General features: G+C 71.9%; 101 protein-coding genes, 1 tRNA gene and 1 pseudogene (2 of these 103 running past the window's edge). 46 read left to right on the plus strand and 57 right to left on the minus strand.

The features are described from left to right. A protein-coding gene (locus DFI_RS05370) for an SDR family oxidoreductase (RefSeq protein WP_027462423.1) crosses the window boundary here: on the plus strand, positions 1-766 show its 3' portion. The gene continues 83 nt to the left of window position 1, outside the view; only the last 766 of its 849 coding nucleotides appear in the window; its start codon lies off the left edge, out of view; the stop codon is at positions 764-766. An 81-nt stretch (positions 767-847) separates the two neighbouring features. Here DFI_RS05370 and cdd read toward each other — a convergent pair whose 3' ends face one another. Both cdd and DFI_RS05380 read right to left on the minus strand, forming a co-directional pair. Continuing rightward, positions 848-1,303, minus strand: coding sequence for a cytidine deaminase (gene cdd / locus DFI_RS05375; protein WP_027462424.1), 456 nt, complete (start codon positions 1,301-1,303; stop codon positions 848-850). Further along, positions 1,300-2,637 carry a hemolysin family protein gene (locus tag DFI_RS05380; RefSeq protein WP_022799708.1) on the minus strand — a complete coding sequence of 446 codons (1,338 nt, stop codon included), beginning with the start codon at positions 2,635-2,637 and terminating at the stop codon, positions 1,300-1,302. The genes cdd and DFI_RS05380 overlap by 4 nt, the downstream gene beginning before the upstream one ends. A gap of 335 nt (positions 2,638-2,972) precedes the next feature. On the opposite strand from DFI_RS05380, the gene DFI_RS05385 reads away from it, so the two are divergent. Continuing rightward, on the plus strand, positions 2,973-3,983 hold the full coding sequence (locus tag DFI_RS05385; RefSeq protein WP_027462425.1) for an MDR family oxidoreductase: 1,011 nt from the start codon (positions 2,973-2,975) through the stop codon (positions 3,981-3,983). Here the strand turns inward: DFI_RS05385 and DFI_RS05390 are convergent. From DFI_RS05390 to DFI_RS05405, 4 genes are all read right to left on the minus strand, one after another. After that, positions 3,980-4,684: an RluA family pseudouridine synthase gene (locus DFI_RS05390; RefSeq protein ID WP_081425800.1), complete on the minus strand. Its 705-nt coding sequence runs from the start codon at positions 4,682-4,684 to the stop codon at positions 3,980-3,982. The genes DFI_RS05385 and DFI_RS05390 overlap by 4 nt on opposite strands. 99 nt (positions 4,685-4,783) lie before the next feature. Continuing rightward, positions 4,784-5,851: a M48 family metallopeptidase gene (locus DFI_RS05395; protein WP_027462427.1), complete on the minus strand. Its 1,068-nt coding sequence runs from the start codon at positions 5,849-5,851 to the stop codon at positions 4,784-4,786. Next, positions 5,851-6,984: a YjgN family protein gene (locus tag DFI_RS05400; protein WP_244940325.1), complete on the minus strand. Its 1,134-nt coding sequence runs from the start codon at positions 6,982-6,984 to the stop codon at positions 5,851-5,853. Before DFI_RS05400 ends, DFI_RS05395 begins: the two co-directional genes overlap by 1 nt. Positions 6,985-7,161: 177 nt before the next feature. Continuing rightward, the gene (locus DFI_RS05405) at positions 7,162-7,434 is read right to left on the minus strand and encodes a cold-shock protein (RefSeq protein WP_022799703.1); all 273 of its coding nucleotides are present in this window, start codon (positions 7,432-7,434) and stop codon (positions 7,162-7,164) included. 190 nt (positions 7,435-7,624) lie between these two features. Between DFI_RS05405 and proB the strand changes: the two genes are divergently transcribed. The 3 genes from proB to DFI_RS05420 are packed head-to-tail and all read left to right on the plus strand — an operon-like array spanning position 7,625 to position 10,477. Beyond that, positions 7,625-8,716: a glutamate 5-kinase gene (gene proB, locus DFI_RS05410; RefSeq protein WP_022799702.1), complete on the plus strand. Its 1,092-nt coding sequence runs from the start codon at positions 7,625-7,627 to the stop codon at positions 8,714-8,716. Between the two features lie 46 nt (positions 8,717-8,762). Beyond that, a complete protein-coding gene (locus DFI_RS05415; protein ID WP_244940326.1) occupies positions 8,763-9,512 on the plus strand; it encodes a glucodextranase DOMON-like domain-containing protein in 750 nt (249 codons plus the stop codon). A gap of 59 nt (positions 9,513-9,571) precedes the next feature. Beyond that, on the plus strand, positions 9,572-10,477 hold the full coding sequence (locus DFI_RS05420; protein WP_244940327.1) for a DMT family transporter: 906 nt from the start codon (positions 9,572-9,574) through the stop codon (positions 10,475-10,477). A 4-nt stretch (positions 10,478-10,481) separates the two neighbouring features. Here DFI_RS05420 and DFI_RS05425 read toward each other — a convergent pair whose 3' ends face one another. Then, positions 10,482-11,435: a nucleoside hydrolase gene (locus DFI_RS05425; protein WP_027462431.1), complete on the minus strand. Its 954-nt coding sequence runs from the start codon at positions 11,433-11,435 to the stop codon at positions 10,482-10,484. A 98-nt stretch (positions 11,436-11,533) separates the two neighbouring features. Between DFI_RS05425 and DFI_RS05430 the strand changes: the two genes are divergently transcribed. After that, a complete protein-coding gene (locus DFI_RS05430; RefSeq protein WP_027462432.1) occupies positions 11,534-11,746 on the plus strand; it encodes a hypothetical protein in 213 nt (70 codons plus the stop codon). Positions 11,747-11,794: 48 nt separating this feature from the next. Here DFI_RS05430 and DFI_RS05435 read toward each other — a convergent pair whose 3' ends face one another. Then, the gene (locus DFI_RS05435; protein ID WP_027462433.1) at positions 11,795-13,447 is read right to left on the minus strand and encodes a GAF domain-containing sensor histidine kinase; all 1,653 of its coding nucleotides are present in this window, start codon (positions 13,445-13,447) and stop codon (positions 11,795-11,797) included. Between the two features lie 276 nt (positions 13,448-13,723). Continuing rightward, the gene (locus DFI_RS05440; protein ID WP_081425784.1) at positions 13,724-23,602 is read right to left on the minus strand and encodes a translocation/assembly module TamB domain-containing protein; all 9,879 of its coding nucleotides are present in this window, start codon (positions 23,600-23,602) and stop codon (positions 13,724-13,726) included. A 155-nt stretch (positions 23,603-23,757) separates the two neighbouring features. Between DFI_RS05440 and DFI_RS05445 the strand changes: the two genes are divergently transcribed. Next, the gene (locus tag DFI_RS05445) at positions 23,758-24,021 is read left to right on the plus strand and encodes an acylphosphatase (protein WP_027462435.1); all 264 of its coding nucleotides are present in this window, start codon (positions 23,758-23,760) and stop codon (positions 24,019-24,021) included. 15 nt (positions 24,022-24,036) lie between these two features. Here the strand turns inward: DFI_RS05445 and DFI_RS05450 are convergent, their stop codons facing one another. Continuing rightward, positions 24,037-25,482 (minus strand): ATP-binding cassette domain-containing protein, encoded by a 1,446-nt coding sequence (locus DFI_RS05450; protein WP_043777572.1) that lies wholly within the window; start codon positions 25,480-25,482, stop codon positions 24,037-24,039. Positions 25,483-25,549: 67 nt separating this feature from the next. Between DFI_RS05450 and DFI_RS05455 the strand changes: the two genes are divergently transcribed. Genes DFI_RS05455 through DFI_RS05465 form a run of 3 tightly spaced genes read left to right on the plus strand, consistent with a single transcriptional unit; the run spans position 25,550 to position 27,549 of the window. Continuing rightward, positions 25,550-26,104: a histidine phosphatase family protein gene (locus DFI_RS05455; RefSeq protein WP_027462437.1), complete on the plus strand. Its 555-nt coding sequence runs from the start codon at positions 25,550-25,552 to the stop codon at positions 26,102-26,104. 58 nt (positions 26,105-26,162) lie between these two features. Further along, entirely contained in the window at positions 26,163-27,098 is a 936-nt protein-coding gene (locus DFI_RS05460) for an SPFH domain-containing protein (protein WP_022799692.1), read from the plus strand. Positions 27,099-27,102: 4 nt separating this feature from the next. Further along, positions 27,103-27,549, plus strand: coding sequence for an NfeD family protein (locus DFI_RS05465; RefSeq protein WP_027462438.1), 447 nt, complete (start codon positions 27,103-27,105; stop codon positions 27,547-27,549). Positions 27,550-27,607: 58 nt separating this feature from the next. Here the strand turns inward: DFI_RS05465 and DFI_RS05470 are convergent, their stop codons facing one another. Beyond that, positions 27,608-28,225, minus strand: coding sequence for an antibiotic biosynthesis monooxygenase (locus DFI_RS05470; RefSeq protein ID WP_244940328.1), 618 nt, complete (start codon positions 28,223-28,225; stop codon positions 27,608-27,610). 73 nt (positions 28,226-28,298) lie between these two features. On the opposite strand from DFI_RS05470, the gene DFI_RS05475 reads away from it, so the two are divergent. Next, entirely contained in the window at positions 28,299-29,702 is a 1,404-nt protein-coding gene (locus tag DFI_RS05475) for a hypothetical protein (RefSeq protein WP_027462440.1), read from the plus strand. A gap of 70 nt (positions 29,703-29,772) precedes the next feature. Here DFI_RS05475 and rpsI read toward each other — a convergent pair whose 3' ends face one another. Continuing rightward, positions 29,773-30,174, minus strand: coding sequence for a 30S ribosomal protein S9 (rpsI, locus tag DFI_RS05480; RefSeq protein WP_022799688.1), 402 nt, complete (start codon positions 30,172-30,174; stop codon positions 29,773-29,775). Beyond that, the gene (rplM, locus tag DFI_RS05485; RefSeq protein WP_022799687.1) at positions 30,174-30,599 is read right to left on the minus strand and encodes a 50S ribosomal protein L13; all 426 of its coding nucleotides are present in this window, start codon (positions 30,597-30,599) and stop codon (positions 30,174-30,176) included. Before rplM ends, rpsI begins: the two co-directional genes overlap by 1 nt. Before the next feature lie 230 nt (positions 30,600-30,829). Here rplM and DFI_RS05490 point away from each other — a divergent pair, with 230 nt between their 5' ends. Further along, positions 30,830-31,468, plus strand: a complete 639-nt coding sequence (locus tag DFI_RS05490) for a GNAT family N-acetyltransferase (protein ID WP_043777577.1) — start codon at positions 30,830-30,832, stop codon at positions 31,466-31,468. Here DFI_RS05490 and DFI_RS05495 read toward each other — a convergent pair. Then, complete coding sequence (locus tag DFI_RS05495) at positions 31,431-32,165, minus strand: alpha/beta hydrolase family protein (RefSeq protein ID WP_244940329.1); 735 nt, start codon at positions 32,163-32,165, stop codon at positions 31,431-31,433. The two genes, DFI_RS05490 and DFI_RS05495, sit on opposite strands and share 38 nt — an antisense overlap. A 266-nt stretch (positions 32,166-32,431) precedes the next feature. Here DFI_RS05495 and metG point away from each other — a divergent pair, with 266 nt between their 5' ends. The 6 genes from metG (at position 32,432) to DFI_RS05525 (ending at position 40,578) form a co-directional block, all read left to right on the plus strand. After that, a complete protein-coding gene (gene metG, locus DFI_RS05500; RefSeq protein ID WP_027462441.1) occupies positions 32,432-34,432 on the plus strand; it encodes a methionine--tRNA ligase in 2,001 nt (666 codons plus the stop codon). Between the two features lie 118 nt (positions 34,433-34,550). Next, the gene (gene rapZ / locus DFI_RS05505) at positions 34,551-35,516 is read left to right on the plus strand and encodes an RNase adapter RapZ (RefSeq protein WP_081425785.1); all 966 of its coding nucleotides are present in this window, start codon (positions 34,551-34,553) and stop codon (positions 35,514-35,516) included. Positions 35,517-35,557: 41 nt separating this feature from the next. After that, positions 35,558-36,877 carry a gluconeogenesis factor YvcK family protein gene (locus DFI_RS05510; RefSeq protein WP_051307667.1) on the plus strand — a complete coding sequence of 440 codons (1,320 nt, stop codon included), beginning with the start codon at positions 35,558-35,560 and terminating at the stop codon, positions 36,875-36,877. Positions 36,878-36,980: 103 nt separating this feature from the next. Continuing rightward, positions 36,981-38,474 carry a DUF4129 domain-containing protein gene (locus DFI_RS05515; protein ID WP_027462443.1) on the plus strand — a complete coding sequence of 498 codons (1,494 nt, stop codon included), beginning with the start codon at positions 36,981-36,983 and terminating at the stop codon, positions 38,472-38,474. Continuing rightward, positions 38,471-39,457 (plus strand): AAA family ATPase, encoded by a 987-nt coding sequence (locus tag DFI_RS05520; RefSeq protein ID WP_027462444.1) that lies wholly within the window; start codon positions 38,471-38,473, stop codon positions 39,455-39,457. Before DFI_RS05515 ends, DFI_RS05520 begins: the two co-directional genes overlap by 4 nt. After that, complete coding sequence (locus DFI_RS05525) at positions 39,454-40,578, plus strand: DUF58 domain-containing protein (protein ID WP_027462445.1); 1,125 nt, start codon at positions 39,454-39,456, stop codon at positions 40,576-40,578. The genes DFI_RS05520 and DFI_RS05525 overlap by 4 nt, the downstream gene beginning before the upstream one ends. Positions 40,579-40,631: 53 nt before the next feature. On the opposite strand, the gene DFI_RS05530 is transcribed toward DFI_RS05525, so the two are convergent. After that, a complete protein-coding gene (locus DFI_RS05530) occupies positions 40,632-40,994 on the minus strand; it encodes an ArsC/Spx/MgsR family protein (RefSeq protein ID WP_174234911.1) in 363 nt (120 codons plus the stop codon). A 63-nt stretch (positions 40,995-41,057) separates the two neighbouring features. Here DFI_RS05530 and polA point away from each other — a divergent pair, with 63 nt between their 5' ends. Together polA and DFI_RS05540 are read left to right on the plus strand one after the other, a co-directional pair. Next, on the plus strand, positions 41,058-43,868 hold the full coding sequence (gene polA, locus DFI_RS05535; protein WP_043777579.1) for a DNA polymerase I: 2,811 nt from the start codon (positions 41,058-41,060) through the stop codon (positions 43,866-43,868). A gap of 13 nt (positions 43,869-43,881) precedes the next feature. Beyond that, positions 43,882-44,889 (plus strand): GGDEF domain-containing protein, encoded by a 1,008-nt coding sequence (locus DFI_RS05540; RefSeq protein ID WP_051307610.1) that lies wholly within the window; start codon positions 43,882-43,884, stop codon positions 44,887-44,889. Positions 44,890-44,901: 12 nt separating this feature from the next. Here DFI_RS05540 and hemG read toward each other — a convergent pair whose 3' ends face one another. The 6 genes from hemG to DFI_RS05570 all read right to left on the minus strand — a co-directional run bounded on the left by hemG (position 44,902) and on the right by DFI_RS05570 (position 49,868). Further along, positions 44,902-46,230 (minus strand): protoporphyrinogen oxidase, encoded by a 1,329-nt coding sequence (gene hemG, locus DFI_RS05545; protein WP_027462447.1) that lies wholly within the window; start codon positions 46,228-46,230, stop codon positions 44,902-44,904. A gap of 2 nt (positions 46,231-46,232) precedes the next feature. Beyond that, positions 46,233-47,198, minus strand: a complete 966-nt coding sequence (gene hemH, locus DFI_RS05550; RefSeq protein ID WP_027462448.1) for a ferrochelatase — start codon at positions 47,196-47,198, stop codon at positions 46,233-46,235. A 4-nt stretch (positions 47,199-47,202) separates the two neighbouring features. Beyond that, positions 47,203-48,291 (minus strand): uroporphyrinogen decarboxylase, encoded by a 1,089-nt coding sequence (gene hemE, locus DFI_RS05555; RefSeq protein WP_081425786.1) that lies wholly within the window; start codon positions 48,289-48,291, stop codon positions 47,203-47,205. 93 nt (positions 48,292-48,384) lie between these two features. Next, positions 48,385-48,852: a MaoC family dehydratase gene (locus DFI_RS05560; protein ID WP_162145409.1), complete on the minus strand. Its 468-nt coding sequence runs from the start codon at positions 48,850-48,852 to the stop codon at positions 48,385-48,387. 19 nt (positions 48,853-48,871) lie between these two features. Further along, positions 48,872-49,201, minus strand: coding sequence for a cyclic-di-AMP receptor (locus DFI_RS05565; RefSeq protein ID WP_022799671.1), 330 nt, complete (start codon positions 49,199-49,201; stop codon positions 48,872-48,874). 139 nt (positions 49,202-49,340) lie between these two features. Then, entirely contained in the window at positions 49,341-49,868 is a 528-nt protein-coding gene (locus DFI_RS05570; protein WP_022799670.1) for a transcription initiation factor IIE subunit alpha family protein, read from the minus strand. Between the two features lie 322 nt (positions 49,869-50,190). Between DFI_RS05570 and DFI_RS05575 the strand changes: the two genes are divergently transcribed. The 6 genes and pseudogenes from DFI_RS05575 (at position 50,191) to DFI_RS05600 (ending at position 55,837) form a co-directional block, all read left to right on the plus strand. Beyond that, positions 50,191-50,625: a hypothetical protein gene (locus DFI_RS05575; RefSeq protein WP_051307614.1), complete on the plus strand. Its 435-nt coding sequence runs from the start codon at positions 50,191-50,193 to the stop codon at positions 50,623-50,625. Beyond that, entirely contained in the window at positions 50,622-51,074 is a 453-nt protein-coding gene (locus DFI_RS05580; RefSeq protein WP_027462450.1) for a hypothetical protein, read from the plus strand. The genes DFI_RS05575 and DFI_RS05580 overlap by 4 nt, the downstream gene beginning before the upstream one ends. Positions 51,075-51,080: 6 nt before the next feature. Next, positions 51,081-51,272, plus strand: a pseudogene (locus DFI_RS05585) (helix-turn-helix transcriptional regulator); the annotation flags it as partial. Between the two features lie 334 nt (positions 51,273-51,606). Then, positions 51,607-52,356 carry an ABC transporter ATP-binding protein gene (locus DFI_RS05590; RefSeq protein ID WP_027462451.1) on the plus strand — a complete coding sequence of 250 codons (750 nt, stop codon included), beginning with the start codon at positions 51,607-51,609 and terminating at the stop codon, positions 52,354-52,356. A gap of 55 nt (positions 52,357-52,411) precedes the next feature. After that, on the plus strand, positions 52,412-53,644 hold the full coding sequence (locus tag DFI_RS05595) for an ABC transporter permease (protein ID WP_338030635.1): 1,233 nt from the start codon (positions 52,412-52,414) through the stop codon (positions 53,642-53,644). A gap of 123 nt (positions 53,645-53,767) precedes the next feature. Next, on the plus strand, positions 53,768-55,837 hold the full coding sequence (locus DFI_RS05600) for a molybdopterin oxidoreductase family protein (protein WP_043777581.1): 2,070 nt from the start codon (positions 53,768-53,770) through the stop codon (positions 55,835-55,837). Positions 55,838-55,861: 24 nt separating this feature from the next. Here the strand turns inward: DFI_RS05600 and DFI_RS05605 are convergent, their stop codons facing one another. From DFI_RS05605 to DFI_RS05615, 3 genes are all read right to left on the minus strand, one after another. Then, positions 55,862-56,638 (minus strand): segregation and condensation protein A, encoded by a 777-nt coding sequence (locus DFI_RS05605; RefSeq protein WP_051307616.1) that lies wholly within the window; start codon positions 56,636-56,638, stop codon positions 55,862-55,864. Next, entirely contained in the window at positions 56,635-57,633 is a 999-nt protein-coding gene (gene trpS / locus DFI_RS05610; protein WP_022799662.1) for a tryptophan--tRNA ligase, read from the minus strand. Before trpS ends, DFI_RS05605 begins: the two co-directional genes overlap by 4 nt. A 114-nt stretch (positions 57,634-57,747) precedes the next feature. Next, positions 57,748-59,661, minus strand: coding sequence for a peptidylprolyl isomerase (locus DFI_RS05615; protein ID WP_027462454.1), 1,914 nt, complete (start codon positions 59,659-59,661; stop codon positions 57,748-57,750). 73 nt (positions 59,662-59,734) lie between these two features. Between DFI_RS05615 and DFI_RS05620 the strand changes: the two genes are divergently transcribed. Both DFI_RS05620 and DFI_RS05625 read left to right on the plus strand, forming a co-directional pair. After that, positions 59,735-59,811: transfer RNA gene (locus DFI_RS05620), tRNA-Arg, on the plus strand. 210 nt (positions 59,812-60,021) lie between these two features. Further along, a complete protein-coding gene (locus DFI_RS05625; RefSeq protein WP_027462455.1) occupies positions 60,022-61,002 on the plus strand; it encodes an SIS domain-containing protein in 981 nt (326 codons plus the stop codon). Between the two features lie 58 nt (positions 61,003-61,060). Here DFI_RS05625 and recJ read toward each other — a convergent pair whose 3' ends face one another. The 3 genes from recJ to DFI_RS05640 all read right to left on the minus strand — a co-directional run bounded on the left by recJ (position 61,061) and on the right by DFI_RS05640 (position 64,841). Next, entirely contained in the window at positions 61,061-63,109 is a 2,049-nt protein-coding gene (gene recJ, locus DFI_RS05630) for a single-stranded-DNA-specific exonuclease RecJ (protein WP_081425803.1), read from the minus strand. A gap of 91 nt (positions 63,110-63,200) precedes the next feature. Beyond that, a complete protein-coding gene (locus DFI_RS05635; protein ID WP_229829533.1) occupies positions 63,201-63,560 on the minus strand; it encodes a hypothetical protein in 360 nt (119 codons plus the stop codon). Positions 63,561-63,677: 117 nt separating this feature from the next. Beyond that, positions 63,678-64,841, minus strand: a complete 1,164-nt coding sequence (locus DFI_RS05640) for an S-layer homology domain-containing protein (RefSeq protein WP_027462457.1) — start codon at positions 64,839-64,841, stop codon at positions 63,678-63,680. Positions 64,842-65,278: 437 nt separating this feature from the next. Here DFI_RS05640 and DFI_RS05645 point away from each other — a divergent pair, with 437 nt between their 5' ends. Further along, positions 65,279-66,076 (plus strand): enoyl-CoA hydratase/isomerase family protein, encoded by a 798-nt coding sequence (locus tag DFI_RS05645; RefSeq protein ID WP_027462458.1) that lies wholly within the window; start codon positions 65,279-65,281, stop codon positions 66,074-66,076. After that, entirely contained in the window at positions 66,069-67,250 is a 1,182-nt protein-coding gene (locus DFI_RS05650; protein WP_027462459.1) for a hypothetical protein, read from the plus strand. The genes DFI_RS05645 and DFI_RS05650 overlap by 8 nt, the downstream gene beginning before the upstream one ends. A gap of 57 nt (positions 67,251-67,307) precedes the next feature. Here the strand turns inward: DFI_RS05650 and DFI_RS05655 are convergent, their stop codons facing one another. Continuing rightward, positions 67,308-67,691 (minus strand): hypothetical protein, encoded by a 384-nt coding sequence (locus DFI_RS05655; RefSeq protein ID WP_022799653.1) that lies wholly within the window; start codon positions 67,689-67,691, stop codon positions 67,308-67,310. Positions 67,692-67,789: 98 nt separating this feature from the next. On the opposite strand from DFI_RS05655, the gene DFI_RS05660 reads away from it, so the two are divergent. Next, positions 67,790-68,260, plus strand: coding sequence for a transcription elongation factor GreA (locus DFI_RS05660; protein WP_022799652.1), 471 nt, complete (start codon positions 67,790-67,792; stop codon positions 68,258-68,260). A gap of 61 nt (positions 68,261-68,321) precedes the next feature. Here DFI_RS05660 and DFI_RS20125 read toward each other — a convergent pair whose 3' ends face one another. From DFI_RS20125 to DFI_RS05690, 7 genes are all read right to left on the minus strand, one after another. Continuing rightward, positions 68,322-68,498 carry a hypothetical protein gene (locus DFI_RS20125; RefSeq protein WP_022799651.1) on the minus strand — a complete coding sequence of 59 codons (177 nt, stop codon included), beginning with the start codon at positions 68,496-68,498 and terminating at the stop codon, positions 68,322-68,324. Then, positions 68,495-69,280 carry an inositol monophosphatase family protein gene (locus DFI_RS05665; protein WP_027462460.1) on the minus strand — a complete coding sequence of 262 codons (786 nt, stop codon included), beginning with the start codon at positions 69,278-69,280 and terminating at the stop codon, positions 68,495-68,497. Before DFI_RS05665 ends, DFI_RS20125 begins: the two co-directional genes overlap by 4 nt. 96 nt (positions 69,281-69,376) lie before the next feature. Further along, the gene (locus DFI_RS05670; protein WP_022799649.1) at positions 69,377-70,378 is read right to left on the minus strand and encodes an isocitrate/isopropylmalate dehydrogenase family protein; all 1,002 of its coding nucleotides are present in this window, start codon (positions 70,376-70,378) and stop codon (positions 69,377-69,379) included. 61 nt (positions 70,379-70,439) lie between these two features. Continuing rightward, positions 70,440-71,411, minus strand: a complete 972-nt coding sequence (locus DFI_RS05675) for an NAD(P)/FAD-dependent oxidoreductase (protein WP_244940330.1) — start codon at positions 71,409-71,411, stop codon at positions 70,440-70,442. Further along, positions 71,408-72,106: a tRNA (5-methylaminomethyl-2-thiouridine)(34)-methyltransferase MnmC2 gene (gene mnmC2, locus DFI_RS05680; protein WP_043777590.1), complete on the minus strand. Its 699-nt coding sequence runs from the start codon at positions 72,104-72,106 to the stop codon at positions 71,408-71,410. The genes DFI_RS05675 and mnmC2 overlap by 4 nt, the downstream gene beginning before the upstream one ends. 1 nt (position 72,107) lies before the next feature. After that, positions 72,108-74,843 carry an AAA family ATPase gene (locus DFI_RS05685; protein ID WP_027462463.1) on the minus strand — a complete coding sequence of 912 codons (2,736 nt, stop codon included), beginning with the start codon at positions 74,841-74,843 and terminating at the stop codon, positions 72,108-72,110. After that, positions 74,840-76,039, minus strand: coding sequence for a metallophosphoesterase family protein (locus DFI_RS05690; protein ID WP_027462464.1), 1,200 nt, complete (start codon positions 76,037-76,039; stop codon positions 74,840-74,842). The genes DFI_RS05685 and DFI_RS05690 overlap by 4 nt, the downstream gene beginning before the upstream one ends. A 303-nt stretch (positions 76,040-76,342) precedes the next feature. On the opposite strand from DFI_RS05690, the gene DFI_RS05695 reads away from it, so the two are divergent. Beyond that, on the plus strand, positions 76,343-76,525 hold the full coding sequence (locus DFI_RS05695) for a hypothetical protein (RefSeq protein WP_022799644.1): 183 nt from the start codon (positions 76,343-76,345) through the stop codon (positions 76,523-76,525). Positions 76,526-76,596: 71 nt separating this feature from the next. Further along, on the plus strand, positions 76,597-78,729 hold the full coding sequence (recD2, locus tag DFI_RS05700) for an SF1B family DNA helicase RecD2 (RefSeq protein ID WP_027462465.1): 2,133 nt from the start codon (positions 76,597-76,599) through the stop codon (positions 78,727-78,729). An 8-nt stretch (positions 78,730-78,737) separates the two neighbouring features. Here the strand turns inward: recD2 and DFI_RS05705 are convergent, their stop codons facing one another. Genes DFI_RS05705 through DFI_RS05730 form a run of 6 tightly spaced genes read right to left on the minus strand, consistent with a single transcriptional unit; the run spans position 78,738 to position 83,395 of the window. Then, positions 78,738-79,403: a hypothetical protein gene (locus DFI_RS05705; RefSeq protein ID WP_027462466.1), complete on the minus strand. Its 666-nt coding sequence runs from the start codon at positions 79,401-79,403 to the stop codon at positions 78,738-78,740. 5 nt (positions 79,404-79,408) lie between these two features. Continuing rightward, the gene (locus tag DFI_RS05710) at positions 79,409-79,819 is read right to left on the minus strand and encodes a YkvA family protein (protein WP_027462467.1); all 411 of its coding nucleotides are present in this window, start codon (positions 79,817-79,819) and stop codon (positions 79,409-79,411) included. A gap of 14 nt (positions 79,820-79,833) precedes the next feature. Continuing rightward, positions 79,834-80,829, minus strand: coding sequence for a CPBP family intramembrane glutamic endopeptidase (locus tag DFI_RS05715; RefSeq protein ID WP_027462468.1), 996 nt, complete (start codon positions 80,827-80,829; stop codon positions 79,834-79,836). Positions 80,830-80,858: 29 nt separating this feature from the next. Beyond that, complete coding sequence (locus DFI_RS05720; protein WP_027462469.1) at positions 80,859-81,893, minus strand: threonine aldolase family protein; 1,035 nt, start codon at positions 81,891-81,893, stop codon at positions 80,859-80,861. A gap of 9 nt (positions 81,894-81,902) precedes the next feature. Then, complete coding sequence (locus tag DFI_RS05725; RefSeq protein ID WP_244940331.1) at positions 81,903-82,754, minus strand: DUF1990 domain-containing protein; 852 nt, start codon at positions 82,752-82,754, stop codon at positions 81,903-81,905. Beyond that, on the minus strand, positions 82,751-83,395 hold the full coding sequence (locus DFI_RS05730) for a DUF1990 family protein (RefSeq protein ID WP_022802288.1): 645 nt from the start codon (positions 83,393-83,395) through the stop codon (positions 82,751-82,753). The genes DFI_RS05725 and DFI_RS05730 overlap by 4 nt, the downstream gene beginning before the upstream one ends. A 137-nt stretch (positions 83,396-83,532) precedes the next feature. On the opposite strand from DFI_RS05730, the gene DFI_RS05735 reads away from it, so the two are divergent. Beyond that, on the plus strand, positions 83,533-83,931 hold the full coding sequence (locus DFI_RS05735) for a DoxX family protein (RefSeq protein ID WP_027462470.1): 399 nt from the start codon (positions 83,533-83,535) through the stop codon (positions 83,929-83,931). A gap of 17 nt (positions 83,932-83,948) precedes the next feature. Here the strand turns inward: DFI_RS05735 and DFI_RS05740 are convergent, their stop codons facing one another. Further along, entirely contained in the window at positions 83,949-84,359 is a 411-nt protein-coding gene (locus DFI_RS05740) for a hypothetical protein (protein WP_155864514.1), read from the minus strand. After that, on the minus strand, positions 84,356-85,048 hold the full coding sequence (locus tag DFI_RS05745) for a histidine phosphatase family protein (protein WP_027462472.1): 693 nt from the start codon (positions 85,046-85,048) through the stop codon (positions 84,356-84,358). The genes DFI_RS05740 and DFI_RS05745 overlap by 4 nt, the downstream gene beginning before the upstream one ends. Before the next feature lie 20 nt (positions 85,049-85,068). On the opposite strand from DFI_RS05745, the gene DFI_RS05750 reads away from it, so the two are divergent. Then, complete coding sequence (locus DFI_RS05750) at positions 85,069-86,118, plus strand: hypothetical protein (protein ID WP_027462473.1); 1,050 nt, start codon at positions 85,069-85,071, stop codon at positions 86,116-86,118. A gap of 7 nt (positions 86,119-86,125) precedes the next feature. Here DFI_RS05750 and DFI_RS05755 read toward each other — a convergent pair whose 3' ends face one another. Then, positions 86,126-86,737 carry a DUF305 domain-containing protein gene (locus DFI_RS05755; RefSeq protein ID WP_027462474.1) on the minus strand — a complete coding sequence of 204 codons (612 nt, stop codon included), beginning with the start codon at positions 86,735-86,737 and terminating at the stop codon, positions 86,126-86,128. Further along, the gene (gene trhO / locus DFI_RS05760; protein WP_051307618.1) at positions 86,718-87,635 is read right to left on the minus strand and encodes an oxygen-dependent tRNA uridine(34) hydroxylase TrhO; all 918 of its coding nucleotides are present in this window, start codon (positions 87,633-87,635) and stop codon (positions 86,718-86,720) included. The genes DFI_RS05755 and trhO overlap by 20 nt, the downstream gene beginning before the upstream one ends. A gap of 92 nt (positions 87,636-87,727) precedes the next feature. Here trhO and DFI_RS05765 point away from each other — a divergent pair, with 92 nt between their 5' ends. The 4 genes from DFI_RS05765 to DFI_RS05780 all read left to right on the plus strand — a co-directional run bounded on the left by DFI_RS05765 (position 87,728) and on the right by DFI_RS05780 (position 91,306). Further along, complete coding sequence (locus DFI_RS05765) at positions 87,728-89,815, plus strand: ABC-F family ATP-binding cassette domain-containing protein (RefSeq protein ID WP_027462476.1); 2,088 nt, start codon at positions 87,728-87,730, stop codon at positions 89,813-89,815. Positions 89,816-89,966: 151 nt separating this feature from the next. Then, entirely contained in the window at positions 89,967-90,416 is a 450-nt protein-coding gene (locus tag DFI_RS05770; RefSeq protein WP_022802281.1) for a hypothetical protein, read from the plus strand. A gap of 102 nt (positions 90,417-90,518) precedes the next feature. Continuing rightward, positions 90,519-90,986, plus strand: a complete 468-nt coding sequence (locus DFI_RS05775) for a (4Fe-4S)-binding protein (protein WP_051307620.1) — start codon at positions 90,519-90,521, stop codon at positions 90,984-90,986. Between the two features lie 17 nt (positions 90,987-91,003). After that, positions 91,004-91,306, plus strand: a complete 303-nt coding sequence (locus DFI_RS05780) for a GNAT family N-acetyltransferase (RefSeq protein ID WP_027462477.1) — start codon at positions 91,004-91,006, stop codon at positions 91,304-91,306. Between the two features lie 57 nt (positions 91,307-91,363). Here DFI_RS05780 and DFI_RS05785 read toward each other — a convergent pair whose 3' ends face one another. From DFI_RS05785 to treZ, 3 genes are all read right to left on the minus strand, one after another. Continuing rightward, positions 91,364-92,035: a Bax inhibitor-1/YccA family protein gene (locus DFI_RS05785; protein ID WP_027462478.1), complete on the minus strand. Its 672-nt coding sequence runs from the start codon at positions 92,033-92,035 to the stop codon at positions 91,364-91,366. Positions 92,036-92,103: 68 nt separating this feature from the next. After that, the gene (gene treY / locus DFI_RS05790) at positions 92,104-94,926 is read right to left on the minus strand and encodes a malto-oligosyltrehalose synthase (RefSeq protein ID WP_027462479.1); all 2,823 of its coding nucleotides are present in this window, start codon (positions 94,924-94,926) and stop codon (positions 92,104-92,106) included. After that, positions 94,923-96,725, minus strand: a complete 1,803-nt coding sequence (gene treZ / locus DFI_RS05795) for a malto-oligosyltrehalose trehalohydrolase (RefSeq protein ID WP_027462480.1) — start codon at positions 96,723-96,725, stop codon at positions 94,923-94,925. The genes treY and treZ overlap by 4 nt, the downstream gene beginning before the upstream one ends. Before the next feature lie 188 nt (positions 96,726-96,913). On the opposite strand from treZ, the gene DFI_RS05800 reads away from it, so the two are divergent. After that, positions 96,914-97,351, plus strand: coding sequence for a DUF6194 family protein (locus DFI_RS05800; RefSeq protein WP_027462481.1), 438 nt, complete (start codon positions 96,914-96,916; stop codon positions 97,349-97,351). Positions 97,352-97,379: 28 nt separating this feature from the next. On the opposite strand, the gene glgX is transcribed toward DFI_RS05800, so the two are convergent. Together glgX and DFI_RS05810 are read right to left on the minus strand one after the other, a co-directional pair. Continuing rightward, positions 97,380-99,530: a glycogen debranching protein GlgX gene (gene glgX / locus DFI_RS05805; RefSeq protein ID WP_043777597.1), complete on the minus strand. Its 2,151-nt coding sequence runs from the start codon at positions 99,528-99,530 to the stop codon at positions 97,380-97,382. A gap of 217 nt (positions 99,531-99,747) precedes the next feature. Further along, positions 99,748-100,512 (minus strand): hypothetical protein, encoded by a 765-nt coding sequence (locus DFI_RS05810; RefSeq protein ID WP_027462483.1) that lies wholly within the window; start codon positions 100,510-100,512, stop codon positions 99,748-99,750. A gap of 119 nt (positions 100,513-100,631) precedes the next feature. Here DFI_RS05810 and DFI_RS05815 point away from each other — a divergent pair, with 119 nt between their 5' ends. From DFI_RS05815 to tmk, 3 genes are read left to right on the plus strand one after another with little or no spacing between them, the layout of a single operon-like run. Further along, positions 100,632-101,027, plus strand: a complete 396-nt coding sequence (locus DFI_RS05815) for a VOC family protein (protein ID WP_027462484.1) — start codon at positions 100,632-100,634, stop codon at positions 101,025-101,027. A 54-nt stretch (positions 101,028-101,081) separates the two neighbouring features. Continuing rightward, positions 101,082-101,873, plus strand: coding sequence for a Nif3-like dinuclear metal center hexameric protein (locus DFI_RS05820; RefSeq protein ID WP_022802271.1), 792 nt, complete (start codon positions 101,082-101,084; stop codon positions 101,871-101,873). After that, positions 101,870-102,514 (plus strand): dTMP kinase, encoded by a 645-nt coding sequence (gene tmk, locus DFI_RS05825; protein ID WP_027462485.1) that lies wholly within the window; start codon positions 101,870-101,872, stop codon positions 102,512-102,514. The genes DFI_RS05820 and tmk overlap by 4 nt, the downstream gene beginning before the upstream one ends. 3 nt (positions 102,515-102,517) lie before the next feature. Here tmk and DFI_RS05830 read toward each other — a convergent pair whose 3' ends face one another. The 5 genes from DFI_RS05830 to gnd form a co-directional block, all read right to left on the minus strand. After that, positions 102,518-103,390 (minus strand): glutaminyl-peptide cyclotransferase, encoded by an 873-nt coding sequence (locus tag DFI_RS05830; protein WP_081425787.1) that lies wholly within the window; start codon positions 103,388-103,390, stop codon positions 102,518-102,520. A gap of 50 nt (positions 103,391-103,440) precedes the next feature. Further along, positions 103,441-104,562, minus strand: coding sequence for a tRNA epoxyqueuosine(34) reductase QueG (gene queG, locus DFI_RS05835; protein ID WP_027462487.1), 1,122 nt, complete (start codon positions 104,560-104,562; stop codon positions 103,441-103,443). 70 nt (positions 104,563-104,632) lie between these two features. After that, positions 104,633-105,574 carry a glucose-6-phosphate dehydrogenase assembly protein OpcA gene (locus DFI_RS05840; protein WP_022802267.1) on the minus strand — a complete coding sequence of 314 codons (942 nt, stop codon included), beginning with the start codon at positions 105,572-105,574 and terminating at the stop codon, positions 104,633-104,635. Positions 105,575-105,593: 19 nt separating this feature from the next. Beyond that, a complete protein-coding gene (gene zwf, locus DFI_RS05845) occupies positions 105,594-107,384 on the minus strand; it encodes a glucose-6-phosphate dehydrogenase (protein WP_027462488.1) in 1,791 nt (596 codons plus the stop codon). After that, positions 107,381-108,460, minus strand: a complete 1,080-nt coding sequence (gnd, locus tag DFI_RS05850) for a phosphogluconate dehydrogenase (NAD(+)-dependent, decarboxylating) (RefSeq protein WP_027462489.1) — start codon at positions 108,458-108,460, stop codon at positions 107,381-107,383. The genes zwf and gnd overlap by 4 nt, the downstream gene beginning before the upstream one ends. Before the next feature lie 127 nt (positions 108,461-108,587). Here gnd and mqnC point away from each other — a divergent pair, with 127 nt between their 5' ends. Further along, the gene (mqnC, locus tag DFI_RS05855; protein ID WP_027462490.1) at positions 108,588-109,763 is read left to right on the plus strand and encodes a cyclic dehypoxanthinyl futalosine synthase; all 1,176 of its coding nucleotides are present in this window, start codon (positions 108,588-108,590) and stop codon (positions 109,761-109,763) included. Positions 109,764-109,823: 60 nt separating this feature from the next. Here the strand turns inward: mqnC and DFI_RS05860 are convergent, their stop codons facing one another. Further along, positions 109,824-110,081 (minus strand): hypothetical protein, encoded by a 258-nt coding sequence (locus DFI_RS05860; RefSeq protein WP_027462491.1) that lies wholly within the window; start codon positions 110,079-110,081, stop codon positions 109,824-109,826. Positions 110,082-110,280: 199 nt separating this feature from the next. On the opposite strand from DFI_RS05860, the gene DFI_RS05865 reads away from it, so the two are divergent. Both DFI_RS05865 and DFI_RS05870 read left to right on the plus strand, forming a co-directional pair. Next, positions 110,281-110,979 (plus strand): c-type cytochrome, encoded by a 699-nt coding sequence (locus DFI_RS05865; RefSeq protein WP_051307624.1) that lies wholly within the window; start codon positions 110,281-110,283, stop codon positions 110,977-110,979. Beyond that, on the plus strand, positions 110,976-112,574 hold the full coding sequence (locus DFI_RS05870) for a flavin monoamine oxidase family protein (RefSeq protein WP_043777600.1): 1,599 nt from the start codon (positions 110,976-110,978) through the stop codon (positions 112,572-112,574). Before DFI_RS05865 ends, DFI_RS05870 begins: the two co-directional genes overlap by 4 nt. Before the next feature lie 66 nt (positions 112,575-112,640). On the opposite strand, the gene DFI_RS05875 is transcribed toward DFI_RS05870, so the two are convergent. Next, a protein-coding gene (locus DFI_RS05875) for a YcjF family protein (RefSeq protein ID WP_022802260.1) crosses the window boundary here: on the minus strand, positions 112,641-112,812 show its 3' end. 410 nt of this gene lie beyond the right edge of the window; 172 of the gene's 582 nt are visible here — the last part of the coding sequence; its start codon lies off the right edge, out of view — the gene reads right to left on this strand; the stop codon is at positions 112,641-112,643.

A 112,812-nucleotide genomic window follows, 5' to 3' on the forward strand; every position in this document is an offset into this window, starting at 1 on the left:
CCTCGTCGCCCTGGTGCGCGACCCCGCCAGGGCCGCCGACCTCGCGGCCCAGGGCGTCACCGTCCGGCAGGCCGACTACACCCAGCCCCACACCCTGGACGCTGCCCTGCAGGGCGTGGACCGGTTGCTGCTGATCTCCTCCAGCGACATGAACGGCCGCGTGGACCAGCACCGCAACGTCGTGGACGCCGCTGTGCGCGCCGGCGTGAAGCTGCTCGCCTACACCAGCCTCCTGCGCGCCGACACCTCCGGCCTGGGGCTCGCGCACGATCACCGCGCCACCGAGGCCCTGATCCGCGCCTCCGGCCTGCCCTTCGTCCTGCTGCGCAACAGCTGGTACCTGGAAAACTACAACCCCGCCCAGGCCGCCCAGCACGGCATGCTGGCCGGCGCCGCCGGCGAGGGCCGCGTCAGCGCTGCCAGCCGCGCCGACTACGCCGAGGCCGCCGCCGCGGTCCTGACCGAACCGGGCCACGAGAACGCCGTGTACGAACTCGGCGGCGACCACGCCTTCACCCTGAGCGACCTGGCCGCCGAGATCCAGGCGCAGACCGGCCGACCCGTCACGTACCAGAACATGACCCCGGACGCGTACGCCGACATGCTCCGCGGCGTGGGCCTGCCCGCCCCGGTGGCCGACATGCTCGCCGACTCCGACGCGCACCTCGCCCAGGGCGACCTGTACACCGAGTCCGGCGACCTGCGCCGCCTGATCGGCCGCCCCACCACCACGCTGAGCGAGGGTGTCCGCGCCGCCCTGAACTGAGGCGCGCCCGGACCCCCGGGCCCACTCAATGAATAGGGACCACCCGGCCGGGGTGGTCCTAACTCTTGGGGTCCGTCCGGGTTACTCGGTGCCGACGTCGTGCCCGTCGTCGCGGTGTTCCAGGCGGAAGCCGTGCGGCAGGAAGTCCCGCACGAGGCCGCTGACGACCTCGCCGTGCTGGTTCACGCACACCACGCGGGCGTCCGGCGCGAACTCGAACAGCACCTGCCGGCACGCGCCGCACGGGCTGGCGGGCGGGCTGGCCTCGGAGTACACGACGATGTCCGTGAAGTCGCGGGCACCGGCGGTCGCCATGGCCTGCACGGCGCTCTGTTCGGCGCAGCGGCCCAGGCCGTAACTGGCGTTTTCGACGTTCGCGCCGAAGTACACGCGGCCGTCCGGGGTGCGCAGTGCGGCGCCCACGCGGAACTTGCTGTACGGCGCGTACGCCTGCTTGAAGGCCGCCTGGGCCCCTTCGAGCAGCTGCGGGTCGGGCTGGAGGTTCAGGGCGTTGCCGGATTGCTGGGTGTGGGTCATACGGGTGCGGTTTCCTCAGGTTCGGAGAACAGGTCGGTGCGGGCGCGTTCCACGCGGACGCGGTTCACGCGGCGCTGGTCGGCGTCCTCGACGGTGAAGGCCCAGCCGTTGTGCACGAAGCTCTGCCCGGTTTCCGGGATGTCACCGAAGTGGGACGTGACGAACCCGGACAGGGTGTCGAATTCGCCCTCGCCGTCCTCGATGTTGCTGTGCAGGCGTTCCTCGACCTCGTGCACGGTGAGGCTGGCGTCCATGAGGTAGATGCCCTCGCCGAGCACCTCGATCATGGGGACTTCCTCCTCGTCGGTCTCGTCGTAGATCTCGCCGACGATCTCCTCCAGGGCGTCTTCCAGGGTCACGAGACCGCTGGTGCCGCCGAACTCGTCCACGACGATGCTCATGTGGCTTTTCTTCTCGCGCATCTTGGCGAGCAGGTCCTTGATCTTCATGCCTTCGGGCACGAAGAACACGGGGCGCATCACGTCGGCCAGGGTGGTGTGGTCCAGCTGGTCGAGGTGACTCAGGACGTCGCTGGTGTGCGCGATGCCCACGATGTTGTCCGCGCTGTCCTGAAAGACGGGCACGCGGGAGTAGCCGTGCTCGGCGTTCATCTCGATCAGGCGGCGCACCGGCGCGGCGCTGTCGGCGACGATCATGTCCACCCGGGGCGTCATCACCTCGCGCACGGTGGTGTCCGACAGGTCGAAGACGTTGTACACGAGTTCCTTCTCGTCGTCTTCCAGCACGCCTTCCTGGCTGGAGGCGCTGACGATCATGCGGATCTCCTCTTCGGAGTACGCGCTGTGGTGCCCGGCGACGCCCTTGAGCCCGAAGAGGCGCACCACACCGTTGCCCAGGGCGTTCAGGCCCACGATGGCCCAGCGGAACACCAGCGCGAAGATCCGCAGGGGCCGCGTGACCAGCAGCGAGACCTGCTCGGGGCGTTGCAGCGCCCAGCTTTTCGGCGCGAGTTCCCCGATCACGATGTGCAGAATGGTGCTGATCGCGAACGCCAGCCCGAAGCTGATCGCCTTGATGTTCGCCTCGGTCAGGTTGCGCCCTTCGAGCAGCGGGTGGATCAGGTGCTCGATGGCGGGCTCGGCGACGAAGCCGATCGCCAGGGACGCCATGGTGATCCCGAGCTGCGTGGCGGCGATGTACAGGTCGAGGTTGCGCAGGGCCCGCTGCGTCAGGCGGGCGGTGGTGTTGCCTTCATCGGCGAGCTGGTCGATGCGGGTGCGGCGCACGCTGACCAGCGCGAACTCGGCAGCGACGAAAAACCCGTTCATGACGACAAGAACGAACATGGCCAGCAGGCCCAGCAGATCATTCATGGATGTGGCGCGCTCCAATATTCGCGCCCCGGAGATCCGCACAGGCCATGCTGCCCACGCTCCCTGAACAGGTCAGGGAGGCGCGTCGGTCTCCGGAAAGTGGGGTGCCAGGCCGTAAAAAGGCCGCCGGTTGGCGGTCAGGGCCGGACGCGGTCAGTGAGCCAGAACTGGGAGGCTCCATAAACAGGTTCCAGTCTATCACGCCCACCTGAAGGGACCTTGACCGAATCCTTAAGGCCCGGGCGCACAGCGTTGGGCCGGCCTGAAGGCGGGCGCGGGGGGTAGGCTAACGCCAGCACACCAGCCCAAACCCGTTCCGCCCCAGGAGGCCCCGCATGACCCACGCCCTGCCCGAACACTACCGAGCCCTGCGCGTCGTGAAAGGCGACGACGGCCAGCCCCGCGCCGAACTCCAGACCCTGCCCAGCACGGACCTGCCCACCGGGGACGTGACCGTGCAGGTCACCCACTCCAGCCTGAACTACAAAGACGGCATGGCCGTCGCCGGCCGCCCCGGCATCCTAAAGCGCCACCCGATGACCCCCGGCATCGACCTGGCCGGCACGGTCCTGCACGACGAGACCGGGGAATTCACGGCGGGCGAGGGCGTGCTCATTACCGGCTGGGGCCTGGGCGAGCGGCACGACGGCGGGTACGCCACCCTGGCCCGCGTGCCCGCCGCCTGGCTCACCCGCCTGCCGCACGGCACCGACGCCCAGTGGGCCATGAGCGTCGGCACCGCCGGGTTCACCGCCATGCTCGCCGTGATGGCCCTGGAGGACCACGGCCTGAAACGCGGCGAGGAAGCCGAGGTGCTCGTGACCGGTGCGGCCGGCGGCGTGGGCAGCACCGCCGTCGCCCTGCTCGCCAAGGCCGGCTTCAACGTGACCGCCAGCACCGGCCGCCCCGACGAGGAACCCTACCTCAAGGCCCTCGGCGCCCGCACCGTGATCGGCCGGGAGGCCGTGTCGGGCCTGACCCGACCCCTGGAAAGCGAACGCTGGGACGGGGTGATCGACACCGTGGGCGGCGCCACCCTGGCAGGCGCGTACGCCGCCACCCGCACGCACGGCAGCCTCGCCGTGTGCGGCCTGGCCGCCAGCGCCAAACTGGACACGACCGTGTACCCCCTGATCCTGCGCGGCGTGAACCTGCTCGGCATCGACTCCGTGACCTGCCCGCCCAGCCGCCGTGAGGCCGCGTGGGGCCGCCTGGCCCGCGACCTGCCTGCCGCCGCCCTGACCGACGTGACCCGCGTGCGCGGCCTGAGCGAGCTGCCCGCCCTGGCGCAGGCCATCCTGGCCGGACAGGTGCGCGGCCGCACCGTCATCGACGTGAACGCCTAGAGCGGCAGCGCGTCCCAGTACGCCTGCATGTCCGGCGCCAGGGGCACCTCGGCCACCACCTGCGCCCCGTCCCACGGAAAGGCGATCCGCGCGGCGTGCAGCGCCTGCCGGGGCAGGCCCAGCCGCGCGGTGAGCTCCGGCGTCTGCCCGGTCTGCACGAACTCCAGGAAGGCGTCCGGGTCCGGGCCGTAGATCTTGTCCCCCACCATCGGCAGGCCCAGGTGCCGCAGGTGCGCGCGAATCTGGTGCAGCCGCCCCGTGCGCGGGTACGCCTCGATCAGCGCGTGCCCGGCCCGGCGGGCCACCACCCGGAAGTCCGTCACGGCCGGGCGGCCGTTCGGCACGACCGCCTGCCGGATCGCCACGCGGTTCGCGCCCCCCAGGCCCAGCTCGCCCAGCGGGGCGTCCAGCGTGCGCCGCTCCCAGTCCGGCGTGCCGCGCACCACCGCCAGATACGTCTTCCCGACCAGGTGCGTCTTGAACAGCGTGAAGAACCGGCGGGCGGCGTCCGTGTCGCGGGACAGCACGGCCGCGCCGCTCGTCTCCCGGTCCAGGCGGTGCGGGGGCGCCAGGTCCGGCTCGTCCCGCTCGGCCCGCATGAACGACACCACGTCCGGCAGCTCCACCCGGCCGCGCACCGGGTGCGCCAGCCAAAGCGCGGGCTTGTGCACCACCAGGAAATCCGGGTGTTCCAGCACCACGCGCGGCCGCTCCGTGCTCGGCAGGCGCGGCAGGGGCAGGGAAGGGGAGGCCTCGGCGCTCACCGGGGCAGAGTACCCCACGCCTCCGTCCTCCAGGCCTCAGGGGGCCGCGCCCTCCAGGGACCGCAGGAACCGCACGCGCTCGTCGGTGCCCGGGTGCGTGCGGATCAGGTCCAGCAGTGACGAGTCCTCCGCGCCGCCCTCCCGGGCGTGGTCCTCTTCCAGCCGCACCAGGATCGCGCGCAGGGGCTCGGTGGTGCCGTACGCCTCCATCAGGTACTGCCCGGCCACCCGGTCGGACTCCGCTTCCGCCTGCCGGGAGTACCCGCTCTGCAGCAGCGCCGCCGGCGCGGCCGCCGCGAACGTCCCCGCGCTGACCAGGTCGCCGGTCACCACGGTGGACAGCAGCGTGAGGCCCAGCGCCTGGTACACCCCGGCGAGCCCGTGCCGGTGCGTGACGTGCCCCGCCTCGTGCGCCAGCACGCCCAGCAGTTCCCGGTCGGACTTCGCCAGGGCCACCAGCTGGTCGGTCATCACGACCGTGCCGTTCGGGAGCGCGAAGGCGTTCGCGCCCACGTCCTCGCTGCCGCGCCGCAGCAGCAGCCGGTACCGGTACGGCCCGCCCGCCTGCCGCGCGATCCCCCCAAACGCCCGCTGCAGCTGCGCCTGACGCGCCGCCGGCAGCCGCGACGGCCACAGGTACTCCTGGGCCTCCAGCACCTTCATCGTCTCGGCGTCGAAGGTCGCCAGGACGTTTGGGGGCGTGACCCGCGCCGCCTGCCGGGCCGCGGCCGGCACGCCGTACACCAGCGTGCCCCACAGCGCCACCCCGGAGATCAGCAGGGCGCCCAGCGCGGTCGGCCAGCGGGATTCCAGGCCCCGCACCCGCCGCATGCCCCGGTTGCGGCCCGTCTGGGCCTCCCAGGCCGACAGGGCCGCGTCGTCCCTCGTCTCGAAGCGGCCCCCGCCGGGAAAGTTCACGCTGCGGCGCACCCCGGGAATGGCCGGGTCCACCCTCAGCTCCGCCGGCGCCCAGCGGTCCTCTCGGCCCAGCGAAGGCACCACCAGCACCGCCGCCTGCGCGCCCAGGTGCAGCGTGGCGGGGTGGTCGCGGCTGCTGCGGCCGTCGAAGTACACCCCGTGCAGTTCCGCCCCGGGACCCGTCATCAGAAGCCCACCTGGATGTCCAGCAGTTCGGTGGCGGCCTCACCCAGCGCGGACTCCTGCCCCGGGCCGGCCGACGCGAACTCGTCGAGGTTGGTGATGGTGCGCACCGTGATGCCCTCCGTGACGTACTTCGCGCGGCGCATCGCCGCCCACGGCGTCGCCAGCCCCAGCGTGAGCAGTTGCGCCAGGGTGTTCGTCACGCCGATCCACGCCAGCCGCCACGGGCTGAACGACGCCCGGAACCGCACCACACCGCCCAGCTCGGCGTTGTTCAGCACGTACTTCATGATCGCGCCGCGCACGTACTGCCAGGACGTCGCGCTCAGCAGCAGGAACAGCACGTACCCCAGGCCCAGCGCCACGATCAGCCCGGTGGAGAAGCCGTCCTCCTCGAAGGGGTTCGAGCCCGAGGTGAAGAACAGCGCCAGCAGCGGCACGCCGATCAGCAGCAGGCTCCCCACCCCGATGCCCACCGCCGTGATCCAGAACGTGAAAAACGGCGCGACGTCCCCGCGAAACGCCCCGCGCGCCTGCCCGTACGTCAGGTTCTGCACCTGGTACTTGCGCTGCTCGTGCCACGCCCACGGCAGCAGCAGCCCGATCACGCCGGCCGCGACGTTCGCCAGGCCATACGCGAAGTACGAGCCCTTCAGCGTGCCCAGAAAGTGGAAGTTCAGGCCGCGGTGCCAGGTGTTCACCGCCTGGAAACGCATGGACTGCCGCACCACCCACGGGTACAGCGCCGCGTACAGCAGCGCCAGAACGATGGAAATCCAGATCGTCCGCTCGGAGTTCGAGGACAGGGCGTACACCGCGAACAGGAAGCCCACCAGCAGGTACCCGCGCAGCAGCGCCAGCGGGTTGGCGCGGTACTCGAAATTCTGCCCGTCCACCCAGGTGTGCCCGTAGAAGTACTGCCGGGTCCGCACCCGCGCCCACGGCAGGTACACGCCCAGCGTCACGACCGTCAGGGCCACGTTCACGATCCAGATGCGGAAGTACTCGCCGGCCGTGCCGGTAAACGTCATGGGGTGTTCCGTCACCGCTGCGGGCGCCGTGGGAGCAGGCGGGGCCACGGCGTGACGGGACAGGACCGGGGCGCCGTGCGGCGCGGCAGGATCGGGCAGGGACATTGAGTGCATCCTAATGGAGCGTGCCCGCCCCCCGGGCCGCACCTGCCACGGGGTTCGCACCACAGGGCCCGCAACAGAGGAAGGGCAACCCGGACGGGCTGCCCTTCCATCGGAAATAGCGTGAATGAGAGACTCAGCGTTGACGGGTTGCGGCGCGGCGATCCACCCGGGGGTGGATTACCAGCGGCTGCCGCCGCGGTTGCCGCCCATGCCGCCCTGACCACCCACGGGGGCGGGCGCGGCGTTGGTCACAACCACGTTCTTGGCCTGGGGGCCCTTGTTGCCCTGGCCGGCCTCAACTTCGAATTCCACTTCGTCGCCCTCGTTCAGCTTGCGGAAGCCGCCGCTCTGGATGGCGCTGTAGTGAACGAACACGTCGGGGTTGCCGGGGTGCTCGATGAAGCCGTAGCCCTTCTCAACGTTGAACCACTTTACTCGACCTTGAGCCATAACTCTCCTTGCATCTCACGTCGCCCCGGCCAGGCCCCTACCCTCTGGGCCGGAACCATCAACTGGCCGGGACTTGAGACGCGGGCATTATCGCACGTTTGCCCGGACGCTGCCGCACATCTGAGCCGGCCTTGCCGCCTGTCTGGAAGCCCACGGCCGGCCCGCGCCGCACCCTGGCTAAGCTGGGGGCATGCGCGTGGTCCTGAAACTCGGCACCAGCGTCCTGACCGCCGGGACCGACCGCCTCCACCGCCCCCGGCTGGTGGACCTGATGCGCGGCCTCGCCGGGCTGCGCGCCGCCGGGCACCAGCCCGCCCTGGTCACCAGCGGCGCCGTGCTCGCCGGCTGGGAAGCGCTGAACTTCCCCCCCCGCGACCGCACCCTGGCCGAAAAACAGCTGCTGGCCGCCATCGGCCAGGGCCGCCTGATGCACACCTACGCCACCCTGGCCGACCTGTACGACCTGCAGGTTGCGCAGGTGCTGCTCACCGCCGACGACTTCCGCAACCGCACCCGTTACCTCAACGCCCGCACCACCCTGGAAAGCTGCCTGTCGCGCGGCGTGCTGCCGGTCATCAACGAGAACGACGCCGTCACCCTCGAACAGATCAAACTCGGCGACAACGACACCCTCTCCGCCTTCGTCGCGAACCTGCTCGAGGCCGACCTGCTGGTCATCCTGACCGACGCGCCCGGCCTGTACACCGCCGACCCCCGCACCCACCCCGACGCCACCCTGATTCCCGACGTGCCCCGCGTCACCCCGGACATCTGGGCGCTCGCGGGCGGCGCCGGCAGTCACCGCGGCACCGGCGGCATGCACACCAAGATCCAGGCGGCCGAGATCGCCACCCGCGCCGGCACGCCCGTCGTAATCGCCAGCGGCGACATCCCCGACATCCTGCCCCGCCTGGTCGCCGGCGAACGCCACGGCACCCGCTTTCACCCCGCCACCACCCGCCTGGAAGCCCGCAAACGCTGGATTCTGGCCGAGGTCGCCCCCGGCCGCCTGCACCTCGACGAGGGCGCGGCCCGCGCCATCCGCGAGCGCGGCAGCAGCCTGCTGCCCGCCGGCATCACCCGCGTGGACGGCGACTTCCAGCGCGGCCAGACCGTGCGCCTCACCGGCCCGGACGGCGCGGAACTGGCCCGCGGCCTCACCCGCTACGCCGCCGCGGACCTCACCCGCATCGCCGGGCGGCACTCCCGCGACATCGAGGCGCAACTCGGCTACACCTACGGCCCGGAAGCCGTGCACCGCGACGACCTGATCCGCCTGTAAGCCCGCGGCCGGAAGCGCCGGGCCCGGCAGTTCTATACTGCGCGGCGTGTTTCTGCCCGTGCTTGCCGCCGCCCTGATGACCTTCACCGACCCCAGCGGCGACGCCCGCGGCGACGGCGGGTACATCTACCCCCAGCGGCCCGCCGTGACCGAACGCATGCTCGACCTCGACACCTTCACCGCCGAACGCAGCGAGGACGGCATGACCTTCACCGTCACGCTCGGCCAGGCCGGCAACCCCTACGGCGCGCCCAGCGGGTACTCGGCCGGCGTGATCGACATCTTCGTGCGCGGTTCCGCCGGCGGGGAACGCCGCCTGGAAGGCACCGGCCTCACCGCCCGCAGCGGCGGCTGGCGGTACCACCTGCACGTCACCGGGTTCGGGAGCACCCTGCGCGCCGTGTACGGCAACAACCTTGCCGACGCCCGGCAACTCAGGGACCCCGTCCTGACCGTCAGCGGCCGCACCCTCACCATCCGCACTGCCGTGCCCGCCGGCACGTACGCCTACTGGGTCACCAGCAGCCTGTACTCGCCGCTCAGCCCGGACGGCGTGCTGCGCCCCACCACCACCCGCAGCCCCCTGACCCTGCAGGCCGCCCGCGAGAACGCCCCCAGCCCCGTGGACGTCCTCGCCGAGCCCGGCGACACCCTGGCCTTCACCGGCGGCACCCTCGCCTCAGTCGGACAGGCCCGAGACACGTACACGGGCGCCCTGGCCGGCCTGGGCTTCCTGGGTGTGGCCGCCACCATCGCGGGCGGCGTGTGGCGCCGCCGCCTCCAGCGCCATCTCTGACCACGGGCGCCCTGGGCAGGCCCGGGCGGCCCGGGGCCGGCATGCTCTAGCGTGACCCGGTGACCCTGCCCACCGCGACCTCCCACGCCGCGCGCCCCGCCGTGCCGGCCCCCCTGCTGATCCTGACCGCCGCCGTCCTGTGGGGCCTGCTGGGCATCCTGGGCAAGCAGGCCCAGGATGCCGGGGTGGGCGCCCTGGAAGTCGCGTTCTGGCGCGCCAGCCTGGGCGGGGCCCTCTTCGCCGCGCACGCCGCCGCCACCCGCAGCCCCCTGCCGCGCGGCCGGGACCTGGGCGTCACGGCCCTGTTCGGCATCCTGGGCGTGAGCGCTTTCTACGGCACGTACCAGCTGGCCGTGAAGGCCGGCGGGGCCAGCCTCGCGTCCGTGCTGCTGTACACCGCGCCGGCCTTCGTGGCCCTGCTCGGCTGGGCCTTCCTGCGTGAGCGGCTGGGCGGGCGCGACCTGCTGGCGGTGGCCGGCACGCTGGGCGGCATCGCCCTGATCAGCCTGGGCGGCGGCCAGGGCGTGACCGCCAGCGCCCCCGCCCTGGGGTTCGGGCTGGCGGCCGGGTTCACGTACAGCCTGTACTACCTGTACGGCAAGGCCTACTTCCACACGTACACGCCCGCCGCCCTGTACGCGGCCGCGCTGCCGGTCGGCGCGCTGGGCCTGCTGCCCCTGGTGAGCTTCGCCGCCAAGACCCCGGCCGCCTGGGGCAGCCTGCTGGCCATCGCGTTTCTCTCCACGTACCTCGCTTACCTGGCGTACAGCGCCGGCCTGAAACACCTGCCCGCCACCCGCGCCAGCGTGATCGCCAGCCTGGAACCGGTCGTCGCCGCCGGCCTGGCCGCGCTGCTGTTCCAGGAGCGCCTCGCGCCGCTGGCCCTGCTGGGCGCCGCGCTGGTCATCGCGGCCGCCCTGACCCTCAGCCTCGACAAGAAGGCCGAACACCCCCCCGTCGAGTAGGCCCTCAGGCGGGGTAGCTGCCCAGCAGGGCCGCCATCCGCCGGAAGAACTCCGCCTCGTCCACGTCCACGGCGACCTGGGCATTGCGGGGTTCCTCGGTGACGCCATGCACGTCGCAGGTCGTCCGGCCGAAGTTCACGCCCTCCTGCGTCTCCACATGCACGTGCATGGCCTTCCACCCGAACAGATCCGGCCACAGCACCGCGCCCACCGCCAGCGGGTCGTGCAGCGCGCCGCCCGCCAACCCGTAGCGCTGCCGGTACACCCCGGCGTAGAAGCCCAGCAGTTCCGCGCTCACGCTCCCCACGCGGCTGCCCAGCGCGCGCATCACGTCCAGGCGGTCCGGCGTGGCGAGGCATGTCATCGTGACGTTCAGGCCCACCATCCGCAGCGCCACGCCCGACTCGAACACCACCCGCGCCGCATGCGGGTCGGCCAGCGCATTGAACTCCGCGGCGGGCGTGCGGTTGCCCAGCCCCGTGCTGCCGCCCATCCACACCACCTCCCGCACCTGCGCCGCCCAGCCCGGGTTCAGCCGCAGCGCCAGCGCCAGGTTCGTGAGCGGCCCGGTGGCGACCACCGTGACCCCCGGCCGCGCGGCCGCCGTGTCCAGCAGGAAATCCACCGCGTGCCCGGCCTGCGGCGCGGCGGCCGGGTCCGGCAGGTCCTGCGCGGGCAGCCCGGACTCGCCGTGCACCGCCTCGGCATGCACCGCCCCCCGCACCAGCGGCCGGTCGGCGCCCACGAAGTACGGCACGGCCGCGCCGCGCGCCCCAGCCAGGGCCAGAATCACGCCCGTGTTCCGCACCGTGCGCTCCAGGCCCACGTTGCCGTGCACCGCCGTGACGCCCAGCACCCGCAGCGCCGGCGAGGCCAGGGACAGCCACCACGCGACAGCGTCGTCCAGGCCGGGGTCGCCGTCCAGAATCACAGGCAGGGGAGAGGCAGGGTCAGACATGCGCGGATTCTACTCAGGTGGGCGGCGGGGCGGCCGACCTGAACACCCCCTGAACGCCCGCACACGGCCCGGCCACCTTCACCCGGCACACTGCGGGCATGACCGGACACACGAGCGACGAGACGCTGGGCCAGCCGCAGGGCGAACGCAGCCGCGACAGCCAGACCATCATTCCCGAACGCGACACCGGCGTGGTGCAGGACAGCCCCGGCGCCCAGGGCACCGGCAACGCCAGCCAGGGCCGGCTGGACGAGCAGGGCAACTTCAAGAACACCGACGAGAGCCTGCTGGACGACGTGGACGAGGAGTAAGGAAGGGAATCAAGGCCGGGCTGGGTCTCCCGGCCCGGGTTTTTGCCTTCACGCGGTGGGCAGGTCCGCGAACACGGTCGTGCCCTGCCCCGGCATGGACTCCACCCGGTAATGCCCGCCCCGGGCCTCCACCCGCTCACGCATCTGCGTGAGACCCAGCCCGCCGGCCGTGCTCACCCGCCCGGACGCCTCGGCCGGGTTGAAGCCCCGCCCGTCGTCCCCCACCGTCAGGTACACCCGGTCCGCGCCGCGCAGCGACACCGCCACCTCGGACGCCTGGGCGTGCTTGGCAACGTTGTTCAGGCTCTCCTGCAGGATCCGGAACAGCACCGCCTCGTCACTCGGCAGCAGGCTCACGTCCCCGGTCACGTCCAGGGACGTGCGCACGCCGTTCTGCTCCCCGAAATCCGCCACGTAGCGCCGCATGGTCTCCAGCAGCCCGTAGCGTTCCAGGTCGATGGGCCGCAGCGCGAAGATGCTGCGCCGCACCTCGCGGATCTGCTCGCGCAGCAGGCCGCTGGCCGTGCGGACCTCCTCGGCGAGGTCCGGGGCGTCCCCCATCTTCCGGGACACGATGTCCAGCTTGATCGCCACGAACGCCAGGGACTGCGCCACCCCGTCGTGAATTTCCCGGGCGATGCGGGCCCGCTCGTCACTGATTGCCAGTTCCTCCGAGTACACGTGCGCGCGGGCGTTGCGCACCGCCAGGGTCGCCTGCCCGGCCATCAGCGCCAGCAGCGGAATGTGCGTGTCGTCGAAGGCGTCCGGTTCGGCGCCGCCCAGCACGATCACGCCCGCCAGCCCGTCGTCGTCGCGCATCGGCAGGCCCAGCACCGACCTCGCCTCCGGGAACACCGCCATCGCCTCCGCCCCGGTCGCCACCAGCGGCCCGCCCGCCTGCGCCACCCGGCCCGCGAACGCCGGCACCGCCCGCCCACCCAGCGCCTCGCCCTGCTGGTCCTGCGCGTACGCGAGGCGCAGCACGCTGTCCTGGTCACTCAGGAAGGCCGCCCGCGCCTCCGCACCCGTCCGCTCGGCCATGGTGCGCGTGATGCGCGACAGCAGCCGGCGCATGTTGCGTTCCGCGCGGATGCTCTGGTCCACGCTGTACAGCGTCATCAGGTCCAGCGTGCGCTGCCGGGCGGCCTCCACCCCGGTCGCCACCTCGGCCGCCAGGGCGCGCGCCAGCGCCTGCGTCTCCTTCGTGGGCGGCAGCTCGAAATGCAGTTTCATCGCCCCGCCGCCCGGCACGTCCACGATCAGCGGGTGCAGCGCGGCGCTGGGCGTGGCGAGCAGCGTGTTCCCGCGCGCCGTGCCGCTCAGGCCGCCCGGCAGCATCACGGTCGCGTGCGTCGCCCCGGTCGCCCGGACCGCGCCGCGCGCCGCGACGTCCACCACGGCCGCCATGTCCGGCGCGTCCGTCAGTTCCCGCATCAGTTCCTGCACGCCCTGCAGCCGCCCGTGCGACACACGCAGCTGCCCGTACAGTTCCCGCAGTTCCAGTTCCGCCCACTCGCGCGCGCGGGTGCCCTCCGCGATCCACTCCAGGCTGAAGAACGTCACCGCCGGGCCCAGCAGCCCGTAGAACAGCACGTGCGCCCACACCTGCGTGGACGGACTGGGAATGGTGAGGATCAGGACCTCCACCACCGCCACCACCAGCAGGATCAGGACCGGCAGGACATTGCGGACCACCCGCACCCGGTCCGAGAGCCGCCCCACCTCGACCGGCACGGGCACGGCCGGCACGTCCAGCGCTGCCGCCGTCCCCCGCGCCGCCCGCCTGCTCCGGCCTGCGCGGGCGGGCACCGGCGTGAGGACTTCCGGGAGGTCCGGGGTGGGCCGTTCGGGCGCCGCGGCGTCAGGCACGGGCGCGGTCGGGTCGGGGACGTTCACCCGGCCAGGATACGGGTTGCCCCACCCGGCCCGCCAAACGAGAAGGGCCGGGGACGCCCCCGGCCCCGGCCCAGCTGAGCGTCAGTACCGCGGGTAGATGCGGAACGTCACCCCGAACTTGATGGTGGCCTTGTCCTCGTCGTTCTCCAACGCCACCGTGAAGGTCGTCCGGTCACTGAAGTTCCAGCCGGCACTGAAGCTCGGCTTGATGCTCTCCAGGTTCAGGCCGGTCAGGGGCGTGCTCACCTTGAACGTGAAGCGGTTGTCCGGCGTGGTGTACGTCGCTCCGAACAGCCCGTTGCCCTTCAGGTCCACCTGGTACTGCAGGTACAGCGAGCGCGTCAGGTACGACCCGACCGTGAACGTCGCGCCGAGTTCCCCGGTCACCGCGTCGATGTTCGGCGTGAACCGGAACACGTCCAGCCCGAACGCCCGGGCGATGTTGCGCTCCAGTTCGCCCAGCACGAACAGGTTCAGGGCTGTCTGCACGGCGCTCGTGCCCACCGCCGCGAGGTTCCCGGGCAGCGCCGTGAGGTTCGGGACGCCGGTGGCGACCAGCGCGTACAGTTCCGCCTCGGTGTACGCCAGGCGGGTGTCCGGGTCCAGGCAGGCGTTGCCGCCCGCGCAGGACAGCGTGGTGGTGAGGTCCAGCGCGTTCACGCCGTCACTGCGGGCCACGAACTGCCCCTTCACGTTCAGCGTGACCGGCACCCGCTGCCCGGTCGTGACCGCCGTGACCTGCCCGGTCGCGGTCAGGTCGAAGGTGGGGAACAGGCCCGTGCCGTCGAACTGCACCGCCCCGGAAGTGATCGTGAAGTCGTTCTCGCGCAGCGTCAGGGTACCGCGTTGCGCGGTGATCTGCCCGGTCAGGAGCGGCCGGGCGCCGGTGCCGGACAGCACCAGGTTCCCGCTGAATTCCGCCCGCGCGAGGTTCTCGTCCACGCGGATGCCGTTCGGCGCGCGGATGGCGACGTCGTCGAACACTAGGCGTTCGAGCAGCGGCAGGGCCGGCCGCTCCTCCCCGGCATTCGGGTCACGCGGGCGGGGGAAGGTGGTGAGCTCCTCCGGCAGCGGACTGGCGTAGTCCACCGCGCCCTGCGAGGTGTCGGTGCTGGTCGTGCGGCCCGGCGCGGGAATCACGTTCACGGCGTTCACGCGGCCCAGCGTGAGGCGGATGAAGTCCAGCGCGCCGGTCACCCGCACCTGCGTGCCGTCGTCCACCGCGCGCAGGTCGGCGTTCAGGGCGCTCTCGCGGGCGTAGATCAGGCTGATCGGCAGGTTGTAGTTCCTCGCCTGCAACGTCAGGTCCCAGCGGGGCGCCAGCACCCCGGTCAGGGTGAGGCTGCCCGCGCCGGTCACGGGGTTCGTGCTGCGGCTCTGCGCGTCCAGCCGCCAGGTGTCGTTCTCGCCCTGTGAGAGCGCCAGCGTGGTGTCCGGCAGCGCGCCCAGCGCCTGCGGGGCCAGCAGGCCGCCGAAGGTCACGCGGGTGCCGCCGAGTTTGCCCAGCGTGAGCTGCCCGGCGACCTTCACCTCGCCGTCCGCGCCGACCGTGCCGCCCGTCTTCACGCGGCCCGCGCCACTGAAGGCCCCGCTGTCCGGCAGCAACCCGGCGAAGGCCGGCACCTGCAGACTCAGGCCGGCCAGGGTGCCCGACAGGTTCTCCACGTTCACCTGTCCGCGCGGCCGGTCGTACGTGCCCGCCGCGCTCAGGGTCAGGGTGCCCTTCAGGGACGGGTCCAGGCCCGCCAGCGCCGGCACCAGCTGCAGCACCGGCGTGAAGGTCGTCCCGGTGAACTTCGCGGACAGTTCCACACTCTCGCGGGTGTACTGGCCGCGCACGTCCCAGGTGCCCGCCCCGGACAGCTGAATGTTCACGCGCCGCAGTTCCCGCGCCGCGAAGTCCAGCGTGCCGGAACCCAGCAGCGTCTCCGTGACGCGCGCCTCGCCCTCGCCGCTCGTGGCGCTCACGCGGATGCGCTCGGCCACCACGACCAGCGTGCCGGCCAGCGGGTCCGCCAGCGGGAAGCGGAAGCGGGCCACGCCCGTCACCACGCCCTCCCCGGGGGTGCTGCCCGTCAGGGCGCCCACCACCGCGCCCAGCGGCAGGGCGTACAGGTTCCCCTGGCCGTACACCTCGCCGCCGGACAGGCCGGCCGTGAACTCCGACTCGCCCAGCAGCCCGCGGATGCGCCAGTCGCCGGACACCTGCGTGCCCTCCAGCCGCGCGCTCAGCGTTTTCGCGCCGACCCGCAGGGCCGCGGACTCCAGGCGGAAGGTGCCGCCCCCCTCCCGCAGGTTGAATTCCCCGTTCACCCGGCCGCTCAGCGCCGGCGCGAGTTTCAGGTCCGCGATGTTCAGCTCGTCCAGCACGGCGTTCAGGCTGTAGCCGGCGTCGGTGGGCCGGACCGCCAGCACGCCCTGCAACGCCGGGATCAGGTCGGCCAGCCCGCCGCTGCCGCGGATGCGGGCCTGCCCGGCCGCGTCAGCCGTGAGGGTGCTGCGCGCCACCACGTCCAGGTCGAAGGTCTGTCCCTGCAGCTGCACCGCGCCGTTCACCGAGAGGCGCTGCCCGGCGATGTCCAGCGGGTAGGTGCTCGCGTTCACCGTGCCGCTCAGGCCGGTGCTGCTGGCCGTCACGTTCACCGCCAGCGTGCCGCTGCGCCCGGCGGCCGCGCCCTGCGCGGGCTCGGTGCGCCGCAGCGTGCCGCTGGCCTGCCCCACCCACGGGCCCTGCGGCGTCTGCCGCGCGGAGAGGTTCAGCGTACCGGCCGGCAGCTGGGCCACCCCGGTCACGGAGGGCCGCCCGCCGTCCAGGGTCACGCGGGCCTGCACGTCCCCGCGCAGGTCCACGCCCAGGTACGGCAGTTCCGCCGGTGTGCTCAGGCCGCGCACGTTCACGTTCACCACGCCGTCCTGCGTGCCGGTCGTGACCTCCCCGGTCGCTGTGACGACGCCGCTCACGCCCTCCAGGCCCAGCCGCGCCAGGTTCAGGCCCGGCAGGTTCGCCGCGATGCGTTCGCCGGTCCACACCAGCGTGCCTTCCCGCTCGCCGTCCGAGACGCTCAGGTCCGCGCGGCGCAGGCTGCCGCTGCCGCTCACCTGCCACTCCCCGCGCCGCACGCTGAGCAGCACCTGCGGGTCCGCGACCGGGCCGGTCGGCGTGACGCTCAGGCTCAGTTCCGGGCGGGTCAGGCTGGCCGCGCCGCCCCACACCCACTCGCCGTTCTCGTCCGGGCGCAGGCTCAGCACCCCGGACGCCGCGGCGCCCCGGCCGTCCACGAAGCGCAGCTGCACCCCGTCCGTGGTCGCCAGCACCCGCACGCCCGCGCCCAGCACGCCGGCCGGGCCGTCCAGCCGCGGGTGCGCGAACGGGCCGCCCACGCTCAGGTCGGCCGGATCAGTGAGCACGCCGGCCGGGCCGCCGGTCAGGCGCACCTTTCCGCTCCACCCGGCCGTCTGGGACGCCTTCACGTTCAGGGCCGCGCGGAGGTCCTGCGGGCCGGTGACCGCGCCGTCCAGGCTGAGCTGACCGGCGCGGTACGCGGCCTTCACGGTGCCGCCGAAGGTGCCGGTGGCCGAGGCCGTCAGGTCCGCCTCGCCCGCCAGCGTCACCGGGCCGGACAGGCTGACCGTGCTGCCCGCCGCCTGGGCCCGCAGGTCCGTCAGCGTCAATGTCGAGTCGGCCAGTGTCGCCACCGTCCGCCCGCCCTGCCGCACCGTGCCGGTCAGGCGCGAGAGCGGGCCCGCCAGCGTGCCGGTCAGGTTCTCCAGCGTCACGCCGAACGCGGTCACGCGGGGCGCGGCGAGCGTTCCGGCCAGCTGCACGTCCGTCACCGGGCCGCTCAGGGCCACGTTCAGTCGCAGGTCGCCGGTGCCGTCCACCAGGGGCAGCGGCGTCAGGGCCAGAGAGCCGCTCACCAGCGGCACGAACCCACTACCGCGCGCCAGCGCCACCCGGCCCCCGCCCAGCCGGCCAGCGGTCAGGTCGAAGCCGCCCTGGCCGTCGCCGGTCAGGGTGACCGGGTCGTCCAGGCCGTTCAGGCGCGCGGTCAGGGTGCCGCGCAGCGCCGGCCACGTCCCGTTCAGGTCCAGGTTGACGCGCGCCTCACCCTGCGCGGCCGCGCCGTACACCCGCACCTGCGCCGTGCCGCGCGCCAGGTCCAGCCCGGACGCCTGCGCGTACAGCGTGCCTGACGTATCTCCCAGCAGCGTGATGCGGGCGGTCAGGTCCGGGTTCCGCAGGCGGCCGGCCACGGTCGCCCGCGCGTCCAGGTCACGGGTCCGGGCAGTCAGGGTGCCCTCCACCGCCGGGTCCTGTACGGTCCCGCGCAGCGTCAGGTCGGTGGTCAGCTGCCCCTCGCCCAGCGACGCGGCGCCCGGGTAGACCAGGGGCACGTCCCGCACGGTCAGGCGCACGCCCGACGGCAGGCTGCCGTCCAGGCGCAGCGCCCCGCCGCGCAGGCTGCCGGCCAGCGCCGCCGACAGCACGCCCGGCTGGCCCGCCGCGCCCTCCCGGTACTCCCCGCTGCCGAACAGCGTGAAGGGCCCCGCCTGCGCGTGCTCGCCCTGCACGGCCACGCCCCTCAAGGTCACGAGTTCCGGACCGCGTGCCAGGGTGCCGCGCACCTCGGCACTGCCCGCGAAGCTCAGGCGGCGCAGGTCCAGCCCGGCCGGGAGGAGGCGCGCCGCGTTGAAGGCCTCCGCCCGCAGCGACGCGCGGTACACGCCGTCCTGGAGCGTTCCGCCGCCCTGCACACGCGGCCCCGCGAGGCGCACGTCCACGTTTCCGGCGCGGTAGTTCAGCCCCAGGTCGCCGCTCAGCTCGCCGGCCGTGTCGGCCACCCGGCCCGCGAAGCGCGCCTCCAGGGCCGCCCAGGTCCGGCCGCCCAGCGTGCCCTGCCCGGACACCGCCAGCTGCCCCGCGCGGCCCCACAGGGCGCCCACGTCGAAAGCGGAGAGCGCCACCGTCCCGCCGGGCCGGAAGGGGAGACTGGCGGGCAGCTGCGCCCGCAGGTTCGCCTCGCGCGTCCCAGTACCCAGGCGCGCGGTCACGTCCAGAGCGCCGCGCCCGTCCAGGAAGGCGTCCAGCGCCTCACCGCCCAGGTCGCCCACGGCCCGCAGGCTGCCCTTCCACCCCGCCTTCGCGTTCCAGCCGGTCGTCCCGCTCAGGCGCACGGCGGCGCCCTCGGCCAGGAAGGGTGCATTCACCGTCAGTGCCGCGTCCAGCAGGCCGCCCAGGGCGTTCGCGCCCAGCTGCCCGCGCACCGTGCCGCTCAGGGGTGCGCCCGTGAAGGTGGCCCGCCAGTCCTTCCCGGACAGCCGCGCCGCGACCCGCGATCCCCCGGCCTGCAGGCCCTGCGGGGCATTGCGCATCACACCCTGCACGTCCACCCGGGGGCGCGAGAAACTGCCGCCCACCTGCGCCGTGTACGTGCCGGGCAGGCCCAGGTCCAGCTGCGCGCGCGCCTGCAGGTTCAGGGTGGGGAAGACCGTGCCGGTCGCCACCGCCTGCACGCCGTCCCGGCTGGCCCGCACGCCAGACACGCTCAGGCTGCCGCCGGCGTACCGGACCGGACCGGCGAAGCCCACGCCGGCCGCCTGCCCGCTCACGGAGGCCCGCAGGTCCGCCAGGGTGCCGCCCAGCGTGGCGGCCAGCCGCCCGTCCGTGCCGGCCAGGGGCCGCAGGTCCGGCACGCTCAGCTGGCCGTCCACGGCCCAGGCCGCCAGCCCGGCGCCCCGGCCCTGCGCGGCCCGCACGTCCAGGTTCGCGCCCAGGACCGTGCCGGTGGCCGTGACGAGGCCGCGACCATTGGTGAGGCCCGCCGCCGTGACCCGCAGGGTGAGGGGCTGGCGCTCGAAGGTGCCGGCCGCGACCAGCCGCAGTTCGCGCCGCGCGTCCCCGGTCAGGGTGCCCTGCACGCCATCCATGGTAAGCACGGCGTCCGCACGCGGGTACAGCGGCCCGCGCGCCTGCACGCGCCGGCCGGCCAGGGTGCTGCTCAGGTTCGCGCTCAGCTGGCCGCCGCGCAGGCTGACCTGCCCGCGGGCCGTCTGCCCCTGCGCGCTCAGGTTCACGTCCGCCTGTCCCTGCGCCCGGTCGAAGTTCAGGTCCGGCACGTTCAGGGTCAGGGCCAAGGTGCCCTGCGCGCCCGGCAGCCAGGGCCGCAGCGCCCGCCCGCTCAGGACCGCGCCCTGCACGCTCAGATTCCGGCCGTCTAACACCACCGGCACCCGCGTGCCCGGGTGGGTCAGCGCGCCGCTCACCCGCAGGCCCTGGCCCCAGCTCAGGCGGGCGTTCAGGCCCAGGGGGTCGCCCAGGTACCGCGTGCCGCTCAGGCTCAGGGCCGCGCCGGTCCCCGCGACGCGGGCCACCAGCCGCCCGGGCACGAGTTCCCGGCGCAGCTCGGCCGGCAGGCCGGTCACGACCGGCGCGAGACTGGTGCTCAGCGAGCCGCCCAGCGTGGGCAGCAGCGTGACCCGGCCGGCCAGCGGCCCGGTCGGTTCGGCGGCCAGCACCGCGCCCGATCCGGTCAGCCGCACCCGGCCCGGCGTGCCGTTCAGCGCGTACGCCGCCGACTGCGCGCCGGACCACGTGCCGCCCGCCCAGGTCAGTCCGCCCACGCTCACGCGCAGCGGCGTGACCGACGCGGTCAGAGGGAAGACCTGCCCGGGCACGCGCACCACGGCCGGGGCGGCGCCCAGTGTGGTGCCCTTGAAGCGCACCGCGCCGCGCAGGCTGGTCAGGTCGCCGCGCGCCGACCCGCTCAGGTACGGGCCGTCCAGATTCAGCGTCAGGTTCGACACGGTGCTCGGCAGCGTCAGCCGCCCGGCGGCCTGCACGCGGTGGTCCGCGAAGGTGCCGGAGGCGGTGAACCGCCCGTCCCGCGCCACGATCCGCAGCGGCCCGGCAGTCAGGTCGCCGCTCAGGCGGCCCGCGCGGGCGGTCAGGGTGCCGGTCACGGTCTGCCCGCCCAGGCTCAGGCGGCCGGCGGTGACGTCGAAGTTCTCCAGGCCGCGCAGCGCCACGCGGGCCGAGCCGCCCCCGGCGTCGAACACAGTGAGGGTGCCGCGCGGGTCCAGGCCGGTCCCGGCGATCTGCCCCTGCACCGAGAGGCCGTCCGGCAGGGGGCCACGCACGTTCAGGCGGTAGGTCAGGTCCGGCAGGGCCAGCCGTCCGGTCGCCCTCAGGCCCTGGCGGCTGCGGGCCTGCACGTTCAGCCCGGACCAGGGGCCGCGCAGGCTCAGGCGGTATTCGCCGTCCGTGGTGACGCCGCTGGCGTTCACCTGCCCCTGGAAGCCGGGTCCCCAGGTGGCCTGCCCGGTCACGCGGGCGCTGACCCCGGCGACGCCGAGCGCCTGCGTGCCCTGCACGCCCACCAGTCCGGTGCGGGCGCTGTAGGTCACGTTCAGGTCGCCCCAGCGGCCCCGCGCGGTCATGGCCGGCGTGAGGGTCCCCGTCAGGTTCACGGCCTGCGCGGGCAAGCTCACGCCGCCCAGCGTGAGGGCGGTGGTGCGGCCGGTCACGCGGGCGGTCAGCGCCGAGTACGGCCCGGTCAGCGCGGCATTCAATCTCTGTCCCTGCGCCTCAACGGTGCCGGTCACGCGCACCTCCGGGTACACCCGCCCACTCAGGCGGGCCACCGCGCCCTGCGCGGCGGCGGTCAGGTCGGCGGTCGCCACGCCGCCCGCGCGGGTCAGCACGCCCTGCACGCGGGCCCCCTGCGCCGCGGCGTTCACGCGGGCGCTGCCGCCCAGCCCGCGCAGGTTCAGGTCCAGCGTGCCGGTCAGGTCGTCCACGTTTACCAGGGGCCGCAGCGCGGCCAGGTTGACCCGGCCCTGCGCCGTCCAGTTCTGCCCGTCGATCACGCCCTGCGCGCGCGCTCCGGCCGTGTTCAGCGTGAAGCGGATGCCGTCCTGCACGCTCAGGGTGGCCTGGATGCCGGTGCCGTCCAGCCGGGCCTGGGTGCGGAAGGGGGCTTTCGTTTCCGCGTCGGCGGTCACGTTCACGCCGTTCACGCTGCCGCGCAGGTTCACGGTGCGGCCCTGGCCCACGCCCGTCAGGCGGAGGCCGTTCCCGGTGGCGGTCAGGCGCCCGCCCACCAGCCCGGCCGTGGTGTACAGCGCGTTCCCGTTCACGGTGAGGCCGCCGGCGACGCGCAGGTCGCGGGCCAGCAGCCCGAAACGGTTCCCGCGCCAGTTGATCACCTGCCGCCCGGCCGTGAAGGTCGCGCGGCTCTGCAGGAAGTTCATGGTCAGCGGGCCGCGCAGCGTGTCCTCCACGCCCGGCACCTGTGCCGCCACCCAGCCGTTCAGGTCCCCGGTGCCCACGTTCAGGCGCCCCGCCCCGTTCAGGGTGAGGCCCGCGCCGGCCAGCCCCTCGACCTGCCAGGTGCCGCGCAGTTTGGGATCCAGGTCCAGTTTCACGGTGCCCAGGTCGGCGCTCAGGCCGGCGGGCCCGAAGGTCGCCTGCCCGGACAGCGGGAAGGGGCCGGCCTGCCCGCCGGTCAGGGTGCCGCGCAGGTCCTGGGGTGTGCCGCGCACCGCGATCCGGCCGCGCACGTCGCCGTACTCGGGATTCAGCACCGCGTCGATCCGCGCGCCGTTCAGGGCGAAGGTGCCGCTGAGCGGCCCCCCCAGCGCGCGGCCGCTCACGGCCACAACGTTCTGCGCGTCAATGTCCCCGCGGGTGTCCAGCGGCTGCCCGGCGAACTCGCCTGTCCAGGTCAGGCGGCCCTCCCGGCCGAACGCCCAGCGGCCCTGCACCTCCTGCGTGCCGGCCAGCAGGGTGGTGCCGCTGAAGGCCACGTCGTTCGTCTGCGGGGTGCTCTGCCCGTCGCGGTTCAGGAACGTGTACTCGGCCTGCACGTCCCGCATGTCCACGCCCGCGAAGGTGCCTTCCGGGGCCTTCACGTAGGCCTTGACGCGCACGGTGCTCCAGCCGTTCGCCGTGACCCGCAGGTCGATGTCGCCCTGTCCGTCGGTGCCGAGCGCGCGGCCCAGGCCGTGCAGGGTGGGGCGGGCGTCCGCGGTGAGCGTCCAGTTCTCCTGTCCGCCGCGCAGGCTCACGCCGCCCCTGGCGGTGATGGGGCCGTCCCAGCCGCGCCCCTCCAGCGTGAGGCCGATGTCGTCCCCCTCGTGCGTGGCGTGCCCGGTGATGTCGGTCACCGTGACGAACCCGGCGTCCGGCACGCGCAGCGCCCCGCCGCGCAGGTTGATCTCACCCTTCACCGGCCCGTTCCCGAACACGTACTGCCCGGTCAGCCGGCCGGCGGTCACGGCCGGCCAGTAGTGGTTGATGACGCGGGCGTCGGCGTCCAGCCGCACCACGTACTCCTGCGGGCCGGCGGCCGTGTCGCGCACGCGCACGTCGGCGTTCAGGTCGCCTTCCTCCGTCCGTCCGCGCACCCGGATGGTGCCGTCCGCGGCGGTGCTCACGCCGAACTGCCCGTCCGGGACGTTCACGCCCTTGCCGTCCACGGTGAGGCGCGTGTCGCGCACGTCCACGCGGTTGAGCAGCACCTGCCAGCCGCCGCCCCCGCCGGCCCCGCCGCCCCCGCCCAGCCCGTCGAACAGCTCCTTGAGCTTCAGGTTCACCTGGCCGTCGCGGACCGCCACGTTCAGCCGCACCACGCGCTTCAGGGGGTCGATGGCCGCCACCTGCACGCCCGCCCGGCCGGCCTGCACGCTCAGGCCCGGCTGGGTCAGGGCCGCGTCCGTCAGGGACGGCGACCACAGCGGGCCGGTGACCCGCCCGGCGGTCACGCCCGCCTGCTCGCCCAGGCGCGCGAGCAGCAGCCCGCCGAACAGCGCCGGCGCGAACGCGACCACCAGGGCCAGGGCCGCCAGGACGCCCAGCACCCACGGCCACGCCCGACGGCGCCGCGCCGGGGGCAGGGGCGGCGACCCGGGCTGGTCCGGGGTCGGGCTGGGGCCGCCGGGCCGGGGCGTGTCCTCGTTCATCGCTGGGCCCGGACGGGCAGCAGGGGGCTGACGGGGGCGCGGTGGGGCATTGCCCGCCATTCTAGGCTGAGCTGCATGAGGCGGGCCCCCAGGGACCCTCACCCGGCCGTCAGAAACCACTGATCAGACGTGCCGGCTCGGGTAGGATGTCGCGCATGCGCCTCACCGCCCTGATCACCGGCACCGTCCAGGGCGTCGGGTACCGCCGTTACGTGCAACGCTACGCCCGCGACCTGAAGCTGCAAGGCTACGCCGAGAACCTCAGCGACGGCCGCGTGGAGGTCGTCGCCGAGGGCCACGAGCAGGACCTGGAACGCCTGCTGCACTGGCTGCACCGCGGCCCCCCGCACGCCCGCGTGACCCGCGTGGAAACCCAGTACAGCGAACACACCGGCCTGAACGACTTCCACGTGTACTGACCGCGCGGGCAGGGCTCAGAGCGGCCGGCAGAACGCGATCTGCCCGGCCTCCAGCCCCAGGTGGTGCGTCAGGCCCGGCGGCGCGTCCTCGGCGCGGTGGGCGACCACCAGCAGATGCGTGCCGCCCGCCGTGAGCTCTGGCAGCAGCCCGAGGAACCGCGCCCGGGTGGCTGCATCCAGAAAATCCAGGCCCTCGTCCAGCAGCAGCAGGGTGGGCCGGTGCACGACCGCGCGGGCCAGCAGCAGCCGCCGCAATTGCCCCTGCGAGAGCGTCTCCGCGCTTCGGTCCAGCAGGTCCGTCACGTGCAGCGCCCCGGCCAGCGCGTCCACCTGCGCGGCCTGGATAGCTGTCAGTGGAGGTGCGAAGCCCTCGGTGCCGGCAAACGCGCTGCCGATCACGTCCCGTCCCGTCCAGTCCCGCCGCTGCCGGATGCCCGTTTCCGCCGAGACCAGCCCCACCGCCTGCCTCCGCTCGGCCAGCCGGTCCCGGGCCAGGAACGGGCGGGCCATGGTGCCGCCCAGCGCCGGGTGCAGCTCCCCGGCGATCAGCCGCGCCAGGGTGCTCTTCCCGCTGCCGTTCTCCCCGGTGACCAGCCAATGCTGCCCGGGCGCCCAGGTCCAGGTCACGGGGCCCAGGGCGCGGTGCCCGTTGCGGTACACGGTGGCGCGGTCCAGCAAGGCCAGGGGCCGCGCGTCCCGGCGGGGGACCGGAAGGGGCGCCAGGGCAGGGCTGGGCACGGGGGAGAGGGCCGGCCCGTGCGTGACCTGCGCGCCGTCCACCCACCGCGTGCGCCACGGCAGGGGCGGCGCCTCCTCCGGGCGGTGCGTGGCGAGCACCACCGCCGTGCCCCGGGCGTGCAGCGCGGCGATCAGCTCGCCCAGGTCCGCGCGGGCCCGCTCGCTCAGGCCGTCCGTGAACTCGTCCAGCAGCAGGAGTTCCGGGGCGGCCATCAGCGCGCGGCCCAGCATGGCCCGCCGCCGCTGCCCGTGGCTGAGCGTGCGCACGTCCCGGTCCAGCAGCGCCTCCAGGCCCACCAGGGCCGCCACCTCGGCCACCCGGGCCAGCACGGCGCCGTCCGGCGTCCACAGGTTCAGCACCTCACCGTGCGCTCCGGCGAGCAGCACGTCCTGAACGGTCTGCGCCCACTCGCGCGTCAGGTAGAACCCCTCGGCGTCCGGCCCGACCACGCTCAGCTGCCGCCGGGCCCGCACCGCCGAGCGCTGCTGCCCGCCCTCCAGGCCATACACCCGCTCCCCGCGCACGGGGGCCACCTCGCCCGCCAGCAGGCGCAGCAGCGTGGTCTTCCCGCCGCCGTTCGGCCCGGCCAGCCGCAGCGCCTCGCCCGGTCCCACGCTCAGCGTCACGTCCGACAGCAGCGTCCGCCCGCCCGCCACGACCTGCACGCTCCTCAGGGCCACCAGCGGCCTTACGCCAGGGACCGCCGTGTCTGAACCCGTCATCCCGCCGAGTGTAGAGCGGGCCGCATCCGGGCTTCCCGGGCCTGTCCGGCCGTGCTTTCCTGACCGCATGGCCCGCACCCTGCACCTGATCAAGCACGGCCAGCCCCAGATCCAGCCGGGCGTGCCCGCGCACGAGTGGACGCTCGCGCCCGGCGCGCTGGACGCCCTGCCGGCCCTGGCCGCGCACCTGACGCCCCGCCCGGGCGTGGTCGTGTCCAGCGAGGAACCCAAGGCCCGCGCCACCGGCGAGGGGCTGGCCGCGCACCTGCACGTCCCCTTCCGGGCCATGCTGGGCCTGCACGAGCAGCTGCGGTACACCGCGCCCTTTCACGCGGACGTCCGCGACTTCCAGGCGGACCTGCACCGCTTCTTCGCCCACCCGGACGAGGTGGTGTCCGGCGAGGAGAGCGCCCGCGACGCCCGGGCCCGGTTCACGAACGCCGTGACCGCCGTGATGCGCGCCAACCCGCACGACACGGTGGCGGTGGTGGCGCACGGAACGGTCATCAGCCTGCTCGTCGCCCACCACAACCCGCAGGTGGACGTCGCGCGGTTCTGGACGGACTTGCCGCTGCTCGGCGCGGTCACGCTGGACTGGCCCGAGCTGACCCTGCGGCCCTGACCGGCCGCGGAACCAAAGCCCACACGGCCGCGTAACGACTCCCAAGGAGGCTTCACCTATGCCACTCACCACCGTCGCCCTCGTGCTCCTGCTGCTGGTCGTCATCACCCTGTTCGCCGGCGTGAAGAGCGTCCCGCAGGGGTACCAGTGGACGCAGGAACGCTTCGGCAAGTTCCAGCGCACCCTGAAACCCGGCCTGAACCTGATCATTCCCTACGTGGACCGCATCGGCCGCAAGGTGAACATGATGGAACAGGTCCTGGACGTTCCCAGCCAGGAAGTCATCACCAAGGACAACGCCCTCGTCACCGTGGACGGCGTCGTGTTCTACCAGGTGCTGGACGCCGCCAAGGCCAGCTACCAGGTCGGGAACCTGCAGCAGGCCACCCTGAACCTCACCATGACCAACATCCGCACCGTGATGGGCAGCATGGACCTGGACGAACTGCTCTCAAACCGCGACCAGATCAACGCCCGGCTGCTGATGGTCGTGGACGAGGCCACGGAGCCGTGGGGCGTTAAGGTCACCCGCATCGAGGTCAAGGACATCCGCCCGCCCGCCGACCTGGTCGCCAGCATGGCCCGCCAGATGAAGGCCGAACGCGAGAAACGCGCCAACATCCTGGACGCCGAAGGCTTCCGGCAGGCCGCCATCCTGAAGGCCGAGGGCGAGAAACAGGCCGAGATCCTCAATGCCGAGGGGCAGCGGCAGGCGGCGTTCCTGCAGGCCGAGGCCCGTGAACGTCAGGCGCAGGCGGAGGCCGAGGCGACCCGCATGGTCAGCGAGGCCATCGCCGCCGGGAACGTGCAGGCCATCAACTACTTCATCGCGCAGCGCTACGTGGACGCCCTGAAGGACGTCGCCACCGCTCCCAACCAGAAGACCCTGATCCTGCCCATCGAGGCGACCAGCGTCCTGGGCAGCCTGCAGGGCATCGCGGAAGTCGCCAAGGAAGCCTTCGGCACGCGCGACAGCTTCCGGAACCGGGGCTGAACGCATGGACTGGCTTTCCAGCCTGGACCGCCTGCAATCCTGGCACTGGTGGGTGCTCGGCGCGGGCCTGCTGATCCTGGAAGTGCTCGCGCCCGGCATCTTCTTCGTGTGGCTGGCCCTGGCGGCCTTCGTGATGGGCCTGACCGTGTTCGTGCTGCCGCTGGCCGTGCCGGTGCAGCTGCTGCTGTTCGCGGCGCTGAGCGTGGCGAGCGTGCTGATCGGCCGGCGCTACGTGAGCCGCCTGGCGCTGGGCGGCACCGAGGGCGAGGACCTGAACCGCGGCGGGGAGCGCTTCGTGGGCCGCCACGTGGTCGTGACCACCGCCATTCACAACGGCGTGGGCCGCGTCCGGGTGGGCGACAGCGACTGGCGCGCCACCGGGCCCGACATGCCGGCCGGAAGCACCGTGACGGTCGTCGGCGCGGACGGAACCACCCTGATCGTGCAGTAACCCCCGGAACGGGCAGGGCCGAAGGCAGACTGCACGCCTTCGGCCCTGGTCCTGCCCTTCAGCCCTGCCGGGGATACAGCCAGCCGCGCAGCCAGCGGGACAGCAGCGGCAGCACCGGCCAGTTCAGGAACACCGTCGCCAGGAACGCACTGGGAATGATCGCCGCCCACCAAGGCCACCCCACCGTGAACGGCGCCGCCAGCCTGCTGAACAGCAGGATCAGAGGGTACACCCCGATGAAGCCCACCACCACGTTCTTCCAGAAGCTGGGCGGCCGCACGCCGGGCGGCCGGTCGAACCACGCCTCCAGCCCCGCCGCCTCGCGGTAGTGGACCTCGGTGGCCGTGAAGCGCGGCAGCTCCCGCAGCGCCAGCTGGTACCGTTCGGAGTGCCGCCAGGCGTCCAGGGCCGCCTGAGACTCGAACCGCAGCAGCGTGATGTACTCCGGCAGCGGCGCCGTGCGGTCCCGCAGCACGTGCAGGCCCTGAAAGCCCGGGTGGGCGTCCAGCAGGTCGTGGACGCCGCGCGCCCAGGCCTCGTACGCGTCCACCTGCTCGGGGTGCACCCGCTCGGTGATCACCAGGGTCACGCCCTCCGGGCTGCCGGGGGTGGGGGAGGGCACGGTCATCGGGGCGGACGGCGGAGTGGACTCAGGGCTGGACGGGCGGGTCAGCATGATCGTGCGTCAAGGTAGCGCAGCGGACCGGGCCGCGGTGTCCCCGCCGCGCGGCGCGCCGTACCATGGGCGCATGTCCCTGCGCGCCCTGACTGTCCTGCTCAGCTTCAGCGCCGTTTCCACCTCCGCCCTCGCCCAGACCCCGAAAACCGAGACCTTCGACGTGTTCACCTTCACCGCGCCTGCCGGCTGGACCCGCGCGGCGCCCAGCACCGGCGTGCTGCGCTTCAGCCGCTCCCGGGACGGCCTGTACTGCCTGTTCGACCTGTACCGCTCGGCCCGGGGCACCGGCCGGCTGGACGCGGACTTCCAGGCGGAGTGGGCGAACCTGGTGGTCAAGCCGCTGAGCCCCGAAGGCGCGCCCGAACTGGACACCGGCCCAGCCCAGAACGGCTGGCAGAACCGGCTGGGCGGCGCGCCCTTCACCTACGAGGGCGGCACCAGTCTGGTGGTGCTCTCCACGTACAGCCACAGTGGGGGGCAGCAGGCGGCCAGCATTCTGATGCTCACCAACGACGAGGGGTGCCTGAACGACTTCGACCGCTTCCTCGCCGGGGTCAAGCTCGGGCGCCCGGCCGCGGCCACCCCGGCGCCCGCTGCTCCCCCGACTCCTGCGGCCACCACGGCCAACGTTCAGCCGGTCAAGTCGACCTTCGCGTTCAACACCACGACCTTCGACGACGGCTGGGTGTCGGTGGAGCAGAAGGACTGGGTGCTGTCCCGCAAGGGCGCCGTGACCGTGCGCCTGCACTACCCGCACCCCGCGCTGGGCTACGAGCCCGACTCGGACAAGCTGCTCACCCGGGCCTGGAACACGCTGGTCGCGCCCCGCTACCGCGACCTCCAGGGCTTCGGGCAGGGCTTCGACACCCTGAACTTCGAGCGGCCGCATCTGGCTGCCGGGACCGCCACCAGCGTGGAGACCGGGCAGCGCGTGTACGTGGCGCTGTTCAGTCAGGCGGAGAGTGGCTGGATCGAGGTCGTCACGCCCGATCAGGCCACCTTCGAGCGGGAGTTCGGCCTCACGCCGGCCGGGATGTATGGCGCGGACCGGGAGCGCCTGAACCGCCTGCGCAACCTGCGTGGCCTGAACCGCTTCGCCGTGAGCGCCGCTGACCTGAAAGGCGAGTGGAGCAGCAGTGCCGGCGGCATCACCCAGTGGGTGAACTCCTTCACGGGCCTCAGCGCGGGCGCCACCGGGTTTTCCAGCAACGTCACCTTTACGTTCGGGCCGGGCAGCGCGTACACCTGGAATCTGGTCATGGCGAGCGGCGTGATCGGCGCGCAGAATGTCCAGAGTGCCCGCAGCAGCGGTCAGTTCAGCATGAAAGGCAACTGGCAGGTCAACTTCAGCGACATCGAGCGCCGGCCCCGGCTGTACAACGCCTACTTCGAGGCCGGGCGGGGCGGGCAGCGCATCCTGTGGCTGCAGGACACCGGGTACGGCGGGTACAGCGCCTTTGTTCGCGTGAAGTAGGGGCGACGCGGGCCGGCACAGGACACAAAAACCCCCGCCTGCAGGCGGGGGTTTCTGATCCGGCCGGGGTTCAGCGCTTGCTGAACTGGGGGGCGCGGCGGGCCTTCTTGAGGCCGTACTTCTTGCGCTCCACTTCGCGGGGGTCGCGGGTCAGCAGGCCCTTGGGCTTGAGCTGCGCGCGGAAGTCGGGGTTGACCTTCAGCAGGGCGCGGGCGATGCCCAGCTTGATGGCGTCGGCCTGGCCGGTGGGGCCACCGCCGGTCACGGTGATCAGGGCGTCGTAACGGCCGGCGGTGCCGGTTTCACGGAAGCCCTGCAGGGCGTGCACGGCGCGCAGCAGACCACGGAAGTAGGTCTGGAATTCCTTGCCGTTCACGATGATCTTGCCTTCGCCAGGGCGGAGGAACACGCGGGCCACGGCGGCCTTGCGGCGGCCCGTGCCGTAGAACTGTTCGGGTTGCTGGATCGCCATTATCGGACCTCGACCTTCTGGGGCTTCTGAGCAGCGTGGGGGTGCGTTTCGCCGGCGTACACCTTCAGGCGGCCGTGCATGGCGCGGCCCTGGCGGCCCTTGGGCAGCATGCCGAACACGGCGTGCTCGATGACGCGCTCGGGGTGCTTGGCGATGGCCTGACGGGCGGTTTCCTTCTTCAGGCCGCCCTGGTAGCCGGTGTAACGGGTGTAGACCTTGCCGTCCAGCTTGTTGCCGGTCAGGGCGACCTGGGCGGCGTTCAGGACGACCACGAAGTCACCCTGAATCATGTTCGGGGTGAAGTCGGGGCGGTGCTTGCCACGGATGCGGCTGGCGATCAGCGTGGCCAGGCGGCCGAGGGGCACGCCGGCGGCGTCCACGACGATCCAGTTCTGCTCGTCATTTTTGGGGATGTAGGTTTTCACCGTTGAACTCCGGGGTTCGGCAATTGCTTGCCGAAAAGGGGGATTTTGGCTGCGACACGCCCCGCGGTTCGGGGGAGAACTTGCGTGCGTGTCCGGGGGCCTCCCGGTCGCCTCGGCCCTACCAAGCACGAGGCACTAAACTGAAGGGTACCAGATGACCCCCACCACAGGCAAGCGCCTCGCCCCGTGCCAGACCGCGTGTGGCGGGGCGTGCGGGCGTACGCTGGGGCATGTTCACCATCCGCCCCGCCACGCCCGCTGACCTGGGCGACTTCTACCGCATCTGCCTGGAAACCGGCGACAGCGGCCTGGACGCCACTGGCCTGTACGCCGACCCGCAGCTGCTGGGCCACGTCTACGCCGCGCCGTATCTGCTGCACGCACCGGACTTTGCATTCGTGCTGCAGGACGAGGCGGGCGCCGCCGGGTACGTGATCGGCGTGCCGGACTCGCAGGCGTTCGAGGCCACCCTGGAACGGGAGTGGTGGCCGGCCCTGCGGGACCGCTACCCGGACCCGGCCGGGATCCCCCCGGCCGAGCGCTCCCGGGACCAGCGGATGATGCACCTGATTCACCACCCCCACCGCACCCCGGACAACCTGATGGCCGAGTACCCCGCGCACCTGCACATCGACCTGCTGCCGCGCGCGCAGGGCGGCGGGAACGGCCGGCGGATGATGGACGCGCTGTTCGGTGCGCTGCGGCAGGCCGGCGTGTCCGGCGTACACCTGGGCGTCGGGGCGCGCAACGAGCGGGCGCAGGCCTTCTACCGCCGCCTGGGCTTCACGGACCTCAGCCGGGGCGACTGGGGCGCCACGATGGGCCTGCGCTTCACCGGCGGGGCGGGGGAGCCCGGAACCTCCGCGTGACGTGCCCCACGATCACGGCCCACTCCTTCCCGGTGGGCTGGTGGGCCATGTCCGGCAGGCTGAGCAGTCCCCCACCCGCCGCCTGGGCGTAGCTGCGCCCCTCGACCGGCGGGCAGAAGGTGTCGCGCTCGCCCACCACCAGCAGGGCCGGCAGCCGCTGCGTTCCCGCGTGCGTCAGGGGGGAGCCCTCGTGCCACTGCTCGGGCGTGAACACCGCGTCGTAGTACCGCCGCAGGGCGCCCAGGGTGGTGGCCGCGTACACCCGCCGGAAGTCTGTCGGCGGGCTCACCGTGACCACCGCGGACGCTCTGGTGTCCTGCGTGGAGGTCGTGAGCAGCGCCAGCATGCCGCCCATGCTGAACCCCAGCAGGACCGTGTGCGTCACGCCCGGCTGCCCGGCCAGCCAGTCCAGGGCCCGGGCCGTGTCCCGAGGGCCGCTGCGGCCGTAGTCGTCGCACCCGCCCGACCCCAGCCACCCGCGGGAGGACAGACTCACCGCGTGCCAGCCGCGGGCATGCAGCAGCCGCGCGGGCGTGGCCATAGATGAGGCGTCCTGCCCCCAGCCGTGCATCAGTAAGACGGCGGGCGCGATTCCAGGCTGCCACCAGGTGTACCCGCCCAGCATCACGTCGCCGGCGTCCACGCTCACGCGCGCCGCGTCCGGAAGGTCAGGCAGCTCCAGGCCAGGAATGGTCACGCCCTCCATTGTGCCCAGTCCGGCCCCCGCCCGCCGGGGGTTTCCGGTACACTGCCGGCATGACCTTCACTTCCCTCACCGGAATGATGATGCGAATGCCCCGGCGTCCCTGACACCGCGGGGAGCACGGGGCGGACCTGACGATGGGTCCGCCCCGCACTCATTTGCACGCGCCGCTCAGGGACGCCGCACGCGCCGCGTATGCTGTACAGGTTGCAGTTCCGCCCGCCTCCCATTAGGGCCGGCCGGACAGAGGAGAACGACAGATGCCAGACCAGAGCAAAGACTTTTACCTGACCACCGCCATCGACTACGCGAACGGTGCGCCGCACATCGGGCACGTGTACGAGAAGATCCTCGCGGACGCCATCGCCCGCTACCAGCGCCTCGCGGGGCGCCAGGTGACCTTCGTGATGGGCACCGACGAGCACGGCGAGAAGATCAGCAAGGCCGCCGCCAAGTCCGGCCTGACCCCCCAGGCGCTCGTGGACGACCTGAGCATCCGCGCCTTCAAGAGCCTCTGGGACCGCCTGGACATCGGGTACACCGACTTCATCCGCACCACCGACGGCCGCCACAAGCGCTTCGTGCAGGACATCCTCCAACGCGTGTACGACGCCGGCGACATCTACTTCGCCGAGTACGAGGGCCTGTACTCGGTGGGGGCCGAGCGGTACGTCACCGAAAAGGAACTCGTGGAAGGCCCGGACGGCATCCGCCGCTTCCCCGGCGACAAGGACCCCCCGGAACTGCGCCGCGAAGCGAACTACTTCTTCCGCATGGACAAGTACCAGGGCTGGCTGCTCGACACCCTCAAGGCCAACCCAGAGCTGATCCAGCCGGCCGGGTACCGCAACGAGGTGCTGGAAATGCTGAAGGAGGACATCGGCCCCCTCAGCATCAGCCGCCCCAAAAACCGCGTGCCGTGGGGCATCGAACTGCCCTGGGACCCGGACCACGTCACGTACGTGTGGTTCGACGCGCTGCTCAGCTACCTCACGCCGCTCGTCAGCCGCGGCGAGCAGCCCGAGGACGTCAGCGGCAAGAACTGGCACGTGATCGGCAAGGACATCCTCAAACCCCACGCGGTGTTCTGGCCGACCATGCTGCGCGCCGCCGGGCTGCCCATGTACCGCCGGCTGGTCGTGCACAGCCACATCCTCGCCGAGGACGGCCGCAAGATGGGCAAATCGCTCGGCAACGCCATCGACCCCGAGAAACTCGTCGGCGAGTACCCCATCGACGCGATCCGCTACGCCATGCTGCGCGAGGCCACCCTCAGCGCCGACAGCCCCTTCGGCGAGGGCATCCTGGTCAGCCGCCTGAACAGCGACCTCGCCAACGACCTCGGCAACCTGCTGTCCCGCACCGTCAGCATGATCCAGAAGTACCGCGGCGGCGCCATTCCTGCCGCCGGCGAGAAGACCGACCGCGACCGCGAGGTTGAGGCGGCCGCCGTGGCCCTGCCGGCCCAGGTGCTGAAACTCGTGGACGACCTGAAGGTCAACATGGCCATCGAGGCCGCCATGAACTTCGTGCGGGACCTCAACCGCTACATCGCCGAGAGCGCCCCCTGGAACCTCGCCAAGAGTGACGAGACGCAGGCGCGCCTGGACACCGTGCTGTACACCGCCGCCGAGGGCCTGCGCGTCGCCAGCGTCGCGCTGGAAGCCGTGATTCCCGGCAAGGCCCGCGAACTGCGCGCGCAGCTCGGCCTGGGCGGCGCCACCTACACCCTCACCGGCGCCTGGGGCCTCACGCCTGCCGGCACGCAGGTCCAGGGCGGCGCGATCCTCTTCCCGAAACCCGAGCCCAAGGCCGCGCCGGACCCCGTCAGCCCCGCCCCGCCCCAGCCGAAGAAAGAGAAGGTCAAAGTGAACGACGCCCCCACCCCCGCCGCCCCGCCTGCCGCCCCCGCCCCGGACGCCCAGCCCCAGGACGACCTGATCAGCATCGACGACTTCGCCCGCATCGATCTGCGCATCGCCGAGGTCGTGGCCTGCGAGGCCGTGGAGAAGGCCGACAAGCTCCTGAAACTCACCGTGAAACTCGGTGAGGAGACCCGTACGGTCGTCAGCGGCATCCGCAAGTGGTTCGAACCCGAGCAGCTCGTCGGGCGCAAGGTGGTGCTGGTCGCCAACCTGAAACCCGCCAAACTGCGCGGCATCCAGTCCCAGGGCATGATCCTGGCCGCCGAGGACGAGCACGGCAACCTGGACCTGGTGGGCACCGGGCTGGACCTGCCCAGCGGCACCAAAGTCCGCTGACCGCCCGCACGAACCGCCAGGGGAGCCCGCGCAGGCTCCCCTTCGTCATGCCGGGATTCCGTGCATTTCATGAGGTTTTCCGTGCCCCGCCGCGCTGGGGGTGGACTACACTGCCCGCATGCCGTTCGTGGTCGTGTCAGGACTGTCAGGAAGTGGGAAGAGCACCGTGCTCCGCGCGCTGGAGGACGCCGGGTTCTTCATCACGGACAACCTGCCGCCCGAACTGTGGGGCACCCTGCACGACCTCGCCCAGGCCCGCGGCCTGACCCGCGTGGCCGTCAGCACCGACGCCCGCACCCGGGAATTCCTGGGCGCGCTCAGTGACAGCTACGCCCGCCTGGCCCGCCGCCGCGAGGATCTGCGCGTGCTGTTCCTGGAGGCCACCGACGACGTGCTCCTCAAGCGTTACAACCTCACCCGCCGGGAACACCCCCTGGGCGACACGCTGATGGTGGACTTCGCGCGGGAACGCGACCTGCTCGCCCCGCTGCGCGCCATGGCCGACACCGTGATCGACACCACCAGCCTCAGCGCCAAGGAACTCGGCGACCGCGTCCTGCGCCTCTTCCGCCTGGAACACGACTTCCACCTGCGCCTGCTGTCCTTCGGGTTCAAGCACGCCCCACCCCGCGACGTGGACCTCGTGCTGGACGTGCGCTCCCTGCCCAACCCGCACTACGAGCCGGACCTGCGCGACCGCACCGGCCTGGAACAGGACGTGGCCCGCTACGTCTTCCAGGATCAGGCAGGCGAGGACTTCTACGCCGGCCTGCGGGACTTCGTGCGTCTCTCCGCCGAACGGGCCCGCGCCAGCGGCCGCCACGGGTACACCGTCGCCGTCGGCTGCACCGGCGGGCAGCACCGCAGCGTGGCCGTCGCCACCCGCCTCGCCGGGGACCTGCGTGACCTGAACGTGGACGTCACCGAGCACCGCGACATGCCCCTGGTCCCCCGCGCCAGCGCCGACCTGCCCCGGCCCGCCGAGGCACCCGCCTCCGAGCCGACGCACCTGGACGCCCGCAAGGCCGCCGCGCAGAAAGCCCAGGCAGGCGCCAAAGGCCCGAAAGTCGGTGACCGCGGGTGAGGGAACTGCGCCTGCCGGGCGCCGCCCCCCTGCGCTCCGCCGTGCCCCCGCGCCCTGCGGAACGGCCCGGGTCGCTGCGGCGCTGGCTGGCCCCCGGCATCGGCGTGAAGCGCTGGCTGACCCTGTTCATCCTGTGCACCGCGCTGGGCGCCGTGGGCTTCCTGCACTTCACCTGGACCGGACCGCTGCACCCCCTCGCCACCCGCTGGATCCTGACCCTGAACAGCCTGATGGACCCCGGGGTGCTGCCCCTGCACGCCATCGGCATCACCGTGACCGCCCTGGCGCTGCTGGGCGCGCTGTGGAGCGTCGTGATGCTCAACCGCCAGCTGCTCAGCAGCACCGGCACCGCGCCCGCCCGCGCCATGGACCTGCTGTACGAACAGCGCACCCTCACCCGCGGCCCCAAAGTCGTGGCGCTGGGCGGCGGCACCGGCCTGTCCCGCCTGCTCACCGGCCTGCGCGACAGCACGCAGAACACCACCGCCATCGTCGCCATCTCCGACGACGGCGGCAGCAGCGGCCGCCTGCGCCGCTCGCTGGACATGATCGCCCCCGGCGACCTCACCGACTGCTACGCCGCGCTCAGTGACAGCCCCGTTATGGCCCGGCTCATGCTGCACCGCTTCGAACGCGGCGACGGCATCCAGGGCCACACCTTCGGGAACCTCATGCTCGCCACCCTCAGCGAGGAGGAGGGCGGCCTGGGCGAGGCCATGCAGGACATTCACGAGGTGCTGCGCATCCGCGGGCGCGTGTACCCCGCCACCGCCCGGCCCGCCACTCTCTGCGCCCGCCTCAGCGACGGCCGCACCATCCAGGGCGAAAGCCAGTTCGCCACCCTGGTCGGCGACGCCCACATCGAACAGGTGAGCCTCGACCCGCCCGACCTGCCCGCCCTGGACGCTGCCCTGGACGCCATCCGCGACGCGGACGTGATCGTGCTCGGGCCGGGCAGCCTCTACACCAGCATCATCCCGGCCCTGCTGGTCCCCGCCATCACCGAGGCCCTGTGCGCCGCCAGCGCGCCCATCGTGTACGTCGCCAGCCTGATGACCGAACCCGGCGAAACCACCGGCCTCACCCTGGAAGACCACGTGGACGCCATCACCCGCCACCTGGGCCGCACGCCCGAACACGTCCTCGTGAACAGCACCGTGCCCAGCCCGGACGTCATGGACCGCTACCACGCCGAGGGCGCCGAGTTCCTCACCCTGAACGGCGCGAGCCGCGCCCTGCGGGGCCGCGTGCACACCCTTCCCCTGATTCACCCGGACCTCGCGCGGCACGACCCGGCCGCGCTGGTCCAGGCGATCCTGGGCCTGATTCCGCGCCGCCTGCTGCCTGTCGACGTCGGCTGATCCGGGCGCATGCTCAGGCGAGGCAACGCTTTGAAGACCGCTCGCGTATAACGGTTCAGATGCCCAATTTCCGTCCTCCATCCCGCCAGATGGGCGGGACGCCGTGACCCGCCCCGCCCCCCCGCCCCGCCCGGCCGACCGGGTCGGGTCGCGCCGCTACGCGCTGGCCCTGCTGCCCCTGGCCCTGCTGGGCCTGCTGCCCGCCTGGATCGTGGTCCTGCTGTGCGGCCTGTACGCCCTGGGCGTCCGGAACCCCAGTTGGGAGCAGGCGCGGCTGCTGGGCAGCCTGCTGATCGTGGGGGCCGTACCACTCCTGGCGCTGCGCTCGGCCGACTTTTCCGACGCTGGCGGCATCGCCCTGATCGTGGGTCTCTACGTGATCACGTCTCTGGCGGTGGCCCTCTTGCACTGGTCGGCACACGAACTCGGTGAGGGCAAGACCCGCGGCCTGTGGCCGGTCCTCGCCCTGGGCCTGATCGCGCCGCAGCCCGGCCTGCTGCTCGCCCTGGCTGGGGGGCAGCTGGCCCGTCCGGGCCTGGACGGCCGCCGTGGGGAGAACACCCCCTGGTCCCCGCGCGTCTGGACCGGCCTGCTGGCCGCCGGGGCCGCCGTGCTCACCCTGGCCTTCGTGCTGCCGCGCGCGCCACTGAACCCGGCGGGCCTGTTCACCCAGCAGGCTGCCACGACAACCCAGGGGGGCATGCCTGCCGCGCCCGCCCCGGCCCAGCCGGACCCGGCCGCGGGCGACCCGGAACTGACGGACGGTGAGCGGCCCATCGAATTCCGGGTGAACGGCGCGGACGCCCGCCTGCCCATCGAACTGGGCGGGTCCCTGTTCATGCTCGCGTTCATCCTGGGCATGATCGCCCTGTGGCGCGGCAAAACCCTGCGGCGCCGGGGCCAGCGGCCCGGGGCGGCCGAGCTGGTCATGGCGGCCGGACTTCTGCTCACCGCGGTGCTCTGGTTCGCGGTGGCGGTATATCTGGGCGCGACCACAGGCCATGGAAGCGCCACCGGGCCGCCCAGGACCCTTCCCGAAGTCTTCCAGAAGGCCACCGACACCTTCCTCTCCGCCCGGGCGGGCCGCCAGCTGGACGTCACGCCCGTCGCCGTGACGCTGGCGTGGCTGCTGGTGGCCGTGACCCTGCTGCTCGTGCTGGCACTCGTTGCCTACCTGCTGTTCGTCCGCGCGGAAAGGGAAGAGGCGGCCCGCCGGGCGACCGAGACCGGGACCGCGCCCGCTCCGGCGCCGGCCAGCCCGCCTGCCCCCCGCCACCGCGTCCGGCTGGCCTACGCCCAGGCCGAGGGCCTCCTGGCCGGCACCGGCCGGTCCCGCGAACCCACCGAGTCCCCCGCGGCGTTCGCCGAGCGGCTCTCGGCCCTGGACCCCCACCTCGGCCCGGCGCTGGACGTGCTGACCCGCGCGTATCTGCCGGTCCGGTACGGCGGTCACCTCACCGACGAGGACGCTGACGCCGCCGAGGCAGCCGTGCAGGACCTCCGTCGGCTGCTGCCCACCCTGCCCGCCCGGGTCCTGACCCCCTCGGAGCCGGCTGACCGCCGCTCTCCCTCCATTCCCCCTGAGGCCACCCCATGACCTACACCGAACTGACCGCCCCGTTCACCTCCGCCCCTGTCCTGCCGGCCCGCGTGCTGGAGAATGTCGCCCGCGTGCTGGTCGGGAAGGAGGGCGTGACTCGCCTCGCGCTGGCCGGCGTGCTGGCTTGCGGGCACATCCTGCTGGAGGACGCCCCGGGCACCGGGAAGACCATGCTGGCCCGCGCGCTGGCCCGTAGCCTGGGCCTGGACTTCAAGCGCGTGCAGTTCACCCCGGACCTGCTGCCCGGTGACGTGACCGGCGTGAGCGTGTACCGCCCGGCGACCGGCATCTTCGAATTCGTGCCCGGCCCGATCTTCACCGGGGTGCTGCTGGCCGACGAGATCAACCGCGCCACCCCGAAGACGCAGTCGGCGCTCCTGGAGGCGATGGGGGAGGGGCAGGTCACGGAGTCCGGCGTGACGCACCTTCTGCCGCCGCCCTTCGTGGTGATCGCCACGCAGAACCCCGTGGAGCACGAGGGCACCTACCGCCTGCCGGAAGCGCAGCTGGACCGTTTCCTGCTGCGCCTGTCGGTGGGCTACCCCACGCTGGACGAGGAGGTGCGGCTGCTGGACCGCCTGCAAACTGTGCATCCCATTCACGCGCTGGAGAGCGTGGTCACCCCGGCCGACCTGCTGGACGCGCAGCGGCAGGTGCGGGACGTGCACGTGTCCGCGGACCTGCGCCGGTACATTGCGGCCCTGGTCGCCCGGACCCGCCAGCACCCGATGGTCGCGCTGGGCGGCGGGCCGCGCGCCAGCCTGGCGCTTCAGGGGGTCGCGCAGGCGCTGGCCTTCCAGGCGGGCCGCTCGTTCGTGCTGCCGGACGACGTGCAGGAAGCCGCGCCGGGCGTGCTCGCGCACCGCCTGAGCCTGCGGATCGAGGCGCGGCTTCAGGGCCAGGGGGACGCGCAGGTCGTGGAGGAGGTCCTGGCGGCCGAACCGGTGCCGGTCGAGCAGGCGGCCGGCCCGCGCCCATGAGCTGGGCTGCCTCCGCGCTGCTGTGGCTGGGCGTGCTGGCCCTGCTGGTGGGCGCGGTGTGGGCCGCGTACCGCCGGCCACCCCGCGTCATGCTGGACCGGAGCGTGCCGCCCAACGGCTTCCAGGGCGCTCGCCTGCCACTGCGTGTGCACGTCACGCTGCGCAGCGTCCTGCCGGTGCGGTACGTGCTGGAGGACCCGCCGCCGCGCAGTGTGGTCGCCGATCAGGCCGTGACGTTCGCCGGCGCGGCCGTGGGGCAGGGCGAGTTCATGCACGAGACGGCCGTGCTCCTGAACCGCCGCGGCGAGTACGACTGGCCGGACGCGACGCTGCACTGGGCCGATCCGTTCGGGCTGTTCTGGCGCAGCGTGCGTCTGCCGGTCCGCACGCACCTGACCGTGTTCCCCGGCTCGCACGGCCTGATCCTGCCGGACCTGCTGCGCCCCCTGCTGTCCGAGGGCACGCCCACCCGCCGCATGGGCCTGGACGACCCGATCAGCCTGCGCGGCGCCCGCGAGTACCAGCCCGGGGACCCGCCGGGCCGCGTGCACTGGCGCCTGAGCGCCCGCACCGGCACCCTGACGGTGCGGGAACTGGAGCGCATGGCGGCCAGCAGCGTGACCGTGTACGTGGACACCACCCACGGCAGCGACGTGTACGTGGACAGCGCCGCGCGGCTGGCGTCCAGCCTGCTGCGCACGGCTGCCGAGGCGGGCCTGCCGGTCAGTGCGGCCTCCAACGCCGGGATCACGCCCTCCGGCACGGCCGCAGACGCGCAGCACGCGGCCCTGGCGCACCTGGGCGGCCTGACTCCCAGGGACGAGCCGCCTGTGATTCCGCCCACGCGCGGCGGGGGGAACCTGATCATCCTCACGCACCGGCCCACGCCGGACCTGATCCGCCAGGCGATGCTGGCCCGCGCGACCGCCAGCCGCGTGAGCATCGTGGCGATCCCCGAGGGATTCTACCTGGAGCCCGGCGAGAACCCCCGCCGGCAGCACGTGGGCCTGCCCGACAGCATCCGCGAACTGGAACGGCAGGCGTCCGCGCTGGCGGGAACGGGCGTGCTGGTGTTCATCCTGCGCGGCAACCAGAGCGTGCTTCAGCTCGGCGCGGCGTAAGGGCAGGGCGGAGGGCATTCGGTTCCGCCGCCCTCGCTCGTCCTGGGTGCCGCTCAGCCTTCGAGCATGGCCTTCCAGCCGTCCGGGTCCTCGCCCACGCTCAGGTACTTGCCGCTGCGCACCAGCGGCAGCACCAGCAGTTCCGGCGTCTCGATCATCCGGGCGATCACGCCCTCCTCGGTGGTGCGCAGGTACGCGAGGTTGCTCTGCTCGTACGCCTTCCCGCCGGTGTCCAGCAGGGCATTCACGCCGAACTTCTGCACGAAGCGCGCCAGTTCCCCCCTTGCGATGGGCCGCTCCTTGAGGTCCACGAAGTGAATCTTCACCTTGCGTTCCTTGAAGAAGCGCTCGGCGGCGCGCGTGGCCGCACTTTTCTTCACGCCGAACACCTGAACCTGCACGCTGGGGGCACTCATGGCCGGGAGTGTAGCGCCGGGTCCGCCCGGGGGCGGGGGGAGCCGCACCGTAGAATTGCCCCTATGACTGCCGCTTCCCCCTCGACCGGACCTGATACGCCCAGGCCCGACACCCTGGTCCTGATCGACGGGCACGCCCTGGCCTTCCGTTCCTACTTCGCGCTGCCGCCCCTGACGAACAGCCAGGGCGAGGCGACGAACGCCATCCTAGGGTTCATGCGCCTGACGCTGCGGCTGTGCAAGCAGCGCGGCAACCAGGTGATCGTGGTGTTCGATCCGCCCGTGAAGACCTTCCGGCACGAGCAGTACGACGGGTACAAGTCCGGCCGCGCCGAGACGCCCGCCGACCTGCCCACCCAGATCAACCGCATCCGGGAGATCGTGGACGCCATGGGCCTGCCCCGCCTTGAAGTCAACGGGTACGAGGCGGACGACGTGATCGCCTCCCTGACCCGCAAGGCCGAGGGAAGCGGCATGCAGGTCCGCATCCTGACCAGTGACCGCGACGCCTACCAGCTGCTGGACGAGCACGTCAAGGTGATCACCAACGACTTCACGCTGATGGGCCCCGAGCAGGTGGTCGAGAAGTACGGCGTGACCGTGCGCCAGTGGGTGGACTACCGCGCCCTGACCGGGGACGCCAGCGACAACATTCCCGGCGCGAAGGGCATCGGCCCGAAAACCGCCGCGAAACTCCTGCAGGAGTACGGCACCCTGGAGGGCATCTACGAGGCCGCGAAGGCCGGCACCCTGAAACCCGACGGCGTGCGCCAGAAACTGCTGGACTCCGAGGAAGCCGTGCAGTTCAGCCACGAACTGTCGTGCATGGTCACGGACCTGCCGCTGGACGTGGAACTCGGCGTGGGCCGCCTGCCGGGTGACCCGCAGCGCCTGGGGCAGCTGCTGACCGAACTCGAACTGCACAGCGTGCAGCGCGACATCCTGACCCTGAACGCCCGCGCCGCGGCCGACGCGGCCGGCCTGCCGGACGCCGTGCTGGACGCCACGCACCGCGCCGCCCCGGCCGACGAGCAGGCCACCCAGCCCGCCGCCGCGCTGCCGCAGGCCACGGCCGCCGAGTGGCGCACGCCCCGGCAGGGCGTGGTGTGGGGGTACGTGCTCTCCCGTGAGGACGACCTGACCGCCTCCCTCACCGCCGCCGCGACCTTCGAGGCGGAAGGGGAGGGCGGCGTGGTCCGCGTGGCCCCGACCGTCACCCCGAAGGAGCGGCAGGCGCGGGAAGCGGCCGCCCCGGCGGGGCTGTTCGACGGCATGCTGGACCCTGACCGGGCCGCGCCGCCCACCAAGGCGCAGCTCAAGGCGCAGGAGAAGGCCCGGAAGGACGCCGAGAAGGCCGCTGCGAAGCTCGCCGCGCAGTACCCGGACACCGTGGACGACGCGGAGTTCATCGGGCAGCGCACCGTGACGGCCGCCGGCGCCAAGGCCCTGGCCGCGCACCTCAGCGTCCGCGGGCTGAAGGTGGACCCCGGGGACGACCCCCTGCTGCACGCGTACCTGCTGGACCCGGCCAACATGAACATGAGCGTGGTCACGCAGCGGTACCTGGGCCAGCCCTGGCCGGAGGACGCCGGCACGCGCGCCGCGATCACCGCGCACCTGCTGCACGACCTGCCGCCCCGCCTGGACGACGCCCGCCGCACCCTGTACGCGGACATGGAACTCCCGCTGTCCACCGTGCTCAAGCGCATGGAGGTGCGCGGGGTGAAGCTGGACCGCGACTACATCCAGACCCTTGCTATTCAGGCCGGCGTGAAGCTCGGCGAGCTGGAAAAACGCATTCACGAACTGGCCGGCCGGGAGTTCAGCGTCCGCAGCCCGCAGCAGCTCGAAACCGTGCTGTACGACGAACTGGGCCTCGCCAGCGGCAAGAAGACCAAACTCACCGGCAAGCGCAGCACCGCCGTCGCCGCCCTGGAACCCCTGCGGGACGAGCACCCGGTCATCCCGCTGATCCTGGAGTACCGCGAGCTGGACAAGCTGCGCGGCACGTACCTGGACCCCCTCCCTAACCTCGTGAACCCCCGCACCGGCCGACTGCACACCACCTTCAACCAGACGACCGCCGCCACCGGCCGCCTGAGCAGCCTGAACCCGAACCTGCAGAACATCCCCATCCGCAGCGAGCAGGGCCGCGAGATCCGCAAGGGCTTCATCGCCGAGGACGGGTACTGCCTGATCAGCGCCGACTACTCGCAGATCGAACTGCGGCTGCTGGCGCACATCGCCGAGGACCCCCTGATGCGCCAGGCCTTCCAGGAGGGCGCCGACATTCACCGCCGCACCGCCGCGCAGGTGCTCGGCATGAGCGAGGCGGACGTCGGCCCGGACCAGCGCCGCGCCGCGAAGACCGTGAACTTCGGCGTGCTGTACGGCATGAGCGCCCACCGCCTCAGCCGCGACCTGGGCATCCCGTACGCCGACGCGGCCGGGTTCATCGAGACGTACTTCAGCACCTACCCCGGCATCCGCCGCTACATCGACCGGACCCTGGAGTTCGGGCGCAAGCAGGGGTACGTGGAAACGCTGTACGGCCGGCGCCGGTACGTGCCGGAACTCACCGCCACCAACCGCACCCTGCGGGAGGCCGGGGAGCGCCTCGCGTACAACATGCCCATCCAGGGCACCGCGGCTGACATCATCAAGTACGCCATGATCCGCCTGGACCGCGAACTGGAACCGCTGGGCGGCCGGCTGCTGCTGCAGGTGCACGACGAACTGCTGATCGAGGCGCCCACCGCGCAGGCCGAGCAGATCGCCGCCGTGACCCGCGAGGTGATGGAGCACACCGTGCAGCTCAGCGTGCCGCTCGCGGTGGAGGTCGGCACCGGCCCCAACTGGTTCGACACGAAGTAAGGAGGCCCCTCCCTTGACCCGGTCCGCGCCCCGCACCACGGAGTCCGCCCTGGCGACGATGTTCGTCCTGACCATCCTGTACCAGGCGTACTTCGTGTGGCTGGACTTCCGGATCGACAAGCCGATCAACGCCTGGCTGAACGTGGGCGGCATCGTGTTCATGAGCGGCCTGCTGATCAGTCTGCGGTTGCGGCGGCTGCGGATGAGCCGGGCGGCGTACTACACGGTGCCGTTCGTGGCGTTCTGGCAGGCGGTGTTCCTGCTGATGGGGCTCGCGTCGCCTGCGGCCACGCCCATCACCACCTACACCACGCACGTGATCACGGTGCTCATCGCGTTCGCGTTCATGCCGCTGCGGCTGGCAGGCGTGCTGACGGCCGTGTACTGGGCGGCGCTGGCCGCCGTGACGCTCACGCGCAGCGCCGTGGACCTCTCCACGTTCGGGGACGTGGCCTACATCACCCTGCTGGCCGGGTTCCTGGGCACGCACGGCCGGCAGCTGTACGAGGAACGCCGCCGCGCGGAGACGCTGGAGGACCTCGCGCACCTGGACGTGCTGACCGAACTGCCGAACCGCCGCGCCATGCTCCTCGCGCTGCGGGCCCGGGAGGGCGCCGCCCCCGGCGCCGAGGACCCCAAGCCCGACATCCTGGTGCTGCTGGACATCGACCATTTCAAGGCCGTGAACGACGGGCACGGGCACGAGACGGGCGACGCGGTGCTGCGGCACGTGGCGGGACTGTTGCGGGCCGGCACCCGGCACCGCGACGTGCTGTGCCGCTGGGGCGGCGAAGAATACCTGCTGCTGCTCGTCGAGACGTCCCTGGACGAGGCGACCTTCATCGTGGAGCGCCTGCTGGCCGACGTGCGGCACGCCCGGCCGATGGGCCTGCCCCCGGTGACCCTGAGCGCCGGGCTGTCCGTGTGGCTCCCCCCGCAGACGGCCGAGGCCGCCATCGCCCATGCGGACGCCCGCCTGTACGAAGCCAAGCGGGCGGGCCGGGACCGCTGGGCGGCCTGAACCGGGCGGGGGTCAGAGGGCCGCGAGCACCTCTCGGGCCGCGGTCCGGCCGGCATTCACGCAGTCCGGCACGCCCACCCCGGTGAAACTGCACCCCACGGCCCGCACGGTGGCCGGCAGGCTGGCCTGCATCCCGGCCACGCGGCCCAGGTGCCCCAGCTCGTAGGCGGGGTTCTTGCCGCGCCAGTCGCCGTAATGGTAGTGCAGCGGCTCGCCCTGCACGTTCAGGAATTCGTGCAGGTACAGCTGAGCGAGTTTCCGGGCCACGCCCGGCTCGGTGGCCTTGAAGAACACCCGCATCAGCACGTGGCCTTCCGGCGCGCGGCCGGCGAGTTTGCTGCTGTGCACCGTGATCGCGGTCATGGGCAGCCCCTCGGACGGCGCGACCAGCAGCCCGTGCGTGTTCAGGTCGAAGTCCACCTGATCGGCGCGGTACGCGAAGGTCACGGCGGCACTGCTGTTCGCGCGGAACTGCGCCATGCGGCGCGCCGCGTCCGGGAAGGACCCGTTGAACATCGGCGCGGCGTACCACGCGGGCACCGCGGAGATCACCGCGCGCCCCCGCAACTCCTCGCCGCTGCCCAGCCGCACCCCGCCGTCCAGCACACGACTGACCGGCGTGTTCAGCCGAACGTCCCCGGTCAGCCGCGCGGCCACCGCGTCCGGCAGGGCCCGCATCCCCCCCCGGAACGACGTGAAGATGGGCCCGGTCGCGCGGGGCGTGGCGCGGCTCCCGGCGATCAGGCTGCCGTACCGGCGTTCCATCGCCAGGAACTGCGGGAAGGACGCCTGCATGCTCAGTTCCTCCGGGTTCGCCACGTAGATCCCGGCGGCCATCGGCACGATGAAGTCCAGCGCCTCCTCCCCGAACCGCCGGCGCATGAAGCCCGCCAGCGACTCGTCCTGCCCGTCGTCGGGTTTCGGCGGGACGTTCACCTCCTGCAGGAAGCGTTCCGTGCCGGCGGGGGAGAGGATGCCGCTTTGCCGGAAGGACTCGTCGTCCATCGGCACGAACATCTTCAGGTTGGGCGGGAAGTCCAGCAGCCGCCGTCCCCGCAGGAAGTACAGGCGCCGGGACTCGGTGCGCGGGTGGATCTCCTCGGCTTCCAGGCCGACCTCGCGGGCCAGCTGCAGCGCGTGCGGCTTGCCGTTGATGAACGCGTCCGCGGCCCGCTCGATCAGGAAACCGTCCTCGGTGAGCTCACTGTGCACCTTGCCGCCCAGGTAGTCGCCGGCCTCCAGCAGGACGTACGGCACGCCCTGCTGCTGCAGCTCCCACGCGGCGCTCAGGCCGGTCATGCCGCCGCCGACCACGATGACGGGCAGGTCAGCCCCCGGCATTCTCAGGCTTCGGGCAGCGCGCGCCCGATCACGCTCGCCAGCGTCCCGATGAACAGCGGATCGGTGTTCAGGGCCGGCGGGCGGACCAGCGTCATGCCCAGTTCCTTGGCGACTTCCTGCGCGGCGATGTCGATGTCGAACAGGATCTCCACGTGGTCGGACACGAAGCCCACCGGCACGCTCACGACCTTCTTCACGCCCTTGCCGGCCAGGTCGGTGAGGTGCTCGTCGAGTTGCGGTCCCAGCCAGGGCTCCGGGCTGCGGCCCGCCGACTGGAAGCTCCAGCTCCACTGGTCGTCCCGCAGGCCCGCCTGTTTCGCCACGAGCTGCGCGGATTCCATGAGCTGGTCGGCGTACGGGTCGCCCTCCCGCTTGATCCGCACCGGCAGGCTGTGCGCGGAGAGGACCACGTGCACGTCATCCCGCTCGCCTTCCGGGAACTCCTGAATGCCCTGCCGGACGCGGTCGGCCAGGGCCGTGATGTACCCAGGTTCGGTGTGGTAGTCGTCGATGAACACGAAGTCGATGTGCCCGTGGTTCATCTCCAGGCCGGCCTTGATCTTCTTCTGGTACTTCGCGACGCTCATGCTGGAGTAGTGTGGGGCCAGCACGATCGCGACCGCCTGCTGGATGCCGTCGTCGAGCATGTCGCGCACGGCGTCCTCGATCCACGGGGACCAGTGCCGCATGCCGATGTATGCCTTGAGCGGCCGGCCGAGCTTCTGCAGTTGCGCCATGGTGGCGTCCACCTGCGCGCGGGTGAACTCCGGCAGGGGGCTCTTCCCGCCGATCAGGCGGTAGTTGTTGGTGATCTCGTCCAGCACGCTGGCGGGCGTGACGCGCCCGGCGCGGATGTCGGAGAGGTACCCGGGCATGTCCTCCAGGGACTCCGGGCCGCCGTAGGCCATGAACAGCACGCCGATGGTGCCGGGCGCCACGGGGGTCTGGGTGGGGTCAGGGGTGGTCATGCGCTCAGCCTCCCTTCGCGGTGCGCTCGTGAACGTAATCGATGACACGCGCCACGTTGTCCATCGGGGTTTCCGGCAGCAGGCCGTGCCCGACGTTGAAGATGTGCCCGGGGCGTCCGCCGGCCTCTTCCAGGATGCGGTCCACCTGGTGTTTCAGTTCGCGCCAGGGGGCCTGCAGCAGCAGCGGGTCCAGGTTCCCCTGGATGCCCTGCCCGGGCTGGAGGAGTTTCCAGGCCTCGTCCAGCGGCAGTCTCCAGTCTGCGCCGACCACGTCGGTGCCCAGGCTGGCCATGTCGGGCAGCAGGTGCTGGGTGCCGGTCCCGAAGTAGATGACCGGCACGCCCAGGCCCTTGACGCGCTGGATCAGGCGGTCGGTGGCGGGTTTCACGAAGGTGCGGTAGTCGTGCACGCTGAGCATGCCCACCCAGGAGTCGAACACCTGCACGGCCTGCGCGCCGGCGCGGACCTGCTGTTCCAGGTAGTCGCCCAGGATCGCCTCGAACTTGCCCATCAGGCGCGCCCAGGCGGCCGGTTCGGCGTACATGAAGCGCTTGGTGCGGTCGTAGGTCTTGCTGCCCTTGCCCTCGATGGCGTAGCTCGCCAGGGTGAAGGGTGCGCCGATGAACCCGATCAGGGGGATGCCGCGCGGGTCGAGCTGCTGGCGCACCAGCCGGATGGATTCCATGGTGTAGGGCATGGTTTCGGCGGTGGCGGGCACGCCCAGGCGGTCCACGTCGGCGGGCGTCTCGATGCGGTTGGCGATCTGCGGGCCCACGCCGCCCACGAAGTCCAGGTCCAGGCCCATGGTGGGCAGCGGGGTCAGGATGTCGTTGAACAGGATCGCGGCGTCCACGTTGAAGGCCTTGATGGGCTGCATGGTGATCTCGGCGGCCAGGTCGGGCGTGCGGATGCACTCCAGCATGCTGCGGCCGGCGCGCAGGGCGCGGTATTCGGGCATGTACCGCCCGGCCTGGCGCATGAACCACACGGGCGTGTGCGGGGCGCTCTCGCGGCGCATGGCGGTCAGGAAGGCGCTGTCTCGGTTGGTCTGGTCCACGGCGGGGGCGGACGGGGGTCGCTGAGGATGGGTCACTTCGGGCTCCTTGCGGCTCCGGGGTCAGGCCACCGGATACTCAAGGCCACAGCTTAACAAGCCCGGGGAGGGCAGAAATCCCGGACCGGCCGGTCAGTCAGCCGGTGGGCTGTCCGGCCGCAGGCGCGGCTGCGTGGGAAAGCCGCCGAAGGAGGCCCGGATGACCACGCCCCCGGCCTGATTGGTGAGGGTGGCGGCGCACAGCACCCTCCGGCGCGCCTCGTCCTTCCCCGTGAAGCGCACTACGCAGGTTACGGTGTCGCCCACGTACACCGGCGCCAGGAACTCGAAGTGCATCTCCGCTGCCAGGAAGCCCATCAGGCCGCCGATGTGCGTGACCATGCTGGCCGGCAGCAGCCCCGGCACGATCCGCCGCCCGAACGGCGCGCCGGCCGCGAACTCCTCATCCAGGTGGAAGTGGTTCAGGTCCCCGGTCAGGCCGCAGAAGAGGCTCAGGTCGCCGTCCGTGAAGGTCCGGCGGTACGTGAACGTCTGCCCGACCCGGGCGGCGTCGAAGGCCGCCTGCCGCTGGGTCTGGAACGCGGGGGACGGTCCGTTCACCACCGCTGCCCCGGGCCGCTCACATCTTCACGAACTCGGCGACCTGCATCACGAACAGCACCGCGCCGCCTACCGGGACCTCCACCGGGTCGGCGGCCACGCCCTCGTTCTGCTCGCCGACCGGCACGTTCGCCGCGACCAGCCGCGTGCGGGTGCGGCAGGTGTGCTGGATCAGCTTCTTGAGTTCCGGGAGGCGCTCGTCGTCCACGCCGATCATCAGGGTGGTGTTGCCCTCCCGCAGGAAGCCGCCGGTGCTGGCCAGCTTCGTCACGTCGAAGGCATGCTGCGAGAGCGTCCGCATGAGTCCGGAAGCGTCGGCATCCTGAATGACGGCCAGCACGAGTTTCATGTGCGTCAGGATAGCAGGGGAGGCGGGCTCGGCAAGTCAGGTCCCGGTCAGACTGCCGGCAGGCGCCCTGGACAGGGCATGAAAAGCCCGCCCGGGCACGGGGCCGGGCGGGCGGAACAGGGGAGAGCTCAGGAGGCGTTCAGGCGAGCGCCGGCTGCTTTTTCCGGGCGGGCTTCTCGGCCTTCTCGGCTTTGTCCGGCGCGGCGTCCTGCCCGAGCGCCTGGGTTTCTTTCAGGCGGAAGATCACCAGGCTGCCCACGAAGGTGCAGGTGATCATGCCGTGCGCGTTCAGCAGGCTCAGCGCGCTCATGACGTCCTCGCGGGTCATGCGCAGCTGATCACTCATGTACAGTGCGCTGTCCGCGCGGCCTTCGAGGTAGTCGCGGATCTTCTTGGCGTCGCTGGTCAGGGGCGTGGCAGGCACGTCCGCCAGGCCGGGGTCGGCGAGGCCGTACACGGCGCGGGTGCCGGTGCCGGGCAGGCGGCGCACGCGGCCCTGGTCGAGCAGGCTGGCCAGCGCGGCGCGCAGGTGCGAGAGGGCCAGGCCGGTGGTCTTGGCGAGTTCCGTCTCGACCCATTCAGGTTTGCTTTCCAGCGCCTTGAGCACGAGTTTCTCGTTGGCGCGGCGGGTTTCTTGCAGGTCTTCCAGGGTGGGGGGATTGAACATGCGTCCTCCGGTTGAAGCCAGAAGGGGTGAAGTCACGGGGTGCGGGGCGGATTGTGGATGCGCGGCTTCACGACTCTGGAGTGCGGTGCTGGCGGGAAATGCGCTTGAGCGCAACTTTCCTATTGTTACAGATTTTCTCTCATGTTTGATGAGGCGCTCAGGAGGAGAGGGGGGGCGGGCTTCACTTGCGTGGACCGGTGGGGTCAGGCGAGGAGGGGCGGGGTGACGACCGCGTCTGAAAGAGGTGACCGCCGACAGGGAAGTCAAGTTCGTTTGACAGACGGGTCAAGGAAAGTTTACCCTCGAGTCAAGGAGGTTTGACATGACATCCACCCCCACCCCACCTCCCACCCGGGAACGCACCCTGGCCCTGATCAGCCTGCGCATGGCCCTCACCGGCGGCGCCCTCGCCGCCGTGGCCGCCATCGCCCTGGCGTTCGGCGTGCAGCAGGACGATCCTCTCCACGACCTGAGCAAGGGCCTGGGCACCGGCATGCTCACCGCGCTGCCCCTGTTCTTCGCCGGGCGCATGCTCGCCATGTACCGCCACATGGACGAGTTCGCCCGCCTGCAACTCACGCAGGCCGCCAGCCTCGCCTTTCTGATCACCATGATCGTCAGCGGCGGCGCGATGGCCCTGCAGGCCCTGCTGCACTTCCCCACCCCCGCCTGGGCCTTCTACGTGCTGGGCATGGGGTCCTGGCTGGCCGCCAGCGTGCTCCAGACCGTCCGCCTGGGCGGTCGGGAGCGGCCGTGACCCGTCCCCTGACCCGCGACCGCCAGCTGAGACGCACCCGCCGGGCCGAGGCCGCCCTCACGGCGCTGGTGTTTGTCGCCCTGCTGCTGGTGGGGCAGCGACCGGACTGGATCGCCCGCTACGTGCCTTGGATCACAGGCGGCCTGCTGGGCCTGCTCGCGCTGGGCACCGGCATCACGGTGTGGCAGTACCGGGTGATGGACGAGTTCCGCCGCGTCCGGCTGCTCAAGGCCTGGGCGGTGGCCGGCGTCGTGTCGTTCCTGGTCATGACCGGCCTGATCGCCTGGGCCGCCGTGGGCTGGGCGGGGCATGGCCAGCCGGCCGCGCTGGCCCGCGACGTGCCCCCGCCGACCTTCACGTTGACCGACCTGTACATTCCCTGGACCGCCGCGCTCGCCGCCTACCTGCTCACGACCGCCTTCCTGTACCTCCGCGACCAGAGGAGCTGAGCGGGCATGGAGAACCGCATTCGGGAACTGCGCACCGAGCTGCGCTGGACGCAGGCGGACCTCGCGGCCGCACTGGACGTCAGCCGCCAGACCGTGAATGCCCTGGAAACCGGGAAGTACGACCCCAGCCTGCCGCTCGCCTTCCGGATCGCGCGCCTGTTCGGACAGCCCCTGGAGCAGGTATTTCGTGACCCGGACGGCCCTCCGCAGCCGTGGCTGCAGGCGTCCCGGCCCGCCACACCCGACACGGACGGTCCGGTGCTGCACCGCATGGGCCTGGACGGCTGGGAACTGACCGGGGTGGCGCCGGACCTGCTGCACTTCCGCCGCCCCGCCGAGCAGCCCGCGCAGCAGTGGGCCTACGACCGCCTGGACGGGGACCTGCCCGCCGGCACGCAGGCGGAGCGCGCCCGCAGCGGCTGGGCATACGTGGCGTCCTGGCCCGGGCGGGCGCTGCACTACTTCAAACGGCCCACCGGCTGAGCATACTGTGCCGGAACCACAATCGCTTTCAGCGCGTACCAGGAGTGACATGCTTGAGATTCAGAACATCGTGAAACGCTACGGGACCTTCACGGCCCTGGACGGCGTGAGCCTGCAGGCCCAGGGCGGAGAGGTGTTCGGCCTGCTGGGGCCCAACGGGGCGGGGAAGACCACGCTGCTGCGCATCCTGGCGACCCTGCTCTCGCCCACCTCCGGAACCGCCAGCGTGGCCGGCCTGGACGTCACCCGCGACTCCGAGGCGGTGCGGCGCATCATCGGCGTGGTGAACGGCGGCATGGGCCTCCCCACCCGCCTGACCGGCCGGGAGATCCTGCGGTCCTTCGCGGACCTGTACGACATGCCCCGCGCCCGCACCGAGGCCCGCATCGCCGAACTGGACGAGCAACTCGAACTGGGCCGCACCCTGGACGTCCGCGCCGGCGAGTACAGCACCGGCATGCGCCAGAAGGTCGTGATTGCCCGCGCCGTGATCCACGAGCCCAAGGTGCTGATCCTGGACGAGGCCGCCAGCGGCCTGGACATCTTCGCCCGGCGCACCCTGCTGGACTTCGTGGCCGCCACCCGCCAGCCGGGCCGCCTGACGCTGTACTCCACGCACGTCATGAGCGAGGCCGAGGAAGTCTGCGACCGCGTCGCCATCCTGCACGAGGGCCGCGTGCTGCACGTGGGCGCCGTGCCCGCCCTGCTCACCCAGACGGGCGAACGCAACCTGGAACGCGCCTTCTTCCACCTCGTCCGGCAGCCTGCCGCGCGTGCGGAGGTGCACCATGCGGTCTGAGTCCCGTTCTATGTCCCGGCCGAGCAGCCTGCCGCGCTGGCCTATGCTGTGGCGCGTGGCGGTGCGTGACCTGCTCGCCACCATCCGCGACCGCCGCACCCTGAACGCCACCATCTTCATGCCGCTGGTCATGATCCCGCTGCTCACCCTGGGCCTGCCGTTCCTGATGGGCAACCTGATCGGCGGCAAGCAGACCGAGCGGCAGAAGGTCGGCGTGATCGGCACGCTGCCCGCCCCGCTGCGCAGCATGCTGGAAAGCGACGTGAAATCCGAGTCCGGCGCGGTCCTGCGCAGCGGCGTGACCCTGGTGCCCGTCACGGACGCCATGAAGGCCGTGCAGGACGGCGACGTGGAAGCCGTGCTGAAACCCGCGCAGCCCATGCCCACCCAGGCCGGCGGCCAGACCGCGACGCTGGAGGTGTACGGCAAGCTCGCCAGCATGAGCAGCGAGGCCGGCGCGGTCGGCAAGGTGCAGAACGTCGTCGAGGCGTACAACCGCAGCCTCACCGTGGACCGCCTGAAAACCATGGGACTGGACGAGCAGACCCTGACGCCCGTGCGCGTGCAGGCCATCGACGCCACCCCCGAACAGGCGCGGCGCAGCGGCATGCTGGCCTTCCTGATCCCCATGCTGATGCTGCAGTTCATCCTGTCCGGCGGCATGGCGACCGCCGTGGACGCCACTGCCGGCGAGAAGGAACGCGGCACCCTGGAAAGCCTGCTGGTCACGCCCGTGCGCCGCAGCGAGGTGGTGGGCGGCAAGCTCCTGGCCACCACCCTCACCGCCCTGATCAGCGCGCTGTTCAGCGTGGCCGGCTTCGTGGTCACCGGCTTCGTGGTGGCGCAGCTGCGGGCCCGGCAGGACGGCGGCAGCCTCGCCAGCGAGATGAGCAGCATGATGGGCGGGCAGCTCACCCTGACCCTGCCGGGCGTGCTGGCCCTGCTCGGCATCGGCCTGAGCAGCGCCCTGCTGATCAGCGCCCTGCTGATCGCCATCAGCATCTACGCCCGCAGCTTCAAGGAAGCGCAGACGTACATCGCGCCGCTGAGCATGCTGATCGTGATTCCGGTGATCATGCTGCAGTTCGCGGACTTCCTGAACTTCAGCACCGCCGTGTACGCCACCCCCCTGATCGGCAGCATGATCGCCCTGCTGGACACCGTGAAGGGCACGGTCACCACGCCTCACGCCCTGCTCGCCATCCTGGGCAACCTGCTGGGCGCGCTCCTGGTGTCCATGGTCGCCCGGCGCAGCTTCGGGCGCGAGGAGATCATCTTCCGCAACTGACCCCGCCCTCCCGCCGCGCGGCGCCACCCACCCCGGGGCGCCGCGCGGCCCATGGACCGGACCCCGGAACCTGCCTGGGAGTGGCCCTCCCCGCCGGCGGGAGGGGCGCGTACAATCCGGCGCATGACCGCCACCGCACCCACCCGTGACGTCCTGCTCACCTGCCCGCTGGACTGCCCGGACGCCTGCCGCCTGAAGGTGACGCTGGGTGCGGGCCCGGACGGTACGGAGCGGATGCTGAAGGTCACCGGGGACGCCGGCCACCCCATCACCCGGGGCTTCGCCTGCGCGAAGACCGTGCACTACCCCGCCCGCGCCAACCACCCCGAGCGGCCCCTGTACCCCCTGCGCCGCGTGGGCCGCAAGACGGACGCCGCCCCGCAGTTCGAACGCGTCACCTGGGACGAGGCGCTGGACGACATCGCCGCCCGCCTGAAGGACCTGCTGGACACCCGCGGGCCGCGGAGCATCCTGCGGTACAACTACGCCGGCACCATGGGCCTGCGGGAAGGCACCCACGTGCACGCCCTGTTCCGCGCGCTGGGCACCCCGGAACTGGAGGAGACCATCTGCGCGTCGGCCGGCACGGCCGCCTGGGCCATGGGGTACGGCACGCGCTACAGCGTGGACCCGCAGGACGTCGCGCACGCCCGCCTGATCGTGTTGTGGGGCATCAACTCCCTGAGCACCAACAGCCACCTCACACCGCACATGACCGCCGCCCGCAAGGCCGGGGCGCGCATCATGTGCGTGGACCCCTACCGCAACCGCACCGCCGCCTTCGCCGACGAGCACCTGAAAATCAAGCCCGGCACCGACGCCGCCCTGGCCCTGGGCGTCATGCACGAACTGTTCGCCCACGGCTGGACGGACGACGCCTACCTCGCCGAGGCCACCGAGGGCGCTGACGAACTCCGCGAGGCCGCCCGCCCCTGGACGCCGGACCGCACCGCCGAGGTCACCGGCCTGAGCGCCGACGACGTCCGCGCCTTCGCCCGCGCCATAGGCACCACCCGGCCCACGTACATCCGCGTCGGGTACGGCATGACCCGCCACGAGAACGGCGGCACCAACCTCCGCGCCGTCACGCTGCTTCCCGCCCTGACCGGCGACTGGCGCCACCGGGGCGGTGGGTGCAGCCTCAGCGCCAGCGGCGCGTTCAAACTCAACCGCACGCAGCTGGGCGCCGCTCACCTCGTCCAGCCGGGGCACCCCAGCGTGAACATGAACCAGCTCGGCGACGCCCTGTTCCCGGACGCCGGGCTGGGCGCCCTGGTCGTGTACAACACCAACCCCGCCGTCGTCGCCCCGGACTCCGGCCGGGTCCGCGCCGGCCTGCAGCGGGACGACCTGCTGGTCGTGGTGCTGGAACAGGCCATGACCGAAACCGCCCGGCTGGCCGACTACGTGCTGCCCGCCACCACCTTCGCCGAGCACGCCGACCTGTACACCAGCTACGGGCATCACTACCTGGGGTACAACCCGGTCACGCTGCCCGCCCCGGGCGAGGCCCGCCCGAACTCCTGGGTGATGCAGGAACTCGCCCGGCGCCTGGGCGTCACCGAACCCAGCATGTACTGGACCATGGATGAGCTCCTGGCCCACCTGCTGGACACCGACCACCCGCACCTGAGCGGCATCACCCCGGAGCGCCTGAAGGCCGAGGGCAGCGTCCGCCTGAATCTCCCCGAGGTGTTCCTGCCCTACGCCCACGGTGCGGAAACGCCCGGCGGGAAGGTGCAGCTCACGCCCGCCCCCACCTACTCCGACCCGCACGAGCACGCCGGCCCGGAATGGCCACTGCACCTGATCACGCCGCCCGCGCACCACTTCCTGAACAGCACCTACGGCCTGCTGCCGAACCTCACGCGCGCCGAGGGCAGCGAACCGCACGTGCTGATGCACCCCGAAGACGCCGCCACCCACGGCCTCCAGGACGGGCAGCTGGGCACGCTGCGCAGCGAGGTGGGGGAGATCACGCGCCGCATCCGCGTGTCCGACGCCACGCAGCCCGGCACGCTGGTCCTGGAAGGCACCTGGTGGGGCCTGTCCGCCCCGGACGGCCGCAGCGTGAACGAGGTCACCGCCCAGACCCTCACGGACCTGGGCGGCGGCAGCACCTTTCACAGCATGCGCGTGGCCGTCACGCCCGTGCAGGCCGAGCAGCCGGACCCCGTCAGCGCCGCCGACTGAGGGCGGCCTGCACGGAGGAAAACCTCAGCTGGCCGGCTCGTGGCAGTGCACGGTGATCTCCCTGTAACTGCCGGGCTGTTCCACGCTAAAGCGGCCCTCCTTCACGCCCTCCAGCAGCGCCGCGAAGTACGTGGTCCGCTCGCCCCAGTCCTGCGCGGGCACGCCCCGGAACGTGAAGGTCCGCAGCCGCGACCCGAACGCCCGCAGCGCCACCAGCGCGTCCGCCAGCGTCAGGCGGTCACGGGCCAGCAGCGGCACCTCCACCTGCCGCACCGCCTGCTGCGCCGCCTTCACCAGTTTTTCCAGGCTGCCGCGCGGCGTGCGTTTCGCCGGCCGGCGCGGCAGGTCCACCGGGAAAGGCCGCGCCGGAATCAGGCCCTCGCGCGCGGCGCGCCGGGCCGCCAGGAACCCCACCAGGGCGTCCAGTTCCGCCAGGGCCTCCACGCCCGCCACCAGTTCCTCCAGCTCGCCGAAATCGTCGTCCGGGCCGGGCTCCTCGGGGTCGGGCTGCGGGAGCAGCAGCCGGGCCTTCAGCGCGATCACCTGCGCCAGTGCCGGCAGCAGGTCCGGCTGCGCCTCCGCCCACCCGGCCGCACTGCCCCCCGTCAGGCCACCCACCCAGGCCAGCACCTCCCGCGTCAGGGCCAGCAGCGGCACCTCCCCGGGACCCACCCGCCCGGTCCGCAGTGCGGAGGCCAACTCGGTCAGGGTGCCCTGAAACGCCGGGAGCTGCACCTGGAAGGGCCCCCCGGCCCGTGGGAGGCTCTCCACGGGCGGGGGGGGCAGGCTCGGCGCGGTCACAGTTTCAGGAAACCGACCTTGTGCCGCACCTCGTCCATGATCGGCGCGGCGATCGCGCGGGCCTCCTGCGCGCCCTGACGCAGGGCGTCGCGCACGTAATCCGGGTCAGCCCGCAGCCCTTCCGCCCGCTCCTGAAGCGGCTCCAGGTGCGCGGTGACGCCCTCCATCAGTTTCTTCTTGCAGTCCACGCAGCCGATCCCGGCGGTGCGGCAGCCCACGTCCACCAGCTGGATGGTATCCAGGTCGCTGAACAGCTTGTGGTAGTCGAAGATCAGGCACACCTCCGGGTTCCCGGGGTCGGTGCGGCGCACCCGCTGCGGATCGGTGGGCGCCGCGCGCAGTTTCTGCCAGATGCTGTCCAGCGGTTCCAGAATCCCGATGGTGCTGGCCTCGCCCTTGCTCTTGCTCATCTTGCCGTGCCCGTCCACGCCGGGCACGCGCACGGCGCCCTGGTTGTACACGGCCTTCGGTTCGGGGAAGGTCTCGCCGTAGTGGTGGTTGAACTTGCGGGCGATCTCGCGGGTCAGTTCGATGTGCTGGGTCTGGTCGTCCCCGACCGGGACGGTGTCGGCCTTGTACAGCAGGATGTCCGCGGCCATCAGCACCGGGTACATCAGCAGGCCCGAGGGCACGCTCTCATACTGCGCGGCCTTGTCCTTGTACTGCGTCATGCGCTCCAGCTCACCCACCGGCGTGAGACAGGTGAACACCCAGCTCAGCTCCTGGTGCTCCGGCACGTGCGACTGCGCGAAGAACACCACCTTGGCCGGGTCCAGCCCCGCCGCGAAGTTCGCGACGGCCATGTCGAAGGTCCGGCCCGCCAGTTCCCGCGGGTCGCTGGCGGCCGGGTTGGTGATCGCGTGCAGGTCCACCACGCAGTACAGGCTGTTCTTCCCGAACTGCTCGCCCAGCGTCACGTAGTTCTGCATGGCCCCGAAATAATTCCCGATGTGAGGCGCCCCGGTGGGCTGAATTCCTGAAAACACGCGCGGCATAACCCCGCCAGCATACCCCGCCCCGCTGAACGGGCGGGTCGTCCTGCACAGTCTGGTCAGGCAAAGGAGAAGGCCCGCACGCGGCGGGCCTCCTGAATCTGCACTGTTCCGGAATTACTCCTGGGCGGGGGGCGCGGCCTCGCCGCCTTCCGCCGCGGGGGCGTCCGTGCTGCCCTCGGGGGTGGCGGTGCCGGCGGCGCCGTCCTTCTCCTCGGTCGCGGCGGGCTTCTTGGGCGCGGCGGCCGCCACGCGCTTGGCCTGGGCGTCCAGGATCTTCTGCAGGTTGTTCACGGGCTTGAGCGTGGCGACCTGGGTGTCGATGAACTTCTGCCCGGCCTCGGCCTGCTTGCTCGCCAGCACCTGCGCGCGGATCTCGCTGCGCACCGCGCTGAGCGGCTCGGTCGTCTTGGGCTTCAGGTCCGTGACGTACAGCACGCTGAAACGCTCGCCGGACTTCGTGACGGGCGACAGGGTGCCCGCGCCGACGTTCCGGCCCGGCTGGTCGAAGGCCGCAGCGTTCAGTTCGGCGCTCAGCGTCTCGCCGCCGCCGGTCACCTCACCGCGTTCGCTGACCGTGCCGCCCGCCTTGCTGGCCGCCTGCACGAAGTCACCCTGGCCGTTCCAGCTGCTGCGGAAGGCCTCGGCGGCCGCCTGCGTCTTGAAGCTCGCCTCGGCGATGGTGGCGCTGGCGGCCGTCTCGAACTGCGCCTTGTTCTGCTGGTAGTACGCCTCGATGTCGGCGTCGGTGACCTGCACGTTGCGGGCGCCGTACGCGGACAGGGCCGCGACCTGCTCCTGACGCGTGCCGGTGATCGCCAGATTCAGGCGCTTGACGAGCACGGGGGTGGCGTAGGCGTTGATGGTCTGGGTCACCAGACCGGGCTTGAGCATGCCGTTCACCAGGCCGGAGGCCTGCTCGGCCGGGACCTGCTGCAGCAGGCCGGCGACCTGCTGGTTGTTCACGACCTGGCCGATGATCTCGGAGTACAGGATCTCCTTGCCGGCCACCGTCGCCACGACCGGGTTCTCGGTCTTCCAGGCGGGGTCCACGACCTCGACCTTGGCGCCGTCACGCAGTTTGTCGAACCATTCCTCGGTGGCCTGGTTCTTCTTCTGCTCGTCCACGGCCTTGACCGCGTCGGCCTTGGCCTCGGCGAAGGGTTTGGTGGTGGGCGCGAGGTACTCCTCGACCTTCACGATGTAGGACTTCCCACCGGTCGTGACGACGTCCGTCAGGCCGCCCTGTTCCAGCGCAAAGGCGGCGTTGGCGACCTCGGTGGGCAGGGTCACGGCGGTCACGGGCTTGGGCTTGCCGTTCTCGATGGGGCCCAGCGCCCCGCCGCGGTCCTTGTTCTGCTCGCTGTTGGCACTGGCCAGCTGCGCGAAGTCCGCGCCGCCCCTGGCCTGCTTCAGCAGCTCGGCGGCCTTCTTGGCGTCCTTCACGACGATCCAGCGGCCCACGATGCGGGCGTCGTTCTGAAACAGCTCCTTGTTCTGGTCGTAGTAGAACTTCGCTTCGGCCTCGGTCGCGGCGGGCACCGCGGCCTTCAGGGCCTCGACCTTGCGCTGCACGGCCAGCTGCTGCTTGACCTGTTCACGCAGTTCGGCGTCGGAGATGCCGGCCTGCTGCAGGGCGTCCTGGTACTTCTGGTTGTCGGTCAGGTCGTTCGCTTCACGGATCTTGGTGATCTCGGCGTTCACGTCGTCGCGGGAGACCTTCACGTCGGAGGCGGCCGCCACGAGCAGCTTCTGCTGCACCTGCTGGTCCACCATGTAGATCTTGAAGTCGTCTTCGAGCACGCCGCCGTCGGTGCTGCTCAGGATGGGGTTGCCGCGCTTCATCGCGTCGAGTTCCTCGACCGTGATGGTCGAGCCGTTCACTTTCAGGGCCGGGGTGCCGCCCTTACTGGACGAGCCGCCGGACCCCATCAGGTTGCCGATGGCGGGCGTGAACTGGTAGGCCATGCCGACCACGAGGAGCAGGGCCAGAACGAGCAGCATGCCGTTCACGAGGGTCTTCTTGTTCACTTGATCTCCTTGAGGTGAAGTGCTAGGGTACCGGAGCTTTGCCCGCGTCTCAAAGCGCGCCGCAGGGTCAAACGCACTCGTAGCTCAGGTGGATAGAGCGTTGGCCTCCGGAGCCAAAGGCCACTGGTTCGAGTCCAGTCGAGTGCACCAGCGATCACACCGGAAACGCCACCCTTCGGGGTGGTGTTCCGTTGTTGCACGGTCGGCGCGGGCAGAGCGGTCCAGCAAGACACGGGGCGGATTCTAGCACGCAAGATCAAGCTTCCATGAAGCGAAGTTGCCCGTGTGGAGCGCGATTTTTCGCGCCGGGCCCCCGCCGCTTTCTCATGTTCGCCCCGCCCCCTGGAGTAGCCTGACCGCATGACCGCGCTTCTTTCCCTCCTGCAGGCCCTGCCCGGCAGCTACGCCGGCCCCACCCGCCCCGAACCCGCCCCGCACGCCCTGATCGGCGTGGGCGAGGGCACCCTCGGCGCCAGCCTCGCCCGGATCCTCGTCGGGACGACCCTCACGCACAGCGGCACGCAGTTCGTCATCAGCAGCCCCGACGCCCGCAGCGCCGCCACCGACTACGCCGATCTCGCCGAGGTCGCCGGAGCCGGCGTGCGCCGCGTCGGCACCGCCGGCACCCCTGAAGAGATCGACGTCCTGATCCCCAGCGGCCCCCTCAGCGCCTACCACGCCGCGCAGTACGTCGCACACGCCAGCGGCCACGCCGACCAGGCCGCTCAGGCCGACGCCCTCCTCACGCAACTCGCGCAGACCTGCCACCCCGGCATCGAGACCGGCAACCCCGCCCGGGACCTCGCGTGGTCCCTGTGGGGCCGCCTGCCCCTGCTGCTCGCCGCGCCCGAAGCCGAGGCGCTGCCCGGCGCGTGGCAGCACCTGCTCGCCCGCACCGCCAAGACCCTGAGCGTCCCCATGCTCGGCGACCCCCTGGCGCTCGCCACCGGCGCCTTCGAGGCGCAGCACGAGAAAGGCGACGCGAAGGTCGCCCTGATCCTCGGCGACCCGGACCCCGCCCTGCACCTCACCCGCGAGATCCTCGACTCCCGGATCGACGAGGTCATCCACGTCCCGTACCCCGCCGGCGCGGAATCCGGGTACGCCGGGCAGCTGGCCCTGTGGTACTTCGGCGCCTGGGTCGCCGCGTACCTCGCCGAGCGCTACGACATGCCTGCCGAGGACACCGACGTGCTGCGCCGCGCCCAGAACGTCCTCAGCGGCGAGGACGACGACCGCCTGGGTCTGGAGGCCCCCACCCGCCCCGCCCGCCCGCAGGACGACGATGACGATTTCGACGAGGTCGCCGGCGACCTGGACGATGACGAGGACGACGAGTAACCGCGGAATGGAAGCAGGGGCGCCACTCGCTAAGCGTGGCGCCCCTGCTTCCTTCTGATCAGTTGGCGCCCACCAGAGCAGCCTCCCGCACCCCTGCCACTGAGGGCACCGGCATCCCCAGCATCGCGTGAACGCTGCGCGCCCAGCCCTCGTCGTCCAGCGTGCGGTAGTGGTGCGCCCACTGCCACTGCCGGTACGCCCTGGCTGCCCGAACCCGTCGCAGGTCGTCGGCGTCCGTGCTGGCCGGCGCGGGCACGCCCGCAAAGGCGCTGAACTGCCCCTCCAGGTCCGACAGGGTCTTCGGGCCCAGCGCGAACAGCACCTCCCCGCCCGACAGCCAGCGGACCAGGTCCGTCTCGTCCGGCAGGGCGTACAGGATCAGGGTGCCCTCCGGGTGCTCTTCGCCCGGCTGGATCAGCGTCAGGCCCGGCACGTTGTCCCGCAGGTAGGCCGCCACCGCGCCCGTCGCGTACGCCGCGGCCCCCGCATGCAGGCGGGCCAGCGCGGCCCGCGGGTCCAGCCGGGCCAGGTGCCCGCCCGGCACGTCCGGCCCCGCCATGGACAGCCTCTCCGGGCGGCGCAGGGCCTGCCCGTGCAGTTCCAGCCGGGACTGCCCCCGCCACTCGGAACTCGTCAGCTGCGCCGCGAGGTCATGCTCGCCGGGGGCGGCCTGCGGCTCCCCGAATTTCAGGCCACGCAGCGCCCCCAGCCGGAACTGCAGCGTGTCCCCACGCTTCCCGACCAGCCGCACCTCGCTCAGGTGGTCGCGCAGGTGCCACAGCGGCGGCGCGTGCCCCTCCCCGAACGGCTCGAAGGCCAGCACCTCGTCCAGCAGGTCACTGCTCGCTGCCTTTCCGGGCAGCGCGGCGTCCAGCGTCACCGTCCGCCGGGGCGCGGGAAACTGCTTCACGAACTCGTGAATGCGGCCCTGGAATGCCTCGAACTGCGCGGCGTCCATCGAGAAGCCCGCCGCGCCCGGGTGCCCTCCGAACCGCTTGAGCAGGTCCGCGCTGAACCGCAGGCCTTCCACCGCACTGATCCCGGGCGTGCTGCGCACCGACCCCTTGCCCTGCGCCACGATGAACACCGGCTTGTGAAAGGTGTCCACCAGCTTGCTCGCCACGATCCCCATCACACCCGCGTGCCAGTCCTCGTGCGTGACCACCAGCGCCGGATCCTCCGGCCGCACGATGTTCAGCGCCTGCTCGAACATCGTGTCCTGCAACTTGCGGCGCTCCTGGTTGCGGATCTCCAGGTACTCCGCCAGTCGCGCAGCCTCGTGCGCACTGTTCGTGGTCAGGAGGCTCAGGGCGACGTCCGCCTCACCCAGCCGCCCGGCCGCGTTGATGCGCGGCGCCAGCACGAACGCCACGTCCCGGGCGCTCGGGCGCTTCACCCGGCCCGCCTCCATCAGGGCCCGCAGCCCCGGCAGTTCCGTACCCGCCATCAGCTCCAGGCCGCGCTGCACCAGCGCCCGGTTCTCCCCGACCAGCGGCGCCACGTCCGCAATCGTCCCCAGCGTCGCCAGCGGCGCCAGGGCGGACGGCTCCGGCAGCCCCAGTTCCTCGTGCACCGCCCACAGCAGGTGGTAGGCGACGCCCGCGCCCGTCAGGTTGTGCCGAGCCCCATCGAAGTTCTCCGTCAGGTGCGGGTGCACCACCAGCGTGCGCGGGAAGTCCGGCCCCGGAGAGTGGTGGTCCGTGACGATCACCTCCACCCCCAGGTCCAGCAGCCCCCGCACCTCCTCCAGGTTCGTGACACCGCAGTCCACCGTGACCAGCACGTCGCAGGCCGCGGCATGCTCCGCCAGCCGGTCCGGGTGCAGGCCGTACCCGTCCGTCAGGCGGTGCGGAATGAAGCCGTGCACGTCCGCGCCCAGTTCCCGCAGGCCCAGCACCAGCACCGCCGTCGCGGACACGCCGTCTGCGTCGTAATCCCCGTGAATCCGCAGGCGGCGCTTGTCCCGGATGGCTTTCACGATCCGCCCGGCCGCCTCACGCAGCGCCGGGTTCGGGGTGAGGCTCAGCTCCGGGGTCAGCAGGTCCTGCGTGACGCCGCGCCCCACCAGCACCTGCGCCAGCGGCGCTGACACGCCCCAGGTGCGCATGGCCGCCACCAGTTCCGCCTCCGTGCAGGGCGGGGCCAGCCGCCATTCGGTTACCGGCGTGACGGGCTGGGGAAGCTTGCGGGCCGTCACGTCAGTTCCCTCCGCTTGCTGGCACCTGTTCGGCCACCGGGCCCGGCACGGCCACAGGGGGGGACACGGGCGCGCTCGACAGCCGCGCCTGAAGGGTTGATGTCAGCCGCGCCTCAGCCGCGTCCCGCGCCCGGGCGGCCCTACGCCGTAACCTCGCCTGACGCGTCACGACCGGCAGGAACAGCAGCGCGGCGTACCCCATGCCAGCCAGGAACCAGATCAGGCCGGCCAGCCCGGCAGGCAGCGTGAAGCCCGCCCGCCCGAATGGCAGGGGGAAGGAGGTCAGGCCAGGGTTCTCCAGGGCAAACAGCACCCCGTAGGCTGCAAGCAGCAGCAGCAGCACGACCTGAACGAACGACATGAAACGCATTGGAATCAGTTTACCTGTGCCTGACCGGGAGATCGTGTGCTCGTGGTATCCCACGTGCAATGAGGAGGGACGGCCTTTCGGCCGCCCCTCTTGGAATCAGGTCGCGATTTAGAAGAAGAACTTCACGCCGGCTTTGACGCCGAAGCCGATGCCGTTGTTCGCGCCGGCGGCAAGGCCGGTCGCCGCGCTGTTGTTGCTCAGGTAGTAGCGGCCGTTGGCTTCCACGAAGGCGCCCAGGCTGTCGGTGAACATGATGTCCGTGCCGAGAATCAGGTTGGCGTAGGTGTCGGTGGCGGAAGCGTTGGCGTTGGTGCGGCTCTGCCCGCTGCTCAGGCCCAGACCGGCGCCGATGTAGGGGTTGATCATGCCACCGGCATCCAGGTGGTACATCGCGTTCACGTCACCGCGGAAGGCGTTGAAGGCCGGGATGTAGTCGAAGGAGACGCGAGCGCCGACCGGCCCGATCAGGCTCTTGCTGCCGAGCACGCCGCCCACGCTGAAGCAGAAGGGCACGGCGGTGCCGCCCGCACGGGGGATGTAGCAGTTGGTCGCGGAGCTCTGCATGCCGAGGCCCACACCGGCGTACAGGTTGCGCACAGCGATGTCCACGACGGGCTCCTCGCCGATGACGACGGGAGTGGTCACGACGGGGGTGGTCACGACGGGTTCCGGGGTGGTCGTGGCGCCGGCGGGGCCCGCAGGACCGGCAGGGCCCGCAGGACCGGCGGGGCCCGCAGGACCGGCAGGACCCTGGGGACCGGCGGGGATGTTGCGGACGGCCAGTTCGAGCGCGTCGATGCGGGCGTTGAGGGCGGTGAGGTCGGCGCTGCCGGCCCCGGCGTTCAGGGCGTTGATGCGCTCCTCGAGGGCGGCGATGCGGGCGGCCTGATCGGCGCTGGCCTTCTCAAGGTCGGTGACGCGGGCGCTAATGGCGGCCAGTTCGGCGCTGACTTCCTGCATGCCCTTGACGATGGCGGTCGTGTCGGTCTGGCTGAAGCCGCAGGAGGCGATGGCGCCGCTGGTCAGGAGGCGGTGGAAGATCAGTGCGGCCTGGTAGCGGGTGAGGTTCTCGTTGCCGCGGAAGGTGCCGTCGGGGAAGCCCTGGATCAGGCCGCAGCGGACGATGGCGTCCACGGCGTCCTTGGCCCAGTGGCCAGCCGGAACGTCGGTCAGGGTGACCTGCGTGGTGGTGGTGGTCGTGGCGGTGGTCTGGGCTCCGGCGGCGCCGAGGGTCAGGGCGAGCGTGGCAGCGATCATCGTCGTTTTGCGCATAGTTCCAGGTCTCCTTGAAATGTCATCGGGCCCAATGTGTTCCAGACCCGAATTCCTGTGATTCACCGTAGGCACGCCCTGTGAGCGGTCAGTGAACTGCGCCGGGGGTGCCCCTTTACGCGGGGGCACCTCAGGCTGACGGAATGCCCAAAAGTATCTATTGTGTTGATTTAATGAGAAAAAGCGGATTCTGAGTGAGAGTCGATTTCTAGGTCAAGGAAGCATCTGAGCGCTTGAGTGTGAGAATCGTAACGAAACCTTCGATTTCGACACTCATGAGAAGTTTCTCATGAAAAGAAGCGTGTGGGTCCGCAGGAAAGTCTTCATGTCTTCCCGCAGAGGCCGGATTTCTCACAATCTGACGCCCGCCGCAATCCACCTGGGACTAGCCGCCAGACCACCCCCGCCAGCCCGGGAAGACGTGGCAGGATAGGCGCATGACCTCCTTCGATGAATTCGAGTTCCGCAACATCCAGGTGGACCGGCACGGCGGTCTCGCCGTCCTGACGGTGGACCGCCCCAAGGCCCTCAACGCCCTGAGCGCCGACACCTTCGTCGAGATCGCCGAGGCGCTCGACCTTCTGATGGAAGACCCGGAGGTCGGCACCCTGATCGTCACCGGGGGAGGCGAGAAGGCCTTCGTGGCCGGCGCCGACATCAGCGAACTGGCCGCCATGGAAGGCGTCTACGCCGGCCGGGAAGCCTCGCTGGCCGGGCAGGACGTCATGCACCAGCTCACCAGCCTGCCCATCCCCACCATCGCCGCCATCAACGGCTACGCGCTGGGCGGCGGGCTGGAACTCGCGCTGGCCTGCGACATCCGCGTGGCCTCCGGCACCGCCCGCCTGGGCCTGCCGGAAGTGACGCTGGGCCTGCTGCCCGGCTACGGCGGCACGCAGCGCCTTGCCCGGCTGATCGGCGCGGGGCGCGCCCTGGACCTGATGCTCACCGCCCGGCAGGTCAAGGCGGAAGAAGCCCTGGCCATGGGTCTGGTGAACTACGTGGCCGACAACGCCCTGACCAAAGCCCGCGAGATCGCCGAGACCATGCTGAAAAACGGGCCCATCGCCATGAGCCTGGTGAAGGAAGCGGTCCGCCGCGGCCTGGACACCACCCTGGAAGGCGGCCTGGAGATCGAGGCGGACCTCTTCGGCATGGCGATGTCCACCCAGGACTTCCGGGAAGGCACCCGCGCCTTCCTGGACAAGCGCCGCGCGGAGTTCAAGGGTGAGTGACCCGCGCAGCACGGCCCCTCAGACCGGGACGGAGCCCTCCGCCGGAGAGAACCCGGCGGGCCAGGGGATGTCGCCCGGCAACGGCCGCAACGGCAACGGAGACCGCGACACGCCGGAGACGCTGTCCCAGCAGGGGCACAAGTTCCGCCTGAGCGTGGAATCCGGCGTGATCCGCGACCTGCAGAACCTGCAGCAAGCCCCGGCCGACACGAAAAAGCCGCAACGCGTCGTGGAGTACACCACCCCGCGCGCCAAACTGATCGCCGAGGCGCAGGCTGCCATCCGCGCGGACCTGAAGACCTTCCCGAAAGCTCTGGCCGCCTTCGAGGCGCTGCACACCGACCCGGAGGCCCTGGCCCACTGGGACATGGCGAACTACGTGACCATGCGCAAGCTGGGGTACAACGACCACGGCCGCGTGCACGCCTTCATCACGGGCGCGGCCAGCATGGCGATCACGCAGCTTCTGCTGGAAGGCGGCGTGAAACCGGACCTGATCGAGTCCGGCATCGGGGACGCCGACGACGTGTACCTGACGGTGCTGCTGGGCACCATGCTGCACGACATCGGCAACCAGATTCACCGCGCGTCGCACGAGGCGCACGGCATGCTTCTGGCCCTGCCGATCATCGACCGGATCATGACGCCCCTGTATCCGGACGCGTTCAAGCGCACCAAGGTCCGCTCGTTCATCCTGAGCTGCATCAACTGCCACGACCTGAACCCCGCGCCCCTGACCATCGAGGGCGGCATCACGGCTGTGGCCGACGGCAGCGACATCACCAAGGGCCGCGGCCGCAAGGCCTTCGCGCTGGGCAGCGTGGACATCCACAGCATCAGCGCCCTGGCCGTGGACGAGGTCGTGATCGAGCGCGGCGTACGCACCCCGGTGCTGATCAACGTGACCATGAACAACTCCGGCGGGATCTTTCAGGTGGAGGAGATCCTGGCCCCCAAGGTCATCCGCAGCCCCCTGCGGCCCTTCGTGGAACTGCGCGCCAGCATCCGACCGGAAGGGGAGGAGCAGATCCTGTCCCGCGTGCGCCTGGAAGGAGACCACTTCGTGATGGACCTGGAAACCGGCGAACGGGTCGAGGTGGAGGTCGAGGACTCGCAGAAGAAGACTCAGCGGGCCATTGCGGAGAACCTGGGCATTCCCAGCGGCCGTACCTGAGCGCAGCCATGACAAGCGGCCCCGGCATGACGTCGGGGCCGTGCTATTTGCGTTGAATCAGTCCTGCTGGCCGGGCAGGGGCGTGGTCCGCTCCGGGCCGCCGTCCACACCGCCACTGCGGGTGCCGCCGGCGCCGGCCTCCACCTCGCCTTCCAGGTCGCTGCCGGTCACACTGTTCGGGTCGCCCTGCCGGTCCTCGAAGTCGAAGCCGCCCTCGATGCCGTCATCGAATCCGGGCTGGTCGTTCGGGTTGGTGCGCCCGGCTTCCGCCTGACCACGCAGCACGTCGTAGCCGACCATCTTGTCGTTCAGGAGTTCCCCCGTGGTGCCCTCGTCCATCGGTTCGCCCTGCGGCTCGTCCGTGCGGTCCCCGATGGACTGGTCGGTGCCGGTCGGGGTGGTGCGGGCGTGCTGCGGGCCGGTCGCGTCGTCTCGTGTCATGACCGCAGCGTACGGGCGCGATATGACGCGGCGTTGCGGGCGCCCTTCACCAAACCTGAGCCCCCGGTCACCCCCCGCCCGCCTATACTTGACCGTCTATGACCAAGCCACGCTTCACCATGACCCAGCGCGGGTACGATAAACTCAAGGAAACGCTGCACCACCTGAAAACCGAGCGGCGTGAACAGATTTCGGATTACATGGGCCAGGCCATCGCCGACGGGGACCTCCGCGAAAGCGCCGCGTACGACGAGGCCCGCATGCAGCAGAGCGAGAACGAGGCCCGCATCGCCGACATCGAACTGCAGCTGGAAAACGCCGAGATCGTCGAGAACGACGACAGCGGCGCCGCCGGCCTGGGCGCCCGCATCCGCGTGAAGGACGAGAAGGGCAAGGAACACCACTTCGAACTCGTGGGCACCTACGAGGTGGACATCCTGAAAGGCAAGATCAGCGACGCCAGTCCCATCGGGCAGGCGCTGAACGGCAAGCACGCCGGAGACAGCGTGAAGGTGCAGCTGCCCAAGGGCACCGCGACCTTCGAGATCCTCTCCGTGGACTACGACTGAACCCAGGGCAAACGGGGGCGGCGGGAGTGCATCCCGCCGCCCCTTTCCTTTGGCTCCGGCGCTAGTCCACGTTCCGGAGCTGCCGGATCAGCCAGAACCCCACCACGTCCAGCACCGCCACGATCGCCAGCGACCCCAGGGCGTTCATGGTTTCCGCCCGGCCCACCTGCAGCACGATGGTCGCGATGCCGCCCAGGTTCAGGCACACGAGCAGCAGCCCCAGCAGCCCGATGATCACGCCTCCGGCCCCAGGTGCGAGAGCAGTTCGGCGTGCAGGGGGCCGTTCGTGGCGACGATCATCTCCGCGTACGGATCCGGCCGGCCGTGCGCGTCCGTCACGCGGCCGCCGGCCTCCTCCACGATCAGGCTGCCCGCGGCGCAGTCCCAGGGTTTCAGGCCCAGTTCCCAGAAGGCGTCCATGCGGCCGGAGGCGACGTTGCACAGGTCCAGGGCCGCCGCCCCCGGACGCCGGACCGGCACGCCCAGCCGCAGCAGCCGCGCCACCAGCGCCAGATTCCGCTCGCCGCTGGTGTCGTACGGGAAGCCGGTCGCGACCAGTGCCGGGGTGGTCAGGGTGGGCGTGGTGCTCACGCGGATGGGCCCGCCGTTCATATAGGCGCCGCCGCCGCGCGTGGCGGTGAACAACTCGTTCCGGGTGGGGTCCAGCACCGCGCCCACCACCCGCTGCCCGTCCTCCTCCAGGCCCACCGACACGCAGAACACCGGGTAACCGTGCGCGTAGTTCACCGTGCCGTCCAGCGGGTCCACGATCCAGCGGTACCGCCCGCCGGAGCTGCCCGCCCCGAGGCCCTCCTCCTCGCCCAGCACGGCGTGGTCGGGGTGGCGCTCGGCAATCACCTCGCGGATCACGCGCTCGGCCTCGCCGTCCACCTCGGTGACCAGGTCGGCGTAACTGCTCTTGGACCGCAGCACGCTGGCGCGGCCCAGGTGCGCCAGATGAATCTCTCCCGCCACACGGGCCGCGCGCACGGCCACGTCCAGCAACTCGGCATATGACATGCCGGCAGTGTAAGGGGCGGCTGGGGGGGACCGCCTTCGGCGTCACCACATGCAGGACGCCGGGAGCGCGCAGCCCCCGGCGTCCGGACCGCTGCTTCAGGCCAGGGCCCGGATCATGGCCTCCGTGAATTCCTGCGTGCTGGCGGTGCCGCCCAGGTCACGGGTGCGGGGGCCTTCCACCAGAACCTTGTTCACGGCGTTGTCCAGGCGCCGGGCGGTCTCGTGGTCGCCCAGGTCGTCCAGCATCAGCACGGCGGCCAGGATGGTCGCGGTGGGGTTGGCCACGCCCTGCCCGGCGATGTCGGGCGCGCTGCCGTGCACGCTCTCGAAGATCCCGAAGTGGTCGCCGACGTTGCCGGACGCGGCGATGCCCAGCCCGCCGACCAGCCCGGCGGCGAGGTCGGAGAGGATGTCGCCGAACATGTTGGTCATGACCAGCACGTCGAACTGCTGGGGGTTACGCACGAGCTGCATGGCGGCGTTGTCCACGATCATGGTGCTGGTCTGAAGGCCCTCGACGGTCTTGGCGTGGTCCAGGATGGTGTTCATGAACAGGCCCTGCGTGACCGGCAGGACGTTGCTCTTGTGCACGACGGTCAGGCGCTTGCCGCGTTTCATGGCGAGGTCGGCGGCGAAGCGCCCGATGCGCTCGCTGGCTTCCTTGGTGATGACCGTGTCGGCGATGGCGGTGTCGCCGTAGCGGCGTTCCTGCTCGACGTACAGCCCCTGCGTGTTCTCGCGGACGATCACGAGGTCCACGCCCTCGTACGCGCCGGGCACCGGGCGGGTCTTGGTGGGGCGGACGTTGGCGTACAGGTTGTACTTCTGGCGCAGGTGGCGGATCGCGCCGAAGAACCCGGCGGGCTTCTCGCCGCTGGGGCTGGTCGCGGCGCCGAACAGGGTGGCGTCGGTGTTCTCCACGGCGTCGTAGGTGGCCTGCGGCACGGCGGTGCCGTGGTCGAGGAAGTACTCGTAGCCGGCCTCGGCGTGGACGTATTCGGCGTCGAAGCCGGCGGCGTCCAGCACGCGGCGGGTGGCGGGGATGACCTCGTGGCCGATGCCGTCGCCTTCGATCAAGCAGATGCGGTATTTCGCCATATCAGCCTCAGTCTAGGTGGCCGGGACGTGCCTGCGGCGGGCGGGTACCGGACCGGGGACGTCACTGGCCGCGTGACGGTCGTCCGATTTCGTGGGACAACTCCCGGGCCAGGAGCGGCCCCAGCAGAAACCCCTTGCTGCTCAGGCCCGTCAGCTCCCACACGCCATCCGGCCGCCGCCCGCACCGCAATCCGGACAGACGCGACCCCGTCCATACGCCACGCACACCTACACCACGCAGGTCCGCCAGCGCCTCACCCTTGCCCAGCAGCCAGCGCAGGGACGCCAGCGGCAGGCGTGGCGGTTCCCACACCGGCGACGGCGTCTCGAAGGTGCCGCCCAGCGTGCCGCCCGCCCCGTCCGGCGCGAGGTACGCCCCGAAACTCAGGGGCCGCGCCGTCACCGCCCGGTCCAGCCGCAGCATGGACCCCATGCGGTGCGTGCCGGTTTCCCCCGCCCAGGTGGACCCCACCGACCCGCCACAAGTCACCACCACGTCCGCGGTCAACCTTTGCCCGTCAGACAGGGTCACGGCCGTGTCCGTGATCGTCTCGGCGCGGCTGCGCACCACCTCCGTCCCCGCCAGCACGACCAGGGCCGCGCACAGCGCCGGTCCGGCCACCCACCCGCCGTCCGGGAGCAGCAGCGCGTGCGCCCAGTCGCCTTCCAGCTCCGCTGGCCACTCCGCGCGGTCCAGCCAGCGGTGCGGCAGGTCCGCCGGGAGTTTGCGCTCGAACCGCGCCCGCGCCCGGTCGTCCGGGAGGGGCCGCAGGATGCCGGTCCGGCCGTGCGGCACGCTCAGCCCCGCCGCCTCCACCTCCGCCACCAGAGCCCAGGTGGCCGCCATGCCCGCCACCGCCCGCGCGTCCACCCCACCCGACTGCCCGCGCACCGGGTTCACCAGCGCGGACGGCACGTGACTCGCCGCGTGCTCCCCGGCGTCCACCACCGTCACCGCCCAGCCCAGGCGGCCCAGGAAGTACGCCACGGACGCGCCCGCGATCCCCGCGCCCACCACCACCGCCCGGGTCACGCGGGCCTCACCGCCCGCAGGCACTCGCGCTTCCCGGGCGGCCCGGGGCGGCGTTCCACGACCAGCCCGGCGTCGCCCAGGGCGCGGCGCACGTGCCCGGCCGCGCTGTACGTGGCGAGCACCCCGCCCGGCGCCAGTGCCCCGGCGAGCCGCGCCACGAACTCCGGCGTCCACACCTCCGGATTGCGGGTGGGGGAGAAGCCGTCCAGGTACAGGGCCGTGGCCCAGTCCCGCGGCAGCTCCGAGACCAGCACGTCCGCGAAGGCCACCCGGGTGCGCACGTGCCCGGCCACCAGGTCCAGCTCCGGCGCCGCACCCCCGGCCTCCGGCCAGGCGGCCAGGAGCGCCGCCCAGGCCGGATGGTCGGCCGCCTCGCCGCCTGCGGCCACCTCGCGCAGCAGGGCCGCCGGCACCGGGTCGAACTCGAAGGCCCGGTACTCCAGCGGGGCGCCGCGCGCGGCCGTGTCGGCCAGGGTGGCGCGGTGGTTCACGCCCAGCCCGAACCCGATCTCCAGCACGCGCGGCGCCGGGTGCAGGTGCGTGCCGCTGCCCTCCACGAAGACGTGCCGGGCCTGCGCGGCCGCGCCGTGGCGGGACCCGTACGCCTCACCGAAACGGGCGCTCAGGGCCGTGCGGGACCCGTCCGGCGTGACGATCACCTCCGGGCCGGACGGTCCCGGCGCTTCCGGGGCCACGTCAGGCGTCCAGGCGGTGCACGCTGCTGCCCGCCACGCTCTTGGTCACCAGCAGGCGGCTGGGCAGGCGCTCGGACAGGCTCTCCACGTGCGTGACGATGCCCACCATCCGCCCCTGCGTGCGCAGGTTCTCCAGCGCGCCCGCCACCGCCTCCAGCGCCTGCGGGTCCAGCGTCCCGAAGCCCTCGTCCAGGAACAGCGCGCCCAGAATCTTGTTCCCCGCCAGGTAGTCACTCAGCGCGATCGCCAGCGACAGGGACGCCAGGAACGTCTCCCCGCCGGAGAGGGTCTTCACGCCGCGGACCTCCCCGGCGTTCCAGAGGTCCTGCACCACGTAGTCGCCCTTTTCCAGCGCCAGCCGGTACCGGCCGTCACTGATGTCGTGCAGGAGGATGCCGGCGCGGGTGAGCAGCTGCGCCTCCACCTCCGCCAGCAGGAACTGCTGGAACTCGTTGGCCTTCAGGGTGTTCGTCAGGGTCTGCCAGGTGTCCAGCTGTCGCGAGGCCGCCTGCGCCTGCGCCTCGATGGTGCCCTTGCGGTCGAGCCGCGCCCGCAGGTCCAGTTCCGACTGCGCGAGGCGCCCGGCCTGCTCCCGGACCTCCTTCAGGGCGGCGTCCGTGGCGGTCAGGTCGCGGATGACCTGGGCCAGTTCAGCCGGATCGTACGGTGCGGCGCCCAGCTGCCGGTCCAGTTCCGCCAGCGCCTCGCGCAGCTGCGCGACCTGGGCGGTGTGCGTGCGGGCCGCCTCCTCCAGCGCCACGATGTCGGCCTCGTCCAGGCCCGCACCGCGCGCCTGCGCGGCGGTCATGCCCAGGGCGTCCAGCGCCGCCTGCAACTGGCTCTGCGCGTCCTGCGCCTCCGCGTCGCGGCTGGATGCTGCCGCCGCCGCCGACTTCAGCGTGGCTGCTGCCGCCGCCACGTCCCCCTGCGCGCGGGCCAGGGCCGCCTGCGCCTCCTGCACGCGCCGCCGGATGCCCTGAATATCCGCCAGGGCCTGCCGCCGCGCGCCGGCCGGATCGCTGCCCGCCTCACGCACGCGGGCCGCCAGCCCGGCCAGCAGCCGCTGTGCCTCGGTGGCCGGGTCGCCCGTGATCAGCGCCTCGGCGGCCCGCACGTCCTGCTCCCGGGCCTTGAGGGCCGCCTCCCAGTCGGCGACCTCGACGCGCTTGTCCTCGATCCACTTCGCTCGGGTCTTCAGGTCGGCGCGCAGCGTGCTGAAGCGGGTGCGGCGGTCGTCCAGGGTGGCCTGCAGCACCTGCACGCGGTCCTCCAGCGCGCCCAGGTTCACCACCGGCGCGTTCGGAAGCCGCTGCACGGTCTGCCCGCACAGGGGGCAGTCGTCCCCGACGTGCAGGTGCGCGCGGTGCGACGCCAGCCCCGCCTCCAGGCGGGCGGTGTCCAGGTCCTTCTGCGCGGCGTCCAGGTCGGTTTTCGCCTGCTTGCCCTCGCGTTCCACGCGGTCCCGGTCGGCGGCCTCGCGGGCCTGCAGGTCCTCCTCGGCCTTCAAGCGGGTCTGCATGGCGCCCAGGGCGGTCTTCTCGGTTTCCAGCTGCACGCGCTCCTGCCGCAGCTTCTCGGCCTTCTGCGCCGCCTCCCGCGCCGTGAAGTGCGCGTCCTCGTCCCAGGGCAGGGGACTGGGGTGCGTGGTCTGGGGCGTGCCCCCGGCGCGTTTCAGGCGGGCCGCGTCGGCCTCGGCCTCCTTGAGGGCCTCGGCGCGGGCTTCGAGGTCCGGAATGCGGGCCTCCTGTGTGGCCGCCGCCTGCGCGGCGTCCAGTGCCGCCGCCGCGGCCCGTTCCGCCTGCTGCGCGGCCGCCTCGGCCCGCGCCCGTTCGCGCGCCTCGCGCTCCTGCGCGATGCGGGTGCGCTCGGCGGTGTCCAGCAGCGGCAGCACGCCCGCCACCCGGCGGGCCCGGGCGGCCCGGTCCGCGCCCTCCTGCACGCCGGCGGCACGCAGGTCCAGGGTCCTGACGCGCAGGGCGGTGTCCTCGCGGGCGCGGTACACCTTCTCCTGATCCCGCAGGCGCTGCTGGCGGTTCTGCAGGGCCTCGCGGGTGTCGGTGAGCGCCTCGGCCCTCGCGTCCGTCGCCTCGCGCTCGGCCCGCAGGGCGGCCACGGCCTGGGCGGTCACGCCCGCGTACTCGCCGTCCAGCAGCGTGTTCAGCGACGCCGACTGGTGCTTGAGGTCCTTGGCGCGGTCCGAGGCGTAGCGCTGCATGTCCTGCACGCGGTCCAGGCCGGTCAGTTCGCCCAGCAGCGCCTGCCGGTCCTTGCCGCTGCCGTGCAGCAGCCGTGAGAACTCGCCCTGCGGCAGCATCACGCAGCGCGTGAAGTTCCGGAAGTCCAGGCCCAGCACGTCCCGGATGCGGTCGTTCACGCCACGCATCCCGCCTTCCGAGAGGTTCGTCCACCGCCCGTCCGGGTCCAGGCGCTCGAACCGCACCTCGTTCTCCGCCTGCTTGCGGCCCTTCGTGCGCGCCGCGCGGTACGTCACGCCGCCCACCTCGAAGGTCAGGGCGACATTCATGCCGCGTTCGCCCTGGCTGATCAGGGCGTCCAGCTTCGTGCTGCCCAGCCGCTCCGTCTCGCCGTACAGCGCGAAGGTCATGGCGTCCAGCAGGCTGCTCTTGCCGCTGCCGGTCGGCCCGACCAGCGCGAAGAGTTCCAGGTCCCCGAACTCCAGTTCCGTGAACTGCCGGAACGCCGTGAAGCCCTGCACCTCCAGCTTCAGGGGCCTCACGCCGGCACCCCGGCCAGTTCGGCTTCCTCTTCCCGGCCGGCCCGGTCGTGCGCCTCGCGGAAGGCGGCGCGCACGTCGTCCGGCAGTTCCCCGCGGCGCTCGTGGTAGTAACGCTCGTACAGTTCGGTGAGGCTCAGGCCCTCGCGTTTCAGTTCCGGCGCGACCAGGTCCTCCTGCAGGGCGTCCAGGTCCACGGCCAGGGTATTCGGCATGAGTTTCAGCACGCGGTCTTTCAGGCCGGGCAGGGCCGTGCCGGCCGGGGCGCGCACCACCACCTTGAGCAGCCCGGCGTAGTCCCGCATGCCGCTCAGGCGGGCCTCCACCTGGTCCAGGTCCACGCGCACCGTCCTCAGTTCCCGCCCGCTGGACAGAGGCACGGCGTGCACGCGCGCGGGTCGGCCGGCCTCCACCTCGATCAGGTTCACCTGTTTCTTCTCGCCGCCTTCCCCGAAATCCAGCTGGATGATGCTGCCCGGGTAGCAGGCGAGCGGCACCTCCCCGACCTGCTGCGGCTTGTGAATGTGGCCCAGCGCCACGTACTGCGCGCCGGCCGGGAGTTGCAGGCCGGACAGGGTGTACTGGTTGGTCAGGTCGAACTGCAGGGTGCGTTCCGACCCGCTGGGCACGGCGCCGTCCATGGTGGCGTGCGCCATGAGCATGTTCACGCTCCCGGGCCGGAAGCCCTCGCCCAGGCGCCGCAGGAAAAAGCCCATGCCCTCGCGGTACTTCTGCCGCCACGCGCCCACGTCGCCGCCCAGCAGATCGGCGGCCTTCACCAGCCGCCGTTCGGACAGGTACGGCAGGGCGCCTACCGTGAGGGTCTCGCCGCTTTTCGTGTCCACGTGCCGGACCATCTGCACGGGGTTGCCGGTGGGCTGCGCGACCACCTGAATGCCCACCCAGCCGAGCAGCCCGGTCACGCTGTCCAGCCGCGCGGCGCTGTCGTGGTTGCCGGCGATGACCACGCCCGGCACGCCGGCGTCCCGGAGTTTCAGGAAGAAGTCGAACACGGCGTGTTCCGCGTCCGCCGAGGGGTTGGCGGTGTCGAACAGGTCGCCGGACACCAGCACCGCGTCCACCCGTTCCGTGCGGGCGAGGTCCGCGATCTCGGTCAGGGCGGCGTGGATTTCCGGGGTGCGGTCGAACCCGCGCAGGGTTCGGCCCGCGTGAAAATCGGCGGTGTGAAGGACGCGCATAGCCGGAAAAATAGCATGGGGACGTGATTCCCGCCGTCCTTGGATGACAGTTCAGGCGTGCGCTCGGGGGCGTCATCCGGTGCTGTGCATAGGCCGTCGGCCTTATGCATGCCTGTTCCACGGGATCGGCCGAGGCTGCCTGGCATTTGAAAACCAAAACCCGTCAGCCGTCGGCAAGAGTCAGGCAAGTGCCGCCTGAAACTGGCATACCATTCTCGCGCTCTCTATAAATAAACCATCATCAGAATAAATTACCGGTCCTTTTGTCATAGTTCTGACGGCCTTTTTTGATAGATTACTGGCATGTACAGCACCAACCTCGATCTCATTACTCAGGCGCGGCTGCGGGAAACGCAGAACGTCGCCCTGTCCCAGAAGAAGGTGAAGCACCACTTCCCGAAATGGATCCGCCGCGCCGCCGGGAAGACCGTCTCCGGCGCCGAACAGGCCGCCCACCTCGCCCTGCACAAGCTGCACCTCGCCTGACCCCACCCGCCCTTCCCGGCGGGCGGTTTCTGCTGCGGTCAGAGCGCCGGGCTTGAGCTATGCTCTACCCCATGTCGTTCGAGCTGCCCCGCGAGCCGTTCCGCGTGACGGGCGGCGTGAACAAGGTCCGCTTCCGCGCCGAATCCGGCTTCACCGTCATGACCGCCCGCATCCGCAACCCGGAAGGCGAGGACCCGGACGCCACCGTGATCGGCGTGATGCCCCCCCTGGAAGCCGGGGACAGCTTCAGCGCCGACGTCCTGATGGAAGAACACCGCGAGTACGGCTACCAGTACCGCGTGCTGAACATGGTCCTCGAAGCCACGCCGGCCGACCTGACCGAGGCCGGCGTGGCCGCCTACCTGGAAGCCCGGGTGGGCGGCGTGGGCAAGGTGCTCGCCGGCCGGATCGCGGGCATGTTCGGACCGGCCACCTTCGACATCCTGGAAAACGAACCGGACCGCCTGCTGCAGGTGCCGGGCGTCACCCAGACCACCCTGCACAAGATGGCGAGCAGCTGGTCCCAGCAGGGCCTGGAACGCCGCCTGCTGGCCGGCCTGCAGGGCCTGGGCCTGAGCATCAGTCAGGCCCAGCGGGCCGTGAAGCACTTCGGGGAAGCGGCCCTGGAACGCCTCCAGGCAGACCTGTTCGCGCTGACGGAAGTGGAGGGCATCGGGTTCGTCACCGCCGACAAGCTGTGGCAGGCGCAGGGCGGCGCGCAGGACGACCCCCGGCGCCTCACGGCCGCCGCCGTGTACGCCCTGCAGCAGGCCGCGCAGCAGGGCGGGCACAGCTTCCTGCCGCGCGCCCGGGCGGAAAAGGGCGTGGCGCACTACACCCGCGTCACCGCCGGGCAGGCCCGCATGGCCGTGGACACTGCCGTGGAACTCGGGCGCCTCAGTGACGACACGCCCCCCCTCCTGAACACCGAGGACCCCCTGCACGACGGCACCCGCATCTACCTGCCGCACGTGCTGAAAGCCGAGAAGAAACTCGCGGGCCTGATCCGCACGATGCTCGCCACGCCCCCCAGCGACGAGTGGACCGTGCCCGCCGGCGCCGCCAAGGGCCTGTCCGAGGAACAGGCGCAGGTGCTGACCATGCTCGAGGAGCACCGGCTGGTGGTTCTGACCGGCGGGCCCGGCACCGGCAAGAGCACCACCACCCGCGCCGTCGCGGACCTCGCCGAGCGCCTGGGCCTGGAGGTCGGGCTGTGCGCGCCCACCGGCAAGGCCGCCCGCCGCCTGGGCGAGGTGACCGGCCGTACCGCCAGCACCATTCACCGCCTGCTCGGGTACGGCCCGGCCGGGTTCCGGCACAACCACCTGGAACCCGCGCCGTTCGACCTGCTGATCGTGGACGAGGTCAGCATGTGCGGCGACGGCCTGATGCTGTCCTTCCTGGCGGCGGTGCCGCCCGGCGCACGGGTGCTGCTGGTGGGCGACACCGACCAGCTGCCGCCCGTGGACGCCGGCCTGCCCCTGCTGGCCCTGACGCAGGCGGCGCCCACGGTGCGCCTGAGCCGCGTGTACCGGCAGGCGGCCGAGAACCCCATCATCCGCGCGGCGCACGGCCTGCTGCACGGCGAGGCGCCCGCCTGGGGTGACCCCCGCCTGAACCTGATCGACACCGAACCGGACGGCGGCGCCCGCCGGGTCGCCCTGACCGTCCGGGAACTCGGCGGGCCCAGCCAGGTGCAGGTCCTCACGCCCATGCGCAAGGGCCCGCTGGGCGTGGAGATGCTCAACCACCAGCTGCAGAGCCTGTTCAACCCCGGTGAGGGCGGCGTGCGCATCGCCGACGGCGAGGCCCGCGCCGGCGACGTGGTCGTGCAGACCAAGAACGACTACACCAACGAGGTGTTCAACGGCACCCTGGGCACCGTCCTGAAGGCCGAGGGCGCCCGCCTCACCGTGGATTTCGACGGGAATATCGTGGAACTTGCCGGCGCGGAACTGTTCAACGTGCAGCTCGGCTACGCCCTGACCGTGCACCGCTCCCAGGGCAGCGAGTGGGGCACCGTGCTGGGCGTGCTGCACGAGGCGCACATGCCCATGCTGTCCCGCAACCTCGCGTACACCGCCCTGACCCGCGCCAGGGACCGCTTCTACGCCGCCGGGTCGCCCAGCGCGTGGCAGAAGGCCGCCACCCGCCAGCGCGAGGAGCGGCACACCGCCCTGCTGGAACGCATCCGCGCCCGCTAGGCCGCGGCCTAACGGTTGAAGAACAGCGGAGCCGCGTTGATGAACTGCACCGCCGCCGCCGGCAACAGGGGCAGCAGCGCCCCCGCCAGAGCCCGGCCCACCGAGCCGGTCAGCGTGCGGAACGCCACGAAGGCCAGCGCCGCCTGCGCCACCGTGCCCAGCACCGCCACCGCCGTGTACAGCGTGGCGGCCGCGCCCCCGGCCAGCACGTGCAGCGCCGCCCGTTCCACGCCGGCCTCGGGTATGCCGGACGGGACCACGGGTGCCGGGGTCAGCACGGCCAGGACCGCCACCAGCAGGTACAGCGGGATCGTCAGCGTGTGCGTCGCGGCGTACACCTCGGCCGGGCGGCCCTCCCGGCGGGTGGCGACGTACCCCAGGCCCCACTGGATCAGGTACGCGAACAGTCCCAGGAACACCCCGCCCATCACGTTCGTGAGGTGCGTGGAGAAGGTGAACGAGCCCGGCGCCGCCAGATTCACGGCCGGGCGCACCAGCAGCGCGTACGCCACCCCGGACAGCAGCGCGGCCACGCCCGGCGCCGCCAGGTACCGCGTGAGCGCGGGTTCGGTCGGGGCCAGGGCGCGGGCGAACGCGGCGGGCCGCCAGGTGATCTCGGCGGGCAGGGGAGCCTCGGCAGGACGGGGGGCGGGTGGGGGAGAGCGGCGGGCCATCGGCGTCACTGTACGCTGTCCCGCGCCGCCCACCACCCCGCCACGCCCGGCCCCAGCCAGCGCCACAGCAGCAGAAGCAGCAGGGCGTACACGGCGAGCATCAGCGCCAGCCCCCAGCCGCTGCGCGCCAGCTTCCGCGGATGCCGCGCCGCTTCCGCTCGGGCGTCGGCCAGCACCGCCGGCGGAACCAGCCGCAGCGCCAGCCACAGGCCCGCCGGCACCAGCAAAAGGTCGTCCAGGTAGCCCAGCACCGGAATGAAATCCGGAATCAGGTCAATGGGGCTCAGGGCGTACGCCAGGACCAGCAGCGCCACCGCCCGCGCCGGCCACGGCGTGCGGGCGTCGCGCGCCGCGTGGCTCAGCGCGAGCAGTTCGGCCTTGAGGTGCCGGGCCGCACGCCTGAGCCGGTCCAGCAGCCCCGGCCGGCCGCTCAAGGCAGCGCGCCCTGCAGGTCCGTGACGGCCAGCCGCACCGCCGGGAACGAGTACAGCACCGCCAGCACCCCGAACAGCACGATCACGGCGTATGCGCCGCTCAGCCACGGGCCGGGGCGGGCGCCCACGGTCGTGTCGGCGCGGGGTTGCAGCCACAGGTGCAGCACCAGCAGGACCACGCTCCCGAACCCCAGGGCGCCCAGCATCAGCGGCGTGCGCAGCGCCGGGTTCTGGAGCAGCTCCGTGGCCTGCGACGGATCGGCCAGCGACCCGGCCAGGTCGCCGTTGCGGCTCAGCCACGCGCCCAGGCCCACCGCCAGCGTGTTGTTCAGCGCGTGCAGGATCACGGCGTTCCAGAGGCTGCCGGTGTGCTGCACCACCCGCGCCAGCACGTACGCCAGCGGCACGATGCCTGCAATGGCGGCCGGCACGCCGTGCGCCACCGAGAACGCCACCGTGCTCGTCACGGCCGCCAGCCCGAATCCGCGGGCGTGTTCGTGCCCGCGCATCATCAGGCCGCGGAAGGCGATCTCCTCCAGCAGGGGAATCAGCAGGCCCGCCGAGAGCAGCAGCAGCCACAGGTCCGGGCCGCTGCTCAGGAACTGCGGCACGCTGTCCGCCGCGTCCGGGAACAGCGTCACGTACGCCAGCACGAACGCCCGCGAGGCCAGGAACGCCAGCACGAACGCGCCCAGCGCCACGCCCCAGTCCGGACGGGTGCGCCAGCGGACATCCTGCAGCAGGGCGTTCACCGCCGGGCGGAACAGCAGCACCGCCACCAGAATGTTCACGATCACCGACCCCAGCAGCGCCGCGCCGAGCGGCACGCCCTGCCGCGCCAGCACCGCCGCCACGACGTTCTGCACGACCAGCAGCGTCAGGGCGGCGCGGTTGCCGTCCAGGGCGCGGATCAGCGGGCGGGCCGGCACGGCGGGAACGGGAGAGGCCCGGTCCTCGGGCCACAGGGGAGAAGCGGGGTCCGGCGCGGTCATGCCCGCAGCCTACCCCGGCCCGCCCGCGCTCAGGCGGTCAGGACGCCGATGGCCCCTTCCAGCGCCTCGTCGCTCACCTGGTGGTGCAGCACGAAACGCACGCTGCCCGGCCCCAGCGCGCTGGCGCGCACGCCGCGCGCGTCCCATTCCTCCACCCTCTGCTGGGCGTCCGGGAGGTCCACGTAGATGATGTTCGTCTGCACCGCCGCGAGGTCCACGCGGTACCCGGCGTCCACCAGCGCCCCGGCCAGCTGCCGGGTGCGGCGGTGGTCGTCGTTCAGGCGGGCCGGGCCGTCCCGCAGGGCCACCAGGGCCGCGGCGGCCAGCACGCCGGCCTGCCGCATCCCGCCGCCCAGCATCTTGCGGTAGCGGTGCGCCTGCTTCATCGCCTCGCGGCTGCCGGTCAGGACGCTGCCCACCGGGGCGCCCAGGCCCTTGCTGAGGCACACGCTGACCGTGTGGAAGTGCCGGGTGATCTCGTGCAGCGGCACGTCCAGCGCCGCGGCGGCGTTGAACACCCGCGCCCCGTCCAGGTGCAGCGGCAGGCCCTCATCGTCCGCGACCGCGCGGATCTGCGCGAGCACGTCCAGCGGGATCACGGTGCCGCCGGCCTTGTTGTGCGTGTTCTCCAGGCTGATCAGGCCCGTCGGGGACTGGTGCACGCTGCGGCGCACCGCGGCGCGCACCTGAGCCGGGTCCGGCACGCCCAGCGGCGCCGGCACGAAGCGCGGCACCACGCCGCTGAAGGCCGCCATCATGCCCAGCTCCCACTCGTAGATGTGCGAGCCCTCGGCGCACACGACCTCCTCGCCCCGGCGGGTGTGCACGGCGATGGCGACCTGGTTGGTCATGCTGCCGGACGGCATGAACAGCCCCGCCTCGTGACCCGTCAGGCGGGCCACCTCGGCCTGCAGGGCGTTCACGGTCGGGTCCTCGCCGTACACGTCGTCGCCGACCTCGGCGCGGGCCATCGCTTCCCGCATCTCGGGGGTGGGGGTGGTCACGGTATCGGAACGGAAATCGGCAATCACTTTTCGGCGGGCAGCGGTGTCCGGCAGGGTCATGCCCCGAGGCTACGACGTTCCGGACCCCGGGGAGGGTTTCCCGGTAACCTTTTCCGCTTCCGGCAGCGGGGGGGTATCCGTGCCGGCGTCCTTGGCCTGCTGTACCTCGCCGGCCTGCTGCTGCACCTTCTCCACCACCCCTTCCGGCACGTTCGCGCCGGGCACGGCGACCCGCGTGGGGTTCTCTTCCAGCGGCCGGGTCGCGCCGCTGATCAGCATGCGCGCCACCTGCTCCCGGATGCGGCGCATGGACGCGTACGCGAAGATGCGCTGCAGCGCCCGCCCGAAAATCCGGAACCCCAGGCGGTACAGCGGATTCCGGATGAAGTCCCGCTGCGACACGGCGTGAATGCGGAACATCACCCGCCCCGTGCTCAGGTGCTTGTGCACGCTGAAGTCGATCTGGCCCTTCTCGAAATGCCCTTCCAGCGTGCGGTACCCATACCCCCACACCTGCTCCTGCCCGCCGTCCGGGAGGAGCCGCGTCTCGTCGATCACGTTCACCACCCGCGCCCCGAACCAGAAGGTCAGAAACAGGAAGCGGCCCCGCAGCAGCATCACGCGCTCTTCCAGCGGCGTGTCCGGCACGAAGATCCCGCTGATCAGCCACGGCGGCGGGAAACTGTAGTTGCGCAGCACCTGCGTGGCCGCCCGGAAGGCCCCGTGCGGCTCCGCGAACCCCGGCGCCTCACCCGGCAGTTCCGTCTCGTAGTCGTCGATGCGCCAGCCGTTCCCGGCGTTGTACTCGCTGATGCGCGTCTCGTCGAAGTTCGCCTTCGCCTTCGCGAAGGCCTCCAGCCGGGCCTTCTGCACCTCGTACAGCGGCGGGCGGCCCGGCCCGCGCACGCGGGGCGCCGTCACACGTCCCCGGTGGTGCGCGGGTGCGCCGCGTCCACGCCGCTGTGGTCCTCGCGCACGGCGGCCTCGGGGTCCGGCACGTCCTGGTAATCGTCCTCGGTGATCGTCCGGACCTGCACGTCCCCGAACTTCTCCCCGCCGCTGCGCTCGGCGACCCGCTCGCAGAAGGTCCGCCACGTCACCTCCTGCATGCGCTTGCCCACGCCCAGCGTGTCGTACGCGAACGCCACCAGCCCGTCCCGGGAGCGGGCATGCGAGCGGATCTCGAAATGCAGGGCGTCCGGCAGCTGCTCGTGGGGCGTCAGCGAGAACCGGATACGGCCCGCCTCCGGGTGGTCCTCCAGCGTCACCAGCTCGAAGGCCAGCGGCTCCACCTCCACCACCCGCACCTCGCCGTTCCAGGGGCCCAGGATGCGGATGTGGAACTCGTCGCCCTTGCGCAGCCGGTCCGGCTGCCCGCAGGTCTTTTCGAAGTCCGCCAGCAGGTCCGGGGCGTAGTCGTGCAGGTTCAGCTGAATGTCCTCCATGAGTTCTTCCGCCGTTTTCGTGGGCTGGCAGATCTCCACCCAGTACCGGCGCTCCAGCAGGGCGCCACTTCCCTCGGCGGACTTCTGCACCGCCTTGCTCTCCGCAGGGTTGCTCATGAGCCCAGTGTCTGCCCGGCCCGACCGCGGCGGGTGGGGCGGACTTGAGACGTTGTTCAGACGCCCGGCGCGGGACTGGCGGCCGTTCCTGAGGCGCCGGTCATCCGGCCGCGCCCCTCGTGCGCCAGACTGCCGGCATGACCTCACCCCGCGCCGTCCGCCAGGAGGCCACGGGACCCCCGTGGCCGGTCCTGGCCCTGTCGGCCCTGTTCGCGTTCACGGGCGTGATGCACTTCGTGAAGCCCGCCCTGTTCGACGCCCTGGTGCCCGGCTGGGTGCCGCTTCCGGCCCGCACCGCCGGCCTGCTGGCCGGCGCCGCGGAACTGGCGGGCGCGGCCGGACTGCTGCCCCCCGCCACGCGCCCGGCCGCGCGGGTGGGGCTGCTCGCGCTGCTGGTGGCGGTGTTTCCGGGGAACCTGCACATGGCCCTGAACGCCGCGCAGTTCCCGGTGCCCGCCTGGGTCGCCTGGGCGCGCCTGCCGCTGCAACCGCTGCTGATGTGGGTGGTCTGGCGCGCCGGAAGGACTCGCCCCTGAGGCCGGCCGGGCGGGCGTTACAGGGGCTGGGCGGGCGGGGCGGCCCGCAGCCGGCAGCCGAACTCATACACGCCGTCCGCTCGGCGCTCCGTCCGCGTGAACGCGCCGTCCGACACGGCGTGCGCCTCCCGCACGAAATCCGTGAACAGCGTGAAGCCCGCCCCCTGCGCGGCGGCCAGCGTCTCGTTGACATCGACCAGCGCGCGGATCGCCTGAGCAAACGCCGCTTCACCGGGGTCGCCAGGGGTGCGTTCGGCCGTCACCTGCGCCACGCCCCCGACGCTCTCGCAGGGCCGCCCGGTCATCGCCAGGGCGTGGCGATTCACCTCGGCCCGCAGGGCCGGCGTCACGGGTACCGGCTGGGTGCCCGCCAGCGCCGGGCCGGCCAGCAGGGCGACCAGCAATGCGGAGCGCCTGGCCCCCCTCACGCGCCGGCCCCCACAGGCTCGGGAGAGAGGTGATCCGTCAGGGCCAGGCTGGAGCCCACCACCCGCAGGCCGTCCAGCGTGAGGACGCTGTACGCCGTGTTGCCGTGCAGGGTGGTGCCCGCCGCGAAGGCCCGGGCGTAGTCCAGGCCCAGCAACCGGCACAGCAGGCCCGTGATCGCGATGCCGTGCGATACGAGCACCAGCGTCTCCCCGGGCGCCGGCGCGAGGGCCGCGAGCACGCCGTGCACCCGGTCGGTCACCTCGCCGGGCGTCTCCCCGCCGGGCGCGGCGCACGCCGGGTCGCCCCCCCAGAAGCGGGCGTGCCGGTCCGGGTCGGCCGCCTGGATGTCGTCCAGCCGCTGGCCCTCCCAGTCGCCCATGCGGATCTCGCGCAGCGCCCCATGCAGCGTGACCGCGCCGCCCAGCACGGCTTGCAGCGCGCCGGCGGTCTGCGCGGCGCGCCTCAGGTCACTGCTGTGAAGGCGGGGCGCGCGCACGCCCCGGGCGTGCAGGTGGGCGGCCAGTTGCCGGGCCTGCGTCAGGCCCACCTCGTCCAGCGGCGTGTCGCTGTGCCCCTGCAGGCGCCGGCCGGCGTTGTGGGCGGTCTGCCCGTGGCGCACCACGATCAGGCGGGAGTGGGCGCGGCCGGCCTGGGGCCAGGGCGTGCGGTCGGGGGCGGGATGGGTCATGAACCCCCCTAAACTACGGCATGACCACCACCACGCCCGCCGCCCCGCCGGCCGCGCCGGCCCTGCCCCGCGTGTACCGCGCCTCCACGCGGCAGAACCTCGTCACCATGCTGCTCGGCTGGTGGCTGCTGGTGGGCCTGTTCGTGGACGGCTGGGCGCACAACACCTACGGCGAGTCGTTGGAGACCTTCTTCACGCCGTGGCACGCGGTCTTCTACAGCGGGTTCCTGGCGGTCGCGGCGTGGTGCCTGCTGCTCGCCCGGCGCGGCTGGCAGGCGGGCCGGCGGGGCCTGGCGGCCTTCCCGGACGGGTACGGGCTCGCGGCGCTGGGCGTGCCGGTGTTCGCGCTGGGCGGCCTGGGGGACATGCTCTGGCACGTCACGTTCGGGATCGAGGTGGGCATCGAGGCGCTGCTGTCCCCCACGCACCTGCTGCTGTTCTCGGGCGGCGTGATGCTGGTGGGCACGCCCCTGAACGCCGCGTGGCGCACCCCGGCCGGCCGGCAGGCCCCGGCTGCCGTGCGCTGGACGGCCGCGCTGTCCGCCGCGTCGCTGCTGTCGGTCACGGCGTTCATGCACATGTACATGTGGGGTCTGCTGATCGTCCCGCAGGGCCTGGGCTGGGTGCAGACCCGCGGGGAACTCAGTGCCGTGCTGCTCACCGCACTGATCCTCGCAGGGCCCGTGCTGCTCACGCTGCGCCGCTTCGACCTGCCGTTCGGGGCGGTCACGCTGATGTACGGCCTGGCGAACCTGGGCATGGCGGTCATGCTCTCGCCCGGCGACTTCCGGGTGCCGCTGCTGGCCCTGCTGACCGGTCTCCTCGCGGACGTGCTGGCCGCCCTGCTGCGCCCCGCCCCGGGCCGCGTGTGGGCCTGGCGCCTGTTCGCGTTCCTGCTGCCGCTGGCCGTGTGGGTGCCGTACCTGGGCGGCGTGGTCCGGCTGGGCCTGAGCAACCTCAGCCTGGAACTGTGGCTGGGCGTGGCGGTCATGAGCGGCCTGGGGGGCGTGGCCCTGAGCGTCCTTCTGGTGCCGCCCGCCGTGCCCGCCGGGGTGGACGCCGACACCTGAGCCCGGATCAGTGGTGGTGCGGGGCCGCCGGGACCGGGGGCGCCCCCTCTCCCAGCCGTTTCAGGAGGCCGGTCATGGTGGCGATCTCGCCCTGCTGCGAGGCTCGCACCTGCCGCGCGAGGCGCTGCACCTCTGGGGGCAGGCCGCGCTCCGGCAGCCCGTCCACCATCGCCACGGCGCCCTGGTGGTGGCGGATCATCAGCCGCAGGAACTGTGCCTGCGCGGTTGCGGGCGGCAGGGTCTGCAGGGAGGCGAGTTCGGCCCCGGTGGCCATGCCCATCGTCCGGGCGTGGGCGTCCGTCATTTCCGGTCCCGGCCCCTGGCCCCACAGGGTGAGCCAGCCGTGCATCTGCCGGACCTGCTCGGTCTGGGACAGCTCGATGTCCAGCGCCAGGGACCGCACGGTGCGGTGGGCCGGCCGCGCCCGGATCAGGCGGGCCATCGTGACGGCCTGATCGTGATGGCGGATCATGCCCTGTGTGAACGTCACGGCCGGGCTGCCCGCCGCCGGGCGTGCGGGCCGCAGGCTGAAAAGCGTGCCGCCCAGCGCCGCCAGGAGCACTGCCAGCAGGGCCAGCAGCGCAGGAACGCGCCGGACGCTACGGGCAGAGCCCGTCATACATCCGCTGCCGGTCCCGGAAGGCGGCCTTCTGCGCGTCGGTGGTGCGGTCCACGCACTGGGGGCAGCTCACGCCCCGCTCGAACGCCGGGCTGCCCAGGTCCTCCGCGGTCAGCGGCCAGCCGCACGAGTGGCACATCTCGCCGCTCCCGGGAGTGAGGCCGTGCCCGACCGTGACCCGGCCGTCGAACACGAAGCACTCGCCCTCCCAGCGGCTCTCTTCCGGGGGCACGTCCTCCAGGTAGCGCAGGATCCCGCCCTGCAGGTGGTACACGTCCCGGAAGCCCTTTTGCAGCAGCAGGCTGGTGCTCTTCTCGCAGCGGATGCCGCCGGTGCAGAACATCGCGATCTTCTTGCCCTCGGCGCCCTGCAGGTGCTCGTCCACCCAGGCGGGAAAGTCCCGGAAGGCGTCCAGGCCCGGGTCCACGGCGCCCTGGAAGGTGCCGGCCTTCACCTCGTAGCGGTTGCGGGTGTCCACGACGATCACGTCGTCCTGCGCCAGCAGGGCGTTCCATTCCTGCGGGGTCAGGTACGTGCCGACCTGCTCGCGCGGCTCGACCGGTACGCCCAGCGTCACGATCTCCTGTTTCAGCCGCACCTTAAGCCGCCGGAAGGGCCGGGTGGGCGCCCCGCTTTCCTTGTATTCCATACGCGTGAAGCCCAGCGAGATCAGCGTGTCGTGCAGCGCCGCGATGCCCTCCCGGGACCCGGCGACCGTGCCGTTGATGCCCTCGGGGGCAATCAGCAGCGTGCCGCACAGGTCCAGGCTGCGGGCCAGGGCCAGCAGCCTGTCCCGCAGGGCGGCCGGGTCCTCCACCGGGCGGAACTGGTACAGGGCGGCGACCGTCCAGGGCAGGTCGGTCGGCGGGGGGGCAGGGGAGACAGGGGGGGTGCTCATGGTGGGGGGCGCCGCGCGGCGGTCACCCGCGAGTATAGAAGGCCCCGGTCCCGGACCTGCGCGGGGCCGGCTCTGCTACGCTCCGGGACGGCATGACCACCCTGATCAGCGCGGAGCACGTCACCGTGACCTTCGGGGACCGCGCCGTCCTGAACGGCGTGGACCTGAGCCTCGCGGACGGCGAGCGGCTGGCGCTGCTGGGCCGCAACGGCAGCGGCAAGACCACGCTGCTGCACGTCCTGCACGGCGACCGCCGCCCCGACGAGGGCAGCGTCTGGCACGCCCCGGACCTGCGGGTGGCCTTCCTGCACCAGCACCACGCGCACCCGCCCGGGCTGAGCGTGCAGGCCCTGCTGGACGCCGCGCACCCCTACCGCGAGCAGGAAACGCAGCTGCTCGCCCTGGAAGCCGACCTCGGCGACCCGGAGCGCCTGCACGCCTGGACGGCCCTGCACGCCCGGCTGGAAAGCGCGCAGTCGTACGCGTGGCCGTCACGGGTGCGGCGCATCCTGGGCATGCTGGACCTCACCCGGTTCCTGCACCGCGACGCCGCCACGCTCTCCGGTGGCGAACGCACCCGGCTGGCCCTGGCGCTCGCGCTGGCCCGCGAACCGGACCTGCTCATGCTGGACGAACCCACCAACCACCTGGACATCCGCATGCGCGAGTGGTTGGAAGGCTGGCTGCGGGCGTTCCCGGGCGGCGTGATGCTCACCAGCCACGACCGTGACTTCCTGGACGCCGTCGCCACCCGCTCCCTGTGGCTGGAGGCGGGCGGGGCCACGCCCTACCCGGGGGGGTACAGCCGCGCGTCCGCCCAGCGGGACCTGGAGCGGCGCACCCAGGCCCGCGCGCACCGCCTGGGCACCCGCGAGGCCGGCCGGCTCCAGGACAGCGTGGAGTGGCTGGACCGCCGCGGCCGGCGCAGCCGCGCGGTGAAGACCCGCGCCGGGCGCGTGGAGGTCGCCGAGGCCCCCCTGCCCGAACGGCAGCTCACCATGCGGCTGCTGGCCGGCACCGCCCGCGCCGGCCTGGTCGCCTGGGGCGAGCACCTGAGCCGCACGTACGGCGAGCACGTCATCCTGCGCGGCGCCGCGTTCCGGCTGCGGCAGGGAGACCGCGTGGCCCTGATGGGCGCCAACGGCACCGGCAAGACCACCCTGATGCGCCTGCTGGCCGGCGACCTCGCCCCGGACCCGCCCGCGCCCGGCGAGGACGCGCCGCTGCTGCGGGTGTCCCCGGGCGTCACGGTCGCCAGCCTGGACCAGATCGGGCACGGCCTCACGCCCGGCGTGCCGCTGCACGCGCAGTTCACCGCCCGTTTCGGCACGCGCGCCCGGGCGCTGCTGGGCCGCGCCGGATTCACCGCCGACGACTGGCCCAAACTGCCCGAGGTGCTCTCCGGGGGGGAACGCGCCCGTGCCGGGCTGGCCCTGGTCAGCGCCCTGCGCGCCGACCTGCTGCTGCTGGACGAACCCACCAATCACCTGGACGTGGAGGCCCTTCAATCCCTGGAGGCCGCCGTGCACGCCTACGGGGGCGCGGTGGTGATCGTTACGCACGACCGCCGCTTCGCGCGGGAGGTCGCCAACCGCCTGTGGGTGATCGAGGACGCCACGCTGCGCGAGGTGGCCGGCTGGGGCAGCCGCGAGTACCGCGACCCCGCCGCCCACCTGACTGGCGACCCACCCCCACCCCCGCCGCCGCCCAGCGCCCGGCAGCGCATGGTGGTCGTGGAGCATGAACTGCACGCCATCCGCACCGAGCTGGACCGCCCGCCGGGCAGCCTGACCGGGCGGGAGGAGGGCCGCCTGCGGTCCCGCGCGCACCACCTGCAGGGCGAACTGCACGACCTGTACGCCGACGTGTTCGGCGCCCCGCAGTTCGACGCCGAGGTCCGCGAGCCCCCCCTCACGGTCCGCGCCCAGCGGTTCGGGGACGGCCCGCACGGCGGCGGCATGTTCTGGGCGGCGCGGGACCCGGAGTGCCCGCACCTCGCCTGGGACGGCTACGTGCTGCGCTTCAGCGCCGCGCCGCCCGGGTGGTACGGCGCGGCGCTGCTGGCCGGCGCGTTGCGCATCTTGTTCGAACGCTGGAACGTGGGGCGCGCGCAACTCGGCAAGGACGGCCCGGTGCTCACGCGGCGCAGCTACTTCGAGCGCACCGGTGTGATCCGGTGACGGACGGCCTCTCGCCGGGTAGCGTCCATACCGCTCACGTTGCCGGCTGACCGCGTGAGAACCGAGGCCCCTCCCCGCTCGTGGGCGGCCCCGTGCTCTTCCTGAGGCAGGGCGCGCCGGCGGACTGGCTGCGTTGGGTATACTTCCGCCCATGGAAGACCAGATCAAGGGCCGTCTCGGCGGCGCAGACGGGTATGACATCCGCTGCGTCATCGACGGTGACACCATCAAGGGCCGCGCGGGCGGCAAGCTGCACGGCAAGGACATCGAACTCGAAATCACCGAACGCGGCGTGCAGGGCACCGTCGGCGCGGAAAGCGTGAAGATCGAACTGACCGAGGGCGAACTGCGCGGCAACGTCGGCTCTCAGAAACTCACCCTGCGCGGCGTGGACCGCGTGACCGGCTTCATGGGCGAACCCATCGTCGGCTGGAACATCGTCGCGCAGCAGCAGGGCGAGAACCTCCAGGGGCAGCTGGGCAGCACCATCCTCGGCCGGCCCTTCGAGCTGAAGCTCGGCAGCGCCCCCGGCTGGGTGGGCGCCCTGGTGGCGGTCGTGGCGTTCTACGCCCTGGAACCCCGCGCCAGCCTGAGCCGCTGAGCTGGTCTTTCGCCCATGGCCGCACCCTGACCGGTGCGGCCCTTCTGGTTCAGGACCGCGCCACGGCGCCGTGATCCAGTCCGTTCCTTTCAGGAGGTCCCGATGACCCAGCTGCCCCCCGAACCCGGCGTGCCCGCCCACTGGGGCCGGGCGTACACCGCGCCGGACGTGACCGTGTACTACGACGCGCGGCGCTGCATTCACTTCGCGGCGTGCGTGCGTGGCCTGCCGCAGGTGTTCAACCCGGACGCCCGCCCCTGGATTCAGGCGGGCGCGGCGACAGCTGTGGAGGTCGCCGAGGTCGTGCGCCGCTGCCCGACCGGCGCCCTGCACTACGTGCTTCGGGACGGCCCGGCCGAACAGTCGGAGCCGGCCACCGTGGACGTGCGGGAGAACGGCCCGAACTTCGTGCGCGGTGACCTGACCGTTTCCGCGCCGGGCGGCATGGTCCGCGATACCCGCGTGGCCCTGTGCCGTTGCGGCGCCAGCAGCAACAAACCCTACTGTGACGGCACGCACCGCCAGATCGGCTTTCAGGCCCCTGGCGGCGAGAAACTCAACCGGAGCTGAACCCCAGGAGGGCCCGCATGGTCGAAGTCAGGAAGAACGAGGAGAGGCAGCGGTACGAGGCGATGGTGGACGGCCAGGTGGCCGGGTTCGCCGAGTACCGCCCGGTGGGGAACGCCGTGATGCTGCCCCACACCGAGGTGAACAGTGCGCACGAGGGCGGCGGCGTGGGCAGCGCCCTGGCCCGGCACGCGCTGGACGACATCCGCTCGGCGGGCAAGCAGGTGATTCCGATGTGCCCGTTCATCGCGGCGTACATCCGCCGGCACCCGGAGTACGTGGATCTGATTCACCCGCAGCAGCGCGGCGTGTTCGGCGTCTGAGCACGGAAACGGAGGCAGGCCCCCGGTCCGGGGGCCTGCCTCCTTCTGCATCTGGGGTCAGTCGCGGTTGAACAGGTTGAGCAGCATCAGGAACATGTTGATGAAGTCCAGGTACAGCGCCAGAGCGCCGTTGATCGCGGCGCGTTCGGCCATCTCGCCCTGTACGCCGCTGAGGGCGAGGTTGCGCAGCATCTGGGTGTCGTACACGGTGAGGCCGGCGAACAGCAGCACGCCGAGGACGCTGATGCCCAGGGTGAGGGCGCCGCTGCCGATGAACATGTTGACGAGCATGGCGACCAGCAGGCCGATCAGGGCGAACATGAAAAAGCGCCCCATGCCGCTCAGGTCACGTTTGATCAGGAAGCCGGCGGCGCTGGTCAGGGCGAAGGTGCCCGCGGCGGTCGCGAAGGCGGGGATGACGGCGGGGGAGTTCAGCAGGGCGCTGAAGGTCAGGCCGGTCAGGCCGGCGTAGGCGATGAACAGCATGCCGGCGACCGTGCTGTTCAGGCGCTGCGCGAACATGCTGAGGAAGAACACGATGCCCAGCTGGGCGATCATCAGCGGGAAGCGCAGGCTCATGACGGTGGCGTACAGGTCGGCGTTCTGGAAGGTGAGGTAGGCGACCCCGGCGGTGAGGGCCAGACCGGCGGCCATCCAGGAGTACGTGCGCGCCATGAAACTGCGGACGAGATCAACGGTGCTTGCCCGTGTGGTGGGATAGGTCTGCATACGCAGTACAGTACGACACCGCGCCCGTCCGGGTTCCCGTCATTTCCGTCTGGAAAGGATCACCCTTTTCAGCGGGGTTCGCGGATCAATAGCGCCAGCGGGAAGTCCTCCAGGATCTTCGCCAGCGGCACCTTCAGCGTCCTCGCGTTCAGCCGCTCGCCTGTCAGCACGTTCCGGTACGTGCCGGTCCGCGGCAGCGTGAGGGTCCGGCGGCCCCAGGCGTCCCCCAGCGCCCAGGGCGCGCGCTCCCGCGTCAGGCTCAGCGTGAGGCGCGGCGCGACCGTCACGGCGACCCCCGACCCATGCTCCCGCGCGAAGGCCAGCAGGAACTTCCCACCGTCCAGCGGCGTGTAGCCGCCCGCACCGAACAGCTCCGGATGAGCAGCCCGGGCCTGAAGCGCCGCCCAGGTCACCAGCGTCTTCACCTCTCCGGTGGGGTGGGCCTCCAGCAGGCGCCGCGCCAGCGCCAGGTCATGCCCGCGTTCCAGGCGGCCCAGCGTGCGGGCCAGCCGCGCGTAGTCCACCGGGCGGCGGTTGTCCGGGTCCACCAGGGACAGGTTCCAGCCCTCGCAGCCCTGGTAGGTGTCCGGCACGCCCGGCGCGGTCAGGCGCACCAGCGCCCCGCTCAGGCCGTTCTGCGCCCCGTACGGACTGATCCGCTCGTGCAGCGCGCGCAGCCCGGCCCGGAAGCCCTCGTGGGCCAGCAGGCTGCGCGTGAAGGTGTCCAGCGCCGCCTCGTACGCCGGGTCCGGCGCCGCCCAGCTCGTGCGCAGCTTGGCCTCCCGCGCCGCCTTGAGCATGTAGGTCGAGAGCCGGTCCACGAAGTCCTCCGGCTCGCCGTTCAGCGGGTGGGCGCCCAGCGCGTTCTGCAGCAGCGTGTACACGTCGTGCAGGCTGGGTGCCGGGCCATCCGGCGACGGTGATTGCAGCGAGCGGAACAGGCCCGACCACTCGCTCAGGAATGCCGCCCAGGTCTGCGGCAGCTCCGAGAGCACGTGCAGGCGCGCGCGGGTGTCCTCGCCGCGCTTGGTGTCGTGCGTGCTGCCGGCCAGCATCGCGTGAGGCCAGTGCTCCGCCCGCGTCCGCGCCGCCGCGTGAAAGGCCCGCACCGGCGTGCCGAAATGCCCCGGGTCGCTGCCCACCTCGTTCAGGGACAGCAGCCGCGCGTAGCGGTAGAAGGCCGTGTCCTCCGCGCCCTTGGCGGTCACCGGGCCGGTCAGCTGCTGGAACTTCAGCGCGAAGTCCGCGTACCGCTCCCGCGTGGCCGGGTCCGGGTGGCTCAGCGTCAGGACCGCGTGCAGGAAATCGAACACGCTGGAGTCCAGCGGCGCGCCGCCCTGCCGGTTGCGTGCCCTCGCCTCCTGCACCGCCTGCGCGAGGTACCCGTCGTCCCCGGGCTCCCGCTCGCCGCTGGCGCGCACGTACGTGCGGTACACCGGGAAGGCCGCGATCACCTCGCGGATCGCGGCGCGCAGGGCGCTCAGCGTGAAGTCCCGCGCCGACAGGTCGTCCTCCGACAGCCGCTCCAGGTGCTCGGCGAGCACGTTCACCTCGCCCGGCAGGCTCTGGCGCTGCACCAGCAGCTTGCCGCGGTACAGGTGCGCCGGGTACGGGTCGCGGTCCCCGGTGAAGCGCCGGTAGATGCCGCTCAGGTCCTCCTCGGCGGCGCCGTCCACGAACACGCCGTTCAGTTCCGCCAGGAAGTCGTACCCGGTCGTGCCGTGCACCGCCCAGTCCCCGGGCAGCCGTTCGCCCGGCTCCAGGATCTTCTCCGCCACCACGTACAGTGGCCGTCCGTCCGCGCCCCCTTCCCGGCCCAGGACCCCAGCAGCCGCGCGCTGCAGGTCCCGGAAGTATCCGGCCGGGTCGTACAGCCCGTCCGTGTGGTCCAGCCGCACGCCCTGCACCACGCCGTCCCGGATCAGCTCCAGCAGTTTCGCGTGCGCCCAGGCGAACACCCGCGGGTCCTCCATGCGCAGTGCCGCGAGGTCGTTGATGTCGAAGAAGCGGCGGTAGTTGATCTCCTCGGCCGCGACCTTCCAGTACGCCAGCCGGTAGTTCTGCTCCGCGATCAGGGCGTCCAGGCGGGTCGGGTCGGCGTTCATGGCGGCCACCGCGGCGTCCAGCACCCGCGCCACCGCCGGGGACCGTGCCGCCAGATCCTCCAGGCGCCGGGTGACCACCCCGGCCTCCTGCGCGCGGGCCTCCCGGTCGGCGTCGCTGAGGTCCGGGGCCACGCTGCGCGGCAGGTTCTCCACGCTCCGCGCGACGCTGCCCAGTTCCGCCCGCACGTCCTCCGGCACGCTCCGCGGCAGCTCGTCTTCCAGGCCCGCCAGCAGCAGGATCAGGCTTCGGGGCGAGAGCGGCAGCGCCCGGCCGTACAGCCGCAGCACAAACCGCCCTCCCTCCCGTTCCAGCCGCAGTTCGCCGCTGTCCAGCACGCGGCCGTACTGCTCACCCAGCACCGGCAGCAGCACCTTGCCTTCCAGGGCGCGCTTCAGGGGCCGCCACGCGATGTCGAAGAAGTGCGCGTACCGGCTGGCCTGCCCGTGCATCAGCACGTCCTCCCAGTACGGGTTGTGGCCGCCCGCGATGCCCATGTGATTGGGCACGAAATCCACGATCAGGCCCAGCTCCAGGTCCCGTGCCCGGGCCGCCAGCCGCCGCAGGCCCGGTTCACCGCCGAGTTCCTCGTTCACGCGGGCGTGGTCGGTCACGTCGTACCCGTGCGTGCTGCCCGGCGTGCTCGCCCAGATGGGGGAGAGGTACACGTCCGTGACGCCCAGCCGCTTCAGGTACGGCAGCTGACGCGCGGCGGCCGCGAAGGGAAAGTCCCGGTGGAGTTGCAGGCGGTACGTGGCGCCGGGCACGTGCGCGGTCCCGTCCGTCATGCGCCGCTCCCCAGCAGCGCGGCCTCACCCGGGGCCAGCGGCGCCTCGCCGGAGTCCGGGCCCTCGCTGCGCAGCAGCAGCCCACCGGACAGCGGGAACGGCAGCTCCAGCTCCGCCGGGACCAGCGGGGCCGCGGCCAGGTTCCACAGCAGCACCCGTTCGCCGGCCGGCGCCTGCCAGCGCACCCACAGCACGTCGCCCACGTGCCCGGCGGTCAGGGCCGCGCGGTCGCGGTGGCGCAGCACCGGGTCCTCCCGGCGCCGGCGCAGCAGCGCGCGGTACAGCGCCAGCGTGCGGGCATGCTCCTCCTCCCTGCGTTCCGCCCAGTTCAGCTTCGCGGCGCGGAAGGTCGCCTCGTCCTGAGGGTCCAGCACCTCCGTCCCCGCGAAGCCCGCGAAATGCCCGAACTCCCGGCGGCGGCCCTCGGTCACCAGCTGGCCCAGCTCCGCGTGGTGGTCGCTGAAAAACGGGAACGGTGTGCCGGCCGCCCATTCCTGCCCCATGAACAGCAGCGGCGTCATCGGCAGGCTCAGCAGCATCGTGGACGCCCCCCGGTAGACCGTCATGGAGACGTGCGGCAGATCGTTCAGGCGGTCCCCGACCGGGCGGTTTCCCACCTGATCGTGGTTCTGAATGTAGTACACGAGATTCGGCGCGCGCAGGGCGTCGGCCGGCCGGCCGCGCGGCTCGCCTTCCAGCGGCCACTCCTGACCCTCGAACACCCAGCCGCGCCGGATCACGTGCGCCAGCGCCGCCGCGCCGCCCTGGTACGGCGCGTAGTAGCCGTCCCGGTCGCCGGTCAGCGTGACCCGCACCTCATGGTGGAAGTCGTCCACCCAGATGCCGTCCAGGCGGTGCTCCGTCACCAGTTCCGGCAGGTTGCGGTAGTCCTCGGCGAGCAGCAGGTGCGTGCCCCTCAGCCGGTGCACCTCGTCGGCCAGTTCGGCCAGGATGTGCACCGGGCTGTCGTCCCGGATCTCCTGCGTGGCGTCCAGCCGCAGGCCGTCCAGGCGGTACTCGCGCAGCCACATGCGGGCGTTCCCGGTCACGAGGCGGCGCATGTGCGGCTCGGCGTAGTCCAGGCCCTCGCCCCACGCGCTGTGAAACCGGTCGGTGAAGTAGGTGGGGCTGTAGGCCCGCAGGTAATTCCCGTCCGGCCCGAAGTGGTTGTACACCACGTCCAGGAACACCGCCAGGCCCAGGCCGTGCGCGGCATCCACGAAGGCCATCAGGTCCTCCGGGCGGCCGTACGGGGCGTGCGGGGCGTACAGGGCCACGCCGTCGTACCCCCAGCCGTGCCGGCCCGCGAACGCCGCCACCGGCATCAGCTCGATGGCCGTGACGCCCAGGTCCACCAGGTCCGGGAGCCGCTCCATCGCCGCGCGGTACGTGCCCTCCGCCGTGAAGGTCCCCACGTGCAGTTCATAGAAAACGCAGTCCTCCAGCGCGACGCCGCGCCAGTCCGGGTGCTGCCACGCGAAGGCGGTGAGGTCCATCACCTCCGCCTCGCCGTGCACCCCGTCCGGCAGGAACCGCGCGTAGGGGTCCGGGCGTTCCATGCCGTCCAGCAGGAACAGGTACCGCGCGCCCGGCCCCACCGGCAGCACCACCTCGAAGATGCCGCCTTCCAGGGGAGTCATGGGGTGCGTGGCCCCGTCCACCCGCACAGCCGCCTCACGGGTCACGGTGGACCACAGGCGGAAGCGGGTGCCGGACCCGTCGGGCAGCGGGTGGGCGCCCAGCCGGGTGGCGAGCAGGTCGGAATCGTCGAACGGGGGGGTCGGTGTCGCATCGGTCATAGCAGGTGCCTCGCTTCGGCCGGGCGGCGCCGGCCGTCTCCCGGCGGCCCTCGTTCGGGCTGCTGGAGACGGCCGGCCCGCCGCGTTGCGCCCACCCTAACCGAGCCGGGAACGCGGGCCGCGCGGATGAAGCACGTCTGAAGATGCCGCCCCGGGCTTTCCTCAGGCTTCTCAGAGACGCTGGACTCATGAACGAGGAAGAACTGTTGAGCACGCTATTTGCGCTGTTTCCTCATGCCGTGAAGGTGACCTCCGGCGGCACCACCTTCTGGTTCGCGGCCGGTGACCGGCGCCAGATGATGCCCTTCCTCACCCTTGTCACGGACGACGAGCACGACGCGGCGTCGAACCTGGGCCGGCCCGGCGTGTACCGCCTGAACGTGGGCCTCAGTGCCGACGAGTACCGCGGGCGCTTCGGCCCGCCGCCCCCGGCCCTCGGAGACGGTCAGACGGCCGTGCCCGGGCACGACCCGGCCGCCCTGGACGTCCTGATGCCCCACCCGGTCTACTCGGCCCTGTACTGGGCTTGCGTCCTGAGTCCCAGCCCGGCCACCCTGGCCCGGCTCACGCCTTTACTGCTGGCCGCCTACGACCGGGCCAGCCGCCGGGTGCGCTCCGGCACCTGACGGCTGGCCTCCAGCCCCCTGCCCGGCGTCAGGGCCGGCCGCAGCGGTACAGTTTCACGCTCCGGCCCTTCAGGACGGTTTCCTCCCCGGCCGCGCGCTGTTCCTGCGCCGCGTCGTCACTGGTGTCCACCAGCAGTTCCCAGTGCTGGCAGCCGCCCAGGGCCGGCAGGCGGAACGGCAGGTCCACGTACGAACTGCTCAGCAGCAGCAGCAGGTGGTCGTCCCGCAGGGGACGGCCCTCGTCGTCCACGTCGTCCAGGCCGTCGCCGTCCAGGAACATGCCCAGGCTCTGCGTCTGCGGGTTGTTCCAGTCCTCGTCGGCCATCTCCTGCCCGTCGAAGCGCAACCACACGATGTCCCGCACGTCCTCCCCGCGGATGTTGCGCCCCGAAAAGAACTTCCGGCGGTGCAGGCCCGGGTGCGCCTTGCGGATCCCGATGAGTTTGCGCGTGAAGGCGAGCAGGGCCTCGTCGCGGTTCGCCCAGTCGTACCAGCTGATCTCGTTGTCCTGACAGTAGGCGTTGTTGTTGCCGCGCTGCGTGCGGCCCATCTCGTCGCCGCCCAGCAGCATCGGCGTGCCCTGGCCCAGCAGCAGCGTCGCCAGGAAGTTGCGCATCTGCTGCGCGCGCAGGCGGTTGACCTCAGTGTCGTCCGTCTCGCCTTCCACGCCGCAGTTCCAGGTGAGGTTGTGGTTGTGGCCGTCCTGGTTGCCCTCGCCGTTCGCCTCGTTGTGTTTCTGCTCGTACGTCACGCTGTCGCGCAGCGTGAACCCGTCGTGGGCGGTCACGAAGTTGATGCTGGCGTACGGTTTGCGGCCGTTGAACTGGTACAGGTCGCTGCTGCCGGTCAGGCGGTAGCCCATCTCGGACGCCAGCCCGCCGTCCCCCTTCCAGAAGGCGCGCATGTCGTCGCGGTAGATGCCGTTCCACTCCGCCCAGTTCACCGGGAAGTTCCCGACCTGATAGCCGCCCTCGCCGACGTCCCACGGTTCGGCGATGAGTTTCACCTGCCCGATGATCGGGTCCTGGTGAATGATCGTGAAGAACCCCGACAGCTGGTCCACCTCGTGCAGGCCGCGCGCCAGCGTGCTGGCCAGGTCGAAGCGGAAGCCGTCCACGTGCATGTCCGTCACCCAGTAGCGCAGGCTGTCCATGATCAGCTGCAGCGTCTGCGGGTGGCGCACGTTCAGGCTGTTGCCGGTGCCGGTGTAATCGAAGTAGAAGCGCTCGTCGCCGGACACCAGCCGGTAGTACGTGGGGTTGTCGATGCCCTTGAACGACAGCGTGGGGCCCATGTGGTTGCCCTCGGCGGTGTGGTTGTACACCACGTCCAGGATCACCTCGATGCCGGCGTCGTGCAGGGCGCGGACCATGTTCTTGAATTCCGGCACGGCGCCCGCCGGGTCCCCGCGGCGCGCCGCGGCACTGTAGCGGACGTCCGGCGCGAAGAAGGACAGCGTGCTGTAGCCCCAGTAGTTGCTCAGGCCCTTGTCCAGCAGAAAGGGGTCGTCCACGTGCTGGTGCACCGGCAGAAACTCGATGGCGGTGATGCCCAGGTCCTTCAGGTACGACAGCACCGGTTCGGTCGCCACGCCCGCGTACGTGCCGCGCAGCGCCTCCGGGACGTCCGGGTGGGTTATGGTCAGGCCCTTGACGTGCGCCTCGTAGATCACCGACTGGTGAAAGGGCACGTCGGGTTTGACGTCCCCCACCCAGTTGAACAGCGGGTCGATCACGATGCCCAGCGGCGCGCCGCGCTGGTCCTCTTCCTGCTTGGTCAGGTCGTCGCCGCCGGGCACGTACCCGAACACGCCCCGGTCGAAACGCTCCGTGCCGTCCAGCGCCTTGGCGTAGGGGTCCAGCAGCACCACGTTCGGGTTGAAGCGCAGACCGCGTTCCGGCGCGTACTCGCCGTGCACCCGGTACCCGTAACGCTGCCCCGGCCCGACCCCGGGCAGGTAGCCGTGCCACACGAACGCGGTCTGCTCGGTCAGCGGAATGCGGGTCTCCTGGTCCTGCTCGTCGAACAGGCACAGTTCCACGCCCTGCGCGTTCTCGCTGTACAGCGCGAAGTTCGTGCCCCGGCCGTCCCAGGTGGCGCCCAGCGGGAAGGGGCGGCCCAGCAGGACGGCCGGACGGTCAGAGGTGAGGGCGGGGGCGGCGGGGGACGGGCTGGTCATCGGGAACGCTCCTTCCACGGCCCGGGCCGCTGGAGGGCGGCCGGGAGGCCGGAGATGCTGGGGTGGGCTGGACATGAGGAGGAGGTCCGGCGCGCCGGTCGTCACGTGGCGGCGGGGCGGACCTCATCAATGGAAACGTTACCAGAGCCCGGTCACGGCGCCCAGCGCCCGCGGGCATCCTTCAGGAAACTCCCAAGGGCGCCCGGGCGGCGGCGCGTCAGAAGCCCAGCGAGGCGCGCGGGCGGTCCAGTCCGTGCAGCTTTTCCGGCGTCCACAGCTCGTACGTGTACATCGGGTACTGCCGCTTGAAGCGCCCCACCCGGTCCCAGACTTCCCGCGACTCGTACGGCACCACCAGGATCAGGCGGATCACGCTGTCCTCGGCGTCGTAGATGTAGAAGTCGAAGTGGAAGGACTGCTCGTGCCCGCGGTCCGTGAACAGCGGGAAGCTGAACGCCCGGTACCGCCACGCCTTGTTCCGGGTGGTCAGGATTTTCGCGGCCACGCGCTTGAGGTTGCTGTCCGGAAAGGTCAGTTTCTGCCCGTCGCGGTCCACGAACACCGTGTCCGGCGCCGGCGCGTCCAGCTGCACGCGCCGCAGTTCCGGCAGGGCCTTTTTCACCTTGGGTGCGCGGGGCGCCCCGGAACGCGCGCCGGCCGTGCTGCTCCCGGCGCTGCCGGCCGGGCGGGCGCCTGTGCGTTTGCGGTCCCCGCCCCTTTCTCCCGGTCGGCCCTCGGAGGGGCCCCCGCTGCGTGCCCCAGTCTTGCGCGGGTGGCTGGCGCGGCCCTCACCGGCCGCGGCCCGCGGCCCGCCGGGACGGGCGCCGGGCTTGCGGCTGGGCGTTTCCTTGGCGGCCGGTTCGTCGTTCAGGCCGGCCAGCGTGCGGCGGGGCCGGGAGGTGTCGCGCGTGGACCCGTCCCGGCTGCGTGCTGAGTTCTTTTTCGGAGCGTGTCCCCGTGATCCTTTTCTTGGCCCCGTCATGCCCGCAGTGTAGGGCAGGGCCGGGAAGTCCGGGCGGGACCGGGAGAAGACGGAAAGGCATGGGATTGTCACCACCACGGTAGCGACACCTGCGGCAATGCCCGGTCTACGCTCACGCTATGACGCCCCTCCTCACCGGACTGGACCACGTGCAGATCGAAGCGCCCGCCGGTTGCGAACCCCAGGCCCGCGCCTTCTACGGCAGTGTGCTGGGCCTCCCGGAACTCCGCAAACCCGCACCGCTGGAGGCCCGCGGCGGGTGCTGGTTCGCCCTCCCGGACGGCCGGCAACTGCACGTGGGCGTCACCCCGGAATTCCAGCCCCGCCGCAAGGGCCACCCCGCCTTCCGCACCGCCGACCTCCGCGCCGTGCAGGCGCACCTGGACGCCCACGGCATCCCCCACCAGACCGACGCGGAGGCCGGGGAGCCCCGCGCCTTCTTCCAGGACCCCTTCGGCAACCGGCTGGAAATCGTGCAGGGCGGCCACCCCGCCAGGCCCCTGCCCACCCGCTGAGCTGTTCCACCGCCCGTGACGCGCCGCTTCCGGGCCCGCGCCTAGAATGCCCCCATGACCGACGCCCACCCCACCGCGCCCACCCGGGGCGAAGTGCCGCGCGACACCCTGATCCGCTGGCTCAACGAGTACCTGAACGTCCCCGGCATCCAGGACCTCAGCCTGAACGGCCTGCAGATCGAGGGCACCGACGTGATCCGCCGCGTGGCCGCCAGCGTGGACAGCAGCGCCAAGACCATCCAGCACGCCGCGGACGCTGGCGCCGACCTGCTGCTCGTGCACCACGGCCTGTTCTGGGGCAAGGCCCTGCCCATCACCGGGCCGCACCGCACCCGCGTGCGCACCGCCCTGATGGCCGACCTGAACCTGTACGCCGCCCACCTGCCCCTGGACGCCCACCCGGAAGTGGGGAACAGCGCCATGATCGCCCAGGCCCTGTCGCTGCAGGGCGCCCAGCCGTTCGCCGAGTGGATGGGCACCCGGGGCGGCTGGTACGGCGAGCTACCCTTCGAGCAGTCCCTGCAGGACTTCGCGGACCGCGTGCAGAAACTCACCGGGGAAATCTGCCTCGTGCACGGCGGCGGCATTCCCACCGTCCGTCGCCTCGGCATCGTGACCGGCAGCGGCGCGGAGTACATCGCCGAGGCCGCCGCGCTGGGCCTGGACACCCTGCTCACCGGCGAACCCGAGCACAAGCACTTCCACGACGCCTTCGAGTACGGCGTGAACGTCGTGTACGCCGGCCACTACGAGACCGAGGTGTTCGGCGTGCGCGCCCTGGCCGCGAAACTCGAGGAGGAGTTCGGCCTGCCCTGGCAGTTCCTGCACCACCCCACCGGCCTGTGACCCACCCCCACGACCCCCCCGGCGGCCGGTTCATCACCTTCGAGGGCCCGGAAGGCGCCGGGAAAACCACCCAGATCACGCACCTGACCCGGCACCTGGATGTGGCCGGCGTGCCACACCTGCTCACGCGCGAGCCCGGCGGCACGCCCCTGGGCACCCGCGTGCGCGAGGTGGTGCTGGACCCGGCCCTGCACATCGACCCGCTGCCGGAATTCCTGCTGTACAGCGCCAGCCGTGCGCAGCTCGTGCAGGACGTCATCGGGCCGGCCCTGGCGCGCGGTGAGGTGGTCGTCTGCGACCGCTACGCCGACTCCAGCCTCGCCTACCAGGGCGCCGGCCGCGGCCTGGACGCCGGGCTGCTGCGTTCAGTCACGCACGCCGCCACCGGGGGCCTCACCCCGGCGCTGACCGTGCTGCTGGACCTGGACCCCCGCCTGGGCCTGGAACGTGCCGCGGCGCGCGGGCAGCCCGACCGGCTGGAACAGGCCGACCTGGGCTTCCACGACCGGGTCCGCGCCGGCTTCCTGGCGCTGGCGGCGGGCGAACCGGACCGTTTCCTGGTCCTGGACGCCACCCGGCCCGCCGACGACCTCGCCCGGACCATCTGGGACGCGGTCCGGGCGAGACTGGCGCTGGGCTGACCTTCAGCTGCGGGTTCTGGGCAGGGGAGGCCGCGCGGTGGCGCCGGACTCCACCTTCAGGCCCGGCAGTCTCACCTCGAACAGCGTGGGCCAGTTCTTGCCGCCCAGCAGCATCGTGCCGCGCTCCGGGATGAACGCGATGCCGTTCGGCACGTCGTCGAAGGTGGGTTTCACGCCCTTGCGCAGCGCCGTCGCGGCCGCCTCGCGGGCCAGGGGCGTCAGGTCGATCCAGGCGGTCACCGCGCCCGTCTTCGGGTCGATCTTCGCCACGCGCGGCGTGAGCCACACGTTCGCGTACACGAACCCCTGCACGAACTCCAGCTCGTTCAGGTTCTTCACCGGCTGCCCGTCGTCCGTGACGTTCACGGTCTTCGTCACCGCGAAAGTCTTCGGGTCCCGCCAGGACAGCGCGCTGCTGCCGTCGCTGGTGATCAGGGCCTTGCCGTCGTTCGTGATGCCCCAGCCCTCGCCCTTGTACTTGAACCGCCCCACCTCGCGCATGGACTTGCCGTCCAGCGCGAACGCCACGCCCTCCTGCCAGGTCAGGTGGTAGATCACGCCGTCCAGCAGCGTGGCCCCCTCCCCGAACGCCGTGCTGATCGGCGTGGGCACGCTCTGCACGACCTTGCCGGTCTTCAGCTCCACGCGCCGCACCCCGGACTTCCCGACCTGCCCGGTGCTTTCCAGCAGCAGACCGCCGCCCAGGTACTGCAGCCCCTGCGTGAAGGCCGTCAGGTCGTGCGGGTACCGCGCCGTGACCACCGGGCGCACCAGCGGCGCCTTCGCCGTGCGGGCCGGCGCGGCCGCCTGACCGGCAGGGAAACTCAGGGCGGGCAGCAGGGCGGTCAGGCACAGCAGGGGAGACGGAAAACGCATCCCGCCCACTCTAGCCCCGGGGCGTCATGAGCAGGGTGGGTGTTCCTTCATCAGTGTCCAGCGCGGCCGTCCAGCAGCGCCCCGGCCAGGGCCGCCACCCGCTCGTCCGGGTCCCGCCGCAGGGTTTCCAGCGGCCCCCACTCCTCCCAGCGGGCCAGCGCCCACGCCGCCGCGTCCCGGACCTCCCAGGCGGGGTCGGCCAGGCCGGCGTCCAGCAGCGGCCGGCCGCGCGGGTCGCGGGTGTTGCCGATCACGGTCAGGGCGTTGCGGGCCATGCCCTTGCGGCGGGGCCGCAGGAACGCCGTGCCGCGGAAGCGCCGCTCGAACTCACGTTCACTCACGTGGAAGAACGCCGAGAGGTCCGGGTGCGCCAGCTCCGGGTCCGGCCGCAGGAACCGGCCCAGGCCGCCTTCCCGCCCGGCGGCCCGCACGGACCAGGGGCAGACTTCGCTGCACACGTCGCAGCCGAACAGCCACCCGCCCATGCCCGCACGCAGGTCCAGCGGCACCGGCCCGCGGTGCTCGATCGTCAGGTACGACACGCAGCGCCGCGCGTCGATGGCCCGGTCGTCCCCGATGGCTGCGGTGGGGCAGGCGGTCACGCAGCGCGTGCAGCGCCCGCAGCGGTCCGGGTGCACCTCCCCGGGCGCCGCGCCGGGCAGGTCCGTGAGCAGCACCGCCAGCGTCACGAACGCGCCCAGGTCCGTGCTGACCGTCATGCCGGACTTCCCGCGCCAGCCCAGGAACGCCCCGTTCGCGAACAGGCGCTCCATGACCGGGCCGTGATCCACGTACCCCTTCGCCCGCACCCCCAGTGCGGCCGCCTCGCGCTCCAGACGCTCCAGCACCGGCTGCAGCTGGTGGTGGTAGTCGGGTGTCCAGGCGTAGCGCGCCACCCGGCCCAGTCGCACCCCGCCCGCCGGCACGGGCAGCGGCGCAAACCCGTGGGACACGCCCAGCACCAGCACGCTCGCGGCGCCCTCCAGCCGCGACTGCGGCTCGGCCCGGGCAGGCAGCTGCCGCTCCAGGTACCCCATGCCCGCGTGCCGCCCGGCGCCCAGCCACGCGGCGTACTCCTGCACGCTTCCGGCCGGCACGGCGGCCGGCGCCCAGCCCACGGTGTCCGCGCCCAGGTCCAGCGCCAGGGCAGAGAGGAGGTCATGGGCCGACATCCCGCACAGTATGCCCCGAAGCGCAAAAGAAGAACCCGCCCGAAAGCAGGTTCCGGGGGGCTGGGCCCGCTCAGCGGTCCAGGCTCGCCTTCGCCAGCTTCCAGGCGTGCTCGAACACCTCGCCGCGCTCCGGGTGCGCCATCACCCGGCCCAGGCCATCGGCCAGCGTCATGGACGGCACGTGCACCTCCGTCACCCTGTCACAGCCGGAGAACACCGCCTCCACGCGCACCATCTCGCCTTCCTGCGCGGTCAGAGCGAACCGCACGCCCTCGCCGGTCAGTTCGATGCCGCACAGGTCCCCGCCCTCGCGGCTGCACTTCCCGGCGCGGAACTCGACGTGGTTGAGGTTGCGCCACTTCAGCGCGTCCCCCACGAACCCCGCGAACAGCCGCGCCGGCAGGTCGTTGCGGCCCGCGTGCCGCACCGTCATCTCCCGAACGTGGCGCAGCTGCCGGGCCGCCTCGGGCGTGTCGAAGATCTGCGCCAGCGCCTCGCGCCAGTTCGCGCTGCGGCTCCAGCTCAGGTCCGCCAGTGCGTAATGCCGCCCCGGCGGAATGTCCAGGCTCAGGCTGTCCACGATCAGCTGATCGGCCACCTCCGTGAGTTCCTTGAGCAGCACGCCGGTCGGCCGGGCGTCCGACCCCCACCACACGTGGTTCACGGTTGCCGAACGCAGCAGCGGCAGAACCGCGCCCTGCAACTGCGCCTCGTTCGCGTCCAGCACCAGCCGCTCCACGTACAGCCCGTGGCCCTGCGGCACCAGGCTCGCGTGCACCTTCAGGTCGTCCTTGCCGTCCATCAGGCCGATGATCTGCCGCCCCGCGTACCGCCCCTCCAGGCCGGTCAGGGCCTCCTCCACGCGCCTCAGGTGCTCGCGGGTGGTCAGGGCCACGATGTTGCCGGTGTATGCCCGCGTCTCCACGTTCGTGCGGGACCACAGCTCGTCCAGCGTCGCCTGCGCCTTCTGCACGGTCGTGCTCACCGGCCCGAAGGGTTTCACCAGAGTCATGCCTCACCTCCTGTCACGGTCACAGCCTCCGCCAGCGGCGGTCCGGGCCCATCAGGTCGTCGGCCGCGTCCGGCCCCCAGGTGCCCGCCGCGTAATTCGGGAACTCCGCCGCCGCCCGGCCGTCCCAGGCCTCCAGCAGGCCCGAGACGATCTGCCAGGCGTGGTCCACCTCGTCCTCGCGGGGAAACAGCGTCGCGTCGCCCAGCATGGCGTCCAGCAGCAGGCGCGAGTACGGGCTTTCCAGCTGCGCGCCGAACGCGTCGTACCGGAAGTCCATCACGACCTCCCGCAGGTCCATCTCCTGCCCGGGCGTCTTGCTGGAGAACTTCAGGCTCACGCCCTCGTCCGGCTGGATGCGGAACGCCAGGACGTTGCGCTCCACGCCGCTCGGGAACAGGCTCAGCGGCGGGCGTTTGAACACCACCGCGATCTCCGTAACCTTCTTCGGCAGCCGCTTCCCGGTCCGCAGGTAGAACGGCACGCCCTCCCAGCGCCAGTTGTCCACCTCCAGTTTCAGGGCCACGTAGGTGGGCGTGGTGCTGCCCTCCTTCACGTTCGGTTCCTCCCGGTACCCCGGCACCGCCTCGCCGTACAGGGAGCCCGGCCCGTACTGCCCGCGCACCGCCACGCTCCGCACCCGGCCGCGCGGTATGGGTTTCACGGCCCGCAGGACCTTGACCTTCTCGTCGCGGATCGCGTCGGCGTCCAGCGCCGCCGGGGTCTCCATGGCCGTCAGGGCGAACAGCTGCATCAGGTGGTTCTGCAGCATGTCGCGCACCACCCCGGCCTCCTCGTAGTACCCGGCGCGGCCTTCCAGGCCCAGGTCCTCGGCGGCGGTGATCTGCACGTGGTCCACGTACCCGCGATTCCACAGCGGCTCGAAGATGCTGTTCCCGAAGCGGATCGCCATCAGGTTCTGCACCGTCTCCTTGCCCAGGTAATGGTCGATGCGGTACACCTGCGACTCGTCCCACACGTGATGGATCGCGTCGTTCAGCGCCCGGGCGGACTCCAGGTCCCGTCCGAAGGGCTTCTCGATCACCAGTCGCCGCCAGCCTTCGGCCTGGTCGTTCAGGCCCAGGCGGCCCAGGCCGTCACTGATCACCTCGAACAGGCTGGGCGGCACCGACAGGTAGAACAGCGCGTTCTTCCGCCCGCCGTGCGCGGTCTGCGCGCGGTCCAGTTCCACCTGCACGCGGCGGAACACGTCGTCCCCGCTGAAATCCCCGCCCTCGTAGTACAGCAGGTCCCGGAATTTCTCCAGGCTGCCTTCCTTGATCTCGTCCGTTTCCTTGCTGGTCTTCAGGGCGTTGAGTGCGAAGTCCTGGAACTGCTCGTCGGTCATCTCCTGCCGCCCGACGCCCACGATGTTGAAGGCGCTGCCCAGCAGGCCGTCCTGCCACAGGCCGAACACCGCCGGGAGCAACTTGCGCTGCGCGAGGTCCCCGGTCGCGCCGAAGATCACCAGCGTCGCCGGTTCCGGCGCGCGCCGGCGGCGCATCAGCGCGCGGAAGGGGTTGCGGCCGTCGTCCTCCGGCCCGGCGTGCGGCACCCGCTGCCGGGACCGCGGCGAGGTGCGTTTCTTCGGGGCGGCCGGCACGGGGCTGTCCGGGGCCGGGGCGGGCTGCGCCACGCCGTCGTCCTGCTGCGCGGTGCGGCGCTCCACCGCCCGGCGCGTGCCGGCCGTGGAGGGCTTCCTGACCGGCTCGGCCGGCACGGCCGCCGACTTTGCCGAGGTTGCCTTCCTCGCCTTGGTTGCCGCAGCCTTTCTGGTCGGAGCCGCCTTCCTGCTTCCCTTTCCGCCGGTCATCCGTCACCTTTCACGCGCTGCTGCCCGGTCTCCCCGAGTTCCTGCGCGGCGCTCGCCCCGCGGTCGGGCGTGGCCGCGGCGGCCGCAGGAATGTTCTCGGGCGCGGCGGCCTTCGGGGACTCGCCGGCCTGCACCGCCGGGACGAGGCCCTCCTGCTTGGTGGCTTCCAGGGTCTTCACGGCGTGCCCGCCGAACGCGCGGCGCATCGCCGAGAGCATCTGCCCGGCGTAGCTGACCTCCTGCTGGCTGCGGAAGCGCATCTGGGTCGCCAGGGTGATCACCGGGGTGGGCACGCCCAGTTCTACGCTGTCGATGATCGTCCAGCGGCCCTCCCCGCTGTCCGCCACGTAATCCGACAGGGCGTTGAAGTCCGCGCTGTTTTTCAGCGCCTCGGCCGTCAGGTCCAGCAGCCAGCTGCGGACGACGCTGCCGTGCCGCCACAGTTCGGCGATCTGCGCCATGTTCAGGTTGAAGTCGTGGTGGGCCTTCATCAGCTCGAAGCCCTCGGCGTACGCCTGCATCATGCCGTACTCGATGCCGTTGTGGACCATCTTCACGTAGTGCCCGGACCCGCTCGGGCCCATGTGGCCCCACCCGCGGTCCGGGGCGGGCGCCAGCGCCTCGAACACGGGACGCAGGCGTTCCACGGCCTCCGGGGCGCCGCCGATCATCATGGCGTAGCCTTCCTTCAGGCCCCACACGCCGCCCGAGGTGCCCACGTCCACGAAGTGCAGGCCCCGCGCCGCGAGTTCCTGCGCGCGGCGCTGCGTGTCCTTGTAGTTGCTGTTCCCGCCGTCGATGATGATGTCCCCCGGCGCCAGCCGGCTGGCCAGATCGTCGATGACGGCCTGCGTGATCGGGCCGGCCGGGACCATCACCCACACCGCCCGGGTGCCGGGTTCGCCTAGGGACGCGATCAGGTCCTCCACGCTGCGCACCGCCACGGCGCCCTGCGCGGCGATGTTCTGCAACGCGTCCTCGCTGCGGTCGTAGCCCACGACCTCCTGCCCGCCCCCCAGCAGCCGCAGCACCATGTTCCCGCCCATCTTGCCCAGACCGACCATGCCGATTCTCATGGGCGGCATCATACGCCCGGCCCCGCAGCGCCGAATCAGCCGGACCTTGATGGGCAGGTAAGACTTCCTGGCTGGGGTGGGAAGCTGGAGCCCAAAGGTCCCCCCGGCCCGGTGCTAGCCTGCGGGCATGACCGCCACCGTCCCTCACGTTTCCCCGCTGGAGAAGGCCGCGCGGGGCGAACGCCTGAACGCCGCCGAGATCGAGGCGCTGTACCACCTACCCCTTCCGGACGTGGCCGCCGTCGCGCACGACCTGCGCATGCAGCGGCGCGACCCGGACACCGTGTCCTTCCTGATCGACCGGAACATCAACTACACCAACGTGTGTAACGTGGGCTGCAACTTCTGCGCCTTCTACCGCACCAAGCGCCAGGCGGACAGCTACACCCTGGACTACGAGCACATCAGCCGCAAAATCACCGAACTGGAACAGGAGGGCGGCACCCGCATCCTGCTGCAGGGCGGCGTGAACCCGGACCTGGGCCTGGACTACTACACGGGTATGCTCCGGCACGTCAAGGCGCACCACCCCACCATCCGCATCGACGCGTTCTCCCCGGAAGAAGTGCTGTTCATGGAAAAGACCTTCGGGCTGACCCTGGACGAGCTGCTCGACACCCTGATGGAGGCCGGCCTGGACGGCCTGCCCGGCGCGGGCGGCGAGATCCTGGAGGACGACGTGCGCAAGAAGGCCGCGCCCGCCCGCATCCGCGCCGCTGACTGGTTCCGCATTCAGGACGCCGCGCAGCGCAAGGGCCTGTACACCATCTCCACCATGGTGATCGGCTTCGGCGAGACGTACGCCCAGCGCGCCAACCACCTCCTGAAGATCCGTGAACAGCAGGACAAGGCCCTGCGCGACTACGCCGGGAACGGCTTCGCGGGCTTCGCCATGTGGACCCTGCAGACCGAGAACACCCGCCTGCACGGCAAGGCGCCCGGCGCCACCGCGCACGAGTACCTGCAGCAGCTCGCCATCGCCCGCATCGCGCTGGACAACGTGCCGAACATCCAGACGTCCTGGCCCGCGCAGGGCTTCAAGGTGGCGCAGGCGGCGCTCTACTACGGCGCGAACGACCTGGGTTCCACCATGCTGGAGGAGAACGTCGTGTCGGCCGCCGGCGGGCACGACCGCCACCGCGCCACCGTGCGCGAACTGATCCGCATCGCCGTGGACGCCGGATTCACGCCGGTGATCCGCAACAGCCGCTTCGAGATCATCGAACGGCCCGACGCGGAGGCCATCCTGAACCGACGGGACGAGAACCCGGAAGCGGAACGGGCCGTCGGCGCCGGCGCTTAAAGGATGTGATTGGAAGGGGCGGACGGGATCATTCCCCGTCCGCCCCTTCCTGATTGCCCTTTACGCCGCGTGGTGGCGGCCGTACTCCTGCTCCAGCGCCAGCCGGCCTTCCAGATCCCCGAGCGCCTCGGCGTACAGGGCCGCGTCCACGCCCGGCAGGGTCGCCAGGAACCGCGCCGCGTCCGCCAGGGTGGGGTGCGCGCTGTGGTGGTGCCAGCCGGGGCCCTCGGCGAGCAGTTCGGCCCGGGTACCGCGCAGGAGGAACCTCACGCGGCCTCCTGCCGTCCGCGTATCGCTGAAGTGACGGGTGACGTTCATGCCGGCAGTATGCCGGGACGGGCCGCGCGGGCCATCCGCCGAAATGATGACCGGGCGGCGTTCGTGTCCGTTCCGTTAAGGCCGCCCCGGCCCCCGCCGCGGCAGGCCCCCCTACGCTGACGCTACGCCCGCCAAGGGCCGCCGGGGTCCTCCCGCCGGTCCTGGACGTCCCTGCCTGAAGACCCCTGGAGGTGCAGCCATGAATGATGACGTGCGAGCGTCCCCCCGGACCCCCGACCCCGGCGCCACGGTCACGGAGGTTCGCCGCGAACCGGCCCCCGTGCCCGAACGCCGCGGTTCCCCCCTGATCGGCACCCTGCGCAACGTGATGCTGGGCCTGCTCGCCCTGGCAGTCCTGGGCGCCGGGCTGGGCATCTGGCTGTCCGGGGACCGCCGGGAGGCCGCGGACACCGGTACCGCTGCGGCCGACGCGACCACGCCCGCCACCCCGGACGGGAACGACACCACCGGCACCGCGCCGGTCGGGGCGACGCCCGGCACGCCCACCGGCGCGCAGACGGACGGCCCGGCCGCGCCGCAGGAGGTCGCGCAGGTCACCCAGCCCGCCTACGACGTGGATTCCCCGAAGGCGCTGTACGAGGCCGCCTGCGCGAGCTGCCACATGCCGGACGGCCGCGGCGCGGTCGGCGCGGCCCGCTACCCGGCGCTGGCAAACAACCCGCGCCTGGCGCAGTACCAGTACCCGGCCACCTTCATCATGAACGGCGCCGGCGCCATGCCCACCTTCCAGCGGCACCTGACCGACCAGCAGGTCGCGGACGTCATCAACTACGTCCGCACGGAACTCAACGACTACACCGACACCGTGGACGCCGGCATGATCGCGCCATTCCGCAGGCCCACGCCCACCCCCGACATTGACGGAGCCGCCGGATGACCCCTGACCCCACCCGTTCCACGCCCGGCCCGGCCGTGACGCGCCGCAGCTTCCTGGAGATGCTGGGCCTGATCGGCGGCAGCACCCTCGCCTACCACTCCATGACCGCCCTGGGCCTCGCCGCGGCCAGCCCGCAGTCCCCCCGCCCGCAGCTGCAGGGCCGCGGGGACGGGAAGAAGGTCCTGATCCTGGGGGCCGGGCTGGCCGGCATGGCTTCCGCGTACGAGTTGCAGAAAGTCGGGTACGACGTGCAGATCCTGGAGTACCAGGACCGCGCCGGCGGCCGCGCCTGGACGCTGCGCGGCGGGGACACGTACACCGAACTGGGCGGCGCCACGCAACGCGTGACGTTCCAGCGCGGCAACTACTTCAACCCCGGGCCGTGGCGCGTGCCGTACCACCACCACGCCTTCCTGGATTACGCGCGGGAGTTCGGCGTGCAGCTCGAGCCGTTCATTCAGAACAGCGATCAGGCGTACGTGCACCGGGACGGCGCGACCCCCGCCCGTCTGCGGATGCGGGAGGTCCGCGCGGACTTCCACGGGCACGTCGCGGAACTGCTCAGCAAGAGCCTCAGCAGCGGCGCCCTGGACCAGCCGCTCACCGGAGAGGACCGCGAGCGGCTGCTGGACGCCCTGCGCACCTGGGGCGCCCTGGACCGCAACGGCAGGTACTTGGAGGGCTTCATCAGTGCCAACCACCGCGGCTACGACGTCTCACCCGGCGACCGCCTCCAGGCCGGGGAGCCGTCCACGCCCACCTCGCTCTCCTTCCTCCTGCAGCACGGTTTCTGGGAGGACATCGTCCCCGCGCTGACCTACGACCACCAGAACACCATCTTCCAGCCGGTCGGCGGGATGGACGCGCTCGCGCAGGCCTTCGCGCGGCGCGTGAACCGCTTCATCACGTTCCAGGCCGACGTGAAGTCCCTGACCGCCACGGACAGCGGCGTGCAGGTCACGTACACCGACCGGCAGAGCGGCGCGGACCGGCAGGTGAGCGCCGACTACTGCATCTGCGCCCTTCCCCTGAGCGTGCTGTCGCAGAAGGAAGTGAACGTGGACGACGAGCTGAAACGCGCCGTGCGGGAGGTGCCGTACGCGCCCAGCTTCAAGGCCGGGCTGGAGATGAAACGCCGCTTCTGGGAGGAGGATGACCGCATCTACGGCGGCGTGACGTACACGAACCTGCCCATCCAGCTGATCAGCTACCCGTCCGGCGGCCTGAACCGCGACCGCAGCGGCGTGCTGCTGGCCGCCTACCAGTTCGGGGCGTACGCCACGAAGTACAGCGGCATGACCCCTCAGGCCCGCCTGGACCTTGTGCGGCGGGACGTGCAGGCCATTCACCCGCAGGCGAACGCCGAGTACCGCAGCGGCGTCTCGGTCGGCTGGCACCGCGTCCCCTGGGCGCTGGGGTGCTACGGCATGTACACCGACGAGGGCCGCAAGACGACCTATGAGGTGATCTCCCGCCGGCACGGCCGGGTCATGCTGGCCGGCGAGCACGTGAGCTACTGGAGCGGCTGGCAGGAGGGCGCGCTGCTCTCCGCGATCAGTGCCGTGCAGGGCATTCATGAGGCCGCCCGGGCCTGACGCCCTGAGGCACGTGAAAGAGGGTGGCCCTTGCAGAAGGCCACCCCCGTTCCTGTTCCGGTCACGTCAGGGTTTCGGGGTCCCGTCCTTGCGCTCCTTCTCCTCGGCGCGGCGCCGCAGCTCGGACGCCAGGTCCGTGAAGTCGCGGGCGCTGGGCAGCACCTGCCGGGACTGCCCCTTGGCTTCCTGAATCACCTTCACCTGCTCGGTCCGGCCGCTGTCTGGCAGGCCCAGGCGC

Origin of the sequence: Deinococcus ficus (genome assembly GCF_003444775.1) — a bacterium.
Classification (GTDB): Bacteria; Deinococcota; Deinococci; order Deinococcales; family Deinococcaceae; genus Deinococcus; species Deinococcus ficus.

Bases quoted from the DNA above. Each gene is read 5' to 3' on its own strand.
- cdd (WP_027462424.1), bottom strand. From the start codon at position 1,303: ATGACCCACACCCAGCAATCCGGCAACGCCCTGAACCTCCAGCCCGAC.
- DFI_RS05380 (WP_022799708.1), bottom strand. From the start codon at position 2,637: ATGAATGATCTGCTGGGCCTGCTGGCCATGTTCGTTCTTGTCGTCATG.
- DFI_RS05385 (WP_027462425.1), top strand. From the start codon at position 2,973: ATGACCCACGCCCTGCCCGAACACTACCGAGCCCTGCGCGTCGTGAAA.
- DFI_RS05395 (WP_027462427.1), bottom strand. From the start codon at position 5,851: ATGACGGGTCCCGGGGCGGAACTGCACGGGGTGTACTTCGACGGCCGC.
- DFI_RS05400 (WP_244940325.1), bottom strand. From the start codon at position 6,984: ATGTCCCTGCCCGATCCTGCCGCGCCGCACGGCGCCCCGGTCCTGTCC.
- DFI_RS05405 (WP_022799703.1), bottom strand. From the start codon at position 7,434: ATGGCTCAAGGTCGAGTAAAGTGGTTCAACGTTGAGAAGGGCTACGGC.
- proB (WP_022799702.1), top strand. From the start codon at position 7,625: ATGCGCGTGGTCCTGAAACTCGGCACCAGCGTCCTGACCGCCGGGACC.
- DFI_RS05425 (WP_027462431.1), bottom strand. From the start codon at position 11,435: ATGTCTGACCCTGCCTCTCCCCTGCCTGTGATTCTGGACGGCGACCCC.
- DFI_RS05430 (WP_027462432.1), top strand. From the start codon at position 11,534: ATGACCGGACACACGAGCGACGAGACGCTGGGCCAGCCGCAGGGCGAA.
- DFI_RS05440 (WP_081425784.1), bottom strand. From the start codon at position 23,602: ATGAACGAGGACACGCCCCGGCCCGGCGGCCCCAGCCCGACCCCGGAC.
- DFI_RS05445 (WP_027462435.1), top strand. From the start codon at position 23,758: ATGCGCCTCACCGCCCTGATCACCGGCACCGTCCAGGGCGTCGGGTAC.
- DFI_RS05450 (WP_043777572.1), bottom strand. From the start codon at position 25,482: ATGACGGGTTCAGACACGGCGGTCCCTGGCGTAAGGCCGCTGGTGGCC.
- DFI_RS05455 (WP_027462437.1), top strand. From the start codon at position 25,550: ATGGCCCGCACCCTGCACCTGATCAAGCACGGCCAGCCCCAGATCCAG.
- DFI_RS05460 (WP_022799692.1), top strand. From the start codon at position 26,163: ATGCCACTCACCACCGTCGCCCTCGTGCTCCTGCTGCTGGTCGTCATC.
- DFI_RS05465 (WP_027462438.1), top strand. From the start codon at position 27,103: ATGGACTGGCTTTCCAGCCTGGACCGCCTGCAATCCTGGCACTGGTGG.
- DFI_RS05470 (WP_244940328.1), bottom strand. From the start codon at position 28,225: ATGCTGACCCGCCCGTCCAGCCCTGAGTCCACTCCGCCGTCCGCCCCG.
- DFI_RS05475 (WP_027462440.1), top strand. From the start codon at position 28,299: ATGTCCCTGCGCGCCCTGACTGTCCTGCTCAGCTTCAGCGCCGTTTCC.
- rpsI (WP_022799688.1), bottom strand. From the start codon at position 30,174: ATGGCGATCCAGCAACCCGAACAGTTCTACGGCACGGGCCGCCGCAAG.
- DFI_RS05490 (WP_043777577.1), top strand. From the start codon at position 30,830: ATGTTCACCATCCGCCCCGCCACGCCCGCTGACCTGGGCGACTTCTAC.
- metG (WP_027462441.1), top strand. From the start codon at position 32,432: ATGCCAGACCAGAGCAAAGACTTTTACCTGACCACCGCCATCGACTAC.
- rapZ (WP_081425785.1), top strand. From the start codon at position 34,551: ATGCCGTTCGTGGTCGTGTCAGGACTGTCAGGAAGTGGGAAGAGCACC.
- DFI_RS05520 (WP_027462444.1), top strand. From the start codon at position 38,471: ATGACCTACACCGAACTGACCGCCCCGTTCACCTCCGCCCCTGTCCTG.
- DFI_RS05525 (WP_027462445.1), top strand. From the start codon at position 39,454: ATGAGCTGGGCTGCCTCCGCGCTGCTGTGGCTGGGCGTGCTGGCCCTG.
- DFI_RS05530 (WP_174234911.1), bottom strand. From the start codon at position 40,994: ATGAGTGCCCCCAGCGTGCAGGTTCAGGTGTTCGGCGTGAAGAAAAGT.
- polA (WP_043777579.1), top strand. From the start codon at position 41,058: ATGACTGCCGCTTCCCCCTCGACCGGACCTGATACGCCCAGGCCCGAC.
- hemG (WP_027462447.1), bottom strand. From the start codon at position 46,230: ATGCCGGGGGCTGACCTGCCCGTCATCGTGGTCGGCGGCGGCATGACC.
- hemH (WP_027462448.1), bottom strand. From the start codon at position 47,198: ATGACCACCCCTGACCCCACCCAGACCCCCGTGGCGCCCGGCACCATC.
- DFI_RS05565 (WP_022799671.1), bottom strand. From the start codon at position 49,201: ATGAAACTCGTGCTGGCCGTCATTCAGGATGCCGACGCTTCCGGACTC.
- DFI_RS05570 (WP_022799670.1), bottom strand. From the start codon at position 49,868: ATGTTCAATCCCCCCACCCTGGAAGACCTGCAAGAAACCCGCCGCGCC.
- DFI_RS05575 (WP_051307614.1), top strand. From the start codon at position 50,191: ATGACATCCACCCCCACCCCACCTCCCACCCGGGAACGCACCCTGGCC.
- DFI_RS05590 (WP_027462451.1), top strand. From the start codon at position 51,607: ATGCTTGAGATTCAGAACATCGTGAAACGCTACGGGACCTTCACGGCC.
- DFI_RS05600 (WP_043777581.1), top strand. From the start codon at position 53,768: ATGACCGCCACCGCACCCACCCGTGACGTCCTGCTCACCTGCCCGCTG.
- trpS (WP_022799662.1), bottom strand. From the start codon at position 57,633: ATGCCGCGCGTGTTTTCAGGAATTCAGCCCACCGGGGCGCCTCACATC.
- DFI_RS05625 (WP_027462455.1), top strand. From the start codon at position 60,022: ATGACCGCGCTTCTTTCCCTCCTGCAGGCCCTGCCCGGCAGCTACGCC.
- recJ (WP_081425803.1), bottom strand. From the start codon at position 63,109: ATGCGCACCTGGGGCGTGTCAGCGCCGCTGGCGCAGGTGCTGGTGGGG.
- DFI_RS05635 (WP_229829533.1), bottom strand. From the start codon at position 63,560: ATGTCGTTCGTTCAGGTCGTGCTGCTGCTGCTGCTTGCAGCCTACGGG.
- DFI_RS05640 (WP_027462457.1), bottom strand. From the start codon at position 64,841: ATGCGCAAAACGACGATGATCGCTGCCACGCTCGCCCTGACCCTCGGC.
- DFI_RS05645 (WP_027462458.1), top strand. From the start codon at position 65,279: ATGACCTCCTTCGATGAATTCGAGTTCCGCAACATCCAGGTGGACCGG.
- DFI_RS05655 (WP_022799653.1), bottom strand. From the start codon at position 67,691: ATGACACGAGACGACGCGACCGGCCCGCAGCACGCCCGCACCACCCCG.
- DFI_RS05660 (WP_022799652.1), top strand. From the start codon at position 67,790: ATGACCAAGCCACGCTTCACCATGACCCAGCGCGGGTACGATAAACTC.
- DFI_RS05665 (WP_027462460.1), bottom strand. From the start codon at position 69,280: ATGTCATATGCCGAGTTGCTGGACGTGGCCGTGCGCGCGGCCCGTGTG.
- DFI_RS05670 (WP_022799649.1), bottom strand. From the start codon at position 70,378: ATGGCGAAATACCGCATCTGCTTGATCGAAGGCGACGGCATCGGCCAC.
- DFI_RS05690 (WP_027462464.1), bottom strand. From the start codon at position 76,039: ATGCGCGTCCTTCACACCGCCGATTTTCACGCGGGCCGAACCCTGCGC.
- DFI_RS05695 (WP_022799644.1), top strand. From the start codon at position 76,343: ATGTACAGCACCAACCTCGATCTCATTACTCAGGCGCGGCTGCGGGAA.
- recD2 (WP_027462465.1), top strand. From the start codon at position 76,597: ATGTCGTTCGAGCTGCCCCGCGAGCCGTTCCGCGTGACGGGCGGCGTG.
- DFI_RS05705 (WP_027462466.1), bottom strand. From the start codon at position 79,403: ATGGCCCGCCGCTCTCCCCCACCCGCCCCCCGTCCTGCCGAGGCTCCC.
- DFI_RS05715 (WP_027462468.1), bottom strand. From the start codon at position 80,829: ATGACCGCGCCGGACCCCGCTTCTCCCCTGTGGCCCGAGGACCGGGCC.
- DFI_RS05720 (WP_027462469.1), bottom strand. From the start codon at position 81,893: ATGACCCTGCCGGACACCGCTGCCCGCCGAAAAGTGATTGCCGATTTC.
- DFI_RS05730 (WP_022802288.1), bottom strand. From the start codon at position 83,395: ATGAGCAACCCTGCGGAGAGCAAGGCGGTGCAGAAGTCCGCCGAGGGA.
- DFI_RS05735 (WP_027462470.1), top strand. From the start codon at position 83,533: ATGACCTCACCCCGCGCCGTCCGCCAGGAGGCCACGGGACCCCCGTGG.
- DFI_RS05745 (WP_027462472.1), bottom strand. From the start codon at position 85,048: ATGACCCATCCCGCCCCCGACCGCACGCCCTGGCCCCAGGCCGGCCGC.
- DFI_RS05750 (WP_027462473.1), top strand. From the start codon at position 85,069: ATGACCACCACCACGCCCGCCGCCCCGCCGGCCGCGCCGGCCCTGCCC.
- DFI_RS05755 (WP_027462474.1), bottom strand. From the start codon at position 86,737: ATGACGGGCTCTGCCCGTAGCGTCCGGCGCGTTCCTGCGCTGCTGGCC.
- trhO (WP_051307618.1), bottom strand. From the start codon at position 87,635: ATGAGCACCCCCCCTGTCTCCCCTGCCCCCCCGCCGACCGACCTGCCC.
- DFI_RS05765 (WP_027462476.1), top strand. From the start codon at position 87,728: ATGACCACCCTGATCAGCGCGGAGCACGTCACCGTGACCTTCGGGGAC.
- DFI_RS05770 (WP_022802281.1), top strand. From the start codon at position 89,967: ATGGAAGACCAGATCAAGGGCCGTCTCGGCGGCGCAGACGGGTATGAC.
- DFI_RS05775 (WP_051307620.1), top strand. From the start codon at position 90,519: ATGACCCAGCTGCCCCCCGAACCCGGCGTGCCCGCCCACTGGGGCCGG.
- DFI_RS05780 (WP_027462477.1), top strand. From the start codon at position 91,004: ATGGTCGAAGTCAGGAAGAACGAGGAGAGGCAGCGGTACGAGGCGATG.
- DFI_RS05785 (WP_027462478.1), bottom strand. From the start codon at position 92,035: ATGCAGACCTATCCCACCACACGGGCAAGCACCGTTGATCTCGTCCGC.
- treY (WP_027462479.1), bottom strand. From the start codon at position 94,926: ATGACGGACGGGACCGCGCACGTGCCCGGCGCCACGTACCGCCTGCAA.
- treZ (WP_027462480.1), bottom strand. From the start codon at position 96,725: ATGACCGATGCGACACCGACCCCCCCGTTCGACGATTCCGACCTGCTC.
- DFI_RS05800 (WP_027462481.1), top strand. From the start codon at position 96,914: ATGAACGAGGAAGAACTGTTGAGCACGCTATTTGCGCTGTTTCCTCAT.
- glgX (WP_043777597.1), bottom strand. From the start codon at position 99,530: ATGACCAGCCCGTCCCCCGCCGCCCCCGCCCTCACCTCTGACCGTCCG.
- DFI_RS05810 (WP_027462483.1), bottom strand. From the start codon at position 100,512: ATGACGGGGCCAAGAAAAGGATCACGGGGACACGCTCCGAAAAAGAAC.
- DFI_RS05815 (WP_027462484.1), top strand. From the start codon at position 100,632: ATGACGCCCCTCCTCACCGGACTGGACCACGTGCAGATCGAAGCGCCC.
- DFI_RS05820 (WP_022802271.1), top strand. From the start codon at position 101,082: ATGACCGACGCCCACCCCACCGCGCCCACCCGGGGCGAAGTGCCGCGC.
- DFI_RS05830 (WP_081425787.1), bottom strand. From the start codon at position 103,390: ATGCGTTTTCCGTCTCCCCTGCTGTGCCTGACCGCCCTGCTGCCCGCC.
- queG (WP_027462487.1), bottom strand. From the start codon at position 104,562: ATGTCGGCCCATGACCTCCTCTCTGCCCTGGCGCTGGACCTGGGCGCG.
- DFI_RS05840 (WP_022802267.1), bottom strand. From the start codon at position 105,574: ATGACTCTGGTGAAACCCTTCGGGCCGGTGAGCACGACCGTGCAGAAG.
- zwf (WP_027462488.1), bottom strand. From the start codon at position 107,384: ATGACCGGCGGAAAGGGAAGCAGGAAGGCGGCTCCGACCAGAAAGGCT.
- gnd (WP_027462489.1), bottom strand. From the start codon at position 108,460: ATGAGAATCGGCATGGTCGGTCTGGGCAAGATGGGCGGGAACATGGTG.
- mqnC (WP_027462490.1), top strand. From the start codon at position 108,588: ATGACCGCCACCGTCCCTCACGTTTCCCCGCTGGAGAAGGCCGCGCGG.
- DFI_RS05860 (WP_027462491.1), bottom strand. From the start codon at position 110,081: ATGAACGTCACCCGTCACTTCAGCGATACGCGGACGGCAGGAGGCCGC.
- DFI_RS05865 (WP_051307624.1), top strand. From the start codon at position 110,281: ATGAATGATGACGTGCGAGCGTCCCCCCGGACCCCCGACCCCGGCGCC.
- DFI_RS05870 (WP_043777600.1), top strand. From the start codon at position 110,976: ATGACCCCTGACCCCACCCGTTCCACGCCCGGCCCGGCCGTGACGCGC.